This is a genomic window from Allobosea sp. GW823-FHT01F03, assembly GCF_058798075.1.
In genome coordinates, this window is record NZ_CM179505.1 from 1,944,166 (window position 1) to 2,051,163 (window position 106,998).

The 106,998-nt window shown below is 67.3% G+C and carries 118 protein-coding genes (2 of these 118 cut by a window edge); 57 read left to right on the forward strand and 61 right to left on the reverse strand.

Annotation, left to right across the window (positions count from 1 at the left end):
- From AC3RCC_RS09035 to AC3RCC_RS09050, 4 genes are all read left to right on the forward strand, one after another.
- Positions 1 to 405 carry the 3' portion of a DUF1285 domain-containing protein gene (locus tag AC3RCC_RS09035; protein ID WP_492258221.1) on the forward strand. 177 nt of this gene lie to the left of the window's left edge, so only the last 405 of its 582 coding nucleotides appear in the window; its start codon lies off the left edge, out of view; it ends in the stop codon at positions 403 to 405.
- A complete protein-coding gene (locus AC3RCC_RS09040) occupies positions 405 to 1,082 on the forward strand; it encodes a CoA pyrophosphatase (RefSeq protein ID WP_492258222.1) in 678 nt (225 codons plus the stop codon). Before AC3RCC_RS09035 ends, AC3RCC_RS09040 begins: the two co-directional genes overlap by 1 nt.
- A 72-nt stretch (positions 1,083 to 1,154) precedes the next feature.
- Positions 1,155 to 1,421, forward strand: coding sequence for a DUF6111 family protein (locus AC3RCC_RS09045; protein ID WP_291633294.1), 267 nt, complete (start codon positions 1,155 to 1,157; stop codon positions 1,419 to 1,421).
- Complete coding sequence (locus tag AC3RCC_RS09050) at positions 1,408 to 2,637, forward strand: CCA tRNA nucleotidyltransferase (protein WP_492258223.1); 1,230 nt, start codon at positions 1,408 to 1,410, stop codon at positions 2,635 to 2,637. The genes AC3RCC_RS09045 and AC3RCC_RS09050 overlap by 14 nt, the downstream gene beginning before the upstream one ends.
- 39 nt (positions 2,638 to 2,676) lie before the next feature.
- Here AC3RCC_RS09050 and AC3RCC_RS09055 read toward each other — a convergent pair whose 3' ends face one another.
- The 3 genes from AC3RCC_RS09055 to AC3RCC_RS09065 are packed head-to-tail and all read right to left on the reverse strand — an operon-like array spanning position 2,677 to position 4,553.
- Positions 2,677 to 3,105: a GNAT family N-acetyltransferase gene (locus AC3RCC_RS09055; RefSeq protein ID WP_492258224.1), complete on the reverse strand. Its 429-nt coding sequence runs from the start codon at positions 3,103 to 3,105 to the stop codon at positions 2,677 to 2,679.
- A gap of 32 nt (positions 3,106 to 3,137) precedes the next feature.
- Complete coding sequence (hemF, locus tag AC3RCC_RS09060) at positions 3,138 to 4,061, reverse strand: oxygen-dependent coproporphyrinogen oxidase (protein WP_492258225.1); 924 nt, start codon at positions 4,059 to 4,061, stop codon at positions 3,138 to 3,140.
- Positions 4,062 to 4,082: 21 nt separating this feature from the next.
- Positions 4,083 to 4,553, reverse strand: a complete 471-nt coding sequence (locus tag AC3RCC_RS09065) for a tRNA (cytidine(34)-2'-O)-methyltransferase (protein ID WP_291633301.1) — start codon at positions 4,551 to 4,553, stop codon at positions 4,083 to 4,085.
- Between the two features lie 133 nt (positions 4,554 to 4,686).
- On the opposite strand from AC3RCC_RS09065, the gene AC3RCC_RS09070 reads away from it, so the two are divergent.
- From AC3RCC_RS09070 to AC3RCC_RS09110, 9 genes are all read left to right on the forward strand, one after another.
- Positions 4,687 to 6,552 (forward strand): ABC transporter ATP-binding protein, encoded by a 1,866-nt coding sequence (locus AC3RCC_RS09070; RefSeq protein WP_492258226.1) that lies wholly within the window; start codon positions 4,687 to 4,689, stop codon positions 6,550 to 6,552.
- Positions 6,553 to 6,799: 247 nt separating this feature from the next.
- Positions 6,800 to 7,297, forward strand: a complete 498-nt coding sequence (petA, locus tag AC3RCC_RS09075; protein ID WP_492258769.1) for a ubiquinol-cytochrome c reductase iron-sulfur subunit — start codon at positions 6,800 to 6,802, stop codon at positions 7,295 to 7,297.
- 60 nt (positions 7,298 to 7,357) lie between these two features.
- Positions 7,358 to 8,641: a cytochrome b gene (locus AC3RCC_RS09080; RefSeq protein ID WP_291633307.1), complete on the forward strand. Its 1,284-nt coding sequence runs from the start codon at positions 7,358 to 7,360 to the stop codon at positions 8,639 to 8,641.
- A 13-nt stretch (positions 8,642 to 8,654) separates the two neighbouring features.
- Positions 8,655 to 9,521 (forward strand): cytochrome c1, encoded by an 867-nt coding sequence (locus tag AC3RCC_RS09085; RefSeq protein WP_291633309.1) that lies wholly within the window; start codon positions 8,655 to 8,657, stop codon positions 9,519 to 9,521.
- A gap of 201 nt (positions 9,522 to 9,722) precedes the next feature.
- The gene (locus tag AC3RCC_RS09090) at positions 9,723 to 10,604 is read left to right on the forward strand and encodes an S-methyl-5'-thioadenosine phosphorylase (protein WP_291633311.1); all 882 of its coding nucleotides are present in this window, start codon (positions 9,723 to 9,725) and stop codon (positions 10,602 to 10,604) included.
- A gap of 135 nt (positions 10,605 to 10,739) precedes the next feature.
- Positions 10,740 to 11,285 carry an adenine phosphoribosyltransferase gene (locus AC3RCC_RS09095; RefSeq protein WP_492258227.1) on the forward strand — a complete coding sequence of 182 codons (546 nt, stop codon included), beginning with the start codon at positions 10,740 to 10,742 and terminating at the stop codon, positions 11,283 to 11,285.
- Positions 11,286 to 11,292: 7 nt separating this feature from the next.
- Positions 11,293 to 12,402: an S-methyl-5-thioribose-1-phosphate isomerase gene (mtnA, locus tag AC3RCC_RS09100; RefSeq protein WP_492258228.1), complete on the forward strand. Its 1,110-nt coding sequence runs from the start codon at positions 11,293 to 11,295 to the stop codon at positions 12,400 to 12,402.
- Positions 12,399 to 13,043, forward strand: a complete 645-nt coding sequence (locus tag AC3RCC_RS09105; RefSeq protein WP_291633317.1) for a class II aldolase/adducin family protein — start codon at positions 12,399 to 12,401, stop codon at positions 13,041 to 13,043. Before mtnA ends, AC3RCC_RS09105 begins: the two co-directional genes overlap by 4 nt.
- 52 nt (positions 13,044 to 13,095) lie before the next feature.
- Complete coding sequence (locus AC3RCC_RS09110; protein ID WP_492258229.1) at positions 13,096 to 14,403, forward strand: GGDEF domain-containing protein; 1,308 nt, start codon at positions 13,096 to 13,098, stop codon at positions 14,401 to 14,403.
- Here the strand turns inward: AC3RCC_RS09110 and AC3RCC_RS09115 are convergent, their stop codons facing one another.
- The 9 genes from AC3RCC_RS09115 to AC3RCC_RS09155 form a co-directional block, all read right to left on the reverse strand.
- A complete protein-coding gene (locus AC3RCC_RS09115; RefSeq protein WP_492258230.1) occupies positions 14,404 to 15,426 on the reverse strand; it encodes a MaoC family dehydratase in 1,023 nt (340 codons plus the stop codon).
- 66 nt (positions 15,427 to 15,492) lie between these two features.
- Positions 15,493 to 16,590 carry a redox-regulated ATPase YchF gene (gene ychF / locus AC3RCC_RS09120; protein ID WP_291633324.1) on the reverse strand — a complete coding sequence of 366 codons (1,098 nt, stop codon included), beginning with the start codon at positions 16,588 to 16,590 and terminating at the stop codon, positions 15,493 to 15,495.
- A 181-nt stretch (positions 16,591 to 16,771) separates the two neighbouring features.
- Entirely contained in the window at positions 16,772 to 17,383 is a 612-nt protein-coding gene (pth, locus tag AC3RCC_RS09125; RefSeq protein WP_492258231.1) for an aminoacyl-tRNA hydrolase, read from the reverse strand.
- Between the two features lie 88 nt (positions 17,384 to 17,471).
- Positions 17,472 to 18,083, reverse strand: a complete 612-nt coding sequence (locus AC3RCC_RS09130) for a 50S ribosomal protein L25/general stress protein Ctc (RefSeq protein ID WP_492258232.1) — start codon at positions 18,081 to 18,083, stop codon at positions 17,472 to 17,474.
- Between the two features lie 137 nt (positions 18,084 to 18,220).
- Positions 18,221 to 20,065 carry a putative bifunctional diguanylate cyclase/phosphodiesterase gene (locus AC3RCC_RS09135; RefSeq protein WP_492258233.1) on the reverse strand — a complete coding sequence of 615 codons (1,845 nt, stop codon included), beginning with the start codon at positions 20,063 to 20,065 and terminating at the stop codon, positions 18,221 to 18,223.
- Positions 20,066 to 20,163: 98 nt separating this feature from the next.
- Positions 20,164 to 20,727, reverse strand: coding sequence for a VUT family protein (locus AC3RCC_RS09140; RefSeq protein WP_291633332.1), 564 nt, complete (start codon positions 20,725 to 20,727; stop codon positions 20,164 to 20,166).
- A complete protein-coding gene (gene queC, locus AC3RCC_RS09145; protein WP_492258234.1) occupies positions 20,717 to 21,445 on the reverse strand; it encodes a 7-cyano-7-deazaguanine synthase QueC in 729 nt (242 codons plus the stop codon). Before queC ends, AC3RCC_RS09140 begins: the two co-directional genes overlap by 11 nt.
- A 104-nt stretch (positions 21,446 to 21,549) precedes the next feature.
- Positions 21,550 to 22,494: a ribose-phosphate pyrophosphokinase gene (locus AC3RCC_RS09150; RefSeq protein WP_291633336.1), complete on the reverse strand. Its 945-nt coding sequence runs from the start codon at positions 22,492 to 22,494 to the stop codon at positions 21,550 to 21,552.
- Positions 22,495 to 22,673: 179 nt separating this feature from the next.
- Positions 22,674 to 23,213 carry a hypothetical protein gene (locus AC3RCC_RS09155; protein ID WP_291647262.1) on the reverse strand — a complete coding sequence of 180 codons (540 nt, stop codon included), beginning with the start codon at positions 23,211 to 23,213 and terminating at the stop codon, positions 22,674 to 22,676.
- A 481-nt stretch (positions 23,214 to 23,694) separates the two neighbouring features.
- On the opposite strand from AC3RCC_RS09155, the gene AC3RCC_RS09160 reads away from it, so the two are divergent.
- Positions 23,695 to 24,105, forward strand: a complete 411-nt coding sequence (locus AC3RCC_RS09160; protein WP_291647263.1) for a hypothetical protein — start codon at positions 23,695 to 23,697, stop codon at positions 24,103 to 24,105.
- A 76-nt stretch (positions 24,106 to 24,181) separates the two neighbouring features.
- Here the strand turns inward: AC3RCC_RS09160 and AC3RCC_RS09165 are convergent, their stop codons facing one another.
- On the reverse strand, positions 24,182 to 25,333 hold the full coding sequence (locus tag AC3RCC_RS09165; protein ID WP_492258235.1) for a M24 family metallopeptidase: 1,152 nt from the start codon (positions 25,331 to 25,333) through the stop codon (positions 24,182 to 24,184).
- Positions 25,334 to 25,522: 189 nt separating this feature from the next.
- Here AC3RCC_RS09165 and AC3RCC_RS09170 point away from each other — a divergent pair, with 189 nt between their 5' ends.
- The 6 genes from AC3RCC_RS09170 to AC3RCC_RS09195 all read left to right on the forward strand — a co-directional run bounded on the left by AC3RCC_RS09170 (position 25,523) and on the right by AC3RCC_RS09195 (position 30,767).
- Positions 25,523 to 25,777, forward strand: coding sequence for an accessory factor UbiK family protein (locus tag AC3RCC_RS09170; RefSeq protein WP_291633343.1), 255 nt, complete (start codon positions 25,523 to 25,525; stop codon positions 25,775 to 25,777).
- A gap of 295 nt (positions 25,778 to 26,072) precedes the next feature.
- On the forward strand, positions 26,073 to 26,579 hold the full coding sequence (locus tag AC3RCC_RS09175) for a type III secretion system chaperone family protein (RefSeq protein ID WP_291633345.1): 507 nt from the start codon (positions 26,073 to 26,075) through the stop codon (positions 26,577 to 26,579).
- A gap of 126 nt (positions 26,580 to 26,705) precedes the next feature.
- Complete coding sequence (gene proC / locus AC3RCC_RS09180) at positions 26,706 to 27,521, forward strand: pyrroline-5-carboxylate reductase (protein WP_492258236.1); 816 nt, start codon at positions 26,706 to 26,708, stop codon at positions 27,519 to 27,521.
- A 65-nt stretch (positions 27,522 to 27,586) separates the two neighbouring features.
- Positions 27,587 to 28,327, forward strand: a complete 741-nt coding sequence (locus AC3RCC_RS09185) for a TetR/AcrR family transcriptional regulator (protein ID WP_492258237.1) — start codon at positions 27,587 to 27,589, stop codon at positions 28,325 to 28,327.
- Between the two features lie 95 nt (positions 28,328 to 28,422).
- Positions 28,423 to 30,411, forward strand: coding sequence for a methyl-accepting chemotaxis protein (locus tag AC3RCC_RS09190; protein WP_492258238.1), 1,989 nt, complete (start codon positions 28,423 to 28,425; stop codon positions 30,409 to 30,411).
- Positions 30,408 to 30,767 (forward strand): tRNA-binding protein, encoded by a 360-nt coding sequence (locus AC3RCC_RS09195; RefSeq protein WP_291633353.1) that lies wholly within the window; start codon positions 30,408 to 30,410, stop codon positions 30,765 to 30,767. Before AC3RCC_RS09190 ends, AC3RCC_RS09195 begins: the two co-directional genes overlap by 4 nt.
- Before the next feature lie 4 nt (positions 30,768 to 30,771).
- On the opposite strand, the gene AC3RCC_RS09200 is transcribed toward AC3RCC_RS09195, so the two are convergent.
- On the reverse strand, positions 30,772 to 31,689 hold the full coding sequence (locus AC3RCC_RS09200; RefSeq protein WP_492258239.1) for a pyridoxamine 5'-phosphate oxidase family protein: 918 nt from the start codon (positions 31,687 to 31,689) through the stop codon (positions 30,772 to 30,774).
- Positions 31,690 to 31,694: 5 nt separating this feature from the next.
- Entirely contained in the window at positions 31,695 to 32,318 is a 624-nt protein-coding gene (locus AC3RCC_RS09205; RefSeq protein WP_492258240.1) for a glutathione S-transferase, read from the reverse strand.
- Between the two features lie 134 nt (positions 32,319 to 32,452).
- Between AC3RCC_RS09205 and AC3RCC_RS09210 the strand changes: the two genes are divergently transcribed.
- On the forward strand, positions 32,453 to 33,322 hold the full coding sequence (locus AC3RCC_RS09210) for a LysR family transcriptional regulator (RefSeq protein WP_492258770.1): 870 nt from the start codon (positions 32,453 to 32,455) through the stop codon (positions 33,320 to 33,322).
- A 15-nt stretch (positions 33,323 to 33,337) separates the two neighbouring features.
- Here AC3RCC_RS09210 and AC3RCC_RS09215 read toward each other — a convergent pair whose 3' ends face one another.
- A complete protein-coding gene (locus tag AC3RCC_RS09215; RefSeq protein WP_452118596.1) occupies positions 33,338 to 34,261 on the reverse strand; it encodes a transcriptional regulator GcvA in 924 nt (307 codons plus the stop codon).
- A gap of 105 nt (positions 34,262 to 34,366) precedes the next feature.
- Between AC3RCC_RS09215 and AC3RCC_RS09220 the strand changes: the two genes are divergently transcribed.
- A complete protein-coding gene (locus tag AC3RCC_RS09220) occupies positions 34,367 to 34,591 on the forward strand; it encodes a DUF1127 domain-containing protein (protein ID WP_492258241.1) in 225 nt (74 codons plus the stop codon).
- 93 nt (positions 34,592 to 34,684) lie between these two features.
- Here AC3RCC_RS09220 and AC3RCC_RS09225 read toward each other — a convergent pair whose 3' ends face one another.
- The 3 genes from AC3RCC_RS09225 to AC3RCC_RS09235 all read right to left on the reverse strand — a co-directional run bounded on the left by AC3RCC_RS09225 (position 34,685) and on the right by AC3RCC_RS09235 (position 37,438).
- Positions 34,685 to 36,133 carry an ATP-binding protein gene (locus AC3RCC_RS09225; protein ID WP_492258242.1) on the reverse strand — a complete coding sequence of 483 codons (1,449 nt, stop codon included), beginning with the start codon at positions 36,131 to 36,133 and terminating at the stop codon, positions 34,685 to 34,687.
- A gap of 5 nt (positions 36,134 to 36,138) precedes the next feature.
- A complete protein-coding gene (locus AC3RCC_RS09230) occupies positions 36,139 to 36,867 on the reverse strand; it encodes a response regulator (RefSeq protein ID WP_291633415.1) in 729 nt (242 codons plus the stop codon).
- A 61-nt stretch (positions 36,868 to 36,928) separates the two neighbouring features.
- Positions 36,929 to 37,438 (reverse strand): MarR family winged helix-turn-helix transcriptional regulator, encoded by a 510-nt coding sequence (locus AC3RCC_RS09235; RefSeq protein ID WP_452118593.1) that lies wholly within the window; start codon positions 37,436 to 37,438, stop codon positions 36,929 to 36,931.
- A gap of 185 nt (positions 37,439 to 37,623) precedes the next feature.
- Here AC3RCC_RS09235 and AC3RCC_RS09240 point away from each other — a divergent pair, with 185 nt between their 5' ends.
- Positions 37,624 to 38,511: a branched-chain amino acid aminotransferase gene (locus tag AC3RCC_RS09240; RefSeq protein WP_291633365.1), complete on the forward strand. Its 888-nt coding sequence runs from the start codon at positions 37,624 to 37,626 to the stop codon at positions 38,509 to 38,511.
- Positions 38,512 to 38,568: 57 nt separating this feature from the next.
- On the opposite strand, the gene AC3RCC_RS09245 is transcribed toward AC3RCC_RS09240, so the two are convergent.
- The 5 genes from AC3RCC_RS09245 to uvrC form a co-directional block, all read right to left on the reverse strand.
- Entirely contained in the window at positions 38,569 to 39,651 is a 1,083-nt protein-coding gene (locus AC3RCC_RS09245; protein WP_492258243.1) for a DUF1176 domain-containing protein, read from the reverse strand.
- Positions 39,652 to 39,653: 2 nt separating this feature from the next.
- Positions 39,654 to 40,109 (reverse strand): molybdenum cofactor biosynthesis protein MoaE, encoded by a 456-nt coding sequence (locus AC3RCC_RS09250; RefSeq protein WP_492258244.1) that lies wholly within the window; start codon positions 40,107 to 40,109, stop codon positions 39,654 to 39,656.
- 13 nt (positions 40,110 to 40,122) lie between these two features.
- Entirely contained in the window at positions 40,123 to 40,374 is a 252-nt protein-coding gene (gene moaD, locus AC3RCC_RS09255; protein WP_291633419.1) for a molybdopterin converting factor subunit 1, read from the reverse strand.
- 23 nt (positions 40,375 to 40,397) lie between these two features.
- Positions 40,398 to 41,009, reverse strand: a complete 612-nt coding sequence (pgsA, locus tag AC3RCC_RS09260; RefSeq protein WP_291633368.1) for a CDP-diacylglycerol--glycerol-3-phosphate 3-phosphatidyltransferase — start codon at positions 41,007 to 41,009, stop codon at positions 40,398 to 40,400.
- Positions 41,010 to 41,146: 137 nt separating this feature from the next.
- Positions 41,147 to 43,255 carry an excinuclease ABC subunit UvrC gene (gene uvrC, locus AC3RCC_RS09265; protein WP_492258771.1) on the reverse strand — a complete coding sequence of 703 codons (2,109 nt, stop codon included), beginning with the start codon at positions 43,253 to 43,255 and terminating at the stop codon, positions 41,147 to 41,149.
- 389 nt (positions 43,256 to 43,644) lie between these two features.
- Between uvrC and AC3RCC_RS09270 the strand changes: the two genes are divergently transcribed.
- The 8 genes from AC3RCC_RS09270 (at position 43,645) to AC3RCC_RS09305 (ending at position 48,604) form a co-directional block, all read left to right on the forward strand.
- Positions 43,645 to 43,854, forward strand: a complete 210-nt coding sequence (locus AC3RCC_RS09270; RefSeq protein ID WP_066471138.1) for a cold-shock protein — start codon at positions 43,645 to 43,647, stop codon at positions 43,852 to 43,854.
- A gap of 141 nt (positions 43,855 to 43,995) precedes the next feature.
- A complete protein-coding gene (gene rpsU, locus AC3RCC_RS09275; protein WP_452118589.1) occupies positions 43,996 to 44,271 on the forward strand; it encodes a 30S ribosomal protein S21 in 276 nt (91 codons plus the stop codon).
- Positions 44,272 to 44,304: 33 nt separating this feature from the next.
- Positions 44,305 to 44,562 (forward strand): hypothetical protein, encoded by a 258-nt coding sequence (locus AC3RCC_RS09280; protein WP_492258245.1) that lies wholly within the window; start codon positions 44,305 to 44,307, stop codon positions 44,560 to 44,562.
- A gap of 149 nt (positions 44,563 to 44,711) precedes the next feature.
- Positions 44,712 to 45,554 (forward strand): prolipoprotein diacylglyceryl transferase, encoded by an 843-nt coding sequence (gene lgt, locus AC3RCC_RS09285; protein ID WP_291647278.1) that lies wholly within the window; start codon positions 44,712 to 44,714, stop codon positions 45,552 to 45,554.
- Positions 45,551 to 46,657, forward strand: coding sequence for a class I SAM-dependent methyltransferase (locus tag AC3RCC_RS09290; protein ID WP_492258246.1), 1,107 nt, complete (start codon positions 45,551 to 45,553; stop codon positions 46,655 to 46,657). The genes lgt and AC3RCC_RS09290 overlap by 4 nt, the downstream gene beginning before the upstream one ends.
- Before the next feature lie 17 nt (positions 46,658 to 46,674).
- Positions 46,675 to 47,439: a peptidoglycan editing factor PgeF gene (gene pgeF / locus AC3RCC_RS09295; protein ID WP_291633377.1), complete on the forward strand. Its 765-nt coding sequence runs from the start codon at positions 46,675 to 46,677 to the stop codon at positions 47,437 to 47,439.
- Between the two features lie 100 nt (positions 47,440 to 47,539).
- Positions 47,540 to 47,824: a hypothetical protein gene (locus AC3RCC_RS09300; protein WP_291633378.1), complete on the forward strand. Its 285-nt coding sequence runs from the start codon at positions 47,540 to 47,542 to the stop codon at positions 47,822 to 47,824.
- 150 nt (positions 47,825 to 47,974) lie between these two features.
- Complete coding sequence (locus tag AC3RCC_RS09305) at positions 47,975 to 48,604, forward strand: 2-hydroxychromene-2-carboxylate isomerase (RefSeq protein WP_291633380.1); 630 nt, start codon at positions 47,975 to 47,977, stop codon at positions 48,602 to 48,604.
- Between the two features lie 13 nt (positions 48,605 to 48,617).
- Here AC3RCC_RS09305 and AC3RCC_RS09310 read toward each other — a convergent pair whose 3' ends face one another.
- Positions 48,618 to 49,367, reverse strand: coding sequence for an SDR family oxidoreductase (locus tag AC3RCC_RS09310; RefSeq protein ID WP_291633382.1), 750 nt, complete (start codon positions 49,365 to 49,367; stop codon positions 48,618 to 48,620).
- Positions 49,357 to 50,154: a glycosyltransferase family 2 protein gene (locus AC3RCC_RS09315; RefSeq protein ID WP_492258247.1), complete on the reverse strand. Its 798-nt coding sequence runs from the start codon at positions 50,152 to 50,154 to the stop codon at positions 49,357 to 49,359. The genes AC3RCC_RS09310 and AC3RCC_RS09315 overlap by 11 nt, the downstream gene beginning before the upstream one ends.
- A 382-nt stretch (positions 50,155 to 50,536) precedes the next feature.
- On the opposite strand from AC3RCC_RS09315, the gene AC3RCC_RS09320 reads away from it, so the two are divergent.
- On the forward strand, positions 50,537 to 51,187 hold the full coding sequence (locus tag AC3RCC_RS09320; RefSeq protein ID WP_291633386.1) for an outer membrane protein: 651 nt from the start codon (positions 50,537 to 50,539) through the stop codon (positions 51,185 to 51,187).
- Positions 51,188 to 51,384: 197 nt separating this feature from the next.
- Here the strand turns inward: AC3RCC_RS09320 and AC3RCC_RS09325 are convergent, their stop codons facing one another.
- From AC3RCC_RS09325 to AC3RCC_RS09350, 6 genes are all read right to left on the reverse strand, one after another.
- Complete coding sequence (locus tag AC3RCC_RS09325; RefSeq protein ID WP_291633388.1) at positions 51,385 to 51,990, reverse strand: glutathione S-transferase; 606 nt, start codon at positions 51,988 to 51,990, stop codon at positions 51,385 to 51,387.
- Between the two features lie 38 nt (positions 51,991 to 52,028).
- Complete coding sequence (locus AC3RCC_RS09330) at positions 52,029 to 52,880, reverse strand: 23S rRNA (adenine(2030)-N(6))-methyltransferase RlmJ (protein ID WP_492258248.1); 852 nt, start codon at positions 52,878 to 52,880, stop codon at positions 52,029 to 52,031.
- A 158-nt stretch (positions 52,881 to 53,038) separates the two neighbouring features.
- Complete coding sequence (locus AC3RCC_RS09335) at positions 53,039 to 53,713, reverse strand: ribonuclease T2 family protein (protein WP_492258249.1); 675 nt, start codon at positions 53,711 to 53,713, stop codon at positions 53,039 to 53,041.
- Between the two features lie 9 nt (positions 53,714 to 53,722).
- Positions 53,723 to 54,226 (reverse strand): hypothetical protein, encoded by a 504-nt coding sequence (locus AC3RCC_RS09340; RefSeq protein WP_291638789.1) that lies wholly within the window; start codon positions 54,224 to 54,226, stop codon positions 53,723 to 53,725.
- A gap of 130 nt (positions 54,227 to 54,356) precedes the next feature.
- Entirely contained in the window at positions 54,357 to 55,490 is a 1,134-nt protein-coding gene (gbd, locus tag AC3RCC_RS09345) for a 4-hydroxybutyrate dehydrogenase (protein WP_492258250.1), read from the reverse strand.
- A 252-nt stretch (positions 55,491 to 55,742) separates the two neighbouring features.
- Positions 55,743 to 56,651, reverse strand: coding sequence for a DMT family transporter (locus AC3RCC_RS09350; RefSeq protein ID WP_291638791.1), 909 nt, complete (start codon positions 56,649 to 56,651; stop codon positions 55,743 to 55,745).
- A gap of 168 nt (positions 56,652 to 56,819) precedes the next feature.
- Between AC3RCC_RS09350 and AC3RCC_RS09355 the strand changes: the two genes are divergently transcribed.
- Complete coding sequence (locus tag AC3RCC_RS09355; RefSeq protein ID WP_492258251.1) at positions 56,820 to 57,128, forward strand: ArsR/SmtB family transcription factor; 309 nt, start codon at positions 56,820 to 56,822, stop codon at positions 57,126 to 57,128.
- Entirely contained in the window at positions 57,128 to 57,652 is a 525-nt protein-coding gene (locus tag AC3RCC_RS09360; protein ID WP_492258252.1) for an SRPBCC family protein, read from the forward strand. The genes AC3RCC_RS09355 and AC3RCC_RS09360 overlap by 1 nt, the downstream gene beginning before the upstream one ends.
- A 172-nt stretch (positions 57,653 to 57,824) precedes the next feature.
- On the opposite strand, the gene AC3RCC_RS09365 is transcribed toward AC3RCC_RS09360, so the two are convergent.
- The 4 genes from AC3RCC_RS09365 to AC3RCC_RS09380 all read right to left on the reverse strand — a co-directional run bounded on the left by AC3RCC_RS09365 (position 57,825) and on the right by AC3RCC_RS09380 (position 61,372).
- Entirely contained in the window at positions 57,825 to 58,355 is a 531-nt protein-coding gene (locus AC3RCC_RS09365; RefSeq protein WP_291638794.1) for a winged helix DNA-binding protein, read from the reverse strand.
- Between the two features lie 136 nt (positions 58,356 to 58,491).
- Entirely contained in the window at positions 58,492 to 59,478 is a 987-nt protein-coding gene (locus AC3RCC_RS09370; protein WP_291638795.1) for a TRAP transporter substrate-binding protein, read from the reverse strand.
- Between the two features lie 41 nt (positions 59,479 to 59,519).
- Entirely contained in the window at positions 59,520 to 60,824 is a 1,305-nt protein-coding gene (locus tag AC3RCC_RS09375) for a TRAP transporter large permease (protein ID WP_291638796.1), read from the reverse strand.
- The gene (locus AC3RCC_RS09380) at positions 60,824 to 61,372 is read right to left on the reverse strand and encodes a TRAP transporter small permease (RefSeq protein ID WP_291638797.1); all 549 of its coding nucleotides are present in this window, start codon (positions 61,370 to 61,372) and stop codon (positions 60,824 to 60,826) included. Before AC3RCC_RS09380 ends, AC3RCC_RS09375 begins: the two co-directional genes overlap by 1 nt.
- 227 nt (positions 61,373 to 61,599) lie before the next feature.
- On the opposite strand from AC3RCC_RS09380, the gene AC3RCC_RS09385 reads away from it, so the two are divergent.
- The 5 genes from AC3RCC_RS09385 to AC3RCC_RS09405 all read left to right on the forward strand — a co-directional run bounded on the left by AC3RCC_RS09385 (position 61,600) and on the right by AC3RCC_RS09405 (position 69,869).
- Complete coding sequence (locus AC3RCC_RS09385) at positions 61,600 to 65,199, forward strand: hydantoinase B/oxoprolinase family protein (RefSeq protein ID WP_492258253.1); 3,600 nt, start codon at positions 61,600 to 61,602, stop codon at positions 65,197 to 65,199.
- 126 nt (positions 65,200 to 65,325) lie between these two features.
- Positions 65,326 to 66,021 (forward strand): SDR family oxidoreductase, encoded by a 696-nt coding sequence (locus AC3RCC_RS09390; RefSeq protein WP_492258254.1) that lies wholly within the window; start codon positions 65,326 to 65,328, stop codon positions 66,019 to 66,021.
- Between the two features lie 90 nt (positions 66,022 to 66,111).
- Positions 66,112 to 66,915, forward strand: a complete 804-nt coding sequence (dapB, locus tag AC3RCC_RS09395) for a 4-hydroxy-tetrahydrodipicolinate reductase (protein WP_492258255.1) — start codon at positions 66,112 to 66,114, stop codon at positions 66,913 to 66,915.
- A gap of 134 nt (positions 66,916 to 67,049) precedes the next feature.
- Positions 67,050 to 68,711 (forward strand): methyl-accepting chemotaxis protein, encoded by a 1,662-nt coding sequence (locus tag AC3RCC_RS09400; RefSeq protein WP_492258256.1) that lies wholly within the window; start codon positions 67,050 to 67,052, stop codon positions 68,709 to 68,711.
- 66 nt (positions 68,712 to 68,777) lie between these two features.
- Positions 68,778 to 69,869, forward strand: coding sequence for an ATP-dependent DNA helicase (locus tag AC3RCC_RS09405; RefSeq protein WP_492258257.1), 1,092 nt, complete (start codon positions 68,778 to 68,780; stop codon positions 69,867 to 69,869).
- Positions 69,870 to 69,881: 12 nt separating this feature from the next.
- Here the strand turns inward: AC3RCC_RS09405 and AC3RCC_RS09410 are convergent, their stop codons facing one another.
- Entirely contained in the window at positions 69,882 to 70,583 is a 702-nt protein-coding gene (locus AC3RCC_RS09410) for a GntR family transcriptional regulator (protein ID WP_492258258.1), read from the reverse strand.
- Positions 70,584 to 70,822: 239 nt separating this feature from the next.
- Between AC3RCC_RS09410 and AC3RCC_RS09415 the strand changes: the two genes are divergently transcribed.
- Positions 70,823 to 71,803 (forward strand): glycosylasparaginase, encoded by a 981-nt coding sequence (locus AC3RCC_RS09415; RefSeq protein WP_492258259.1) that lies wholly within the window; start codon positions 70,823 to 70,825, stop codon positions 71,801 to 71,803.
- Between the two features lie 48 nt (positions 71,804 to 71,851).
- Positions 71,852 to 72,874: an amino acid ABC transporter substrate-binding protein gene (locus tag AC3RCC_RS09420; protein ID WP_492258260.1), complete on the forward strand. Its 1,023-nt coding sequence runs from the start codon at positions 71,852 to 71,854 to the stop codon at positions 72,872 to 72,874.
- 153 nt (positions 72,875 to 73,027) lie between these two features.
- On the opposite strand, the gene sugE is transcribed toward AC3RCC_RS09420, so the two are convergent.
- From sugE to AC3RCC_RS09455, 7 genes are all read right to left on the reverse strand, one after another.
- Complete coding sequence (sugE, locus tag AC3RCC_RS09425) at positions 73,028 to 73,345, reverse strand: quaternary ammonium compound efflux SMR transporter SugE (RefSeq protein WP_291638806.1); 318 nt, start codon at positions 73,343 to 73,345, stop codon at positions 73,028 to 73,030.
- A 206-nt stretch (positions 73,346 to 73,551) separates the two neighbouring features.
- Positions 73,552 to 74,154, reverse strand: a complete 603-nt coding sequence (leuD, locus tag AC3RCC_RS09430; RefSeq protein ID WP_492258261.1) for a 3-isopropylmalate dehydratase small subunit — start codon at positions 74,152 to 74,154, stop codon at positions 73,552 to 73,554.
- 37 nt (positions 74,155 to 74,191) lie between these two features.
- On the reverse strand, positions 74,192 to 74,965 hold the full coding sequence (locus AC3RCC_RS09435) for an RDD family protein (RefSeq protein ID WP_492258262.1): 774 nt from the start codon (positions 74,963 to 74,965) through the stop codon (positions 74,192 to 74,194).
- Positions 74,966 to 74,968: 3 nt separating this feature from the next.
- Positions 74,969 to 75,427 (reverse strand): metallopeptidase family protein, encoded by a 459-nt coding sequence (locus AC3RCC_RS09440; RefSeq protein WP_492258263.1) that lies wholly within the window; start codon positions 75,425 to 75,427, stop codon positions 74,969 to 74,971.
- Positions 75,427 to 75,672, reverse strand: a complete 246-nt coding sequence (locus AC3RCC_RS09445) for a hypothetical protein (RefSeq protein WP_291647301.1) — start codon at positions 75,670 to 75,672, stop codon at positions 75,427 to 75,429. The genes AC3RCC_RS09440 and AC3RCC_RS09445 overlap by 1 nt, the downstream gene beginning before the upstream one ends.
- A 27-nt stretch (positions 75,673 to 75,699) precedes the next feature.
- Positions 75,700 to 77,118: a 3-isopropylmalate dehydratase large subunit gene (gene leuC, locus AC3RCC_RS09450; RefSeq protein ID WP_291638810.1), complete on the reverse strand. Its 1,419-nt coding sequence runs from the start codon at positions 77,116 to 77,118 to the stop codon at positions 75,700 to 75,702.
- A 91-nt stretch (positions 77,119 to 77,209) separates the two neighbouring features.
- Positions 77,210 to 77,386 carry a hypothetical protein gene (locus tag AC3RCC_RS09455; protein WP_291638811.1) on the reverse strand — a complete coding sequence of 59 codons (177 nt, stop codon included), beginning with the start codon at positions 77,384 to 77,386 and terminating at the stop codon, positions 77,210 to 77,212.
- A 221-nt stretch (positions 77,387 to 77,607) separates the two neighbouring features.
- Between AC3RCC_RS09455 and AC3RCC_RS09460 the strand changes: the two genes are divergently transcribed.
- Positions 77,608 to 78,006 carry a hypothetical protein gene (locus tag AC3RCC_RS09460; RefSeq protein WP_291638812.1) on the forward strand — a complete coding sequence of 133 codons (399 nt, stop codon included), beginning with the start codon at positions 77,608 to 77,610 and terminating at the stop codon, positions 78,004 to 78,006.
- 197 nt (positions 78,007 to 78,203) lie between these two features.
- On the opposite strand, the gene kynA is transcribed toward AC3RCC_RS09460, so the two are convergent.
- A complete protein-coding gene (gene kynA, locus AC3RCC_RS09465) occupies positions 78,204 to 79,052 on the reverse strand; it encodes a tryptophan 2,3-dioxygenase (protein ID WP_291638813.1) in 849 nt (282 codons plus the stop codon).
- Positions 79,053 to 79,155: 103 nt separating this feature from the next.
- Here kynA and AC3RCC_RS09470 point away from each other — a divergent pair, with 103 nt between their 5' ends.
- The gene (locus AC3RCC_RS09470; RefSeq protein WP_291647303.1) at positions 79,156 to 80,379 is read left to right on the forward strand and encodes an aminotransferase class V-fold PLP-dependent enzyme; all 1,224 of its coding nucleotides are present in this window, start codon (positions 79,156 to 79,158) and stop codon (positions 80,377 to 80,379) included.
- A 109-nt stretch (positions 80,380 to 80,488) separates the two neighbouring features.
- Here the strand turns inward: AC3RCC_RS09470 and rplS are convergent, their stop codons facing one another.
- The gene (gene rplS / locus AC3RCC_RS09475) at positions 80,489 to 80,884 is read right to left on the reverse strand and encodes a 50S ribosomal protein L19 (protein WP_291638815.1); all 396 of its coding nucleotides are present in this window, start codon (positions 80,882 to 80,884) and stop codon (positions 80,489 to 80,491) included.
- A 226-nt stretch (positions 80,885 to 81,110) separates the two neighbouring features.
- On the opposite strand from rplS, the gene AC3RCC_RS09480 reads away from it, so the two are divergent.
- The 4 genes from AC3RCC_RS09480 (at position 81,111) to AC3RCC_RS09495 (ending at position 86,946) form a co-directional block, all read left to right on the forward strand.
- A complete protein-coding gene (locus AC3RCC_RS09480; RefSeq protein WP_492258264.1) occupies positions 81,111 to 81,839 on the forward strand; it encodes a sulfite exporter TauE/SafE family protein in 729 nt (242 codons plus the stop codon).
- 90 nt (positions 81,840 to 81,929) lie between these two features.
- Entirely contained in the window at positions 81,930 to 82,718 is a 789-nt protein-coding gene (locus tag AC3RCC_RS09485; protein ID WP_492258265.1) for an SDR family NAD(P)-dependent oxidoreductase, read from the forward strand.
- A gap of 224 nt (positions 82,719 to 82,942) precedes the next feature.
- Positions 82,943 to 85,021 carry an elongation factor G gene (locus AC3RCC_RS09490; RefSeq protein ID WP_291638818.1) on the forward strand — a complete coding sequence of 693 codons (2,079 nt, stop codon included), beginning with the start codon at positions 82,943 to 82,945 and terminating at the stop codon, positions 85,019 to 85,021.
- Positions 85,022 to 85,230: 209 nt separating this feature from the next.
- Positions 85,231 to 86,946: an AMP-binding protein gene (locus AC3RCC_RS09495; RefSeq protein ID WP_492258772.1), complete on the forward strand. Its 1,716-nt coding sequence runs from the start codon at positions 85,231 to 85,233 to the stop codon at positions 86,944 to 86,946.
- Positions 86,947 to 86,973: 27 nt separating this feature from the next.
- Here the strand turns inward: AC3RCC_RS09495 and AC3RCC_RS09500 are convergent, their stop codons facing one another.
- From AC3RCC_RS09500 to dapF, 3 genes are all read right to left on the reverse strand, one after another.
- The gene (locus AC3RCC_RS09500) at positions 86,974 to 87,546 is read right to left on the reverse strand and encodes a hypothetical protein (RefSeq protein WP_291638820.1); all 573 of its coding nucleotides are present in this window, start codon (positions 87,544 to 87,546) and stop codon (positions 86,974 to 86,976) included.
- Positions 87,547 to 87,629: 83 nt separating this feature from the next.
- Positions 87,630 to 88,904: a tRNA (N(6)-L-threonylcarbamoyladenosine(37)-C(2))-methylthiotransferase MtaB gene (mtaB, locus tag AC3RCC_RS09505; protein WP_492258266.1), complete on the reverse strand. Its 1,275-nt coding sequence runs from the start codon at positions 88,902 to 88,904 to the stop codon at positions 87,630 to 87,632.
- A 1-nt stretch (position 88,905) separates the two neighbouring features.
- Complete coding sequence (dapF, locus tag AC3RCC_RS09510) at positions 88,906 to 89,784, reverse strand: diaminopimelate epimerase (RefSeq protein WP_492258267.1); 879 nt, start codon at positions 89,782 to 89,784, stop codon at positions 88,906 to 88,908.
- Positions 89,785 to 89,927: 143 nt separating this feature from the next.
- Here dapF and AC3RCC_RS09515 point away from each other — a divergent pair, with 143 nt between their 5' ends.
- A complete protein-coding gene (locus tag AC3RCC_RS09515) occupies positions 89,928 to 90,809 on the forward strand; it encodes a GyrI-like domain-containing protein (RefSeq protein WP_492258268.1) in 882 nt (293 codons plus the stop codon).
- Between the two features lie 121 nt (positions 90,810 to 90,930).
- Here the strand turns inward: AC3RCC_RS09515 and AC3RCC_RS09520 are convergent, their stop codons facing one another.
- The 5 genes from AC3RCC_RS09520 to AC3RCC_RS09540 all read right to left on the reverse strand — a co-directional run bounded on the left by AC3RCC_RS09520 (position 90,931) and on the right by AC3RCC_RS09540 (position 94,614).
- Positions 90,931 to 91,989, reverse strand: coding sequence for an MBL fold metallo-hydrolase (locus tag AC3RCC_RS09520; protein WP_492258269.1), 1,059 nt, complete (start codon positions 91,987 to 91,989; stop codon positions 90,931 to 90,933).
- Positions 91,990 to 92,062: 73 nt separating this feature from the next.
- On the reverse strand, positions 92,063 to 92,662 hold the full coding sequence (locus tag AC3RCC_RS09525) for a class I SAM-dependent methyltransferase (protein WP_492258270.1): 600 nt from the start codon (positions 92,660 to 92,662) through the stop codon (positions 92,063 to 92,065).
- Positions 92,663 to 92,672: 10 nt separating this feature from the next.
- The gene (locus AC3RCC_RS09530) at positions 92,673 to 93,299 is read right to left on the reverse strand and encodes a LysE family translocator (protein ID WP_492258271.1); all 627 of its coding nucleotides are present in this window, start codon (positions 93,297 to 93,299) and stop codon (positions 92,673 to 92,675) included.
- A 213-nt stretch (positions 93,300 to 93,512) separates the two neighbouring features.
- Complete coding sequence (locus AC3RCC_RS09535) at positions 93,513 to 94,106, reverse strand: CAP domain-containing protein (RefSeq protein ID WP_291647313.1); 594 nt, start codon at positions 94,104 to 94,106, stop codon at positions 93,513 to 93,515.
- Between the two features lie 94 nt (positions 94,107 to 94,200).
- Positions 94,201 to 94,614 (reverse strand): hypothetical protein, encoded by a 414-nt coding sequence (locus AC3RCC_RS09540; RefSeq protein WP_291647314.1) that lies wholly within the window; start codon positions 94,612 to 94,614, stop codon positions 94,201 to 94,203.
- Between the two features lie 307 nt (positions 94,615 to 94,921).
- On the opposite strand from AC3RCC_RS09540, the gene ffh reads away from it, so the two are divergent.
- The 6 genes from ffh (at position 94,922) to trmD (ending at position 100,050) form a co-directional block, all read left to right on the forward strand.
- Positions 94,922 to 96,496 carry a signal recognition particle protein gene (gene ffh / locus AC3RCC_RS09545; RefSeq protein ID WP_492258272.1) on the forward strand — a complete coding sequence of 525 codons (1,575 nt, stop codon included), beginning with the start codon at positions 94,922 to 94,924 and terminating at the stop codon, positions 96,494 to 96,496.
- A gap of 180 nt (positions 96,497 to 96,676) precedes the next feature.
- Positions 96,677 to 97,036: a 30S ribosomal protein S16 gene (rpsP, locus tag AC3RCC_RS09550; protein ID WP_452118547.1), complete on the forward strand. Its 360-nt coding sequence runs from the start codon at positions 96,677 to 96,679 to the stop codon at positions 97,034 to 97,036.
- Positions 97,037 to 97,186: 150 nt separating this feature from the next.
- A complete protein-coding gene (rimM, locus tag AC3RCC_RS09555; RefSeq protein ID WP_452118546.1) occupies positions 97,187 to 97,714 on the forward strand; it encodes a ribosome maturation factor RimM in 528 nt (175 codons plus the stop codon).
- Complete coding sequence (locus AC3RCC_RS09560; protein ID WP_492258273.1) at positions 97,704 to 98,375, forward strand: HAD family hydrolase; 672 nt, start codon at positions 97,704 to 97,706, stop codon at positions 98,373 to 98,375. Before rimM ends, AC3RCC_RS09560 begins: the two co-directional genes overlap by 11 nt.
- Positions 98,376 to 98,602: 227 nt before the next feature.
- The gene (gene catB, locus AC3RCC_RS09565) at positions 98,603 to 99,247 is read left to right on the forward strand and encodes a type B chloramphenicol O-acetyltransferase (RefSeq protein WP_492258274.1); all 645 of its coding nucleotides are present in this window, start codon (positions 98,603 to 98,605) and stop codon (positions 99,245 to 99,247) included.
- An 80-nt stretch (positions 99,248 to 99,327) separates the two neighbouring features.
- Positions 99,328 to 100,050 carry a tRNA (guanosine(37)-N1)-methyltransferase TrmD gene (gene trmD / locus AC3RCC_RS09570; RefSeq protein ID WP_492258275.1) on the forward strand — a complete coding sequence of 241 codons (723 nt, stop codon included), beginning with the start codon at positions 99,328 to 99,330 and terminating at the stop codon, positions 100,048 to 100,050.
- Positions 100,051 to 100,159: 109 nt separating this feature from the next.
- Here trmD and AC3RCC_RS09575 read toward each other — a convergent pair whose 3' ends face one another.
- The 6 genes from AC3RCC_RS09575 to AC3RCC_RS09600 all read right to left on the reverse strand — a co-directional run bounded on the left by AC3RCC_RS09575 (position 100,160) and on the right by AC3RCC_RS09600 (position 103,332).
- Entirely contained in the window at positions 100,160 to 100,582 is a 423-nt protein-coding gene (locus AC3RCC_RS09575; RefSeq protein WP_492258276.1) for a rhodanese-like domain-containing protein, read from the reverse strand.
- A 72-nt stretch (positions 100,583 to 100,654) separates the two neighbouring features.
- Positions 100,655 to 101,254 (reverse strand): sugar O-acetyltransferase, encoded by a 600-nt coding sequence (locus AC3RCC_RS09580; RefSeq protein WP_492258277.1) that lies wholly within the window; start codon positions 101,252 to 101,254, stop codon positions 100,655 to 100,657.
- 53 nt (positions 101,255 to 101,307) lie between these two features.
- A complete protein-coding gene (locus AC3RCC_RS09585; protein ID WP_291638837.1) occupies positions 101,308 to 102,510 on the reverse strand; it encodes a pyridoxal phosphate-dependent aminotransferase in 1,203 nt (400 codons plus the stop codon).
- 158 nt (positions 102,511 to 102,668) lie between these two features.
- Positions 102,669 to 102,872, reverse strand: coding sequence for a hypothetical protein (locus AC3RCC_RS09590; RefSeq protein WP_492258278.1), 204 nt, complete (start codon positions 102,870 to 102,872; stop codon positions 102,669 to 102,671).
- Between the two features lie 35 nt (positions 102,873 to 102,907).
- A complete protein-coding gene (locus AC3RCC_RS09595) occupies positions 102,908 to 103,138 on the reverse strand; it encodes an RAG2 PHD domain containing protein (protein ID WP_316017838.1) in 231 nt (76 codons plus the stop codon).
- 8 nt (positions 103,139 to 103,146) lie between these two features.
- Entirely contained in the window at positions 103,147 to 103,332 is a 186-nt protein-coding gene (locus tag AC3RCC_RS09600; protein ID WP_492258279.1) for a hypothetical protein, read from the reverse strand.
- A 131-nt stretch (positions 103,333 to 103,463) separates the two neighbouring features.
- Here AC3RCC_RS09600 and AC3RCC_RS09605 point away from each other — a divergent pair, with 131 nt between their 5' ends.
- Positions 103,464 to 103,943, forward strand: a complete 480-nt coding sequence (locus AC3RCC_RS09605) for a YaiI/YqxD family protein (RefSeq protein ID WP_452118538.1) — start codon at positions 103,464 to 103,466, stop codon at positions 103,941 to 103,943.
- Here the strand turns inward: AC3RCC_RS09605 and AC3RCC_RS09610 are convergent.
- A complete protein-coding gene (locus tag AC3RCC_RS09610; RefSeq protein ID WP_492258280.1) occupies positions 103,940 to 104,752 on the reverse strand; it encodes a crotonase/enoyl-CoA hydratase family protein in 813 nt (270 codons plus the stop codon). The genes AC3RCC_RS09605 and AC3RCC_RS09610 overlap by 4 nt on opposite strands.
- A gap of 156 nt (positions 104,753 to 104,908) precedes the next feature.
- On the opposite strand from AC3RCC_RS09610, the gene AC3RCC_RS09615 reads away from it, so the two are divergent.
- Together AC3RCC_RS09615 and AC3RCC_RS09620 are read left to right on the forward strand one after the other, a co-directional pair.
- Positions 104,909 to 105,883, forward strand: coding sequence for a Bug family tripartite tricarboxylate transporter substrate binding protein (locus AC3RCC_RS09615; RefSeq protein ID WP_291641971.1), 975 nt, complete (start codon positions 104,909 to 104,911; stop codon positions 105,881 to 105,883).
- 154 nt (positions 105,884 to 106,037) lie between these two features.
- Positions 106,038 to 106,998: the 5' portion of an NAD(P)H-dependent oxidoreductase gene (locus AC3RCC_RS09620; RefSeq protein ID WP_492258281.1), read on the forward strand. It continues 344 nt past the right edge of the window; the window shows 961 of its 1,305 coding nt (coding positions 1–961); the start codon lies at positions 106,038 to 106,040; the stop codon falls past the right edge of the window.

A 106,998-nucleotide genomic window follows, 5' to 3' on the forward strand; every position in this document is an offset into this window, starting at 1 on the left:
GTCAGGCTCTTCTCCTCGGTGCTCTGGCGCGAGGGCGGCGATTACTTTCTCGTGACCCCGGTCGAGAAAGTCGGAATCAAGGTCGAGGATGCGCCATTCCAGGCGGTCGAGATGGCGGTCTCGGGCGACGCGGACGGGCGCAATATCGCTTTCAGGACGCAGGTCGACGAGGTCGTGAGTGTCGATGGCGAGCACCCGATTCGTTTCGAACGCTCGGCCGGCGACGGGGTGAAGCCCTATGTCCATGTCCGGCGCGACCTCTGGGCGCGTGTGACGCGGGCCCTGACCTATGACCTGCTGGCGCTCGGCGAGATCCGGGAGGTCGACGGCGTCGCGCAGTTCGGCATCGCGGTCGCCGGGGCGTTCTACGTGGTCGCTCCGGCGAGCGAGATCGAGGGACTGTGATGCCGGTTTCGGGGCGGCTGCTGCGGCAGGGGCAGGATTGGGATTTCTCCGACATCGCCGACATTCTGGCGGGGCGGCTGCGCGCCCAGCCGCCGGCCTATGGCGATCTGATCGCCCGGCCGCGCGGCGACCATGATCTGCAGGAGGAGCCGGTCGAAATCCCCGACGAGGCGGCTGCGATCGAAGCGGCGGTGCTGATCCCGATCGTGCTGCATCCTGCCGGGCCGACCATGCTGCTGACGCAGAGGGCGACCGCGCTGCGCAATCATTCGGGACAGGTCGCCTTCCCCGGCGGGCGGGTGGATGCGGTCGACGGCTCGCCGCTAGTCGCGGCGCTGCGCGAGGCGGAAGAGGAGATCGGGCTGGCACGCGACAAGGTCCGTACCGTCGGCTATCTCGACGCCTATCTGACCGGCACCGGCTATCGTGTCGTGCCGGTGGTCGGGCTGGTCGAGCCGCCGCTTGTGCTGAGGATCAATCCGCATGAGGTCGACGAGGCCTTCGAGACCCCGCTCTCCTTCCTGATGGACCCGGCCAATCACCAGCGTCATGGTCGCGAATGGAATGGGCGACGTCGCACCTACTATGCGATGCCGCATGAGGGTCACTATATCTGGGGCGCGACGGCGGGGATGATCCGCAATCTTTACGAGCGCCTCGCCGCCGGAGAGTCGTGAGAGGAGCATGATGCCGTTCGAGTATCGCAACCCCGCCTTCGGCATGGTGCTCTTGGGGATAGGTCACGCCTGATGCTGCGCACGCTGATCGAGGAGTTCCTGCTCTTCGTCCTGCCCTTCTGCCTGTTCGCGGGCTATCTCGTGATCCGGCGGCGTAATCCGTTCGATGTCGAGCATTGGAGCGGCCATCTGTTCTGGCTCTCGGTGGTCGGGCTCGTCTTCGGCATCGGCTCCTTCATCTATGCCGGTATCGTCGCGCCACGGCATACCGGTGCCTTCGTGCCGCCGCATGTCGAGGACGGCCGATTGGTGCCGGGCCAGTTCAATGACAAACCCTGAGCACGGCCGCCTCGCGCCGCTGCTGGCGCAGGAGGAGGTCGCGGCGCTGATGGCGACGCTGAACCGGGACGGCGAGGAGGCGCGCATCGTCGGCGGCGCGGTGCGCAATGCGCTGATCGGCGAAGAGGTGGCCGATATCGACGTCGCGACGACGGCGCTGCCGGAGGAAACCGTGCGCCGCGCCAAGGCGGCCGGCTTCAAGCCGGTGCCGACCGGGATCGAGCACGGCACGATCACCGTCGTCGTCGCCGGCATGCCTTTCGAGGTCACGACGCTGCGCCGCGATGTCGAGACCGATGGGCGCCGTGCCGTCGTCGCCTTCGGTCGCGATTTCCGGCAGGACGCGCTCAGGCGCGATTTCACCATCAACGCGCTCGGCCTCGATGCGGGGGGTGGGCTGCACGACTATGCCGACGGGCTCGCCGATCTTTCGCTGCGAAAGGTGCGTTTCATCGGCGCGGCGGGGCAACGCATCGCGGAGGATTACCTGCGCATCCTGCGCTTCTTCCGTTTCCATGCCCGCTACGGTGGCGGCGAGCCGGATCGGGTGGCGCTCGATGCCTGCATCGCCGGGCGCGCGGGGCTGGAGGGGCTGTCGCGCGAGCGGGTCTGGGCGGAGCTGCGCAAGCTGCTGGCCGCGCCGCGTGCTGCAGAAACCCTGCAGGTGATGGCAGGCGCCGGGCTGCTGATGCCGGTGATCGGCGGCGTGCCCCGTCTCTCGCGCTTCGCAGCGATCGCCGGGGAGGCGGGGGAGGGCGTCTACCCGGCCTTCCGGCTGGCGGCGCTGGCGGTCTCAGTTACCGAGGATACGCTCCGGCTGCGCGACCGGCTGCGGCTGTCGAATGCCGAGTTCGAGCGGATTTCAAGCATCGCCGCGGCGTTGGAGGCGCTGTCCGGCAAGGGCGCGCTGCCGGAGATTGCGGGCCTGCGCCGCCTGGCTCACCGCATCGGAGCCGATGCCGTCGCGGGCGGGCTGGTGCTGCTGGGCCCCGACGGCACGTCAACTGAAATTCAAGCGCGGATCGCCGAACTGGCTCGGACGCCGCCTTTCCTGCCGACCGGCAAGGAGGTGCTGGCGCTCGGTGTCGGAGCCGGCCCGAAGGTCGGACAGGTGCTCGAGGCAGCGCGCGAGGCCTGGATCGAGGCAGGCTGCCCGGCGGGGCGGGAGGCGCAATCGCGGATGCTGGGCGAGGCCGCCGCTGGGACGAATCGCTGACCGGCAGGTCTTGGAACGGTCCTTGGAACGGTCCGGTGCTCAGGCGACCTCCTTCATCCCCGCGCGCTCGTAAAGTCGCCTCGCACCCGTCGGATTGTCGAGCTCGACCTTGAGGTCGACGGCATCGGCGCCGCGGGCGGCGAAGGTGGTGAAGGCCTGTCGGAGGAGGGCCTCCCCGAGACCCTGTCGTCGCGCCGAGGGATGGACCACCAGGTCCTTGATGAAGGCCGAGCTCCAGCACAGGCAGATCGCGGCGACGGCATCGCCGGTGCCGCGGACGACGAAGACCAGGGCCGGATCGAAATCGCTGTCGGCCAGAAGGGCGGCCCGCCAATCCTCGAACGGAGGGACATGGCTGCCACCGAGGCCGTAGCCGAGCGTCAGCAGTTCATGAAGCGCCGGCAGGTCGGCGGTCGCGAACGGCGCGAGGCGATATCCCGCAGGCCAGATCGGAGCCGGTATAGGCATCGCCAGATCGCGCCGCATGCAGACCCATGGCTTCACGGCCAGCGCACCGTCGGCGGCAGCGAGGATAGGATCGAATCGACATTGCCGCCGGTCTTCAGGCCGAAGATCGTGCCGCGGTCGTGGAGCAGGTTGAACTCGACATAGCGGCCGCGGCGGACCTGCTGCTCATGCCGGTCGGCCTCGGTCCAGGGCGTGCCGAGATTGGCGCGCATGATCTTCGGGTAGATGTCGAGGAAGGCCTCGCCGACGGCGCGGGTGAAGGCGAGGTCGGCCTCCGGCTCGCCGCTCCAGACATAGTCGTAGAAGATGCCGCCGATGCCGCGCGGCTCGTTGCGATGCTTCAGGAAGAAGTATTCGTCGCACCAGGCCTTGAAGCGGGCATAGTCGGCGACGCCGGCATGGGCCTCGCAAGGCGCCCGCATCGCGGCGTGGAAAGCCTGCGCGTCCGGGTCGTCCTGCTCGCGGCGGCGCACCAGCACCGGCGTCAGGTCGGCGCCGCCGCCGAACCAGGGCTTGGTCGTCACGACGAAGCGGGTGTTCATGTGCACGGTCGGCGCGTGCGGATTCCAGGGATGGGCGATCAGCGAGATGCCGGTCGCATGAAAGCGCGGATCCTCGGCCGACCCCGGGATCTGGCCGGCGAATTCCGGCGCGAAGGTGCCATGCACGGTCGAGACGTGGACGCCGACCTTCTCGAAGACGCGCCCGCTCATCAATGACATCACGCCACCACCGCCGGGCGCGCCGTCATGGTTGCGACGCTGCCAGGGGGTGCGGACGAAGCGGCCGGGCGTCGCGGTCTCCGGCGGATAGGGGCCGACGGCCTCGTCCTCAAGCGCCTCGAAGGCGGCGCAGATGCGGTCGCGCAGGCTCTCGAACCAGGCGGCGGCACGCGGCTTCAGCGCCTCCACGGTCGCAGGGTCGAAGCTTTGGCTCGCGGTCTCTTGCTTGTGCATGTCTCTACTCGTTCGAACGCGTCAGGCCGCCGGGCCGGGATAGCCGCCAAGCTGCCGCAAGGCCTCGCCAACTACCAGCGCGGCAGCGATCGCGACATTGAGCGAACGCAAGCCCGGGCGCATCGGCACATGCACGCTGGCCTCGGCCGCCGCCGCGACCTCGGGCAGGACACCGGCCGATTCGCGCCCGACCAGGACGATATCGCCCGGCAGGAAGGCGAATTCGGTATGGGCGGTCGCGCCGTCCGTCTCGGCCAGCACGAGGCGGTGGCCGGCCTGGCGGCGCCAATTCTCGAAGGCGCCGAAGGATATATGCCGCGTGATCGCGGCGCGCTCGAGATAGTCCATGCCCGAGCGGCGGAAATTGCGGTCCGAGACGTCGAAGGAGGCCGGCTCGACGATGTCGACGGCGATGCCGAGGCAGGCCGCCATGCGGATCATCGTGCCGGCATTCTGCGGGATGTCGGGCTGGTAGAGGGCAAGGCGCAACATGGCCTGCGTCATGCGGCCGGCGCGCGGCGGGCGTCAAGTTGCGGTGTGGCCATGCTCTGGCCCTCGGCTGTCATGCGGCCCATATAGCAGGGCGTCATCATCACCAGCATGCCGGTCCGAGGAGGGCGGTTCCATGTTCGCCCCGCTGTTCCGGTTCCTCGAAAGCCGCGTCGACGTCTTCGAGCCCTTCGACGAGACCCGCACGCCGCCGCGCGGCGTCTTCCCCTTCATGTGGCACCACATCAAGGGCGTGAAGGGCTGGATGGCGCTGATCATGCTGACCGGCCTCGGTTTTTCCGGCATCGAGGCGGCGATGTATCTGATGGTCGGCTGGTTCGTCGACCTGCTGACCACGCAGTCGCCGCAGACGGTGTTCCGCGAGCATGGCTGGCTGCTCGCCGGCGCGGCCTTCCTCGTCGTCGTGGTGCGGCCGCTCGTCTATTTCGCCAACCACGCCATCGTCGACCAAGTCGTGGTGCCGCAGATCACCAACCAGATCCGCTGGCGCAACCATGTCTACACGCTCGGCCACGCGCTCTCCTATTTCCAGAACGATTTCGCCGGCCGGCTCTCCGCGCGGGTGATCCAGGCCGGCCAGGCCATTCGCGGCGCCACCATCGAGGTGATCGACGATCTCTGGTACGCGTTGATCTTCGCCTCGGTGGCGATCGGCTTCTTCGGCTCGACCAGCCTCTGGCTCGCTTTGCCGGTGATCGTCTGGCTCGCAGCCTATGTCGCGCTGCTGGTCTATTTCGTGCCGCGCGCCAAGAAGCGCTCGGAGGCGAACTCGCTCGGCCGCTCGACCACGACCGGGCGCATCGTCGATGCCTACTCGAATATCCTCACGGTCAAGCTCTTCGCCCGCGCCGATGCCGAGCGCTCGGCGGTGCGCGATTCGCTGACGCGCTGGAACGATTCCTTCCTCAACCTGTCGCGGCTGATCACCGGGGTCAGCGTCATCCTGCAGACGATGAACAGCCTGCTCGTCGTGGTGACGGCCTGGCTGTGCCTGATGCTGTGGAGCCAGGGCGAAATGACGCCCGGAGCGGTGGCTGCGTCAATCGGTCTCGTCCTGCGCCTCGTCCAGATGTCGACCTGGCTGATCCACCTCGTGCGCGGCATCTTCGAGAATATCGGCTCGGTGCAGGAGAGCATGGAGACGATCGCCAAGCCGCACGATCTCAGCGACGCGCCGGACGCGAAGCCGCTGGCTGTCACTCAAGGCGCCGTGCACTTCGAGCACGTCCGCTTCAACTATGGCCGCAAGACGGGGCTGTTCGAGGATCTCGACCTCGCGATCGGCCCGGGCGAGAAGGTCGGCCTGGTCGGGCCGTCCGGGGCCGGCAAGTCGACCCTGGTCAACCTCCTGCTGCGACTCTACCCGCTGGAAAGCGGCCGCATCCTGATCGACGGGCAGGACATCGCCGGGGTCACGCAGGAATCGCTGCGGTCCCAGATCGGCATGGTGACGCAGGATAATTCGCTGCTGCACCGCTCGATCGGCGACAACATCGCCTATGGCAAGATCGGCGCGACGCAGGCCGAGATCGCCGAGGCGGCCCGGCGCGCCGCCGCCCATGACTTCGTGCTCGGCCTGACAGATCAGGACGGGCGCAAGGGCTTCGAATCGCGGGTCGGAGAGCGCGGCGTCAAGCTGTCCGGCGGCCAGCGCCAGCGCATCGCGATCGCCCGCGTGCTGCTCAAGGATGCACCGATCCTGATCCTGGACGAGGCGACTTCGGCCCTCGATTCGGAGGTCGAGGCCGAGATCCAGGCCCAGCTCGCCACGTTGATGGAAGGCAAGACGGTGATCGCGATCGCCCACCGGCTTTCGACGATCGCGGCGCTCGACCGGCTGATCGTGCTCGACAAGGGCAGAATCGTCGACAGCGGCAGCCATGCCGAGCTCGTCGCGCGCGGCGGCCTCTATGCCCGGCTCTGGGCGCGCCAGTCGGGCGGCTTCCTGGCGCTGGCGGACAGCGACGAAATTCCGGCCTGACCCAGCCGCACAGCAGAGATGCTGCAATGCGACGGGCTGCGGCGAGCGCGACAGTAGACTTCATCAAAACTGCATGCCAAAGAGCCCCGAGCCGACAAGCTGCCTCACGGCGGCCGAGGCTGGCGTTCGCATTGCGGGCGCCTGACATTTTGTTTGAGCCGGCAGGGCCGGCGGCCGAGTAGGGAACTGGATCGTGGCGCACGCGACCGAGACGACAGGCACCGAGACCACCCGCCGCGACTTCCTGATGCTGGCGACCGGGGCTGCAGGCATTGTTGGAGCCGGCGCCGTGCTGGTGCCGCTGATCAGCCAGCTCGCCCCCGACGCGCAGACTGTCGCCGCCGGCGCACCGATCGACCTCGACCTTTCGCCGATCGCGGAAGGCCAGGCGATCAAGCTGTTCTGGCGCGGCAAGCTGATCTTCGTGCGTCACCGCACCAAGAAGGAGATCGACGAGGCGCGCGCGGTCAACGTCGCGACCCTGCCCGATCCGCAGACCGACCAAGCCCGGGTCAAGGAAGGCCATGAGCAGTTCCTCGTGGTCTACGGCAACTGCACCCATCTCGGCTGCGTGCCGCTCGGCAATGCGCCCGGCGACAACAAGGGCGATTACGATGGCTGGTTCTGCCCCTGCCACGGCTCGCATTACGATTCGTCGGGCCGCATCCGGAAGGGGCCTGCGCCGCTCAATCTTCCGGTCCCGCCCTACGCATTCACGGCGGACGCCAAGATCAGGATCGGCTGAGCCTGCGTAATCGGGCGAGGACGGCATTCAGCGGATTTGAGAGAGCTTGAGGCAAGCAGCATGAGCGGTCACAGCACCTATCAACCGAAGACGGGTATCGAGCGTTGGCTCGACGCGCGCCTGCCGATCGTGCGGCTGATGCACGATTCGGCGGTGTCCTATCCGGTGCCGCGCAACCTCAACTATCTCTGGACCTTCGGCGGCATCCTGATGTTCATGCTGGTGGCGCAGATCGTCACCGGCATCATTCTGGTGATGCACTACACCCCGCATGCCAGCATGGCCTTCAACTCCGTCGAGCACATCATGCGCGACGTGAACTATGGCTGGCTGCTGCGCTACCTGCACTCCAACGGCGCCTCGATGTTCTTCGTCGCCGTCTACATCCATATCTTCCGTGGCCTCTATTACGGCTCGTACAAGGCGCCGCGCGAGGTCCTCTGGATCCTCGGCGTCGTGATCTTCCTGCTGATGATGGCCACCGCCTTCATGGGCTACGTCCTGCCCTGGGGCCAGATGTCCTTCTGGGGCGCGACCGTCATCACCAACCTGTTCTCGGCCCTGCCGGTGATCGGCGAGACGATCGTCACCTTCCTGTGGGGCGGCTACTCGGTCGACAACCCGACGCTGAACCGCTTCTTCTCGCTGCACTATCTCCTGCCGTTCATGATCTTCGGCGTGGTGATCCTGCACGTCTGGGCGCTGCACCATGTCGGCCAGAACAACCCGACCGGTGTCGAGGTGAAGAACGTCGCCAAGGATACGGTGCCGTTCACGCCCTACGCGACGATCAAGGACCTGTTCGGCATGGTCTGCTTCATCTTCGTGTTCGCCTATTTCGTGTTCTACCAGCCGAACTTCATGGGTCACGCCGACAACTACATCCCGGCGAACCCGGCGGCGACGCCTGCCCACATCGTGCCGGAATGGTATTTCCTGCCCTTCTACGCGATCCTGCGCGCCATCCCGGACAAGCTCGGCGGCGTTCTCGCCATGGGTGCGGCCATCGTCGTCCTCGCCTTCCTGCCCTGGATCGACACCTCGAAGATCAAGTCGATGACCTATCGTCCGATCGCCCGTCAGTTCTTCTGGGCGTTCCTCGTGGTCTGCATCGCGCTCGGCTATCTCGGCGCCATGCCGGCGGAAGGCGGCTACGTCATCGCCTCGCAGATCTTCACCGTTCTCTATTTCGGCTACTTCGTCGCGCTGGCTCTGATCGGCATTTTCGAGCGGCCGCGGCCCCTGCCGGCTTCCATCGCGGACTCGGTGCTGGAAAACATCAAGAGTGGCTCCGGCGCGCGCCTCGGTGCCGCCACCGCCTCCGAACCGAACGCCAAGGGTTGATGAGACCATGCGCATGATCCCTTTCCGTCTCACGATCGCAGCTGGCCTCGCCGTCATGGCGCTGGCCGGCCCGGCCTTCGGCGCCGGCGACCGCATCAAGCCGCCGGCCGAGACCTGGTCCTTCTCCGGTCCCTTCGGCAGGTTCGATCAGGCCCAGCTCCAGCGCGGCTTCAAGGTCGTCAAGGAAGTCTGCGCCAGCTGCCACTCGATGAACCTGATCCGGTTCCGCAACCTGTCGCAGCCGGGCGGCCCGGGCTTCACCGCATCGCAGGTCGCGGCGCTGGCCCAGACCTACCAGATCAAGGACGGCCCGAACGATGCGGGCGAGATGTTCGAGCGGCCCGGCCGGGCGGCGGACGCCTTCCCGGCGCCCTTCCCGAACGAGCAGGCGGCCCGCGCCGCGAGCGGCGGCGCCTTTCCGCCGGACCTCTCGGTCCTGGCCAAGGCGCGTACCTATGAGCGCGGCTTCCCCTGGTTCGTCTTCGACATCTTCACGCAGTACCAGGAGCAGGGGCCGGACTACATCACGGCGCTGCTGCGGGGCTATACCGAGCCGCCGGCCGGCCACGCGCCGCTGCTGCCGGGCCAGTACTTCAACACCTATATGCCCGGCCATCTGATCGCGATGCCGCAGCCGCTCAATGACGGCCAGGTCGAGTATCCGAAGGGTCCGGACGGCAAGCCGCAGGTGCCGGAGACGGTGGCGCAATACGCCAAGGACGTCTCGGCCTTCCTGGTCTGGACGGCCGAGCCGCATCTCGAGGCGCGCAAGCGCATCGGCATGCAGGTCATGCTGTTCCTGATCATCTTCGCGGGCCTGCTCTACTACACCAAGAAGAAGGTCTGGTCGCGCCTGCCCGAGCACGCCTCGTCGCACTGAGCGAGACCTGAGTTGGAAAGGGCCCCGGCGACGGGGCCCTTTTTTATTGGGGGCCTCGGTCATTCCTGGGCGCCGCGAAGCGGCGAGCCCGGAATGACGGCGCGGCTCCACCGCCCGGGACGACGCGTTTGCTCGAACGCGCCGCCGTGTTGCGGCTGTCACGAATCTCGATCCTTATCCGGCAAGCATCGGAGAGCGGACATGGCTGAAGCGGTTCTGGGAATCATCGGTGGGTCGGGCATTTACGACCTGCCGGGGCTGACCGATCTGCGCGAGGAGCGCATCGACAGCCCCTGGGGCGAGCCTTCCGACGTGCTCCGCATCGGGCGGATGGGACAGACGAAGATCGTCTTCCTGCCGCGCCATGGCCGCGGCCATGCGATCCCGCCCTCCGAGATCAACTATCGCGCCAATATCGACGTGCTGAAGCGCGCCGGAGTCACCGATCTGGTCTCGCTCTCGGCCTGCGGCTCCTACAAGGCCGAGCTCTATCCCGGCCTGTTCGTGCTGGTCGACCAGTTCGTCGACCGCACGGCCGGACGTCAGAACTCGTTCTTCGGCCGGGGCTGCGTCGCCCATGTCTCGCTGGCGCATCCCGTCGGCCCGGCGCTGCGCCAGCGGATAGCCGATGCGGCGCGAGCCGAGGCGCTGCCTTTCGTCGATGGCGGCACGCTCGTCACCATGGAAGGCCCGCAGTTCTCGACCTATGCGGAATCGCTGACCTATAAAGGCCTCGGCTACGATCTGATCGGCATGACGGCGATGCCCGAGGCCAAGCTCGCCCGCGAGGCCGAGATCACCTATGCGACCGTCGCGATGGTGACCGATTACGATTGCTGGCACGAGGAGCACGGCGCGGTCGACGTCGCCTCGGTGATCGCGGTGCTGCACGAGAACGCCGACAAGGCGCGCCGGCTGGTGGCGCGGCTCGCCGCGGATTTTCCGGCCGAACGTCAGCCCTGTCCCGTCGGCTCGGACAAGGCGCTCGACTTCGCTCTGATCACGGCGCCGGCGTTCCGCGACCCCGCTTTGCTCGCCAAGCTCGATGCCGTGGCGGGGCGGGTGCTGCGGCCGCTCGGCTGAGTTCCGCCTGCCTCAGGTGCACGCGCGGCCGGATTCGTCTCACACGGACGAGCTGGGCGGGGCTCATGCGGAAACAGGTTCCCACCGCTTCGCCTCCTGCTCTAAGAGGAGGCAGCGCAGCCGATGGAAGACCCGATGGACCGGACCCTTTTTGCCGATCTCAAGAACGCGATCCGGACCATACCCGACTATCCCAAGCCGGGAATCCTGTTCCGAGACATTACAACGCTGCTCGGTGATGCGCGCGCCTTCCGGCGGGCGGTCGACGAGTTGGTGCAGCCCTTCGCCGGGCTGAAGATCGCCAAGATCGCCGGCATCGAGGCGCGCGGCTTCATTCTCGGCGGAGCGGTGGCGCACCAGCTCTCGGCCGGCTTCGTGCCGGTGCGCAAGAAGGGCAAGCTGCCGCACCAGACCGTGAGCATGCCCTATTCGCTGGAGTATGGCAGCGACGAGATCGAGGTCCACAAGGACGCGGTCCGGCCGGGCGAGCGCGTGCTGCTCGTCGACGATCTCGTCGCGACCGGCGGCACGGCGGAGGGCGCGGTCAAGCTGCTCTCCTCGCTGGGAGCGGAGGTCGTGGCCGCCTGCTTCATCGTCGACCTGCCGGATCTCGGCGGTGCCGACAAGGTCCGCCGTCTCGGCGTGCCGGTGCGCACACTGGTCTCCTTCGAAGGGCATTGAGGCGGGCATGAAGATCGCTGGAAAAGCCTATCGCACGATCTGGCTGGGCGAGGATGGCTGGAGCGTCGTGGTCATCGACCAGACCAGGCTGCCTTTCAGCTTCGAGACGGTCCGGCTGACGCAGGTCGAGGAGGCGGCTGCAGCGATCCGCGACATGATCGTGCGGGGCGCCCCGCTGATCGGTGCGACCGCCGCCTATGGTGTGGCGCTCGCCCTGCGGGGCGATAGCTCAGATGCCGCGCTGGAACAGGCGCTCGCTTTGCTGGGGGCGACGCGTCCGACCGCGGTCAACCTGCACTGGGCGCTGGCGCGGATGCGGACGCGGCTGATCGACCTGCCGGAGACGGAGCGCGTCGCGGCCGCCTATGCCGAGGCCGCAGCGATCTGCGACGAGGATGTCGCGCTCTGCCGTGCCATCGGCGAGCATGGCCTCGGGCTGATCCGCGCCATCGCGGCCGGCAAGCCGGCCGGCGAGCGGATCAATATCCTGACGCATTGCAATGCCGGCTGGCTCGCCACCGTCGACTGGGGCACGGCGCTGGCGCCGATCTATCTCGCGCATGATGCGGGCATCCCGGTGCATGTCTGGGTCGACGAGACACGGCCGCGCAATCAGGGCGCGGCGCTGAGCGCCTATGAGCTTGGAGCGCATGGCGTGCCGCATACGGTGATCTCCGATAATGCCGGCGGCCATCTGATGCAGCATGGCGAGGTCGATATGGTGATCGTCGGCACTGACCGGACGACGGCGACCGGCGATGTCGCCAACAAGATCGGCACCTATCTCAAGGCGCTGGCCGCGCATGACAACGGCGTGCCGTTCTATGTCGCGCTGCCCTCGCCGACGATCGACTGGTCGCTCAGTGACGGGCTCGCCGAGATCCCGATCGAGGAACGCGCGGCCGGCGAGGTCACGCATCTGCGCGGACTGGGCGCCGATGGCCGTCCGGGGCTCTTCCAGGTCACGGCGCCGGGTAGCCCGGCGGCCAACCCGGCCTTCGACGTTACGCCGGCCCGGCTCGTCACCGGCCTCGTCACCGAGCGCGGCGTCGCGCCGGCGAGCTTCGAGGGCTTACGCCGGCTTTTCCCCGAATTGGCGCAGGAGCGCGTGAAATGACCGAGACCGAACTTCGCCAAGGGATCGTCGAGGTGGCGCAGGCGATCGACCGTGCCGGATTCTGCCCGTCGAAATCGGGCAATGTCTCGGCCCGCTTCGAAGGCGGGCTGCTGATCACGCCGTCTGGTCTGCCCTATGCGAAGACCAAGCCGCAGGATCTGCTCCATTTGACGCTGGACGGTACCGTGCTCTCCGGAGCGGGCAAGCCCTCCTCGGAATGGCCGTTCCATACCGAGATCTACAAGGCGCGCCCGGATGCGCAGGCGATCGTTCATACGCATTCGCCGCGCGCGACCGCGCTCGCCAGCGCTCGTCGCGGCATTCCGGCCTTCCATTACATGATTGCGCTCTGCGGCGGGGCCGATGTGCGCTGTGCCGAATACGCCACCTTCGGCACGCCTGAACTGGCGGCTAATGCGGTGAAGGGGCTGGAGGGCCGCAAGGCGGTGCTGCTCGCCAATCACGGGGTGATCGCGCTCGGTGGCAGCCTTGCTGGCGCCCACACCATCGTCGCCGAGGTCGAGAACCTCGCGGGGCAATATCTCGACCTGCTCGCGTCCGGGCTCGAACCGGTGATTCTCGATGCGGCCGAGATGGAGCGGGTCTCGGCGAAGTTCGCGGGTTACGGAAAGGTCGGATGATCTTAAGAGCGCATCTTACTGCTTGTTAAGGCCTCTTCTCTAATCAAGGGGCATGAAGCTCTCGCGCTATCTGCTCGATTCGCTCGACGCCCTCGGTATCGGGGCCTGCGAATACGATGCCGATATGCGGGCTCTAGGCTGGAACGGCACCTTCCTGCAGTTCTTCCCAGAGGATGAGGGCGAGATCTATGTTGGCGAGCCTTATGCCGACAATCTGCTGCGCTTCTACCGGCGCCGTCTGCCGCCCGAGGAGCTGCCGGATATCGACCGGCATGTGGCGGAAGGGGTCGCGCGCCACGAGAATCAGACGCAACCTTTCGAGTTCATCCATAACGGGCGGCGCCTGCGCGCCGCCTCGCTGCAGGCGCCGGATGGCGGGCGCGTGCGCCTGTGGCAGCGACTCGATGTCGACAGCCAGGCCGAGACGGCGCCCGAGATGACGCTGCCGCTGATCGACGCGCTGCCCTTCATTCCCGATGGCGCGACGATCCTCGATGCGAATGAGCGGATCATCGCCGCCAACAATGCCTTCCGCCGCCTCTACGGTCTGCCGCGCGGCGCGGCGGTGGTGGGGCGCAAGCTAGACGAGATCATTGTCCGCTGCTGGTCGGGCTTCCCGCCTGTCGGTGCCTGGCGCGCCGCCATCAGCAACGGGCTGCGTTATGACGGGGTGCCCTTCGAGATCGAGCTGCCGGGCCAGCGCTGGCTCAGGCTGATCGCACGGCACAGCGCCGGCGGTCTCAGCTTCTTCACCCATGCCGACATCACCGTCGCCAAGCGCCAGCAGATGGAACTGCTGGAGGCCCAGGAGGCACTGCGCCGGGCCAATGCCGCGCTGGCGGAGCTGGCCGAGACGGATGGGTTGACGGGGCTTGCCAACCGGCGCCGCTTCGTCGTGCGCTTGGCGGAGGCGGTCGCGCTGGCGCAGCCGGTCTCGCTGATGATGATCGATGCCGACCACTTCAAGTCGATCAATGACCGTTTCGGCCATCTGGTCGGAGATGCCTGCCTGCGGATGATCGCGAAGGTCGTCGCCGACCAGGTCGCCCCGGTCTCGGCGCTGGTGGCGCGGATCGGCGGTGAGGAATTCGGTGTTCTGCTCGCCGGACAGCGCCTGGAGGCCGCGCATGACATCGCCGGAGCCATTCGCCGCGCGCTCGACCAGGTGTGCTGGCAGAAGCTGCATCCCGAGCTGACGGCGGTGACGGTCTCGATCGGGCTCGGAGCCGGGCAGGGGCCGCTCGACGGTACCGGCCTGCACGCCCAGGCGGACGAGGCGCTCTATGCGGCCAAGCGCAATGGCCGTGACCGGATCGAGACGGCGGGCGGGCCGCTCGGCCCGAGGCGCGCCGCCAGCTGATCAGCTGCGGCGCTCGACGAAAGCGCAGCCTTCGAAGCTGAACACGGTCTCGCCGTTCTGGTTGATGCCGGTATTGTGGTGGAAGAACAGGCCCCATTGCGGCCGCGAAGCGCTGGCGCGCTTGTCGGCCAGCACCGAATGATAGGTGATGCGGTCGCCGGCATAGACCGGCTTCAGCCAACGCAGGTTCTTGAAGCCGGGGGAGGGGCCGAGGCGAGGCGCGCTCGCGTCTCCAAAGGCGGCCTTGAAGGCAGCCTCCTGGCCGCGCCGATGGACGACCATCGCCGCCATCCAGCCGGCCGCTGTGTGCCAGCCCGAGGCGCAGAGCCCGCCGAATGAACTCTGGCGAGCCGCGTCCTCATCCATATGGAAGGGCTGTGCGTCGAAGGAGCGGGCGAAGGCGACGATCTCCTCGGCGGTGAAGACGAGGCTGCCGAGCTCATGACTCTCGCCGACCACGAGATCGTCGAAGAAACGGGCCGGCGTCGCCGGGCCGGCGGCCGGCTCGACCTCGCTGGTACGAGCCGGCGCGACATAGCTCGGTGAATGCGCCAGCCAGTTGCCGGCGGGAGCCTCGAAGCCCGAGCCGCGGCGGCCGAACATGATCCAGTTGGTCTGCTCCAGCACGGGCTCGCTGCGCTGGTTGAGAAGCTCGAAGCGGAACTTGACCAGGCCCATTTCCGGGCGCGAGCGCGATTCCTTGGTTTCGATGACGGTCCAGCGCAGGCTGACGACGTCGCCCGGCTTGAGGGGCCGCAGCCATTTCACCTCTTCGATGCCGGGTGCGCCCATCGAGGTTGAATCGAGGATGAAGCTTTCGGCGATCAGCCGCATCAGAAGCGCGCAGCTATGCCAGCCGGACGCGATTAGGCCGCCGACGAAGCTCGCCTTGGCCGCCTCCGGATCGGTGTGGAAGTCCTGCGCGTCGAAGCGGCGGGCATAGGCGAGGATGTCCCCCTCCGAGATGGCGAGCGAGCCCCCCTCGACGACCGCGCCCGCGACAAAATCCTCGAAGTACCGCATTGCCTATGCCCCCTGTCCGGCGCGAGTTGCGAGCGTTCGCCCGTTGGCGGGCGAACGCAAAGCGCGTTAGTTGGCGAAGCGGAAATGCAGCACGTCGCCGTCGGCGACGACATATTCCTTGCCTTCGAGCCGGAACTTGCCGGCCTCGCGCGCGCCTGCCTCGCCCTTGTGGGCGATGTAGTCGTCAAAGGCGATGGTCTCGGCCCGGATATAGCCCTTCTCGAAATCGGTATGGATGACGCCGGCTGCGGCCGGGCCCTTGGTGCCGTCCTCGATCGTCCAGGCGCGTGCCTCCTTGGGGCCGACGGTGAAATAGGTGACGAGGTTGAGCAGGGCGTAGCCGGCCCGGATCACCCGGTTGAGGCCGGGCTCCTCGAGGCCGACCGCGTCGAGATAGTCCTTCTGGTCGGCCTGCGGCAGCACCGCGATCTCGCTCTCGATCTTGGCGGAGACGACGACGGCGACCGCGCCTTCCTCGGCGGCGCGCGCCTTGACCAGCTCGGAGAAGGCATTGCCCTTGTCGGCGCTCGCCTCCTCGACATTGCAGACATAGAGCACGGGCTTGGAGGAGAGCAGGCCGAGCATGGCGAAGGCCTTGCGCTCCTCGGCGGCGACCTGAACCAGGCGGGCCGGCTTGCCGTCACGCAGCAAAGCGAGGCAGCGGTTCATCAGCTCCGCCGCTTCCTTGGCCTCCTTGTCGCCGGACTTGGCCTTCTTCTCCAGCGGCTGCACGCGCTTCTCGAGGCTTTCGAGGTCGGCCAGCATCAGCTCGGTCTCGATGGTCTCGATATCGTCGATCGGCGAGATCTTGCCTTCGACATGGGTGATGTCGCCATCCTCGAAACAGCGCACGACATGGGCGATGGCGTCGCATTCGCGGATATTGGCGAGGAACTGGTTGCCGAGGCCTTCGCCACGCGAGGCGCCGCGGACCAGCCCGGCGATGTCGACGAAGGTCAGCCGGGTCGGGATGATCTCCTTCGAGCCGGCGATGGCGGCGAGCTTCTCCAGCCGGTCATCGGGAACCGCGACATCGCCGACATTCGGCTCGATCGTGCAGAAGGGATAGTTCGCCGCCTGGGCCGCCGCGGTCTGCGTCAGCGCGTTGAACAGGGTCGACTTGCCGACATTCGGCAGGCCGACGATACCGCATTTGAAGCCCATTTTCGCTCGCTCGTCAGTGGCGGCCGCGCTTCGGCGGCTGCTGTCGAATTATTGGTTTCTCAGGGGCGTTATTGGTGCCCGGCCGCAAAAACACAAGATGGCAGGCCGGAAGGTGGCCGGTGTGAAACTGCATGGCGTGGCGCTCTGGGTGTCGAAAGCTCCCGGCAGCGCCCGCCCCCGCTCAGTCGGCCTTCTCGCCGAGGCGCTTTACCGCGCCATGGCCGCGTGCCTCCATGAAGAGATGGACCTTGTTCTGGAAGCCGGTATCGTCATGGGCGGCGAGCAGGGCGGCATTATCGGCGCAGGCTGAGCAGAGATCCTCGACCCAGGGCTCCTCCGCCTTGCCGAAATCGTTTAGCACATAGGCGTGGACGAGGGCCTTGTCGCCGGGATGGCCGATGCCCATGCGCACGCGGCGATACTCGTTTCCAATCGCGGCCGTGGTCGAGCGCAGCCCGTTATGCCCGGCATTGCCGCCGCCGAGCTTGATCCGCAGCTTGGCCGGCGCAAGGTCGAGCTCGTCATGGAAGACGATTACGTCGGCCGGCGCGACCTTGTAGAAGCGCGCCGCCTCGCCGATGGCCCGGCCGGACTCGTTCATATAGGTCTGCGGCTTGAGCAGCAGGACCTTTTCGCTGCCGATCGTGGCTTCGCTGGCCTGGCCCTGGAAGCGCACGCGCCAGGGCGCGGCGCGGCAGGCGCGGGCGATCTCGTCGACCGCCATGAAGCCGATGTTGTGGCGGTTGCGCGCATAGCGCGTGCCCGGATTGCCGAGGCCGGCGAAGATCAGCATTCCTGCTCTCCAGCATCTGCCAAAAGAAAACGGCCGGGCGAGCCCGGCCGTCTGACGGTAGTCGCCCCGTATGGCGAAAGGGGCCCGATCAGGCCTTGGCGGCTTCCGTCTCGGCAGCCACTTCCGCCTCGGCATCGACCGTCGGCGGCACGATCGTGACCAGCGTGAGGTTATCACGCGAGGTCAGCGAGACGCCGGCCGGCAGCTTGATGTCGTTGCTGTGGAGGGTGTCGCCGACCTCGAGGCCAGCGACCGAGACTTCGAGGAAGTCCGGGATGCTCTCGGGAGCGACGTCGATCTCGACGGTGTGCTCGACGATCTGCATGGTCCCGCCGTTCTTCAGGCCGGGGCTGTCCTCCTGGCCGACGACGTGCACGGGGACCTGGACCTTGATGGTCTGGCCGGCGGCGACGCGCAGGAAGTCGACATGCAGCGGGGTGTCGCGGACCGGGTCGAGCTGATAGTCGCGCGGGATGACGCGGGTCTTCTTGCCGTCGACGTCGATCTCGAGCAGCGTGGTCAGGAAGTGGCCCGCATAGATCATCAGGCGGGTCTGGTTGGCATTGAGCGCGATGGCCTGGGGGGCTTCGCCGGCGCCGTAAATGACGGCGGGGGTGAGGCCCTGGCGACGAACTGCCCGGGCGGCCCCCTTGCCGACCTGAGCGCGCGCCGAAGCCTGAATCTGCTTCACAGCGGTCATGGATCTAGTCCTTGCTTTGTAAATGACAAGGCCGCCTGATGGCGGCCGTCTCGGTTCGCGCTCCTGCCTCCAAGGGTGTCAGTGGGGCGCAGGCAGGCTCATAGGCGAAATACCGGATGATCTCAACCCCTTCCGGCTCAGGCAGCCGTCGCGGCGTGCGTCGGACTCCGCGGCGCCGGCTTGCGCGGGCACAGCTCGCGGATGAGGTCGGGCACGTCCTCGGCGGCAACGGCCCGGGAGAAGAGGTAGCCCTGGCCGAGGTCACAGCCCATGGCGCGCAGGCGTGCGAACTGCTCGGACGTCTCGATACCCTCCGCGACGATCTTGACGCCGAGCCGGTTGGCGATGCCGACCAGTGCTTCGACGATGACGCTGCTGCGCGCCCCCGCCTCGATGCCGCCGATGAAGGAACGGTCGATCTTGATGATGTCGACCGGGAAGTCGAGCAGATGCGTCAGCGAGGCGAAGCCGGTACCGAAATCGTCGAGCGCGACCTGGATGCCGCGCTCGCGCAGCGCTTCCATGGTGCGGGCCACGCCGTCGCGCCGGCCACCCATGATGACCTGTTCGGTGATCTCGACGACGAGGTTGTCGAGTGGCAGCTGGGCGCGCTCGCAGGCGCGGGTGATGCGCTGGACGAGGTCGCCCTTCTGGAAGTCCGCCGTCGTGAAATTGATGCCGACATGGCGCAGATCGAGCCCGGCGCGCCGCCAGTTGGCCATGTCGGCCGTGACCGCCGCGAGCATCTGGCCCGAGATCCGGTAGGCGATCTTGGGATCGAGCATCGCCTCATGGAACTCGCCGGCGGCGACGATGCGGCCATCGTCGAGCCGCATCCGGGCCAGCGCCTCGACGCCTGAGACCTGCCCGGTGTCGAGGCGGACGACCGGCTGGTAATGTGGCAGGACGCGCCCGCCGGCAAGGGCGTCGCCGACCGCCTGGACGATCTGGACGCGCCGCATCATCGTGGTGCGCAGCCCGTATTTGAAGCGGACATAGCGGCCGCGCCGCGTCTCCTTGGCGTGATAGAGCGCGAAATCGGCGTTCTGGCGCAGGGTGACGCTGTCAGTGCCGTCGGCTCCCGCCAGGGCGGCGCCGATGGTGACGCTCGGGATGATGGTGTTGCCGTCGTAGTCGAAAGGCGCCGGCATGGCGGCGAGAATGCCGTTGGCGGCCGAGCGGAGCTGCGCAGTCTGGCCGCAATCCGGCAGCAGCACGGCGAATTCGTCGCCGCCGATGCGGAAGGCGGTGCCGGCGATCTTCGCCAACCTGGCGGCGACCGTCTCGATCAGCCGGTCGCCGGTGGCGTGCCCCATCGTGTCGTTGACCGCCTTGAGATGGTCGATGTCGATCAGCAGCAGGGCAAAGCGCGGTTCGGCGCTGGCGGTCATGCGGGCGATGGCGTCGTTGAACTGCGCCCGGTTCGGCAGGCCGGTCAGGCTGTCGAAATAGGCGAGCTGATGATTGCGCGCCCTGACCTCGTCATGCTCGATCGCGATGGCGCAGAGATGGACGCAGGTCGCGACGATCCGGCGCTCCAGCGCGTCCGGGCCGCGCCTGCTGCGGTAGTAGAAGGCGAAGCTGCCGACCACGCGGCCGTCGCGGGCCTTGATCGGGCTCGACCAGCAGGCGCGCAGGCCAAGCGGCAGCACGAGATGCTCATAGCCCTGCCAGAGTGGATCGGTCGCGATGTCCGTGACCTCGACGGCGCAGCCGCGATGGATCGCGGTTCCGCAGGAGCCGGCCCGTGGTCCGGACGGAGCACCCCGAAGTGCGTCGGAATAGCTCGCAGGCAGGCTCGGCGCGGCCAGCGGCTGCAGCCTCCGCTCGGCATCGGCGGCGACGACGGAGCAGACGATGTCGGGGGCGATGGCTTCGACCCGTAGGCACAGCGACAGCATGATAGCCGCCAGCTGCTCGCCGCGCGCGATCGCCTCCAGGGTTGCATTCTGCAGGGACTGGAGACGTTCGACGGAATCCAAGCCAGCCTCGGGGCAGCGACGAGCACGATTTGGCGATCATGCCGCAAGGGCGTGAACCTCTGGTTGCGTCGTTGCCTCGAATTGTCGGAAAAATGCGCTCAGGCCGGTGCCAGGCCAAGCCGTTCGTCGCGCCGGCGCAGCCAGTGCATCAGCGGCAGAGCCAGCAGCACCATCCAGGCCTTGCCGATGATCTGACCGCCGATGAAATCGAGGCTGCCGAAGGCCAGCTGCAGGAAGACGATGCTGTCGACGACCAGGCCGATGACGCCGGATGCGGCTACCGCCGCTACGAAGTTGCGGCGCTGAAGCGGCGTGTAGACGGCGAAGTCGGTCAGCTCCGACAGCAGGAAGGCCGCCATCGAGGCAATGACGATGGCCGGCGGCGCGAGCAGCCCGGAGAGCAGGGCGCCTACGGCTATCGCGATCAGCGCCGCCTTGGCGCCCAGCCGACGCTGGACGATGTCGCGCAGCACGAGCGCGAGCCCGACCATCAGGACGCCGCTCGGCGCCATGACGCCGGGGGCGACCGGCACCAGGCAGGGCCCGTTCGGCACGCAGACGGTGCCGGCATTGCCGATCAGCCAATTCGCCGCCGGAATGCTCAGCCCGAAGAAAACGAGGGCGATCAGCCCTTCGATGCGCCGTTGCCGGTCAGTCGTCATAACTCGGTCCGCTGTCGTCTGGAGCCGTCTGATAAGCCGCGAACCCCCTGGAGCGCAAATCGCAGGCCGGGCAGTGGCCGCAGCCATAGCCCCAGGCGTGCCGTCTGCTCCGGTCGCCGAGATAGCAGCTATGGCTGTCCTCGACCACCAGGTCGAGCAGGGCCTGGCCGCCGAGCCAGCGTGCGAGGGCGAAGGTCTGGGCCTTGTCGCGCCACATCAGGGGCGTATGCAGCACCAGCCTGCGGTCGAGCCCGAGGCCGAGCGCGACCTGCATCGCCTTGATGGTGTCGTCGCGGCAGTCGGGATAGCCGGAATAGTCGGTTTCGCAGACGCCGAGCACGATGTGCCGGCAATCGCGGCGATAGGCGAGGGCGGCGGCGAAGGAGAGGAAGATCAGGTTGCGGCCGGGCACGAAGGTCGTCGGCAAGCCGTTCTCGGCGAAGGCGATCTCGCTCTCGCTGGTCAGGGCGGTGTCAGAGATCCTGCCCAGCGTCGTCAGGTCGAGCAGATGATCGGGGCCCAGGCGCTCGGTATAGGTGTCGTCGAGCGCGGGCAGCTTGTCTCTGATCGTCAGCCGGGCTTCCAGCTCGATGCGATGGCGCTGGCCGTAGTCGAAGCCGACCGTCTCGACGGCGGCGAAACGCTCCAGCGCCCAGGCGAGGGCGACGGTCGAATCCTGGCCGCCCGAGAAGAGGACGAGGGCGCGGGAATTGCTCATGGCATTCCAGTCGTCACGGCCGCAGCGTTGTCCCGGGTCGACCTTCGGTCACCTGGGATGACGCTGCGTTTCCGGGCGATGACTTCAAAGGGGCGCTCTGCCGTTCAGTCGAACAGGCTGGAGACGCTGGTCTCGCTCGCGGTGCGTTCGATCGCCTCGCCCATCAGATTGGCGATGGAGATGACGCGGATGTTGCGCGCGACCTTCACCGCTTCGGTCGGCATGATCGAATCGGTGATCACCAGCTCCTTGAGCTTGGAATTGGCGATGCGCGCCACGGCGCCGCCGGAGAGCACGCCATGGGTGATGTAGGCGTAGACGTCCTTCGCGCCCTGTTCGAGCAGCGCCTCGGCGGCATTGCAGAGCGTGCCGCCGGAATCGACGATGTCGTCGAGCAGGATGCAGGAACGGCCGGCGACCGTGCCGATGATGTTCATCACCTCCGACTCGCCCGGCCGGTCGCGCCGCTTGTCGACGATGGCGAGCGGCGCATCGATGCGCTTGGCGAGGGCGCGGGCGCGCACGACGCCGCCGACATCCGGCGAGACGACCATGGCGTTCTTCCAGTCGAGCCGGTCCTTGATGTCGCGCGCCATCAGCGGGGCGCCGAACAGGTTGTCGGTCGGGATATCGAAGAAGCCCTGGATCTGGCCGGCATGCAGGTCGAGCGTCAGCACCCGGTCGACGCCGGCATGGGTGATCAGATTGGCGACGAGCTTGGCCGAGATCGGGGTGCGGCCCGAGGCGCGCCGATCCTGCCGTGCATAGCCGAAATAGGGGATCACCGCCGTGATGCGCCGGGCCGAGGAGCGGCGCAGGGCGTCGGTGATGATCAGCAGCTCCATCAGGTGGTCATTGGTCGGGAACGAGGTCGACTGGATGACGAAGACATCCTGACCACGGACGTTCTCCTGGATCTCGACGAAGACCTCCATGTCGGCGAAGCGCCGTACGGAAGCCTTGGCGAGCGGGATACCGAGCGAGGCGCAGATCGCCTCCGCAAGCGGCCGGTTGGAGTTGCCGGCGACGACTTTGATCGAGGAATTCATACCGAGCGCACCAGAAACGCAGACGGGAATGGCCGCCCGCGGGGCGGTTCAGATTGGAGCGGCTCATAACAGTGCGATGACGCCGAGTCGACAAAAGACGCGGGCGTTCCGCGTGCAAATTTACGTTTGCACGCGCTCTGTGGCCGATCGGCCTCGGGTGTTCGGTCGGCGACCTAAGGTCAGCGGCGCTTCGCCGGCGCCGCCTGGGCGGTGCGGGTGGCCTCGCGTGCGTTCGGCTTGGCTTCCGCCGCGGGCGCCGTGGTCAAGAAGCCGGCGATCGCGTCCATCGAATCGGAGGCGGCCTTGGCGACAATGGTCTGGTTCACGCCGGCCCAGGGGTCGCTGCCACCGCTGCCGCGGCCGATGCTCTCGCCCTGGACGCGCTGTGCCCGCTTCTTGGTCTCGTCATAGACGTCCCAGACGAAGGCGAGCGCGGTCTGGCCATCAGCAGTGGGCTGCGCCGTCAGATAGCCGCGGACCCGGAAACGGGCGGGCTTGTCGCCAGGCACGATCTCCATCCGGCGCTCGGCCGCGGCTTCGCCGAGCAGGCCGGCAAAGGCGGTGGTGACCTGATCCGGCGCGCCGGAAATGCTCTGCACGGAGACGGGGACGCCTGGCGCATCGACCCGCGGGCGGGCTGCCGTCGTGGTCTCCTGGCAGCCGGCGAGCGCAAGCGCGGCGATAGCCCCGAGGAGAGGGGCGGAACGATAATTCGACATATTGCCTCCCGCCCTGTTTGTTGTCGGGCTCGGATTGCTTTGGTCTTCCCTGCTTCGCTCGTTCTAGATCATGTCGCGGTAAAGTGAAACATCCGGCTCGTGCCCGAAATCCGACCCGATTAGATGCAGTACGGCGATTTGATCTGTCGGTTCGCCGCGTTGGTCACAAGACCAGCTGAAACGGGCAGTTTCCGGTTGGCGAACGAGAGGTTTGCGAGGACGGTACCGCATTGCGCGACGATGACGGGAAGCAAGGCTTTTGTGGAGATCGCCGGGGACCCGCGGTGGGATCCGTGCGCCGAGATCAGGCTGGGGCATCCTCCACGCGAAACGATGGCCAGCAAGGGCGCTACGACTACTTCGATGGCAGGAGAGCGGGAGAGGCGCCTTCAATACGGAGCGCCCGGACCGGACACTGCTCGGCTCCGACAAGTTGCGTGCAGGCGGCTCGGCCGCCGTCGGTTTTCTGGAGGGAGCCAGAATGACGATCTCGGAAAAGCTGTTGCGGCGGACGCTCTATTTTACCGTCGCCTATAATCTGATGGGCTTCTTCACGTTTCTGATGCCGCAAACATTCGGCGGAATGGCAGGTCTGCCGGCTTCGGTGCCATTCCTGCACAGTGGCTTCGTCGCCAGCAATATTCTGCTGTTCGGGCTCGTGGGGCTTTGGCAGGCGCGTCGGCCGATGCTCGATGCTCCCGTGCTGACGATCTTCGGCCTCTCGAAGGCGGTGTTCTGCCTGTTGATGCTGATTTCCTGGCGCTTGGGCGAGATCGCGTTGCCAGGTTTCCTGATGTCGCTGGTCGATTTGGCGATGGGCGCGATCTTCCTGATGGGAGCGCGCTCCGCCGAACGATGGAACGCTGAAAAACGCGAGGCTGGCGCGCTCTGACTGGCTGTCGCGGCGGGACGTCCCCCTTGTCACCTCGTCGCTCTTGCCGCGCCACGGCCCGAATCTGTCGCCTTGTCTAGCGCACAGTCAGGTCGAGATCGGGCAGGTTCAGCGCCTCGGCGCCGGTTTCGCCGACGAGATAGGTCCGGCCCAGACACATCGCGGTCTCGCTTTCCGAATCCATCAGGATCATGTGGGCGAACATCACCATACCGGGCTCCAGTACCCAGTCATTGCCTTCGTAGAACATCGGCCAATCCATCCAGGACGGGGTGAATTTGGCGCCGAGCGAGTAGCCGCAGGCGTTGAGCCGGTGGCCCGACAGGCCATGGGCGTCGAAGCTGCTCGCATGGGCGGCGAAGACGTCGCCGGCGGTGTTGCCGGGTTTCAGCGCCGCCTCGCAGGCGAGCAGCGCGGCTTTCGCCGCCTCGTGATAGCGCAGGTGCAGCGGGCGCGGCCTGCCGACCACGACCGTGCGCATGATCGCGGCATGGTAGTGCCGGTCGGCACCGGCGAATTCGAGGGTGATCTGGTCGTCGGTGTCGAGTTTGCGGCGGCCGCTCTTGTACCGGCAGAGCAGGGCGTCGCGGCCCGAGCCGATGATGAACTCGTTGGCGGGATAGTCGCCTCCGCCCGAGAAGATCGCGTTGTGCTGGGCGGCGAGGATCTCGCCTTCGTCGGCGCCGGCGCGGATCAGGTCGAGCGCTGCCTTGTCGGCCGCGTCGGAGAGGGAAGCGGCGCGGCGGACATGGACGATCTCCTCCGCCGATTTCACCGCCCTCAGTCGCGTCACCAGAAGAGAAGCATCGACGAGTTCGGCGATGCCGGCGAAGGCGGCTTCGAGCTTGCGGCCATTGGCGGCGACGAGGCCGTAGGATTCGAACTCGACGCCGATGCGCTTGCCGGCGAGTCCCATCTCGCGCGCCAGTTCCAGCAGATCGCGGGCGGGGTTGGCGTCGCGGCCATCCTTCCAGATCCGGATGTCGGAGAGATTCGAGGTGTGCTGGGCCTGGCGCAGATCGGCTGAGCGGGTCAGCAGCGCCATGGTGCCGTCCGCCTTCACGACAAGGCACTGGAAGAAGCAGAAGCCGAACGTGTCGTAGCCGCTGAGCCAGAACATCGATTCCTGTTGGAACAGGAAGGCGGCGTCGAGCCGGTCGCGCGCCATCGCGGCGAGCAGGGCATTGCGGCGCCGGGCGAACTCGGCGGGCGAGAAGTGCAGAGCCATGGCAGGAACCGTCCGGCGATGCTGATCGAACATGGATAGCGCGGACCCGACGGGCTGGCGAGCCGGTCGGACGAAGCGGTCACCTGCGACGGAATCGCAGCGTCCCGCAGCGCGCGATTGCGCCTGGCGCGCTCCTTCGCCATATCTCCGGTTCAAGGCGCGCAGGGCGCCGCAGCGCCGGAGGCCGCCATGGTCAGCACCAGCAACCGCATCCTCGACGACATCGCCCGTCTGGCCACCGACGCCGCCGGGGCGGCGCAAGGCGTACGCCGAGAGGTCGAAACCGTGGTGAAGACCCAGATCGAGCGGCTCTTGCGCGATATGGACGTGGTTACCCGCGAGGAATTCGAGGCGGTGCGCGAGATGGCGCTGCTGGCGCGCGATGAGAACGAGAAGCTCGCCGCCCGCCTCGCCGCGCTCGAGGGCAAGTCCGCGAAGGACTGAACTGCTCCCCTCGCATGTCTCGCGCTGTGGACAGCGCCGCGAGGGGATTGAGCCGACGGTCGAATCCGCCGAGCTTGGATAGCGTGTTGGGCACGTTGACCGCCTGCGCTATCGTCGATGAAGAGAGGTGATTCGTCGGCAGGCTTCGTCTCGCGAAGCTTTCCGATGATCCGGCGGCCGCTCGCGGCCGTTCAGTCGGGTTGTGTGCCTTACGCTTTTCCCAGTCGCCGTGTTCCTGTTCTCAAACGCGTCGGACCTGCTTTGCGGGCAGGGCGCCGGCAGTTGGACCCTGGGCATGATGGACCTTGATCTGGATGCCGAGAGTGATCGGCCTTCCAATCCTCTCGATCTGATTGAACGCCTTGCCGCCCTGAACCACTGGAGCTTCGACCGCGACAGCGACGACGAGCTCTCCGTCGCCGTCACCGGCGGCTGGGCGGACTACCATGTCGCCATCACCTGGCTCTCGGAAGTGGAGTCGATCCATGTCGCCTGTGCCTTCGACCTGAGGGTGCCGGACCGGCGCCGGACCGAAGTCCTGAACCTGGTGAGCCTGGTCAACGAGCAGCTCTGGCTCGGCCATTTCGACCTGTGGAGCAATGAGAACGTGGTGATGTATCGCCATGCGCTGCTGCTCTCGGGCGGCGCCGAGCCGACCGAGGAGCAGGCCGCCGGGATGATCAAGGCGGCGATCGATGCCTGCGAGCGCTATTTCCAGGCCTTCCAGTTCGTCGTCTGGGCCGGGAAGAGCGCCCGCGAGGGGCTCGAGGGCGCCATGCTGGAGACGGTCGGCGAAGCATAGGCTTGTCGAGGACCGCCATTGCGCGTCATGCTCGGGCTTGACCCGTGCGTCTCCGGAAGGAGATTCCCGGGTCTTCGCTTTCGCTGCGCCCGAGAATGACGCGCGGCATCGACAAGAGAGACGCCCATGTCCAGCCAGCTTCCGCAATCCCTCGTGCTCGTCGGCGCAGGCAAAATGGGTGGCGCCATGCTCGAGGGCTGGCTCCGTATCGGCATGAAGGGGCCGGGGATCACCCTGGTCGACCCGCATATCAGCGATGCCATGACGACGCTCGCTGCGGAAAAGGGCATGACGGTCAACCCACCGACGGTCGCCCCGGCCGAGGTCGTGGTGCTGGCGACCAAGCCGCAGATGCTCGACACTGCCGCGCCGTCGGTGCAGGCGCTGATCGGCCCGCGCACCCTTCTGATCTCGATCCTCGCCGGCAAGACGCTCGGCGATGTCGCCCAGCGCCTGCCCAATGCCGGGGCGATCGTGCGTGCCATGCCGAATCTGCCGGCCTCGGTGCAGCGCGGCGTCACCGCCGCCGCCGCCGGCCCCGGCGTCAACGCCGGCCAGCGGGAGATGGCGGACGCGCTGCTCGGCAGCATCGGCAAGGTCGAATGGCTGGGTGACGAGGGGCTGATCGATGCCGTGACGGCGGTTTCGGGTTCCGGGCCTGCCTATGTCTTCCATCTCGTCGAATGCCTCGCGGCTGCCGGCGCAGCTGCCGGCCTGCCGGCCGATCTGGCTGGGCGGCTGGCGCGGGCGACGGTCGAGGGCGCCGGCGAGATGCTGTTCCAGTCCGATCTTGCTCCGGGGACGCTGCGCCAGAATGTGACCTCGCCGGGCGGCACGACCGCCGCCGCGCTCGAGGTCCTGATGGCTGAGGACGGCATGCCGCTGCTGATGCGGCGTGCGGTTGCTGCCGCCAAACGTCGCGCTGAAGAGCTTTCCGGCTGAGCGGCCTTTCATCCGGCGCCTGCGGAGCCTAGATTCAGGGCATCAGCAGGCGACAGGAGAATCCGATGGCACGCAAGCCCGCTTCCCCCAAAGCCGAGCCGGCCGCCGCGAAACCGGCGGCCCCGAAGCCCGATCCGCGCCGCGCCGTGATCAATGCGCTGTTCCGGCTCGCGGCCAATCGCTCCTGGGACGAGATCGAACTGCCCGACATCGCCCGCGAGGCCGGGCTGAGCCTGGCCGAGATGCGCGGCCTGTTCCCTTCCAAGCTCGCCATTCTCGGCGGGCTCGGGCGGATCGCCGACGACGCGGTGCTGGCGGGAAACTCCGACGATCTGATGGAGGAAAGCTACAAGGAGCGCGTCTTCGATCTGGTGATGCGCCGGCTCGACGCCTTGGCGCCCTACAAGCCCGGTCTGCGCGCCGTGATGCCGGCGCTGCGGCGTGACCCGCTGGCGCTGGCGGCGCTCGGCCGCAATGCCGTGAATTCCTGGCGTTATATGCTCGCCTCCGCCGGAATCCCCACCGAGGACAGCCTCGGCGCTGTCAGGGTCCGCGGCGCGGTGCTGCTGATGAGCCGCGTCGCCGAGACCTGGCTCGATGATGACGAGCCGGAGCTGTCGCGGACGATGGCCAAGCTCGATCGCGAGCTGAAATCCGCCGGCCGGATCATGGCCCGTGTCGAGGATGTGCACCGGCTCACCGCGCCGCTGCGCGGCCTCGCGCGGGCGCTATGCGGCGGCCGGCGCGAGAGCCGAAGGGAGCGGATGCGCAGCGAAGAAGGCGATGGCTACGCGACGGCGATCTGAGCTGCCGCGCCCTATCGTGGCGGAAACGTGGCGCCATTAAGTGGCCCTTAGCGATTTCTGGCAACTGTGCGGCATCTCTCCTCCGAGGCCCGCGCATGCCCCTTCTGAAGAAATTTGCCTTGCTGTCGATCGGCCGCTCGTTCGGCCTGGTCGCGATTCTCGCCGCCGTGATTGCGGTGGTCAGCGTCGCGGTGACGCTCAATCAGGCGCGTATCGACCTGGTGGAGCTGAAGCGGTCCGAGGTGAAGGAGATCGTCGAGGCGGCGGCTTCCACGGTGAACGCTTATCTTGCGCGGGTCGAGAAGGGCGAGCTGAAGGAGGCGGACGCCCAGAAGCTGGCGATCGACGCCATCGCCAATGCCCGCTTCGACAATGGCAACTACCTGTTTGTGGTGCGCTTCGACGGCGTCAACATTGCCCATGCCAACCCCAAGCTGGTCGGGTCGGACATGATGGGCTTCAAGGACGCCAATGGCCGCTTCTTCGTCAAGGAGATGGTCGAGCTCGGCAAGGCTCGGGGTGAAGGCTTCGTCGATTATCACTGGCTGAAGACGGGGGACAAGGATCCGTCGTTGAAGATGTCCTATGTCGCCACCGTGCCGAAATGGCAGTGGGTGATCGGGACCGGGACGCATCTCGATAGCGTCGACAAGGCCTTCGCCGAGCTGGTCCGGGACGTCGCCATCGTGCTCGTGCCGCTTGCCTTGCTGATGTTCGGCCTGGTCTTCTATCTGAGCCGTCGTGCCTCACGCATGCTCGCAGGGCTGTCCGAGAACATGAGCGCGCTCGCCGCCGGCGATCTTCAGGTCGCGATCGCCCATCAGGAGCGCCAGGACGAGGTCGGCAACATGGCGCGGGCGCTGGTCGTGTTCCGCGATGCGGCCCTGGCCAAGCAACAGGTCGAGGCCGAGAAGGCCCAGGCCGAAGCCGATGCGAGCGAGCAGCGCCGTGCCGCGGATACGCAGCGCAGCCTCAACGAGGCGCAGCGCAGCGACGAGGCGCAGAAGCAGGCCGTTGTCGTGGCGGAGCTGGGCGCCGGTCTCGAGCACCTGACCGCTGGCGATCTGACCTATCGCATCGATGCCGTCTTCAGCAGCGAGTACGCCAAGCTGAAGCAGGATTTCAACGCGGCGATCGCGCAGCTCGAAGAGACGATGCGCCAGATCGCCACCAATACCGAGAGCATGAAGGCCGGCGCCGGCGAAATCAGTCAGGCTGCCGACGATCTCGCCAGCCGGACCGAGCAGCAGGCCTCGTCCGTGGAGGAGACCGCGACCGCGCTCGACCAGCTCACCGCGACGGTGCGCCAGACCGCCGAAGGCGCGCGCCAGGCCAGCCAGGCGACGACCCAGGTCAAGGGCGAGGCCGAGCAGTCCGGCCAGATCGTCCGCGAGGCGGTCGCCGCCATGGGCGGCATCGAGAAATCCTCCGAGGAGATCTCGCAGATCGTCGGGGTGATCGACGAAATCGCCTTCCAGACCAATCTGCTGGCGCTCAACGCCAGCGTCGAGGCAGCGCGTGCCGGCGATGCCGGCAAGGGCTTCGCGGTCGTCGCTTCCGAGGTACGGGCGCTCGCCCAGCGTTCGGCCGATGCCGCCAAGGAGATCAAGGGGCTGATCACCGCCTCTTCGGTCGAGGTCGAGAAGGGCGTGGCGCTGGTCGGGCAGACCGGCAAGGCGCTCGAGCGCATGTCCGGCGAGATCACCCGCGCCACCTCGCTCGTCGCGGACATCGCTGCCGCGGCACAGGAGCAGGCGATGGGGCTGCAAGAGGTCAACACCGCCGTCAACGAGATGGACCAGGCGACCCAGCAGAACGCGGCGATGGCCGAGCAGTCGACAGCCGCCTCGCAGGCCCTGGCGCAGGAGTCCGACCGCCTCGCGGCGCTGGTCTCGCGCTTCAGGCTCGGCGGCGATGTCAATGCGCTCAAGGCGATGGCCGCGAGGATGGCTGAGGTCGCGAACGTCTCGCCGGCACCGGCGCCGCGCCCGACGCGCGCAGCCGCTCCGGCTGCGGGCCACGGCCAAGCGGCGCCACGCAAGCCGGCCTTCTCCAGCAATGATCGCGGTTGGGAGGAGTTTTGAGCACATCGTCCGAGCCCGCAACGCCGATCGGCTTCGAGGATTTCCTCAAGGTCGATATCCGCGTCGGCACCATCGTCGAGGCCGAGCCCTATCCCGAGGCGCGCAAGCCTTCGATCAAGCTTGTCATCGACTTCGGCGGCACGATCGGCCGCAAGAAGTCCTCGGCACAGATCACCAGGCACTATCGGCCCGAGGACCTGCCGGGCCGGCAGGTTCTGGCGGTGGTGAATTTCCCGCCGCGCCAGATCGGCAAGTTCATGTCGGAAGTGCTGACGCTCGGCATTCCCGATGCCGATGGCGAGGTCGTGCTGATCGGGCCCGGGCTGCCGGTTCCGGATGGTGGGCGGATGTACTGAGCGGTCAGCCGGCGGCCGCTGACGTCGGCCGCCAGCGCCCCGTCGCGAGCGTGGTGGGGGCAGGTTCCGGGGCGGACCAGCGCAACGACAGCGCTCCCCGGCGCCTCCAGCCGCGCTGGCTGTGGAAGCGCCAGAACCGCTGCGCACCGGCGTGTCCGTCGCTTTCCGGCCCGTCCCAGACGATCTCGGTCTCGCCCTGGAGCTGGAGGAGATCGCCGCTCGAAAAATCGATGAAGATCAGGCTGGCGGCTGGTTCCAGCAGCAGGTTTCCGAGCGTGTTGAAATAGCTGTTGCCGGCGAAATCGGGGACCGTCAGGCGGTCGCCCTCGACGGCGATGAAGCCCGGTCGGCCGCCGCGATGCGAGATGTCGACTCCGCTTTTCGAGGCGCTGGCGATGAAGAGCGTGTCCGACTGCGCGATCAGGGTTCTGGCTGCCGGGTCGAGACCAGCGAGTTCTTCGGCCGTCGGTGCCGAGGCCGGCACGGCTTCGTGCTGCCTGGCCTGGATGTATTTGGCGCAGTTGCCGAAGCTTTCGCTGATCGCGGCCGTCATGCCGCCGTCGGTGAGCGCGGTGATCCTGCCATTGGCACGGTTGCGCCGACGGGTGCGGAAATCCAGTCCGAGCAGGCCGATCGGCGCTCCGGCCGCGAAGGCCGCCATGGCCGGGTCATGCGCCGCGGGCCGGGCGGCAATCGCAAGCTCGGTCGGCGATGGGCTCGCGACGAAGCCTTCCTCGCCGGTCAGCACGGTCGCGATCGGGCGGCTGGCCGTGTCGAGTCCGGCGACGAAGATGTAGGGCAGCAGCGCGAAGAACTCCCGGTGCTGGTCCGGCATGAAGCTGCGGATCCCGGTCCCGCGTGAGCTTTGCCCGGCAAGCGCCTGCGCCTTCAGCTCGCCCGGGTGGAAAGGCTGCCCGTCCATCGCGGTCACCCCCTCGCCGGAACGGGTGAGCGCGGCATCGGCTTGAAGAAGGGCAGGGCTTCGACGCGGGCAAGCCAGGCGCCGACGGCTGGATAGGGGGCGAGGTCGATGCCGCCTTCCGGGGCATGCGCGACATAGGAGTAGCAGGCGAGATCGGCCAGCGTCGGATGCTCGGCGGCGAGGAAGCTGCGATCCTGGAGATGTCCATCCATAAAGGCGAGGAGACGGGTCGAGATGCGTTCGGCCCGGCCCGGCTCGTCGGGGAAGTTGAACTGGGCGATCAGCCTGGCGATGGCCGGCCCGTGCATAACCTCGCCGGCGGCGATCGAGAGCCAGCGCTGGGTCTGGGCTGCCGCGACCGGTTCGTCCGGCAGCCAGTTGCTCTGCGGCGCATAGCGCCTGACCAGATAGACCATGATGGCGTTGCTGTCGGCGAGGGTGAGGTCGCCATCCTGCAGCACCGGGATCTGGCCGAACGGGTTGAGGGTGCGAAAGGCTTCGGCCCGGCGGACTTCCGCCGGCGCCGGCACGAAGTCGAACGCCAGCTCCAGTGCACGCAGGAGGAGTTCGACCCGGTGGGTGTGACCGGAGAGAACGGTGCCGTGCAGGACGATGCGGGAGCCGGACATGGAGACCTCGCTGTTGCCCGGCAAATCTGATTGTTTCGCCTGACGGTCGAAAGACGGTATCGTCGCAAATCAGAATTCCATTCGGGGCAACGAAACTGGACCGTCTCGACGAGCTTTCTATCTTCGTCGCGATCATCGACACGGGCAGCCTCGCCGGGGCGGCAAGGCAATTGCGACGCTCGCGCCCGGCGGTGACGCGGGCGCTCGCCGCCCTCGAAAGACGAGCCGGCGTCAGCCTGATCGCGCGCACGACACGGCAATTGATGGCGACCGAAGCCGGACGGGAACTGGCCGCCTCGGCGCGGCGGATCCTGTCGGAATATGATGCCTCGCTGTCGGACGTCGCCGGCGCGCCGGTGCGCGGGGTCCTGCGGATTACGGCGCCGCTCGCCTTCGGCCGGCGCCATGTCACGCCGATCATGGCCGAGTTCCTCGACCTTCATCCCGAGGTGCAGGTCGAGCTGACCTTGTCCGACCGCAATCTCGACCTGATCGAGGAGGGGCTCGACCTGGCCATTCGGATCGGGGCGCTGCCGAATTCGCGACTGGTCGCCCGCAAGGTCGGCGAGGTCAGGCGGGTGCTGGTGGCGTCTCCCGACTATCTCGCGCGGCGTGGCATCCCGCAGCGGCCCTCCGATCTTGCCGGGCACGACACCATCGCCAGCATCGCCGCCGGCCAGACGCTGTTCTGGCGCTTCGCCGGCAGCGGCCGCGACGCCGGCGTGACGATCACCCCACGCCTGATCGTCAACGAAGTCGAGTCGGTGCTGATCGCGGCCCGTTCCGGGCGCGGCTTGGCACGGGCGCTGTCCTATCAGGTCGCCCCGGATCTCGCGGAAGGCACGCTGATCCGGCTGCTGCGCGAATGGGAGCCCGCGGCCGCGCCGGTCCAGCTCGTCGTACCGGGCGGCCAACAGCTGGCGTCGAAGGTCAGGGTGTTCCTCGACCATGCCGTGGCGCGGCTGCAGCAATTGCCGGTGATCCGACCGGAGCCCGGCACCTGATCCCGGCGATCCGGGTCAGTGCCGTTCGTTGTGGGCCTTCGCCTCGTTTCGTATCCAATTGCGGAACGCCGCGATCGCCGGCCGCTCGGCCGAGGCTTCCGGGCAGACCAGATAATATTGGTAGGGGCTCCTGACCTGATGCGGAAAGGGCCGGACGAGGCGGCCCGCATCCTGATAATCTCCGATCAGCACGCTGGTTGCGAGCGCGACGCCCTGGCCCGAGGCGGCCGCCTGCAAGGCCAGGAAGGTGTGCGAGAAGCGAGGTCCCTGAGCGGAATCGACCCCGTCGACGCCGGCCATGGCGAGCCAGCGCGGCCAGGTGATGTAGCCGGGAATGCTCTCCGCCGCCTCGTGCAGCAGAGTGTGATGACGAAGGTCGGAGGGTTCGCGCAAGGGGCGCTGAGGGTTGCCGAGCAGCGCGGCGCTGCACACGGGGAAGAAGTGCTCTTCCATCAGCAGGTCGGAGCGCAGGCCGGGATAGACACCCTGGCCGAAGCGGATCGCCACGTCGACATCCTCGCGCCCGAAATCGGTCAGATGCGCCGAGATCGAGATCCGCACTTCGAGCTCGGGATGGCGCTCCTTCAGCGAGCCGAGCCTGGGGATCAGCCAGCTCAGGGCGAAACTCGGCATGGTGCTGACGGTCAGCGCGGTCGAGGCATCGGGACGCATCGCCTGCGCCGTAGCTTCGTCGAGCTGGTCGAGCAGGCCCGATATCGTGGTGGCGTAGCGCTCGCCGAGAGCGGTCAGCGCCACGCCCTTGCTCGGCAGCCGGGTGAAAAGGGGGCGCCGCAGCCAGCTCTCGAGCGCCCGGACTTGCTGGCCGATCGCGCTGGCGGTGACCGCGAGCTCCTCGCCGGCCCGCTCGAAGTTGAGATGCCGCGCCGCCGCTTCGAAGGCGCGCAGCGCGGTCAGTGGCGGAAGCTGGCGACGGGACATTGACTGGCCAAGTTCAGCTTGGGCGGAAGCGTAGAAGTTCTCATTTGCTCGGCTGGTCCGCAAGGCGCAGATTCATGAGCACAATCGCCATGACAGGAGGCCGCCATGCCGGCCAGGACCGCCACAGAAAATCTATCCCAGTTCGCCGAGAAGCATGCGGCTATGGGCCTTTCCGGGCTGCTGCTGCGTTTCGAGGACTGGCTCGCCAGGCGGGCGAGCGCGCGGGCCCTCTACCGCATGGACGACCAGGCGCTCTCCGATCTCGCCTTGTCGCAGAGCGATGTCGAGCGCGTGAACCGCTCGGCTCGCAAGGCGCCCTGGCGCCAGTAGGGCGCTTCCAGCCGAATAAACCATCGGTCGTGGCCCCGGGCGAGCGTAGCTCGACCCGGGGCTTCTTGCGCATAGGCTGGAGAGCCCGCCCGCTTAGACCGGCAGGCGCACCGTCGCGCGCAGGCCGCCGAGCGGGGAGTCGCCCAGCATGATGTCGCCGCCATGCGAGCGGGCGATGTCGCGGGCGATGGCGAGGCCGAGACCGGTACCGCCGCCATCGACATTGCGGGCCTCGTCGAGGCGGAAGAACGGCTTGAACACGTCCTCGCGCAGCTCCGGCGCGATGCCCGGCCCGTCATCATCGACCATGACGATGAGATAGCGCGCATCATGCGTGGCGCGGATGGCGATGCGGTCGCCGAAGCGGGCCGCGTTGGAAACCAGATTGGTCAGCAGCCGGCGGACGGCGTCGGGGCGGACGACGACGAGCGGGTCGCCGGCGACGGTGAGTTCGGTCTGGTGGCCCTGGCGCTCGGCATCGGCCTTGAGATGCTCCAGCAGCGAGCGGATATCGGTCTCGACCGGCGATTCACCGGCATCGCCGCGCGCGAAGGCGAGATAGTCCTCGAGCATGCGGCTCATCTCGTCGACATCCTTCTCGATCGCCTCGAGGTCGGGAGAGCGCTCGAGCAAGGCGAGCGAGAGCTTGAAGCGGGTCAGGATGGTGCGCAGATCGTGGCTGACTCCGTTCAGCATCATGGTGCGCTCGCCGATCGAGCGCTCGACGCGGCGTTTCATCTCGATGAAGGCATTGCCGGCGCGGCGGACCTCGCGGGCCCCGCGCGGGCGGAAATCGGCGTCGCGCCCCTTGCCGAAGGCCTCGGCCGCGTCGGCCAAGCGCAGGATCGGCCGGATCTGGTTGCGCAGGAAGAGCACGGCGATGGTCAGGAGGATCAGCGAGGTGCCGGTCATCCAGAGCAGGAAGATGTGACTGTTCGAGGCATAGGCCTGGCTGCGCCGGGTCAGGACACGCATTACGTCCTTGCCGAGCTTGATGCGGATCTCGATCAGGCTGGAGCGGCCGACGGTGTCGAGCCAGAACGGCCGCTTCACCTGCTGGCTGAGCTCGGTCGAGAGCGCGCTGTCGAGCAGCGAAAAGAAGGGGCGCGGACCCGGCGCCGGCAGGTCGGTGTCGGGCAGGATGTCGACATCGAGGCCGAGCCGCTCCTCGGCGATGCGCGAGAGCAGGGTCGCGTCCTTGTCCTGCGGGTAGCTCTCATAGACGTCGATCAGTGCGGCGATGTCCTGCGAAACCGCCGCGGAGAGCCGCTGCGTCACCGTCTGCCAGTGACGCTCCATGAAGACATAGGCGATGACTGATTGCAGCAGCACGACCGGCGCGATGACGATGACCAGCGCCCGCGGATAGAGGCCCTTGGGCATGATCCGGCTGATCGCCCGCGCCGGGCGCTTCTGCAGGCGCTTGAGCGGTGCGAACAGGGCGGCGCCGATGCGCGTCAGAACGGTGCCCACCCGGCGCAGCCAGGTACCGATCCCCGTGGCGAGGGGGAGGAGGCGGCGCCGGAGCGAGGCGTCGGCCATGACCTTCAGCCCCGGTCGACGACGAGGCGGTAGCCGACGCCGCGGACGGTCTGGAGATAGAGCGGATCGGTCGGGTCGCGCTCGATCTTGCGGCGCAGCCGGTTGATCTGGACGTCGATGGTGCGGTCGTTGGCGGCTGAGCCCTGATTGGCGAGCTGCTCGCGGGGTACATGCTCGCCGGCCCGCTCGGCGAGAACGGTCAGGATTTCGCGCTCGCGTTCGGTCAGGCGGATCGACTCCTCGCCCTGGCGCAACTCGCCGCGGGCGAGACCGAAGATGAAGGGGCCGAAGCGGACATAGTCCGGGCGCGGCGGCGGCGGTGGCGGCTCGGGCTGGGCGTTTCGCTTGAGGATGTTGCCGAGCCGCAGGATCAGCTCGCGCGGCTCGAAGGGCTTGGAAAGATAGTCGTCGACGCCGAGTTCCAGCCCGGTGATGCGGTCGCCGCTGTCGGCGCGCGCCGTCAGCATCAGGATCGGGATCTCCGAGCCGGTGCGCAGGCGACGGGCGAAGTCGAAGCCGTTCTCGCCGGGCATCATGATGTCGAGCACCATGGCGTCGAAGACGAGATGTCCGAGACGATTATCGGCCTCCGCCGCGTTGGCGGCGGTGGTGACGCGGTAGCCGTGATCGCCGAGGAAGCGCGCCAGCAGGTCGCGCAGGCGGCGGTCGTCGTCGACCACCAGGATATGCGGGGCCTCGTCCGGAATCGGCTTGCGCTGGCCGCTCGGCGCCATCATCCCATCCCTCTCGCCAATGTCGTCTTCGGGCTCATGCCCTTCCGACTAGCACGAAGCGTCAGGTCGACCCAGCCAGATGCGCCATAACGCCGCGTCGTGCGGCCGGATCGATCAGCCCGGCGAGATAGCGCGCGATGATCGGGGCCGTTTCGGGGCCTGCCGCTTCGAGGGCGCGGCCGATGCGCCTGGCCTGCAACTCGGCGAGGCGAATGGCGAGCTCGCGCCCTGCGGCGGTGGCGTGCAGCTTGCGCTGGCGCTTGTCGCGGGTGCCGGGCCGTTGCTCGACGAAGCCGGTCTCGACCAGCTCCTTCAGCACGCGGTTGAGGCTCTGCTTGGTGATCTGCAGGATATCGAGCAGCTCGGCGATGGTCATGCCCGGCCGGCGCTGGACGAAGTGCAGCACGCGGTGATGGGCGCGACCGAAGCCGTAATCGGCGAGGATGCGGTCGGGATCGCCGACGAAGTCGCGATAGGCGAAGAAGAACAGCTCGATCAGGTCGTAGGGCACCGGCTGGCTCGACGTTTCTGATGCGGCCGGAGCTACCGGAGTCGGGGTGGGCGTGCTCACGTTCGTGATCTCTTTTTATGTCAGCCTTGTTGACATATCTCAGACGTAAGATTACCGGTCAAGCACGCGGTGCGACCGATTATGTCGCAAGCGCCGGCTTCGGCGTAGTTTTGATACCGCGCTTGCACCCGGTTTCGCCTTGTGGCGATGTCGGCTGCAAGAAGAGGATCAGGAGGATCTGTACCATGTCAGTCATTCCTTTCGACCAGCGCGACGGCGTCATCTGGTTCGACGGCAAGCTCGTGCCGTGGAAGGACGCCAAGGTGCACGTACTGACCCATGGGCTGCATTACGGATCCTGCATCTTCGAGGGCGAGCGCGCCTATGACGGCGTGATCTACAAGTGCACCGAGCACTCGCAGCGGCTGCACAAATCGGCCGAGATCATGGATTTCACGATCCCCTATTCGGTCGCCGAGCTCGATGAAGCCAAGTATCTCTGCCTCAAGGAAAACGGCCTGCGCGACGCCTATGTCCGCCCGGTCGCCTGGCGCGGCTCGGAGATGATGGCCGTCTCCGGTCTGAACAACGCGATCCATACCGCGATCGCGGTCTGGGAATGGCCGAGCATGTTCGACATGGCGCAGAAGCTGAAGGGCGTGCGCCTCGATATCGCGACCTATCGCCGTCCCGACCCGGCCTGCGCCCCGGTGCATGCCAAGGCCGCCGGCCTCTACATGATCGCGACGCTCTCCAAGCATAAGGCGGAGCGCGCCGGCTATGCCGATGCGATGATGCTCGACTGGGAGGGCAATGTCGCCGAATGCACCGGCGCCAACATCTTCTTCATTAAGGACGGCGTGATCCACACCCCGACCGCCGACCGCTTCCTGAACGGCATCACCCGCCAGTCGGTGATCGAACTGTGCAGGAAGCGCGGTTTCGAGGTGGTCGAGCGCCGGATCCGGCCGGAGGAGCTGGAAGGCTTTTCCGAGTGCTTCATCACCGGCTCGGCCGCAGAGGTGACGCTGGTCTCCGAGATCGGCCCCTACAACTTCGTCACCGGCAATATGGGCAAGGTGGTCATGGAAGATTATTCGGACGAGGTTCGTCCGAAGTCCAAGGCGGCCTGAGGCTGCCCGACATCTTCGATTGAATTCGTCCCGGGCAGCTCCGCTGCCCGGGATTTTTCATTTCGTGACCTTCACTTCGCTGCGGAAGAGCACCGGCCAGTCGTCCGACGGCAGTTGCCGGCATTCGCCCATCGCGCTGAGCGCCGTGAGCGCGAAGTCGGAGCCGGTCCAGGCGTAGTTGCCCGAGCCGCCGCAGTCGCCGATGCCGCGGCCTTTGGCGAAATAGCCGAGCTGGCCGTTCTCCGGCGTGTAATCCGAATTGATCAGGACATTGTCGTCATTGCCGGCGAAGGCGACCTTGCGTGCGCCGGCCATCGCATCGCCCGTGACCAGCCAGTAGCCGGTGAGGATGTTGTAGGCGCCGGCGCCGCAATACAGCCCGATCAATCTGCGCCCGCCATCGAGGGGCCAGGCCCGGTCCGGGTTGTAGCGGGCGCCCCTGTCATCGTCCTCGCAGGCGTCCGGGTCGCTCGCCTTCAGATGCTTGCGCAGGGCGGCGCCCAACGCCTTCGCCGTACCGTCGGCCAGCGCCGGGCCGGTCGCCCTGGCGGCGATCACCGGCAGGGCCGGCGGAGACGGCACGGTGCTCGCGGCGGCCGGGCCCTTGCGGATCAGCGCCGTCATGGTGTTGAGCCGGCCCTGCTGCTCGTCGATCCAGAGCATGGCCGCGACCGAGCCGGCGAGCGAGATCGCATAGGTCTTTCCGGCCAGCGACGCCGACAGCCTGGTCGCCTTGCGCGCAGCAGCGATCAGCGCCGCGGTGTCGGCCTCCGAAAAGACGATACGGGCGGTCTCGCCGTCCTCGACGCTGGCGGCGAGCGTCTTGCCGCCGGCCGGGAATGGCGCGTCGTCGAGCTTGAGGCCGATCGTGAGCGGCGCCTTGAGCTTCTCGCCCGTCAGCTTGAGCGAGAGGGAGACGGCGCCGCCAGGGCCGGCGGGCCGTTCGAGCCTGAGATAGCCGACTGTCGGGGCGGTTTCATCGGGCAGCGAGAGCGCCGTGCAGCTGCGAAGGTTGTCGCAGCCGGCGGTCCAGTCGCGGAAGGTCTTGCTCTGGCCCTGTGCCGATGCCGGGACCATCGCGGCCAGGAGCATCGCGCCGCAGAGCGGGGCCAGGCTCGTCCGAAACCATAGCGTGCCCACCGTCAGCTCCAGCGTTCCACCGCCCTGTCGTCATCCGCCTTGGCCTCGACCCAGCCACCGATGCTGCCATCGGCGAGATGCTCGCGCTTCCAGAACGGGGCACGGGTCTTGAGATAATCCATCAGGAAATCGGCGGCCGCGAAGGCCTCGCGGCGATGGCTCGATGCGGCGATCACAAGGACGATCTGCTCGCCCGGCCTGATCAGGCCGAAGCGATGAATGGCGAGGAGGCCGGAGAGCGGCCAACGCGCCGCGGCCTCCGCGGCGACCCGCGCGATCTCGGCCTCGGCCATGCCCGGATAGTGCTCGAGTTCCAGAGCGGCGAGCCGGCCGCTCTCGTCGCGGCACAGGCCGGTGAAGCTGACGACGGCGCCGATATTGGCATCGCCGCGGGCGAGCGCCGCGACCTCGGCGCCGAGGTCGAAATCCTCGCGCTGGATGCGGACCACCGGGGTCATCGTCCGTCCCCGCTCAGCCGCCGGTCATCGGCGGGAAGAAGGCGATCTCGCGGGCCCCGGCGATCGAGGCGGCGGGCTTGGCATGGGTATGGTCGATGGCGGCACGTACGATCGCCTCGTTTTCGAAGGCGAGCTCATAGCCTTCGCCGCGGGTTTTCAACCAGCGCACCAACTCGGCGATGGTCGCGGTGCCGGGCGGCGGCGAGACGATCTCGTCGGCGAGGCCGACGCGCTCGCGCACCCAGGCGAAGTAGACGAGCTTCAGGGGCGGGGCGGCTACATGCTGGTTCATGGCGCGCGCTCATCCATGGCGACGAGATGCCGGATGCCGGCGTTCAAATAGTCCCAGCCGGTATAGATCGTCAGCATGGCGGCGATCCAGAGCATGACGATCCCGATCTGGGTATTGTGGGGCAGGACCTGGTCGCCGGCCGGGCCGACGACGAGGAAGCCGAGCGCGAAGAGCTGTGCCGTCGTCTTCCATTTCGCGACCTTGCTGACGGGGACGCTGACCTTGAGGTCGGCGAGGAACTCGCGCAGGCCCGAAACCAGGATTTCGCGGCAGAGGATGACGATCGCCGCCCAGATCGACCAGCCCTTGATCGTCTCGGTATGGACCAGCATCAGCAGGAGCGCGCAGACGAGGAGCTTGTCGGCGATCGGATCGAGCATGCGGCCGATCGCAGATTGCTGGCTCCAGGCGCGCGCGAGCCAGCCGTCGAGATAGTCGGTGATCGCGGCGGCGACATAGATCGCCAGCGCTGCCCAGCGGGCCCAGTCGTCGCGCGGCCAGAACAGCAGCGCCACCAGCGCCGGAATCGCGGCGATCCGGCCATAGGTCAAAAGATTTGGCAGCGACCAGGGGCCGCGGCGCCGGATAGCATCAGGAAGAATCGTCACGAAGAACACCAAGCCGCGCCTTTGCGACAGCGTCAACACGGAACAAGGTGATTGCATGGCGAAGCTGCGTTTCGACGCCGGCCGCCGTTGGCGAGGCCGGCCCGGCTCAGATCGGGCCGATCAGCCGTGAGAGGGGCTCAGCGCTCGTGAAAATGGTCGTGAACGGCCTTGGCGGTCGCGGCATTGACGCCGGGCGTCTTCATCAGGTCGTCGAGCTTGGCGCGCTGGATCGCCTTGACCGTGCCGAAATGTAGCAGGAGCGCGCGCTTGCGGGCGGGGCCGATGCCGGGAATCTCGTCGAGCGGGTTCTTGGTGATGTCGCGCTTGCGCTTGGCGCGATGCGTGCCGATGGCGAAGCGGTGGGCCTCGTCACGCAGCCGCTGGATGAAATAGAGCGCAGGGTCGCGCGGCGGTAGCTTGAATGGCTCGCGCCCGACCATGAAGAAGGTCTCGCGCATGGCGTTGCGGTCCTCGCCCTTGGCGATGGCGACGAGCGCGATGTCGGTCGCGCCGCATTCGGCCATGATCTTGCGCGCCGCTTCGAACTGCCCCTTGCCGCCGTCGACGATGACGAGGTCGGGACGCGAGGGGAAGGGGGCGTCGTCGGGCTCGGGCGCTGTTTCATCCGTCCCAGCGGAAACCGCATCCTGAGGAGCGCCGTCAGGCGCGTCTCGAAGGATGGTGGCCGAAGCGCGGTCGCCTTCTGGAGCATCCTGCGAGACGGCCGCTTCAGGATGAGGGCCGGAAGGGGGCTCTGCTGCTGCTCCCTCCTTCGCCAGCCGCGAGAAGCGCCGCTTCAGCACCTCGCGCATCATACCGAAATCGTCGCCGGCGATTGTGTCGCTGGAGATGTTGAAGGTGCGGTAATGGCTCTTCATGAAGCCGTCCCTGCCCGCGACCACCATGCCGCCGACCGCGTTGGTGCCCATGATGTGGGAGTTGTCGTAGACCTCGACGCGGCGCGGCGCCTTCGCCATGCCGAAGGCGACGCCGAGCGCGCTGAGCAGGCTCTGCTGGCCGGCATTGTCGGCGAGCTTGCGGGCGAGCGCCTCATGCGCGTTTTTCTGGGCATGGGCGACGAGATCGCGCCGCTCGCCGCGCTTGGGGGCGGCGAGCTCGACCTTGCGGCCGGCGCGGGTGCACAGCGCTTCGGCGATCAGCTCGGCCTCGGGCAGATCATGCGAGACCAGCACCAGCCGTGGCGGCGGCTTGTCGTCGTAGAACTGCGTGACGACCGAGGCGAGCACCTCGGCCGGGCTCAGGCTCTTGTCGGCGCGCGGGAAGAGGGCGCGGTTGCCCCAGTTCTGCTTGTTGCGGAAGAAGAAGATCTCGACGCAGAACTGACCGGCCTGCTCGTCGATGGCGAAGACGTCGGCTTCCTCGACGCCTTGGGTGTTGATGTCCTGTCCGGCCTGCACCGCCGAGAGCGCCGCCAGCCGGTCGCGATAACGCGCTGCCTTCTCGAATTCGAGCTCCTCGGCCGCCGCCTGCATGCGTTCGGAGAGCAATTGCTTCACCGCCGAGGAGCGGCCGGAGAGGAAGTTGCGCGCCTGGTCGGCGAGGGCCTGATAGTCGGTGTGCGAGATCTCGCCGGTGCAGGGACCTGAGCAGCGCTTGATCTGGAAGAGCAGGCAGGGCCGCGTGCGGTTCTCGTAATAGCTGTCCGAGCAGGAGCGCAGCAGGAAGGCCTTCTGCAGGGCGTCGATGGTGCGTTCCACCGCCCAGACCGAGGCGAAGGGGCCGAAATAATCGCCCTTGCGCTGGCGCGAGCCGCGGTGCTTGGCGATCTGCGGCGCCGGATGATCGCCGGAGAGGAAGATGTAGGGAAAGGATTTGTCGTCGCGCAGCAGTACGTTGTAGCGCGGCCTGAGCTGCTTAATCAGGTTCGATTCGAGCAGCAGCGCCTCGGTCTCGGTGCCGGTGGTGACGAACTCCATATTCGCGGTCTCGGCGATCATCCGCGCCACCGCATTGGTGTGGGCCATGCCGCGGGCGTAAGCCGAGACCCGGTTCTTCAGACTCTTGGCCTTGCCGACATAGAGCACCTCGCCGGCGCGATCGAACATCCGGTAGACGCCGGGCTTGTTCGGCAGGTGCCTGGCGAATTCGGCGATCACCTCGATGCCGGCCTTGAGCGCGCCGGGAGAGGCCTCGCCGAGGTCGAGCGCAGGCTCGGGCGCGGGGAGGTTGGTCTCGTCCTCCAGCTCGATCTCGTCTTCGGGGATGTCGGGGCGTTCGCGATTCATGGTCTGCATGTAGGATGCCGCAGGCGCTTCGTCATGTCAGGAGCGGCTCCATCCCGCCGGGCGCATCACGTACGGTTTCGCGCCGATGAACGGGACGCTCGCTCGCTTGAATAGCTCTGTATTCGGGCGGTCAGCTTGCTCATTTTCCGTTGATGTGATCGAGATTTTACGGGCGATCTGCGAGGGTGGCCGAGAGGTGATTTGACCGATTTTTGAATTTTTTATTGACAAAATCGATCCCGGACTCTATATCTGTGTTTCGATATTGGGCCGAACGACTTGGCCTCGGTGCTCGTGAATGCGCCGCGCTGACGATCTTCCTCCTCTGTTCGAAATCGCCGCTGCACTGTTTCGTGTGGCTTAATTAAGTACGACTGTAGGAGGCTCCGATGAGCTCGGGTTCGGTCAAGTGGTTCAACGCCACCAAGGGTTTTGGTTTCATTCAGCCGGATGATGGCGGTCAGGACGTGTTCGTCCATATCAGCGCCGTCGAGCGGGCAGGCATGCGCGATCTGCGCGATGGCCAGAAGATCAGCTACGAGCTGGTCCAGGACAAGCGCTCCGGCAAGATGTCGGCGGATAATCTGCGCGCCGAATGAAGGCCCGCCGCCACGGGCGAAGCGATCTGAACGGCGACCACGGATGTACTGGCGCCATCACGTGACGCTCTGAGGCAAGGGCTATCGAGGGGTCGGGACATCAAGCCCGGCCCTTTTTTGTTTTTTGAAGAAAGGATGCCGATGCAGGTTCTTGTGCGCGACAACAATGTCGATCAGGCGCTGCGTGTCCTGAAGAAGAAGATGCAGCGCGAAGGCGTGTTTCGGGAAATGAAGCAGCGCCGGTCCTATGAGAAGCCGTCCGAGCGGCGTGTGCGCGAACGCGCCGATGCCATCCGGCGTGCAAGGAAAGCGGCGCGCAAGCAGGCGCAGCGCGATGGCCTGCTGCCCGCACCGAAGCGCAAGCCACCGCTTGGCAGGACGGCCCGGCCCGGCATGGCGCCCCGCCCGGCGAGCTGACACGCATCGGGCACCAGCTGGAGAGAGGTTGCCATGTCGAGCCGCAACATGAAGCTGGAAGATGCCAAGGCGCGCGCGCAGGTCGCTTTCGAGAAATCCGAACAGCGCAAGCGCGATGCTTCGCTGGTCTGGCAGACGATCGAGGACGAAGCCCTCCAGGTGCGACAGAAGACGGAGCGCCTGAAGGCGCTGCGTCTCGCCAAGGAAGCGGTCGAGGCCGAAGCCAAGGCCAAGCTGCCGGAGTCGAGCGAGGCGAAGCCGGTCCGCCGTCGCCGGACCAAGGACAACTGACCGCGGTTCGGCGATTCCGGGTTGCCCTGACCGGAGCGCAGGCCGGGCCCGTCAATGCGGTCGCCAGCGGGCGAGCGGTGCGCATTTCCGCTTGACCGCGCCCCGTCAGCGTTCGACATCACGCGTTCAGCCTCCCGGATTGCCTGCCGATGCCCGTCTTCGCCATTCCCTTCCCGGTGATCGATCCGGTCGCGCTCCAGCTCGGGCCGGTCGCGATCAAATGGTATGGTCTCGCCTATGTCGCCGGGCTGCTCGGCGGCTGGTGGTATGCCCGCAAGCTGGTAATGGCCGACGGACTGTGGGGCGGCCGCGCCCGGCCTGGCGCCGACCAACTCGACGACATGCTGCTTTTCGTCGCGCTCGGCGTGGTTCTCGGCGGGCGCCTCGGCTTCGTGCTGTTCTATGATCTCGAGCGCTATCTGGCGCGCCCGCAGGACATCGTCGCGGTCTGGCAGGGCGGCATGTCCTTTCATGGCGGGCTGGTCGGAGCCGCGACCGGGCTCGTCCTGTTCGCGCGCCGGCGCGGCGTGCCGGTGCTCAGCGTCTTCGATCTCTCGGCTGCGGTCGTGCCGATCGGCCTGTTCCTCGGCCGCATCGCCAATTTCATCAATGCCGAGCTCTGGGGCCGGCCGGCGCCGGACGTGCCATGGGCGATGGTCTTCCCGCATGCCGGGCCGGTGCCGCGCCATCCAAGCCAGCTCTACGAGGCCTTCGGCGAGGGGCTGGTGCTCTTCCTCCTGCTCGCTCTGGTCGTGCGGGCCGGCGGCTTCAGGCGGCCGGGCCTCGTCGCCGGCGTGTTCGGCATGGGCTATGCGGTGGCGCGCATCGCCGCCGAGTTCTTCCGCGAGCCGGATCCGCAGCTCGGCTTCCTGTTCGGCACCGGCATGGGCAGCGGCGGCGGGCTGACCATGGGCATGCTGCTGTCGATCCCGCTGTTCCTGGCGGGGCTCGCTTTGGTCCTGCGTGCGCGGCGAGGGCAGGCGCAATCGTGACGCCGCTGGGGCAGGAGCTCGCCCGGCTGATCCGCGACGAGGGGCCGCTCAGCGTCTCCCGCTACATGGCACTCGCCCTCGGCCATCCGCGTCATGGCTACTACATGAAGCAGGACCCGTTCGGCGCTGCCGGAGACTTCACCACGGCGCCGGAGATCAGCCAGATATTCGGCGAGCTGATCGGGCTCTGGGCGGCGACCGCCTGGCGCATGATGGGCGAGCCGGCGCCGTTCCGCCTCGTCGAACTCGGCCCCGGCCGTGGCACGCTGATGCAGGACATGCTGCGAGCCGGCAAGGTCGTGTCCGGTTTTCGCGAGGCGCTGACCGTCCACATGGTCGAGACCAGCCCGGTGCTGCGCGAGCGGCAGAGGGCGACGCTGGCCGCGAGCGGCATGGCTCCCGTCTGGCATGAGCGGATCGAGGACGCGCTGGACGGGCCGGCGCTCATCGTCGCCAATGAATTCCTCGACGCCCTGCCACTCGATCAGTTCGTCCTGACGCCGGAAGGCTGGCGCGAGCGGCTGGTCGGCCTCGACGGCGAGGGGCGCTTCGCTTTCGGCTTGTCTGCCGAACCCGAAGGGCGGATGGCGCACGCAGCTCCGCAAGGCGCCGTGCTGGAGCAGCCGCTCGCGGCGCTGGAGACGGTTGCGACCGTTGCGCGCCATGTCGCGGCAGAGGGCGGTGCGGGTCTCTTCATCGATTATGGCGCGGTGCAGACCGGCTTCGGCGATACCCTCCAGGCGATGCGGCAGCACGGCTTCGTCGATCCGTTGGCCGAGCCGGGCGATGCCGATCTGACCGTCCACGTCGATTTCGCGCGCATGGCGCAGGCTGGTCGGGCGGCTGGCGCGGCAGTGCATGGCGCGGTTACGCAGCGCGATTTCCTGCTGGCGCTGGGGCTCGAACAGCGCGTTGCGGCGCTGTCGCGGCGGGCGGTGCCGGAGCAGGCGGCCAGGCTCGCCGCCGGCGCGAGCCGGCTCGTCGCAGCCGACCGTGGGACTGATATGGGGCAGCTCTTCAAGGTGTTGGCACTGGCCGACCCGCGCCTGCCCTTGCTGCCCGGATTTGACCTTCATCGCCTGCCAGAGCAGGCCGCCCCCTGAATCGGAGCTGGAAAGCGATGTTCATCACCTCTCCCGATCTTGCCGGTGAAACCGGCATCCGGCATGCCTTCTTCACGCGCGAGGGCGGGGTCTCGACCGGGATCTATGCCTCGCTGAACGGCGGCGTCGGTTCGCGTGACGACCAGGGCCATGTCGCCGAGAATCGGGCGCGCATGGCGGCGCAGCTCGGCGTCGAGCGCGACAAGTTCGTCAGCGTCTACCAGGTGCATTCGCCCGATGTGGCTGTCGTGACCGGGCCCTGGCCGGCCGAGCGTCCGCAGGCCGATGCGATGGTAACGATCGCTCACGGTGTCGCGCTCGGTGTTTCCAGCGCCGATTGCGGGCCGATCCTGTTCGCTGACAGCGAGGCAGGGGTCATCGGTGCCGCGCATTCGGGCTGGAAGGGCGCTTTCAGCGGTGTCGTCGGCGCGACCGTGACGGCGATGGAGAAGCTCGGCGCGCGGCGCGAGCGCATCATCGCCGTGCTCGGCCCGACGATCAGCGCCGCGGCCTATGAAGTCGGGCCGGAATTCATCGAGCGCTTCAAGGCGGAAAATCCGACCTTCTCGCGCTTCTTTCATGCCTCGGAGCGTCCGGCGCATGCAATGTTCGACCTGCCGGCCTTCATTGCCCATCGCGCCCAGGAGGCGGGGATCGGTCGTTTCATCGATCTTGGCCTGTGTACCTATGCCGACGAGGCGCGCTTCTACAGCTACCGCCGCACCACCCATCGCCAGGAGGGGGATTACGGCCGGCTGATTTCGGCGATCACGCTGACCTGATCACTGCCGGCCTGCCCTTGCGTCATCTCTGGTTGCTTGCGGGACGGGACGGAGTCATCCTTCCGCGGTCATCCACCATCAACATGGCTGCGGGGGACATATGGAACAGATTCTGATGAATCTGGTCGCCGGCGCGATCGGCGGCAATGCGGCCGGCAAGGCCTCGCCGAGTTTCGATCTGGGCACCATCGGCAACACCATCGCCGGACTTGTGGGCGGCGGCGTGCTCGGCCAACTGGTCCCGATCGTGCTGCCGGCGATCACCGCGGCGGCGGCGGGCGGGAATCTCAGCATCGGCGGCATTCTCGCCAACCTGATCAGCGGCGGTGCCGGCGGCGCGATCCTGACGGCGATCATCGGGGCGGTGAAGAACAAGACCGCCTGAGGCGTATTCCGTCTGAATTCGCTGCGTCCTCACCGAGGGCGCTGGGCTTCGATCTGTACACGCGATTCGCGCATGAGCCGTCGCGCCGGAGCCCCTTGTCGCGGCGCGTTGCGGGAGGGCAATCTCGCACGCCTTGCGTGGAGACCGGCGATGCAGCGACAGATCGACTATTATTTTTCCCTCCTTTCGCCCTGGACCTATCTCGGGCACGAGCTCTTCCTGTCGATCGCCGCGCGTCATGGCTGTGCCGTCAACTATCTTCCGGTGCCGTTGCGCTCGGTCTTCGACGAGACCGGCGGCCTGCCGCTGCCCAAGCGCCATCCGGTGCGCCAGCGGTATCGCATCCTCGAATTGCAGCGCTGGCGCGAGCGGCGCGGCAAGGCGCTGAACCTGTTCCCGCGCCATTTCCCGCTCGACATCGCACTGGCCGACCGGGCGCTGATCGCCGCGACGCTCGCCGGCAAGGACCCCGGCGGCTTCATGGAGCGCGTGCTGGCCGGCGTCTGGGCGCAGGAGCTCGACCTGTCGCAGCGCGATTTGGTGATCGGGATGGCCGATGCGTCCGGGCTCGACGGCGAGGCGCTGGTCGGCGAAGCCGAGTCGGAGGCGGTGGCGGCGCGCTATGCGGCCTCGAGCGAGGCGGCGGTGAAGGCCGGTGTCTTCGGCGCGCCGAGCTATGTCCTCGGCGGCGAGGTGTTTTGGGGCCAGGACAGGCTCGAATTGCTCGACGACGCGCTGGCGAGCGGCCGGGCGCCCTACAGCACCGAGGCGAAAGTCTGAGCGACCGGCGCCGTCAGTCGACGATATCGGGCGTGCGCCAGGCGAGATGCTGGCCGGCGTCGACCGCGATCATCTGGCCGGTGATCGCTTCGGCGCGGGCAAGATAAAGTACGGCATCGGCGATCTCCCGGGGCTCGACCTTGCGGTTCAGCAGCGTCCCGGCCGCCTCGGCGGCAAGGGCGCTTTCGCCGCCATGCGCATTGGCGAAGGTCGGGCCGGGGCCGACGGCGTTGACGCGGATGCGCGGGGCGAGCGCCTGCGCCATGGTCGTCGTCGCCGCAAGCAAGGCCGATTTGGTCAGCGTGTAGGAATAGTATTGCGGCGTCAGCTTCCGGACGCGCTGATCGATGATGTTGACGATCGCACCTTGCCGGTCCGCCGGAAGCCGGTTGGCCATCGCCCCGGCGAGGACCGAAGGGGCCCGCAGGTTGATCGAGAATTGCCGGTTCCAGCGCAGCACCTCGAGCGAGCGGACATCGTCGATCAGGAAGCTCGAGGCGTTGTTGACCAGCAGCGTGACGGGGCCGAAGGCTGCTTCCGCGGCCGGCAGAACGCCGTCGACCGCTGCGGCATCGACCAGATCGGCGGTGACGACGGCGGCCTGGCCACCTTTCGCACGAATCTGCGCGGCGAGTTCCTCGGCCTCGCTGCGCGACTGGTTGCAATGGATCACCACCGCATAGCCTGATTCCGCCAGACGTTCGACGATGGCGCGGCCGATGCGACGGGCTCCTCCGGTGACGAGTGCGACCTCAGCGGCCATTCGGGCCTCCTTCGTGGCGTTCGCCGCGACGCTGGAGCCGGCGCTCCCAGTGCTTGGCGACGCGCAGATAGCGGTAGAACGCGTAATTCATGGCCGTCATGAAGCCGTAGACGCCGCGCAGAGCGTGGCGGCGGCCGACATAGGCCTTGAAGAAGTTGCCGGGGAATTCCAGCGCCAGCCGCAAGGCCGAGAGCGTTTCGCCGCGCTGGTCGAGATCCTCGGCCTGGGCATCGCTATAGGAATTCAGCTTGGCGATCTGCTCGCCGAGCGAACGCACGGAATAGTGATGGATCGTGCCCTTCAGGCTGCCGACCCGCGTTCCGGGCTGCAACTCGACCCGGTCGTGAACCGGCGAGGGCGAATAGCGTCCCTTGTCGCTGCGGTAGAGGCGGACCGGAGTCAGGGCATAGGCGAAACGGTGCGGTGCGCCCTCGCCGGGGAAGACCTCGGCAATGCGCAGCCTGTAGGCGTCTGCGGAGGGCTCACCGGCGGCGAACAGAGCGGCGATCTCGTTCACGAGTTCGGGAGGTGCCACCTCGTCGGCATCGAGATTGAGCAGCCAGGAATGGCGGCATTGTTCCTCGGCGAAGCGCTTCTGCTGGCCATAGCCTGGCCAGGGGTTCTCTATGACGCGAGCGCCCAGCTCGGCTGCAACGGCCTGCGTGCCGTCGGTGGAGCCGGAATCGACCACCACGATGTCGTCGCTGAGCGAGCGCACCGCCGCAATGGTGCGGCCGATCCGGTCGGCTTCGTCGCGGGCGATGATGAAGATCGAGATAGGCGGCACGCAAACGTCTCTGTGGGAGGGCATTCCGGCTTAAGCATGGGCTGCCGCCCCCTGCAAGCAAGCCCGGCCCCGGCGCCTATCCGTGCCCGCGGGAACCCAATTCGGATTGCGGCGTTTGTGTGGTGACCCCGGCCGTTCGATGTCTTGGCGCCTGCCGTTGCGTTAGTATTTGATTCACCATTCACTCTGTCTTAACAATCACTAACTGGCGTTGATCAATATGCCTTCTTGCTTCCGCATTCTGCCGCAATTTCGCCGCGGTCTGGCAAGCAGATGTGTTCTTGCCGCAACAGACACGGCTGGCTATCGACCTTATAAAGGGGTCATCGATATCACTGCCGGACCGGTGCCGGCCTCAGCGACGACTATCAAGGAGTACACCATGAAGAAGTTCCTGCTTTCGGGCGTTGCGGCCCTCGGTCTCGTCGCCGCTGGCGCTGCCTCCGCTGCCGACCTGCCGAGCCGCAAGGGCCCGGTCGTTGCCCCGGTTTACGTTCCCGTGTTCACCTGGACCGGCTTCTACGTCGGCGCCAACGCCGGCTACGGCTGGGGCAATGTGAACCTCAACGGCTGGGCCAACAACATCGGCAATCTCGACGGCTTCGTCGGTGGTGGCCAGATCGGCTACAACTACCAGATGGGCCAGTTCGTGATCGGCGCCGAAGCCGACATCCAGGGCGCCGACCTCGGCACCGGCCGCAACGTCTTCGGTGACAGCGTCAAGACCGAGTACTTCGGCACCGTCCGCGCTCGCGTCGGCGTCGCCTTCGACCGGTTCATGCCCTACATCACCGGTGGTTGGGCCTATGGCAACGTGAAGACCTCGATCCCGACCCTGGCCTTCTCGTCGGATCGTTCGCACACCGGCGGCTGGACTGTCGGCGGCGGCGTCGAGTACGCCTTCACCAACAACCTGATCGGCGGCGTCGAGTACCTCTACGTCGACCTCGGCGAGAAGAACATCGCCGGCGCTGGCACCAAGGTCGGCACCGACTTCTCGGTCGTGCGCGCCCGCCTCAGCTACAAGTTCTGATCTCTCCTTACGGAGACGGAACGGACCCGGTGGCTTCGGCCACCGGGTTTTTCTTTGTCTGGAGCACGGCGTAGCCGCGGACGTGGTCCTGCCCGAACATGCAAAAGGCCGCCTTGGAGGCGGCCTTGATCTTGTGACGCTGAAATATGAACGCGCCGGCGACTTGCGCGGCGCGCGCTGCCGGAGCCGTCGGGCCCTCAGCTCTTGACGCGCGTCGCCTCGAAGGCCGGCATCTTTGCGGAGAAAGCGTCGAGCCAGGCGACGAGCCGAGGATGCGCGGCGCGCCATTTGCCCTCATGACGAAGATCGAGATAGCCGAGCGCGCAGGCGAGCGCGATCTCGCCGATCCGCGGTCGGTCGGCGAAGGCCGGCGGCTCGGCTTCGAGCGCCGCCAGTGCCCGGTCGATCTTGCCCTGCTGGTTCTCGACCCAGCCGGCATGGCGGATTTCGGCGGGCCGGAAGCGAACCTCGTAGACTTGCAGGAGTGCCGCATCGCAGATCCCGTCAGCGAGCGCCTGCAGCCGCAATTGTGCGAAGCGTTCTGCGCCTGCCGGGATGATCCTGCCGCCGCCGGCGATATGGTCGAGATATTCGACGATAACGCGCGAATCGAACAGCGTGGTGCCGTCCTCGAGGACCAGCGTCGGGATCTTGCCGAGCGGGTTCTGGGTGCGCAGCGAATCCGCGGGATTGGTCGTATCGGTGGCGGCGACTTCGACCCGGTCACTCAGGCCGAGTTCGGCGAGGGCGAGCTTGACCTTGCGGCCAAAGGGGGAGGCGGGCGAGGAGCGCAGGATCAGCATGGCAGGGCTTTCGGGCTCGAAGCGAATCGGAAGCGGGATCAGCCGTCAGGGCGGATCGCCTCGCATCGATAGCGCGGACGCGGCCCCTGTGCGAGGCGCTCGCACAAGGCCGGCAGCAGGATCTCGGCTTCCTGCATCAGCAACCAGGGTGGGTTGACGACGAGCAGCCCGGTGGCGCTCAGCCCGCCGGCCGCTTCGGGGCGATCGACATCGATCTCGAGCCTGAGCAGGCGGCCGATGCCCGCTTCGTCGATGGCCTCGATCAGGTGGTCGACGGCGCGCCGGTCCTTGATCGGATACCAGAGCGCATAGATGCCGGTCGGCCATTTTCGCCAGGCGGCGATGAGGGCGCGGGCCAGCGTCTCGAACTCGTCCTTCTCCTCGAAGGGCGGGTCGATCAGGACGAGACCACGCCGTTCCTTCGGCGGGACATTGGCGCCGAGCGCGGTCCAGCCGTCGATGGCGAGTGCCTTGCAGCGCGCGTCGCGGCCGATCGCCTGGACGAGCTTGCTATAGGTACCTTCATGCAGTTCGGCGGCGATCAGCCGGTCGTCGTCGCGCATCGCCTGGCGGCAGAACCACGGTGAGCCGGGATAGGAGGTTGCGCCGTAGAGGGCGCGCGCGGCCGCAACCGCCTTGCGCCAGGGGGCGAGCAGCGTCTCGACCGCCGGTGCGAGCGGCGCCTGATCGAGTCGTGCCACGCCGTCGCGCCATTCATGCGTGCGCAGGGCTTCGTCAGAGCCGAGATCGTAGCGTCCGGCCCCGGCATGCGTGTCGATGACGCGATAGGGTTTATCCTTGGCGTTGAGATGCGTGAGGATGCGCATCAGCACGACGTGCTTGAGGATGTCGGCGAAGTTCGCGGCGTGGAAACCGTGTCGGTAATTCATGGGGCGCTCTTAGATCGCCGCGCGTCCGTTCGGACGCGGTCACGGCGATCTATCTCATTGTTATCGCATCGGAGTTTTCCGAAAAGTGGAATCCACTTCTCGGTCCGATGCTATAGCCTGCTTTGCGCCCGGCCGATATCGGCCGCCGCCGCATGCGCTCAGGGGCTGGCCGTGATTCTGATATCGGGTGCGCGACAGCCGGAGCGGTCGACCTCCTGGCAGCTGCGGAAGCCACGCAGATCGCGGGTGAAGCAGATTCGCACCTCTTGCAGCAGGCCGCGGCGGCAGGCGACCGACATCATGTCGGTACGCAGGCCGGGATTGGCGGCGACGAAGGCGCGTTCGAGCTCGATCGGCGTCCAGGTCTGGTCGCGGTCGCTGCCGCGCAGCGCTGGCGGAATCACGACCTTCTCACGGGCACGGCGGACATCGGCGAAATAGCCGGCGGGACTGGAGCCGGTGCAGGTGCCATGCTTGCGCCATTGATGGCGGGCCAGGCCTTCCGTCGGGAACAAGCCCTCGGCCTCCGACAACGCCATGCGCGACGGGTTGCGCCCGGCCGGGCCGCAATCGGTCGGATAGCCGCGTTCATTCTGCGGCCAGAGCCCGTGTACGACGAAGCCGGGATTGGCCCCGGGCGCGCATTGCTCGCGCGAGCGCCCGCGGCCGCCATCTTCGAGCTCGCAGAAGCCCGGAGACCAGGAGAGGGCGAGCACATAGAAGTCGAAATCACCGGGTGCGCCGCCGCGGCCATACTGCGCCTGCGCCGGAGCACCGAACGCCGCAAGACCGAGCAGCGCCAGCGCTGACAGCCAGGCGCGCGGGAGCTTCATGGTTGGATGTTACCGCTCGGGGCCGGGGCGCGCCATCTGACAGCCGGGGGCGTAGGAGCGATGGCGGTCGAGGCCGTCGACGCACCAGTTGACGTTCCAGGTCCAGCCGAACAGGCCGAGATTCTCGCGCACCGAATAGTCGACGCGGCGCAGCACGCCGTCATTGGTCATGACGCGGGCGGTGCAGAAGCGGCGCGGGATGAAGTCCGCGCCCCAGGGGCGCCAGGCGATCGGCCTGACCCGATCGAAATTGACGATCTGCAGCGGGCCCCAGAACTTGGCCTCGCGCGAGTTGAACCAGCTGGTGATCTCGCCGAGCACGGCCGGATCCTCGCAGGCCGGCAGATTGCCATGCATCGGGATGATGCGCGCTTCGGCCCGGTCGGCCGGGTCGACATAGCGGCCGCCCGAGCGATAGGCCGGGTCGCCATAAGGTTCGCCGCCTGCCTGAGCCGGCAGGGCTGCGAGGCAGAGCGTGGCGGCAAGGGCCGAGAAAAGCGAAACGCGGCGCATGGGCGGCCTTCGGAAAATGGGACTGAATCCGTCGCGCTACGATGGAGGCGAGGCCCGTCCCGGTCAAGGCGACGGTTGCGTTTCGGGCGCAAACCGTCGCGGATTGTGGCTTTCCTATCGCGCTTTGCGCCTAGCCGAAGGAGGCCGCCAGCATGGCCTCGTAGTCGGAGGCGGTGGCGGCGCGCGGGTTGGTGGCGCTGGAATGATCCTGGACGGCGGCCTGCGCGATCGCCGGGAGCACCTCGCGCGGCACGCCCATGGCCGAAAGGCTCGCCGGCATGCCGAGGCGCGCGGTCAGGCCAGCGATCCATGCCGCGAGATCGGCATCGGGGGCAAGTTCGAGCGTGCGGCGGATCTCGGCGTACTTCTCCTTGGCCGAAGGCTCGTTGAAGCGCAGCACGGCCGGCAGCAGCACGGCGTTGAGCGTGCCGTGATGCAGCGAGATCTGCTTCAGTCCGCCGAGAGGATGGGAGAGGGCGTGCACGGCGCCGAGCCCCTTCTGGAAGGTGAGGCCGCCCTGCAGGGCCGCCATCAGCATCTCCTTGCGGGCCTCGCGATCCGAGCCGTCGGCGACGGCGCGTTCGATATGGCCGACGGCGCGCTTCAGCCCGTCGAGGGCGATGGCTTCGGCGACCGGATTGTCGCGCGGGCTGAGATAGGTCTCGATGCAATGGGTGATCGCGTCCATGCCGGTCGCGGCGGTGAGCCAGGAAGGCAGGCCGAGCGTCAGGTCGGGGTCGCAGACCGCCAGCTTCGGGATCAGATGGGGCGAGATGAAGCCGAGTTTGCGGCCGTCGTTCAGCGTGATCAGCGCGGCGCGGCCGACCTCGCTGCCGGTGCCGGCGGTGGTCGGGATGGCGATGACGGGCGCGACCTTGGCGGTGATCTTCGGGATGCCGCCGAGGATCGCGGCATAGTTTTCGAGCGGACCGTCATGGCCGGCGAGCAGGGCGACGCCCTTGGCGAGGTCGATCGGCGAGCCGCCGCCGATCGCGACCAGGCCGTCGCAGCCATGTTCGCGGTAGACCGCCAGCGCCGCGAGAACGGCTTCCTCGGTCGGATTGGTCGGCGTTTCCGAAAAGAGCGCGGCATTGCCGAGGACAGGGGAGGCGGCACGCAGGCGATCGATCAGGTCGGTGGCGGCGAGGCCGCGATCGGTGACGATCAGCGGACGGGAGATGCCGAGCTGGGCGAGGCCGTCAGCAACCGTCTTGAGCTCGCCGAAGCCGAACTGCACCGTCGTCAGATAGGAGATCGTCGCCATCACATTTCCTCGCGAGCTTTCGGCGCTGCGGCCGGTCGGCTGTCTTGTCGCGCGTTCGCGCCATCGATGCCAGCCCCGGCGTTCTGACACCGGTGCAGGACGCCCCGGCGAGAACGCGATGTTGGGTGAAGCGAGGCGCCGTCATGCGGTGGGCGCGACAGGTTGCGGCAACGACCGATCGCCATGTCGGTCGCGATGTCGGTCGCGCTCGCGCGAGCAGGCGGTCCCGCCCTTTTCGCTCCCACCCCGCCGTCAGTGCTGCTCGATCGTCACCCGTTCCTTAGCGGCTTCGGCGGCCGCATTGCCGGCGCGCCTTTCGAGAACGAGCAGAGCGAGGCCCGCGGCGACGATCAGGGCGGCGCCCAGCAGCATGGCGGGCGTCGGCCAGTCGCCGAAAACGAACCAGCCGAAGACCAGCGCCCAGACGATCAGCGTGTACTGATAGGGCACGACGACCGAGGCTTCGGCGAGCTTCAGCGAGCGCGTCACGCACAGATGCGCGACCATGGCGATGATGCCGAGCAAGGCGAGCAGGCCGAGATCGGCCAGGGTCGGCGTCACCCAGCCGGTGGGCAGCAGCAGGAGGCCCATCACCAGCGCGCCGAGCGTCTGCCAGAAGACCAGGGTGACGTCGGGCGTGCCGCGCAATTGCCGGCCGGTGATCATCATCGCGGCGAAGGAGAAACTGCCGACCAGCGCGATCAATGCCGGCAGGGACAGGCTCTGCCCGGAGGGGTTGAGTGCGATCGCGACACCGACGAAGCCCGCGGCGACGGCGAGCCAGCGGCCGGCATCGACCCGCTCGCCGAGCAGCAATGCGGCGAGCACCACTGCCCAGACCGGTGCGGCCAGCCAGAGAGTCATCGTGTCGGCGAGCGGCAGATAGGAGACCGCCCAATAGAACAGCGCGACCTCGCAGGATCCGAGCGTGACCCGCAGCAGCTGCAGGCCCGGCCGTTCGGGACGCAGCGTGCGGCCGACGCCCTGCTTCACCACGAAGGGGATGATCACCAGCAGCGCGGCCGCCGAGCGCAGGAGCAGGACCTGGCCGACCGTATAGGTCGCGACCAGCCATTTCCCCATCACGTCGTTGAGCGAGAACAGCAGGATGCCCAGCAGCATCATGGCGATACCGGCGAGCGTGGTGTTGCGGCTGGGCATGGCGATCTTTTGGGCAGAGCAGGAGCCGGTTCCATCGCCCGTAGCCGACGCCGAAGCAAGTCGCCCGACGCAAGGGCAGGCCGCGTCCGGCACAAGGCCGCTGGCATGCTTTATTTTCGTATTGACTTAATTAAGTGAATTAAGAAATACATGGCTATGGATCGGTTCATGGCACTCGCAGACCCCACCCGTCGACGCATCATCGAGATGCTGGGCGAAGGCGCCCTGGCAGCAGGCGAAATCACGGCGCGCTTCGAAGTCAGTGCTCCGGCGATCTCGCAGCATCTCAAGGTTCTGAAGGCGGCCGGGCTGGTGACCGTCGAGATCAGCGGCCAGCGCCGCATCTACCGGCTCGATCCCGGCGGCCTGGAGGCGTTCGAGGCCTGGGTCCGGCAGGTGCGCGGCTTCTGGACCGCCTCGCTCGGCCGGCTCGAGCAGGAATTGGCAAAGCCCGGGACAGATGAGGGAATGGAATGATGAACGAGCATGGCGTTGTTCTGGAAAGCGGGGCGGTGCGCTTCGAGCGGATCCTGCCGGGACCTCTGGAGCGGGTCTGGGCCTACATCACCGAGTCCGGCAAGCGCGGGACCTGGCTCGCTTCGGGCGAGATCGAGCCGCGCGTCGGCGGCAAGGTCGAGCTGCTGTTCAAGCATTCTGAGATCACCGACGAGGCGCCGCCCGAGCGTTATCGCGAGGCGCATGAGAAGGGCTGGCTCGGCCATGGTGCGGTGACGCGCTACGAGCCGCTTCGGGCGATCGCCTTCACCTGGCCGGGCGAGGCGCCGACGAAATCCGAGGTGACGTTCGAGCTCACCCCGGAAGGCGAGCGTGTCCGGCTCGTCGTCACGCATCGCAAGCTCGCCGATAGGACCGAGATGACCAGCGTCTCCGGCGGCTGGCACCTGCATCTCGGCATCCTTGAGGATCGGCTCGCCGGCGCGGCGCCGCGCGGTTTCTGGTCGAGGCTTGGCGGGCTCGAGGCGGAGTACGCTGCGCGCTAACGCCGATCTGCCGCAGAGCCCTGCCTGAAGGTGCCGAGCAGGCACCGTCATCAAGGCTGAGGCGAAACGCCGGAAATCATCACAGGGGCTGCGCTCGATGACGGCTCGCGGACAGGCGGCGCGGCTATGTCGCCTATCCCGACGGCAGGGCTTCGCGTTGCGATGCCGGTGGCTACAGGCTCGCCGCTGCCCGTGCCGCCTGGTCGTATTGCCCCGAAAGAGAGCGCATCGCGGCGGCGATCTCGGAGAGGCGCTGCGGGTCGATGCCGGAGGCGAGGACAGACTTCACCAGGAGTTGTTCGCGTACCTGTGCATAGCGCCGGCAGGCCTCCTCGCCCGCCGGCGTTACTGCGGCGGTCTTCTCCTTGCCCTTGCGCCCGCCCTTGATCAGGCCGAGGCGCTCGAGCTTCTTGAGGGCGTAGTTCACGACATGCGTGTCCTCGATGTTGAGGATCAGGCAGATGTCGGCGAGCCGCTTGGGTTTGCCGCGATGGTTGACATTGTGCAGGACGAGCACGTCCATCGGCGTGAGATCCGCAAGTCCCGAGGCCGTCATGCCGCGCAGCATCCAGCGATGGAAGGCATGCACGGTCATGGAGAGCGCGAATTCAAACTCCGACAGGGCCGGCATGGCGCCGGAGGCGAGATGGCCGGAGGAGACGATGGGGCCGAGCGGGGCAACCGCGGGCTTCTGATCGGACATGGCGGAGTCGGGGTCCTGCATCGCGCCTGCGTTCTCGCTGGTGGGGTTCGCCGGGGCCTTGATCGCTGACCCGGCGGGCCGTTCATCGCCAGCGCGTCGGTGGCGCCGCCCCGCGAAAGGGCGGCGCCGCGCGGTCTCACATCTTCTTGTAGGCGTCGATGATCGCCTGGCCGTCGGCGCCGGCCTTCTTCAGCCAGTCGGCCGTCAGCGTCTCGCCGGCCTTCTTGAAGCCGGCGGCGAGCGCCGGAGAGGGCGCCTGCACCTTCATGCCCTTGGCCTTGAGCTGGTCGAGATACCAGTTGGTCTTCTCTTCCCACATCTTCCAGCCGCGCGCCTCGGCATCGGCCGAGGCCTTGAGCAGGGCATCCTGCGTCGGCTTGTCGAGCGCGGCGAAGGCGGCCTTGTTGACGAAAGTCGCGTCCTTCGGGATCCAGGCCTGGACGTCGTAGAAATGGGTCAGGGTCTCCCAGGCCTTGGAATCATAGCCGGTGCCGCCCGACGACATGAAGGAGTTGACCACGCCGGTGGCCAGCGCCTGCGGCAGCTCGGCCGCCTGGATCGTCACCGACTGCATGCTGAGCAGATCGCCGAGGCGCGCCGTGCCGACATTATAGGCCCGCCATTTCAGGCCTTTCATGTCCTCGATCGTGTTGAGCTCCTTCTTGGCGTAGACGCCCTGCGGCGCCCAGGGGACCATGAAGAGGAGCTTGATGCCCTGGCTGTCGAGCTTCTTCTCGATCGCCGCCTTGGAGGCCTTGTAGAGCTTCATCGAGTCCGCGAAGGAGGTCGCAAGGAAGGGCACGACGTCGATGCCGAAGACCGGGTCCTCGTTCTCGTGGATCGACATCAGCACTTCGCCCATCTGGGCCTGGCCGCTGGCGACAGCGCGCTTGATCTCCGGCGCCTTGAACAGTGCCGCGCCGGGGTGGACGGTGATCTGCAGCTTGCCCGATGTCGCCTTCTCGACGTCCTTGGCGAAGAGGGCGAGATTCTCCGAATGCGGGTTGTCGGCGGGATAGGCGGCCGGCAGATTCCATTTGGTCTGGGCTGAGGCCGGGGCGGCAAGCGCGAAGGCGCTGCAGCCGAGCGCGAAGGCGGCGATGGCGGATCTGCGGTCGAACATGTCGTTTTCCCTCTCTGTTGGCTTTGGTCTTGGTCTTGATCTCAATCCGGGAAGGCGAGCTTCGGCAAATAGAGCACGATCTGCGGGAAGGTCGTGATGATCAGCACAGCGACGTTGAGCAGAATGAAGAACGGGAAGGCGGCCCTCGCAACCGTCCAGGTGTCCTTGCCGCTCATGTTCTGCAGCACGAACAGGTTGAAGCCGACCGGCGGGGTGATCTGCGCCATCTCGACATGGATGACGAGGTAGACGCCGAACCAGACGAGGTCGAAGCCGGCCTCCTTGACCATGGGCAGGACGATGACGGCGGTCAGCACGATCATCGAGATGCCGTCGATCAGGCAACCCAGGATGATGTACATCACGGTCAGCGCCAGCACGAGCATGTGCGGCGAGAGCTCCTGGCCCTTGACCCAGGCGGCGAGCGCCGCCGGGATGCCGGTGAAGCCCATCGCCGCCGTGCAGAAGGCTGCGCCTGCCAGGATCAGCATGATCATGCAGGTGAGCCGCGTCGCGCTCATTATGCTTTCGAGGAAGGTCGGCCAGGTCAGTGTGCCGCTCCACCAGGCCAGGAAGAGCGCGCCGGTGACGCCGAAAGCGGCACATTCGGTCGCCGTCGCGAAGCCGAGCACCAGCGCCAGGAACACGGCGGCGATCAGCAGCAGGCAGGGTGCCAGCTTGGCCGATTGGCGCAGCTTCTCGCGCAGCGACATCGCAGGGTCGCGCGGCGGTGTCTTGTCCGGGTTGAGCCAGGACCAGACGATGACATAGCCCATATAGAGCGCCATCACGAGCAGGCCCGGCAGGAAGCCGCCGAGGAAGACCTGCAGCACCGAGACATTGGCGGTGACGGCATAGACCACCATCGGGATCGATGGCGGGATCAGCAGGCCGAGCGTGCCCGAGCCGGCGAGCGTGCCGAGGCTCAGGCGCTCGTCATAGCCGCGCTTCTTGAGCTCGGGCAGGGCGATCTTGCCGATCGTCGCGACCGTCGCCGCGGAGGAGCCCGAAACCGCCGCGAAGATGCCGCAGCCGACGATATTGGTGTGGATCAGCCGGCCCGGCAGCCATTGCAGCCAGGGAGAGAGGCCCTGGAACATCTGCTCGGAGAGCCGCGTCCGGAACAGGATCTCGCCCATCCAGATGAAGAGCGGCAACGCGGCCAGCGTCCAGGAGGCCGTCGAGCTCCAGACCGTGGTCGCCAGGACCTGGCCGATCGGCACATCGGTGACGAGATTCATCGCCAGCAGGCCGACCAGGCCGAGGCCGACACCGATCCAGACGCCGCTCGCGAGAATGCCGACGAGGAAGAGGAGCAGGACGAGCGAAAGTTCGGGCAGCGCCATCAGACGCCCCCGCCCTGGGCGACGCGCTCGACCAGTTCCTCTACCGATTGTGGCGGCTTGGGCAGATAGGTCGGCCGACCCCCGCGCGCCACGATGACCCATTCGTCGATCAGCGCGATCAGCAGAATGCCGAGCCCGATCACCATGCCGAGCTGCGGGATCCACAAGGGCACCGAGACGACGCCGGTCGACATGTCGTCGAAGCGCCAGGAATCATGGGCCAAGCGTCCGGCCTGATAGGTGAAATAGCAGATGAAAGCTGCGGCGATCGTCAGGGCGCTCAGCTCTGCGGCGCGCCTGCGGCCGCCTTCCAGGCGCTCGATCAGCAGGCCGACGCGGATCATCTCGCCGCGCTTGAAGGTGTGGCCCAGGCCGAGAAAGGCCATCGCCACCAAGGCCCAGGAGGCGAAGTCGTCACCGGAGGGAATGTTGAAGTTGATCTCGCGCCCGATCGACAGGAACATCATCAAAGCGAAGATCGCCACGAGACTGATCCCGGCGAGCCAGCCGGAAACCAGGTAGAGCATGTCGAGTACGCGACGAATCATGCGCGCGCCTCGCCATGCGCCGTTAGGTCGCGTCGTTTTGCGACGCGCCTGCCGGCGGCCAGTGCCGATCCCGTCATTGCCCTCTCCTGGTTGCTTGCACGGTCTGGCCCCTCTGCCTTGTTCCGGTCACAATCGAGATCGTAGCCGGCGGAATGAGCTTGTCAATTTTTCATCGACGATTTATCGATGAAGTGTCGATGTTGTTTTTTGATCTCCGGGAGGGTGCGATGACTGCCAGCCGTTGGGACTTCTGGATCGATCGTGGCGGCACCTTCACCGACGTGATCGGCCGCGATCTCGAAGGCAAGCTTCACGCCAGGAAGCTGCTCTCTGAGAATCCGGGGGCGTATCGCGACGCGGCCGTGCAGGGCATTCGCGACCATCTCGGGTTGAAGACGGGCGAGCCGATTCCGGCCGGGCTGGTCGGCGAAGTGCGCATGGGCACCACGGTCGCGACCAATGCGCTGCTCGAGCGCAAGGGCGATCGGACGCTGCTGGTCACGACCAAAGGTTTCCGCGATGCGCTGCGCATCGGCTATCAGGCCCGCCCGAACATCTTCGCCAAGGAGATCATCAAGCCGGAGCAGCTCTATGAGGCTGTGGTCGAGGTCGAGGAACGGGTCCTTGCCGACGGCACGGTCGAGCGTGCCCCCGACGAGGCCGCGATCCGCACCGCGCTGCAGGCGCGATATGATGACGGTTTCCGCGCCGTCGCCATCGTCTTCATGCACGGCTATCGCTATTCGGCGCATGAGCAGGCTGCAGCGCGCATCGCCCGCGAGATCGGTTTTCCGCAAGTTTCGGTCAGCCATGAGGTTTCGCCGCTGATCAAGCTGGTCGGCCGCGGCGACACGGCGGTGGTCGACGCCTATCTCTCGCCGATCCTCGGCCGCTATGTCGCGCAGGTCTCCGAAGAGCTCGACATCGTCCGCACCGGCGCGCGGCTGATGTTCATGATGTCCTCGGGCGGGCTCACCGCGGCCGAACTCTTCCAGGGTAAGGACGCGATCCTGTCGGGTCCGGCCGGCGGCGTCGTCGGCCTCGCCGAGACCGGCCGCTCGGCCGGGTTCGACAAGGTGATCGGCTTCGACATGGGCGGTACCTCGACCGACGTCGCCCATTTCGACGGCGAATACGAGCGCGCCTTCGAGACCGAGGTCGCCGGCGTCCGCATGCGCGCGCCGATGATGCTGATCCATACGGTTGCTGCAGGTGGAGGGTCCATTCTCCACTATGACGGCGCCCGCTTCCGCGTCGGCCCCGATTCAGCCGGTGCCAATCCCGGCCCCGCCGCCTATCGCCGTGGCGGCCCACTCGCCGTAACCGACGCGAACGTCATGGTCGGCAAGCTGATCCCGTCCTATTTCCCGGCGATCTTCGGCCCGAAGCAGGATGCGCCGCTCGACGTCGAGACGGTGCGCGCCAAGTTTGCGGCGCTGGCGGCAGAGGTCGGCGATGGCCGCTCGCCCGAGGAGGTCGCCGATGGCTTCATCCAGATCGCCGTCGCCAACATGGCGGAGGCAATCAAGAAGATCTCGGTGCAGCGTGGCTATGACATCACCCGCTATGCGCTGAACTCCTTCGGCGGCGCCGGCGGCCAGCATGCCTGCCTCGTCGCCGACGCGCTCGGCATCAAGACCGTGCTGCTGCACCCGTTCTCCGGCCTGCTCTCGGCCTATGGCATGGGCCTGGCCGAGATTCGCGCGACGCGCACCGCGGCGCTCGACGTCGCCCTCGATGCCGAGGCCAAGGCCGCGATCGCGGCGGTCGCGGAGCGCCTCGGTGCCGAGACGAAGGCGGAGGTCGCCGGCCAGGGCGTCGCCGAGGGCGATATCGCCCTGCATGTGCGCGCCCATATCCGCTATGCCGGGACCGATACGGCGATCGCGACGCCTTTCGGCAGCCGGGAGGAGATGCAGGCCGCTTTCCAGAGCGCGCACAAGGCGCGCTTCGGCTTCATCGACGAGACCAAGGCTCTGGTCGTCGAGGCGGTCGAGGTCGAGGCGATCGGCGGCGGCGCCCGGTTCGAGGAGGCACTGGCGAGCGAAGGCGCGGGCGAGCCGGTCGCCGCCGAGCGCACCCGCCTGTTCTCGCAGGGGCGCTGGCATGACGCGGCGATCATTCGCCGCGAGGCGATGAAGCCCGGCCAGAACATTGCCGGCCCTGCCATCGTGATCGAGCCCAACCAGACCGTGGTGGTCGAGGAGGGCTGGAGCGCCAGGCTCACGGCCAAGGATCATCTCGTGCTGACCCGCAGCAAGCCGCTGGTCCAGCAGGCGGCGATCGGCACCAAGGCCGATCCGGTGATGCTCGAGATCTTCAACAACCTGTTCATGTCGATCGCCGAGCAGATGGGCGTGACGCTGCAGAACACCGCCTATTCCGTGAACATCAAGGAGCGGCTCGACTTCTCCTGCGCGGTCTTCGACCAGACCGGCGGCCTCGTCGCCAATGCCCCGCACATGCCGGTGCATCTCGGTTCGATGGACAAGTCGGTCGAGACCGTGATCGCCAACAATCCGGTGATCCGGCCGGGCGACGTCTACTGCCTGAACGCGCCTTATAATGGCGGCACGCACCTGCCCGACATCACGATCTGCACGCCGGTCTTCGATACGCAGGACAAGGAGATCCTGTTCTGGGTCGCCAGCCGCGGCCACCATGCCGATGTCGGCGGAACCGCGCCGGGCTCGATGTCGCCACTGGCGACGAATATCGAGGAGGAAGGCGTCTATATCGACAATTTCAAGATCGTCGATCGCGGCCGCTTCTGCGAGGAGGAGCTGGTCAAGCTCCTGACCGGCGCGCGCTATCCGGTGCGCAACGTCGTCCAGAACGTTAACGACCTAAAGGCCCAGATCGCGGCCAATGAAAAGGGCGTGGCGGAGCTGAAGAAGATGATCGGCTCCTTCGGCCTCGACGTCGTCCAGGCCTATATGGGCCATGTCCAGGACAACGCCGCCGAGAGCGTCGCCAGGCTGCTTGCCCGTCTGCATGACTGCGAGTTCACCTATCCGATGGACCAGGGCTGCGCGATCAAGGTGAAGATCACCGTCGATCGCGAGAGGCGCGAGGCGACCGTCGACTTCACCGGCACTTCGCCGCAGCGCGAGGACAATTTCAACGCGCCGGCGCCCGTCACCCGCGCCGCCGTGCTCTATGTTTTCCGCGTCATGGTCGACGATGCGATCCCGATGAATGCCGGCTGCCTGCGGCCGATCAAGGTGATCGTGCCGGAAGGCTCGATGTTGGCGCCGCGCTATCCGGCCGCCGTCGTCGCGGGCAATGTCGAGGTCAGCCAGGCGGTGACCAACACGCTGTTCGGCGCGCTGGAGGCGATGGCCTGCTCGCAGGGCACGATGAACAACCTGACCTTCGGCAATAACGAGTACCAGTATTACGAGACGATCTGCTCGGGCTCGCCGGCGGGGCCGGGCTTCAACGGCACCTCGGGCGTGCATGTCCACATGACCAATTCGCGCCTGACCGACCCGGAGATCCTGGAGACGCGCTTCCCGGTCGTACTCGAGGACTTCCACATCCGCGCCGGCTCCGGCGGCAAGGGCGAGTGGAATGCCGGCGACGGCACCAGTCGCACCATCCGGTTCCGCAAGAGCATGGACTGCGCCATCCTCGCCTCGCATCGCAAGGTCAGGCCCTTCGGCATGAAGGGCGGCGAGCCGGGCGAACTCGGGCGGACGCTGGTGCGCCGGCTCTCGGGCGAGGTCGAGGAGCTCAAGCCCTCCGACCAGACCTTCCTGGAGGCCGGCGAGGCGGTGACCGTGCTGACGCCGACGGCCGGGGGCTATGGAAAGCGCAAGGGCTGAGGCATAGCTCCTCGCTTGTCGTCGTCGGGAGCACGGCGAAGCAATCCGGAATTGCGCATTGTCGCCTTGGATTGCTCCGCCGGCTGAAGTCTCCTTGTAACGACGCTTGCGCGAAGGAGACCGAGCATGTCGCAGACCTGGATGATCACCGGCGCCAATCGCGGCATCGGCCTTGCTCTGACGATGGAATTGCTGCGGCGGGGCGATCATGTGATCGCCGCGGCGCGCGATCCCTGGGGCGGGGCGCTGGCCGAGCTGGCGGGCGTGCATGTCGGGCAACTGACGCCGCTCGAACTCGACGTGACCTCCGACGAAAGCGTCGCCGCTGCCAAGCGGGCGCTCGCCGGGCGGCCGCTCGACGTGCTCGTCAACAATGCAGGCATTTACGGGCCGCGGGACCGACAATCGGCCTTCGATATGGATTTCGACGCCTGGCGCGAGGTCTTCGAGGTCAATGTCTACGCGCCCTTGCGGGTGGCGCAGGCCTTCCTGCCCAATCTAGAGGCGGGCAGCGGGCGGAAGATCGCGACGATCTCGAGCCGGATGGGCTCGCTCGGCGGCAATCCGTCCGGCGCCATCGCCTACCGATCCTCCAAGGCCGCGGTGAACATGGTGATGGTCGCCCTCGGCAATGCGGTGCGCGCCAGCGAGATCGCCGTGCTGCTGTTCCATCCCGGCTGGGTGCAGACCGATATGGGTGGCGGCGGGGCCGATATCCCGGCGACGGAGAGCGCCGCCGGCTTGATCGAAACCGTCGACGCTTCCGGCATGGCGCAGACCAACAGCTTCCGGACCTGGAAGGGCGAAACGATCCCCTGGTAAATGCCGCTGCTGTCCACAAGCCGGCCGCGATGGACCTGAGCCAGACGCTCGCCTAATCCTCGCTTGTTCGAAGCTTGTGAGGAACCGTCCATGATCCGCATCACGCTTGCCGGCTGCACCGGCTGGGTCGGCAAGGCGCTCGTCGCCGCGATCATGGCCGCGCCCGATCTCGAACTGGTCGCGGGCGTTTCGCGCCAGGCCGCCGGGCGCGATCTCGGCGAGGCGGCGGAATTGCCGGCTAGCGGGCTGCCGGTCTTCGCAACGGTTGCCGAGGCGCTTGGCGTGCCGAGCGATGTGCTGATCGACTACACCAAGCCGGACAGCGTGAAGAGCAACGTGCTTTCGGCGATCGCTGCCGGGCGCCATGTCGTGGTCGGCACCTCCGGCATGTCGGGCGCGGACTATGCCGGGATCGAGCAGGCCGCGCTCGCAGCGGGCGTCGGGGTGCTCGCCGCCGGCAATTTCTCGATCACCGCGACGCTGCTGCGGCGTTTCGCCCGCGAGGCGGTGAAATATGTGCCGGATGTCGAGATCATCGACTATGCCTCGCCCGGAAAGCCGGACACGCCCTCGGGCACGGGTTTCGAACTGGCCGAAACGCTCGCTGCCGAGCGCATGGCCGCGACCTCGCTGCCCGTCTCCGCGCTCGGCGGGGTCCGCGAGACGCGTGGCGGCGCGATCGGTGTGCCGCATCCGGTGCAGGTGCATTCGCTGCGCATGCCCGGCTTCGTACTCTCCTGCGAGGCGGTGTTCGGCCTTGAGGATGAGCGCTTGGTCATTCGCCACGATGCCGGCACCTCCGCTGCTCCCTATGTGGGGGGAACCTTGCTGGCGGCGCGGCGCGTCGGTGAGCAGCCCGGTCTGCGCCGTGGCCTCGACAGCCTGATGGCTTGAGTCTCTGCCGATGTCCTGTCGAAAAGTTCTTATTATTTCAAATGCTTAGCTGGCTTCATTAAGGATCTGTTCGCTCGCGGTTGCGAGAATGGCCGCGCGCGAAACGGTAGTGAGGCGAGATGCGGCGCTTTGGTTTGACGGCAAAGATCACCCTGCTCTTCGCGCTGTTCGGGATCGCCGCGGCGCTGGGGCTGGCGGGCGCGCTCGGTGGCCTTGCCTCGGTGCACCAGATCGACCGCGAAGCGTTCAACGGGCTTCAGCTCGCCAATCGCGCCTCGCTACTGTCGAGCCGCGTGGCGCAGGCCTCGCTGCTCAGCCGCTTCGATGACGGCGCCAGTCCACAACAGGTCGAGCAGGCTCTCGATGCTCTCGATGCCGCGATCGAACTGGTCGATGCCGCGCGCGCGAGCCTGGTCTCGGCGTTGCCGCCGGAGCTGTCGCAGGCCCATCCGACGCTCGATGCCAGCATCCGCACCTTCATCGATTTTCAGCGCGACATTGTCGACATCGGCCGCCGCGTCTCGGCCAAGGCGGCGCTGATCGAGGCCTCGGCGGAAGCGGCGAGGGAGAATGTCCGCCAGATCATCAGCGTCACCGCGACGATCCGTGACGATCTCGACCGGCAGGCGGGGCAGGCCGCCTCTAGTGCCGAGATGCTGGCGCATCAGGTGCGGCTGCGGGTGATCCTGATCGCCGTCGGCCTGCCGCTCGCCGGTGGAGCGCTCGCCATCACCCTGCTGCGCGCCCATCTGACCCGGCCATTGCGCGAGCTGATGGCGGCGATCGATGCGACCATGGCGAGCGAGCATGTCATCGAGGTCCCGCATCGGCGCCGGCGCGACGAGATCGGCGAGCTCGCCCGCACGGTGCGGACTTTGAGCGAGGTGCGCGCCACGCTGGTGACGCGTGATGCCGAAGCCGGGCTGGCGCAGGCGCATCAGGCGCGCCGCACCGAGGAGCTGCATCGCATCGCCGAGGAATTCGAGACGAAGATCGGCCGCCTGCTCGGCGACATCGCCGCGGCGAGCGAGGGCTTGCGGGCGGCGCTCGGCGATTCCGCCGTCCAGGCCGAACAGATCTCGCAGAGCGGCGGGGCTGCCGCGGGGGCGGTGGTCGACGCCGCCGAGGAAGCGAACCGGATCTCGGATGCGGCTCTGCGGCTCGAGGACGTGGTGGAGCAGATCAATCACGAGGTCCGTCGCGTTTCGCAGACGGCGACCGAAGCGACACGTGACGCCGCCGGAACGGCCAGTCTGGTCGGGCGGCTGACCGATAATGCCGGCCAGATCCGCGATGTCGTCGCGCTGATCGAGGCGATCGCGCGCCAGACGAACCTGCTCGCATTGAACGCCACGATCGAGGCCGCCCGCGCGGGGGCGCATGGCCGCGGCTTCGCCGTGGTCGCGAGCGAGGTCAAGGCGCTCGCGACTCAGACGGCGGATGCCACGGCGAAGGTGGCCACGCGGATCGTTGCGGTCGACGAGGCGCTGTCGCAGGCGGCGACCGCGATCTCCGGCATCGTCACGCGTGTCGGTGCGGTCGAGCAGACCAGCACCGAGATTTCCAGCATGGTCGCCTCGCATAGCGGCCTGCTGCAGAATCTCGGCGAGACCATCGCCCGCATATCGGAAGTGACACGTGGCGGCGTCGAGGCGATGACGGTGATCGTCGAGGCCAATTCCCTCAGCGTGACGCGTGCCGAGCAAGGAGCGAGCGGTGCCAGACGGCTCGACGAGCGCATCACCGCATTGCAGGTCGAGGCGAACCAGTTCGCACGACGCCTGCGCTCTGCGTGATCGGCACTTGCCGTATGAGCGCGACTCGCGGCCATTGGGCGCCATGTCCGCAGAATCGATCTCATCATGAACTGGTCGCCACAGCAGGACGACGCGCTCCGTGCCGTCTCGGACTGGCTGAAGAGTGGCTCGCCGCAGCTTTTCCGCCTGTTCGGCTATGCCGGTACCGGCAAGACCACGCTCGCCCGGCACATCGCCGAGGATGTCGACGGCACGGTCGTCTTCGCCGCCTTCACCGGCAAGGCGGCGCTCGTCCTGCGCAATAAGGGCTGCGAGGGCGCGCAGACCATCCATTCGCTGATCTACCGCTCGCGCGGGGTCGACGAGGAGAGCCCGACCTTCGTGCTCAACCGCGAGAGCGTCGCGGCCAAGGCCAAGCTGATCATCATCGACGAATGCTCGATGGTCGACGAGGAGCTCGGCCGCGACCTGCTCTCCTTCGGCACGAAGGTGCTGGTGCTGGGGGACCCCGCGCAGCTGCCACCGGTCAAGGGCGGCGGCTTCTTCACCGAGGCCGAGCCCGACATCATGCTGACCGAGGTGCACCGTCAGGCGGCCGACAACCCGATCGTGCGGATGTCGATGATCGTGCGCGAGGGCGGGCGGCTCGAGGTCGGAGAATATGGCGAGAGCCGCGTGATCAGGCGCGATCAGATCACGCCCGAGATCGTACTCTCGGCCGGGCAGGTGCTGGTCGGCCTGAACAAGACGCGCCGGGGCTACAATGCCCGGATGCGGCAGCTGATGGGGCACAGCTCGAACGTGCCCGTCGTCGGCGAGAAACTGGTCTGCCTGCGCAACGACAAGAGCAAGGGCCTGCTCAATGGCGGCGCCTGGATCGTGCAGGAGCTGAAGACCTCGAAGAAGGGGCTGGTCACCATGCGGGTGACGCCGGAGGACGATACCGGCGGCAAGCCGGTGAAAGTCTCGGTGCTGCCGAACTTCTTCGACGGCACCGAGGAGGAGGTGCCCTGGGAGCTGCGGCGCCACACCGACGAATTCACCTTCGGCTACGCTCTCACCGTCCACAAGGCGCAGGGCTCGCAATGGGACGATGTCGTGCTGTTCGACGAGGCCTACGCCTTTCGCGAGCACCGGGCGCGCTGGCTCTATACCGGCCTGACGCGCGCCGCCGAGACGATCACCGTGGTGGTGTAACGGCTGGCGCGTTCAGGCGCGGCCGGCATCGCCCTCCTGCCGCCGCAGCGCCTTCAGCCGGCTGATCAGGTGGCGGGCGCCCATCAGGATGTGCTGCTCCAGATGCGCGCTGGCGCGGGCGACGTCGCCCTGCCGGCAGAGGTCGAGCAGGACCTGATGCTCGCGGTTCATCTTCTCGCGCGAACCGGTCAGCCTGATCGGCAGCGGGAAGTGACGATAGGCGTTGAGATAGAGCTTGCGCACCAGCGCCAGGGTCTGGGGGCGATTGGCCGGCTCGTAGAGCGTCGCGTGAAAATCCCAGTTCAGGTTCGACCAGAGCTCATCGCGCCGGTCCTCGACCATCTGGGCCAATAGTGCCTCGGCCTTGTGATAGTGCTGTTCCGCGAGCAGCGGCATGGATTGCTCGAGCAGCCAGGTCTCGAGCCGGGCCCGGATCTCGTAGACCTCCTCGAGATCGTCGATCGACAGGCTGGAGACCACCGCGCCCTTGTGCGACTGCATGGTCACCAGCCCCTCGGCCTCGAGCTGGTGCAACGCCTCGCGGATCGGGACGCGGCTGACGCCGAACTCCGCCGCCAGCTTCTCCTGCCGCAACAAGGTCGCTTCCGGCAGGGCGCCGGACAGGATCTGCTCGCGCAGGAGGTCGACGACCCGGCCGGTCGTCGTGACGCGGTGCAGCGTCATGGTCTTCTCGGGGCTGGTCGCGGTTGTCATCGCCTGATTTCTGGATTCCCGGCCTCGGCGGCTCGCCTCCGTTCCTGCCGGAAAACCAGGCTTCTTTCAATCAGGCGGCCCGTGAACGCTCCATAGCGGATATTCTGGATCCTGTCCGTTTTCACGAAAAAATGCCGTAATAGGTCGTTGTTTCCTCGAAATGGCATGCTTGCGAATGTCTGCTGCATCCGATACAGAAAAATTGGATTCAATATTCAATTCTTCTAAAGGCGCCTGAAATGATCGCGATCAGCAACAATGAGGGGGGCAGCGGCATCGGTGCGACGGCGCGGGAACTTCTCGGCGGCGCCAGGGCGCTGGACGCGATCGAGGCAGGCGTCCGGCTGGTCGAGGCCGATGAGAGCGTTCGGACGGTCGGGCGCGGTGGCTGGCCGAACCTGCTCGGCGAGGTCGAACTCGACGCATCGGTCATGGATGGTTCGACGCTTCGCACGGGGGCGATCGGGGCGCTCGGCGGCTATCTGCATCCGATCAGCATCGCCCGTCAGGTGATGGAGCGGCTGCCGCATGTGCTCCTGGTCGGGGAGGGCGCGCGGCGCTTCGCCGTCGAGATCGGGGCCGAGGCCGGGGAACTCCTGATGCCGCATGCCCGCACCGCCTGGGCCCGCTGGTTCGCGGACGAGGTCGGCGAGGCCGATCGTGCCGCCTGGCCCGACGTGCCGATGGCCGAGCTCTGCAAACAGGCGATCGACCCGGAGATCGGCCGCGACACCACCGTCTTCCTGGCGCAGGACAAGGCTGGCCATATCGGGGCGGGGACGAGCACCTCCGGCTGGGGCTGGAAATACCCTGGCCGCCTCGGCGACAGCCCGATCATCGGGGCCGGCTCCTATGCCGATACCCGCTACGGCGCCTGCGCCTGCACCGGCGTCGGCGAAATGAGCATCCGGGCCGGCACCGCCCGCGCCGTGGTGCTCTACATGAAGATGGGCATGAGCGTGGAGGAGGCGGTCCATGAGGCCGTCGACGACATGCGCGCCCTGAAGGGCGGATTGATCGGCCGCGTCACCATCCATGCGATCGACGCCGCCGGTGGTCACAAGGTCGTCGCCGTCAACGGCCTGCCGGAGAACCATTACTGGCTCTGGCGTGAAGGCGCGGCCGCGCCCGCCAGCCATCCGGCCGAGATCATCGCGATCAGCGACGACCCCGCACCCAAGCCCACCGCCCACCGGCGCTATGAGCGCCTGGGCCTCTGAAAGCCGAATTCGGCTCGATCACCATCAACCGCAGGAGGAGGAAAGTTCATGTCCCGGATCGGAAAGACCGCGCTGCTGGCGCTGGCCGACTCACTGCTGATCAGCACCGGTGCCCTGGCGCAGACGACGCTGGCGAAGGTCAAGGAGCGCGGCCAGTTGCTCTGCGGCACCAGCACCGGCATTGCCGGTTTCAGCCTCGCCGACGGACAGGGCAAATGGTCGGGGCTCGACGTCGATGTCTGCCGGGCTTTGGCCGCGGCGATCTTCGATGATCCCGGCAAGGTCAACTTCATCCCGCTCGCCAGCAAGGACCGGCTGGTCGCGCTGCAAAGCGGCGAGATCGACGTGCTGCCGCGGACCACGACCTGGACGCTCAGCCGCGACGCCGGCCAGGGCCTCGATTTCACGGCGGTGAACTACTATGACGGCCAGGGTTTCCAGCTGCGCAAGAAGGCCGGCATCAAGTCGGTGAAGGAGCTGGACGGCGCCTCGATCTGCACCGTGCAGGGCACCACCAACGAGCTGAACCTCGCCGATTATTTCCGCGTCAACAAGATGAAGTACGAGGTCGTCGCCTTCCAGGGCATCGACGAGACGGTGAAGGCCTATGAGAGCGGCCGCTGCGACGCGATCTCGACCGACATCTCCCAGCTGGTCTCCTACCGGCTGAAGATGGCCGATCCCGCCGAGCACATCCTGTTGCCGGAGGTGATCTCGAAGGAGCCGATCGGCCCCTATGTCCGCCAGGGCGACGACCAGTGGTTCGACATCGTGCGCTGGACCGTCTTTGCGATGATCAATGCCGAGGAGCTCGGCGTGAGTTCTGCGAATGTCGGCGAGATGCTGAAATCCGACAATCCGGAAGTGCAGCGCCTGCTCGGCGTCGGCACGAAGCTCGGCGAAGGGCTCGGCCTGAGCGCCGATTGGGCGGCGAGGATCGTCCGGCATGTCGGCAATTACGGCGAGTCCTATGAGCGCAATCTCGGCTCCGGCAGCCGCATCAACCTGCCGCGCGGGCTGAACAATCTCTGGTCGAAGGGCGGCATCCAGTTCGCTCCGCCGATCCGCTGATCAGCAGCGATCGCCATCGCCCGGATGCGCTGCCGCACCGGGCGATGGCACTTAGACAAAGCGAAGGCGGCGCTCATGACGATGCGCCGCCTTTCGCAATAACGACTGCCTGCCGGCTATGCGCGTAGGGTTGCGAGGCCGAGCCGGCCGGTGTCAGTGGGTCGACAGCTTCATCATCACCAGACCGGAGACGATGAGGCCGGCGGCGGCGAGGCGCATCGGCGTCGCGGCCTCGCCCAGCACCAGGATACCGACGATGAAAGCACCGACCGCACCGATGCCGGTCCAGATCGTATAGGCCGTGCCGAGCGGCAGGCTGCGCATCGCAAGCGCCAGCAAGGCGAAGCTGCCGATCATGGTGACGAGGGTGATGACGGTCGGCGTGATCTTGGTGAAGCCGTCCGACTGCTTCATGTAGAATGCCCAGACGACTTCGAGGACGCCGGCGACGATGAGATAGAGCCAGGCCATGATCTTCTCCCTTGGAGACGGGCCGGGTCGTCCCAGCGGTTCTGCCCGTCACGGGGGAGGTCGTCCTCGCCCGCTTATGTTGCACCGCGGTAGGACGTTTTCAAGTCACGCCCGCCATGCCGGCCCACGAAAAAGCCGCGGCTCGTAGGAGCCGCGGCCGAATTTTTTGACAAAGGCCGTGCCGCCACGCAGCCCGGACGCAGGGGTCAAGCCCAGGCGCGGGTCTTGAGCTTCTCCTCATAGGCCTCGATCTTGGTCGCCTTTTCCATGGTCAGGCCGATATCGTCGAGGCCGTTGAGCAGGCAGTGCTTGCGGAACGGGTCGATCTCGAAGGTCACCGTGCCGCCGTCGGGTCCCTTGATGGTCTGGCTCTCAAGATCGATGGTCAGCGTCGCGTTCGAGCCGCGATCGGCATCGTCGAACAGCTTGTCGAGGTCCTCCTGCGAGACCTTGATCGGCAGGATGCCGTTCTTGAAGCAGTTATTGTAGAAGATGTCGGCGAAGCTGGTGGAGATCACGCAGCGGATGCCGAAGTCGAGCAGGGCCCAGGGGGCGTGCTCGCGCGACGAGCCGCAGCCGAAATTGTCGCCGGCGACGAGGATCTCCGACTTGCGATAAGCCGGCTGGTTGAGGACGAAGTCCGGGTTCTCCGAGCCGTCCTCCTTGTAGCGCATCTCCGAGAACAGCGCGGTGCCGAGCCCGGTGCGCTTGATCGTCTTCAGATACTGCTTGGGGATGATCATGTCGGTGTCGACATTGATCACCTTCAGCGGGGCGGGCGTCGAGGTCAGGGTGGTGAAGGGCTGCATGGTGGGTACTCCTGTATTCGTGTTCGTTGAAACCGTGTCAGGCAGGCCGATTGACGCTCGGGCGAGTGATGCGCGTGCCTGCCCATATGTCATGTAGAGGTGCGCGCGGCAGGCTGCGGCGAAGCTCAAACGGCCGCCACCAGGCGAGCGCGATGATGAAGGCGGCGAAGATTGTCGGTACCAGCAGCCAGGGGCTGAGGTTGAATGCGCCGATAAGCCAGAACGCTCCAAAGCTCGCCCCCATGATCAAAACGACGGGTATGGAAGCGAATAGGAAACGCAGAATCACGGCTTTCAATCCAGCCTCCTCACCACTTGCTGTTGCGAGTTGAAGCTTCATCAGCTTCATGCCGGGCGTGGCCTGCAGACGCGACGAGAGGAAGATGAAACTCGCAATCAAGAAGAGCGCGAGGCCGACCCAGTCCAGATAGAACGGTGACACCGGGTTGCCATTCGTGCTCACCGGGACGGAGACGCTACGCGTCAACACGATGCCGTTCGGTTGCTTGTCGTGGCGAGCCAGGATGATGACGCGGTTATCGGTGACGCCGAAGCTACGGATGTTGCACTGCGCGGCATTGGTCCAGGCCACATTCGGCATCATCCTGTTCCCCGCGGCCAGTGCTTCCGGGGAGACTTTGGTCGGCTCACAAGCACGAGTACTCACGCCGAACCCGCTCAGGCGCAGCGTATCGCTCGTGCCGCTGGTCACGAGGGTGAAGGCGAGCACAAAAATCAGCGAAGCTGCGACAAAATCGATCGCAACCGCAAAGCTTCGCCGCCAGAACCAGAGCTTTTGTGGCTCAGCCATCCGTCAGCCCGCTGCCTGCTCGATCGCTTCCATGTCGTCGTCGTCGAAGCCGAAATGGTGGCCGATCTCGTGCACCAGGACATGGGTCACGATCGCCCCCAGGCTCTCGTCATGTTCCGCCCAGTAATCGAGGATCGGGCGGCGGTAGAGATGGATGGTGTTGGGCATCTGCCCGGTCTGCGGCGCATAGCCCTGCTGCGGCAGGCCGACGCCGGAGAACAGGCCGAGCAGGTCGAACGGGCTCTCCGCCTCGAGCTCCTTCAGGACATCGTCCTCGGGAAACTCGGTGACGTTGATGATCAGGTCGGCGCAGAGCTTGCGGAAATCCTCAGGCAGGCGGTCATAGGCTGCCTGCGCGAGGATCTCGAACTCGGCGCCCGACGGTGCGCGCACGCCGTCCCAGTCGAGCCCTTGCGAGCTTTCCGCCGGGGCGGAGGCCTTGATCGAGGGAACGCTTGCCATCACCAGATCTTCAATTGGTATCCGAGCCACCAGGACAGGCCGATGAAGGCGATCAGGGAGAGCCCGCGGCCGATACGACGGCCCCAGAGCTCGATCTTGTCGCCTTCCGGCGCGTCCTTGCCGGAGAAATGGTCGGCGGCGCGGCCCATGGACGAACCGAGGAAGCTCTCGGAATCGCGCTTGACGCGGTCCAGGGTCTCCTTGGCTTCGCCAGCACGGGCGGCCTCGCGGGGATCGGTGCTCATGACGTCCTCCCGCGACCGCCTCGCGCTTCAGCCCAGCGTGCGCACGTCGACGAAGTGGCCGGCCAGCGCCGCAGCCGCCGCCATGGCGGGGGAGACGAGGTGGGTACGGCCACGATAGCCCTGCCGGCCCTCGAAATTGCGGTTCGAGGTCGAGGCGGCGCGCTGGCCCGGCTTGAGCTGGTCGGGGTTCATGCCGAGGCACATCGAGCAGCCCGGCTCGCGCCATTCGAAGCCGGCGGCGATCAGGATCTTGTCGATGCCTTCGGCCTCGGCCTGCTGCTTCACCAGGCCCGAGCCCGGCACCACCATGGCGTAGTCCAGGCTGGCATGGATCTTCTTGCCCTCGACGATCTTGGCGACGGCGCGCAGATCCTCGATGCGGCCATTGGTGCAGGAGCCGATCCAGATCACGTCGAGCGGGATGTCGGTCATCTTGGTGCCGGCGGTCAGGCCCATATATTCGAGCGCCCGCTTCTTCGAGGCGCGCTTGACCTCGTCGGCGATCTGCTCGGGATCGGGCACGGCGCCGGCGACCGAGATGACGTCCTCGGGGCTGGTGCCCCAGGAGACGATCGGCGGCAGGTTATTGGCGTCGAGCCTGACGATGCGGTCGAAATGCGCGCCCTCGTCGGAGCGCAGCGTCTCCCAGTAGCGCACGGCCTCGTCCCAGGCGGCGCCCTGCGGCGCCCGCGGCCGGCCCTTGAGATAGGCGAAGGCCTTCTCGTCGGGGGCAACCATGCCGGCGCGCGCGCCGCCCTCGATCGCCATGTTGCAGACGGTCATCCGCCCTTCCATGGTGAGGGCGCGGATGGCGTCGCCGGCATATTCGATCACCGAGCCGGTGCCGCCGGCGGTGCCGATCTCGCCGATGATGGCGAGGGTGATGTCCTTGGCGGTGACGCCCTTGGCCAGCGTGCCGTCCACCTGGACGAGCATGTTCTTGGCCTTCTTCTGGATCAGCGTCTGGGTCGCGAGCACATGCTCGACCTCGGAGGTGCCGATGCCGTGCGCCAGTGCGCCGAAAGCGCCATGCGTCGAGGTGTGGCTGTCGCCGCAGACGATGGTCGTTCCGGGCAGGGTGAAGCCCTGCTCGGGGCCGACGATGTGGACGATGCCCTGGCGGACGTCGAGCTCATCGAAATACAGGACGCCGAATTCCTTGGCGTTCTTGGCCAGAGCCTCGACCTGGATGCGGCTCTCTTCCTCGGCGATACCCTTGCTGCGGTCGGTGGTCGGGATGTTGTGGTCGACGACGGCGAGCGTCTTCTCCGGCGCGTGGACCTTGCGGCCGCTCATGCGCAGCCCCTCGAACGCCTGCGGGCTGGTGACCTCGTGGACCAGATGGCGGTCGATATAGAGAAGGCAGGTGCCGTCGTCCTGGCGGTCGACGACATGGTCCTCGAAAATCTTGTCGTAGAGTGTGGTCGGGGCTTTGGTCGCAGTCATGGGCTTCGTGCCTTCGGTACGGAAATCGAACTGGGCGGCCGGGCGGGCCGGGGCGCGTGAGGCGGGCCTGTCGCCGGCCGGACGGCCGGTCTCAGGCCTGGCTAAGGCCGGCTGCGAGCGAGGCGGTGAAGCGGCCGAAGAAGCGCCAGGGCAGGCGGGCGTGGTCATGCAACGCGGCAAAGCCCTGCGTCGTCGGGAAGCGGCGCGGATTCAGCGTGCGGCGCAGCACGCGCCGGCAACCGTCCTGAATGTGCGGCTTCTTGTTCATGGCGTGGTTCTATCAGTTCCAATCTGCGGCGGCAACGCGAAGCGGTGGCAGGGCGCCCTTGCGGCGGCCGCGTATTGGCGCGCCGAAAGGGCACCGGACAGAAATCGGGGCGCGGACCTGCTCCTGCCGCAAATTTGCTTCCCGATGCGGCCGGACATGCTTTAACGGCTCCGGGTGTTCCGCAACGACAGGCTGCGGCCCGATAATGGCAGGATGACGAGATGGCGCGCTTCTTTCCCTTCATGCTGCTGGCGGTCGTCGCCTACGGCGTCGCGGTCGCCGCCATGGGCGTGCCGCTCTCGCGCGAACTCCTGAATCTTGCGCTGCCGTCCGGCTCGGTCTTCACGCTGACGATGAGCGAGCTCCTGCTCTCGATCTCGACCATCGTGCTGTTCTTCGAGATCATGAACGCGACCAGCGCCAAATCGAGCTCGATCTTCAATCACGGCCTGTCGCTGGTGCTGTTCATCGCCTGCGGGCTGATCTTCCTGTTCGTTCCGGGCTTCGGCACCGGCACTTTCCTGATCATCACGCTGATGTCGCTGGTCGACGTCGTCGCCGGCTATTCGATCAGCATCCTGACGGCGCGGCGCGACATGACCTTCGGCAATCAGGAGTAGGACGTAGTTCCGCCATCGCTCTTTAGGGGGACGCGAGCCGTTGAGCCCTGAAGTCGGACCGGATTTTTTCCGTCATGGTCGGGCTTGTCCCGACCATCCACGTCTTCTCTGCGCGAGAGCGATGCTCAAGACGTGGATGCTCGCCACAAGGGCGAGCATGACGAGCGGGAATTCGGGAGCGGGCTGACGGCTGCGACCTAGAGCTCGCTGCGCAGCTCCCAGAGCTCCGGGAAGAAGGAGCGCTCCAGCGCCGTTCTCAGGAACTTGACGCCGCTGGAGCCGCCGGTGCCGGGCTTGAAGCCGATGATGCGCTCCACCGTCTTCATGTGGCGGAAGCGCCATTGCTGGAACTGGTCCTCGACGTCGACCAGTTCCTCGGCGAGCTCGTAGAGGTCGAAATAGCGATGGGTGTCGCGATAGACCGTGAGCCAGGCCGCGCGCACCGCCGGGTTCGAGACATGGGGCTGGCGCCAGTCGCGCTCCAGGCATTCGGCCGGCACCGGCAGGCCGTGCCGGGCGAGCAGCCGCAAGGCCTCGTCATAGAGGCTCGGCGCCGCCAGCAGCGCTTCGAGATGGGCGTGATGCGCCTCATGGTGCTTGTGCATCGCCAGCATGCGCGGGTCCTTGGCCCCCAGCCGGAATTCGAGGGCGCGGTACTGGTAGGACTGGAAGCCGGAGGATTGGCCGAGCGCGCCGCGGAAGGCGAGATAGTCGGCCGGTGTCATCGTCGAGAGCACGTCCCAGGCGCTGATCAGCTGGGCCTGGATGCGTGAGACCCGCGCCAGCGACTTGAACGCCGGCTGCAATTCGTCGTCGCGAAGCGCGGCGATGGCGCCGTCGAGCTCATGGGTCGCGAGCTTGAGCCAGAGCTCCTGGACCTGGTGGATGGTGATGAACAGCAGTTCGTCGGGGGCGTCGCTGAGCGGCTTCTGCGCCGCGAGCAAGAGGTCGAGACCGAGATAGGAGCCGTAGTCCATCCGGTCCTTGAAATCGGTCGTCATGCCGGGCTCGATCCGGCTGCCCGTGCTGCCTGTATTGCCCGTCATCGCGGCCTCCTTGCCTGCGATCCGGCGCCTTGACGCAAGGTGGGGGCCGGATATTTTAAGTTTAAAGTATTTCGACGGGCGGACAAGCTGCGGCGAGGTTGCGATGACGGTTTCCGGTGAGATTGCTGCGGTGGCGACGCCGGAGACAGGTGCTCCGCCCTTCGACCTTGCTACGGAGTTCTCGCGCTTTCGCCAGAACTGGCCGGAGCGGCTGCATTTCGCGGCGCACAGCCATCATTTCTGGCCGGACGCCACGCGCGCCGCCCATTTGCGCTGCTGGGACGACGCGGCCCGGCTGGTCGACGGCAAATGGGAGGAGGTGCTCGGCCCGGTCTGGCAGCGTGTCGCGCAAGGCATCGCGAAGCATCTGAACCTGCCGGGAACCGACGGGCTCGTGCCGGCGAGCAACACGCATGAATTCGTCAACCGGCTGCTTTCCTGCCTGCCGCGCGAACGCAAGCCCCGTATCCTGACGAGCGATGCCGAGTTCCACTCCTTCCGCCGGCAGGTGGAGCGGCTCGCCGAAGACGGGCTGGTCGAACTCGTCGCGGTGCCGGCCGAGCCCTTCGCGAGCTTGCCGGAGCGGCTGGTCGCAGCGGCAAGAGCCGATGCCGGCATCGACATGGTCTTCGTCAGCCAGGTCCAGTTCAATTCCGGCTATGCGCTGACGAATCTGGACGCGCTGGTCGAGGGCGTCTCGGCGCCCGGTCGCCTCGTCGTCATCGACGGCTATCACGGCTTCCTGGCGCGGCCGACCGATCTCTCCGGCATCGCCGACAAGGCCTTCTACATCGCCGGCGGCTACAAATACGCGATGTCGGGCGAGGGCGCCTGCTTCATGCATTGCCCGCCGGGCTTCGGCATGCGGCCGCGCGACACGGGTTGGTACGCTTCCTTCGGCGCGCTCGCGGGCCCGCAGGGCGAGATCGGCTATGCGCAGAATGGCTGGCGCTTCATGGGCGCGACCTTCGATCCCTCCGGCCTCTACCGCATGGGTGCGGTGTTCGACTGGCTCGACGGCCATGCGCTCGATGCCGCGCAGATCCATGCCCATGCGCTGGCGCTGCAGGCGATCGTTGCCGACGGGCTGGCGCGGCGGCCCTGCGGTGTACTCGCGCTCGAGAATCTCGTCGTGCCGCTGCAGGAAACGGCACGCGGCAACTTCCTGACCTTCCGCCATGCCGATGCGGCTCTCTGGCATGAAAAGCTCAGGCAGGCCGGCATCACCGTCGATTTGCGCGGAGACCGTCTGCGTCTCGGCTTCGGACTCTACCAGAATGCCGCCGATGCCGAAGCCCTGCTCGCGCGGCTGGCGAGCCTCGCCTAGCGCGAGCGCTAGCCAGGGCGGGTGCTCGCAGGCCTTCCCCGAGCGACGCCCTGAAACGCAAAACGCGGCCCCGAGGGACCGCGTTCCGTCATATTTCAGGCTGCGGGGCTTACTTGCCGCCGTTCTTGGCACCCTTGGTGCCCTTGGCCTCGACGCGCTCGGCGATACGGGCCGACTTGCCGCGACGATCGCGCAGGTAATACAGCTTGGCGCGGCGAACCTTGCCCTTGCGGACGACCTTGATCGAGTCGAGGTTCGGCGAATAGAGCGGGAAGACGCGCTCGACGCCCTCGCCATAGGAAATCTTGCGGACGGTGAAGCTCTCGTTGAGGCCGCCGCCATTGCGGGCGATGCAGACGCCCTCATAGGCCTGGACGCGGCTGCGCTCGCCTTCCTTGACCTTGACGTTGACCTGCACGGTGTCGCCGGGCTGGAAATGCGGGATTTCCTTGCTCTGGGCGAGCTTGGCGATCTGCTCCTGGTCGAGCTGCTCGATGATGTTCATGGGTCTCTCCATGGCCGTGTTCGCGCTGAGCGCGGGCGTTACGGCTCGCTGTTTTCAGTTGAGAGCGCGGCCATACAGGAGCGTGGCGGGTTTGTCGAGATGGCGGCGGTGCCGCAGGCGGCATGAAACGGCCGCGCTTGTGACAGGGCTTGCGCGAGAATAGCAGAATCGGATGCGGTGAGCCACGGGTGGCGGTGCGACGGGGTAGAGCAGAGTGGCGGATATCGTGAGCTACGCCTCCCTGTTCACGCTGCTGGTCGGGCTGGTTGCCGGCGTCGTCAGCGGCGTGGTCGGGACCGGTTCGTCGATCATGCTGCTGCCGGTGCTAGTCTGGTCCTTCGGGCCGAAGCAGGCGGTGCCGATCATGGCCGTCGCTGCGGTGATGGCGAATCTCGCGCGTGTCCTCGCCTGGTGGCGCGAGGTCGACTGGCGCGCCTTCCTGGCCTATGCGCTGCCCGGCATTCCGGCGGCGATGCTGGGCGCGAGCACGCTGCTGCGCCTACCCTCGGCCGCGATCGATATCGGGCTCGGCCTGTTCTTCCTCGCGATGATTCCCGGCCGGCGTTGGCTCGAGGCGCGGCGGATCAGGCTCTCGCTCGGGCAGCTCGGCTTGGCTGGAGCCGTGATCGGCTTCTTGACCGGGCTCGTGCTCTCGACCGGCCCGCTCAGCATCCCCGCCTTCATGGCCTATGGGCTGACCAAGGGGGCGCTGCTCTCGACCGAGGCCGCGACCTCGCTGTTCATCTACGTCACCAAGGTCGCGACCTTCCGCTCGCTCGGCGCGATGCCGCTCGCCATCCTCGCCAAGGGACTGATCGTCGGGGCCTCGCTGATGCTCGGCACCTTCGCCGGCAAGGCGCTGGTGATGCGCATGGACCGAGGGACCTTCCAGCTCCTGCTCGACGGCATGATGCTGTTCTCGGGGCTCTTCCTGATCGCAGCCGCTTTCCGCTGATTGCAGCGCCGGCAACCGGCGCACACGCTTCCGGCCGGCGCTCGCCGGTTGTAAGGAGGGCGAAAGGCCCGTCGTCCGGAGTTCAGTGAAATGTCGGATAGCTCGATCAGGACCGTTCTCGTCACCGGCGCGGCGCGCGGCATTGGGCTGGCGACGGTCAAGCGCTTCCTCGCCGACAACTGGCGCGTCGCCCTGCTCGACATCGACGCGCATGGCCTCGGCGAAGCGATGGCGCAGCTTGATGCGCCGACGGTGACGCTGTCGCTGGTCTGCGACGTTGCCGATCCCGCCGGGGTCGCGGCGGCTGTCGACGCGACGGTCGAGCGCTTCGACCGGCTCGACGCCCTCGTCAACAATGCCGGGACGGCGGTGTTCAAGCCATTGCTCGAGACCACCCATCAGGAATGGCAGCGCGTGCTCGACGTCAACCTGACCGGGCCGTTCCTGACCACCCAGTCCGCCGCTCCGGCGATGGCCGACAATGGCGGCGGTGCGATCGTCAACATCACCTCGATCTCGGGCCTGCGGGCCTCGACGCTGCGGGTCGCCTACGGCACCAGCAAGGCGGCGCTCGCCCATCTCACCAAGCAGCAGGCGGCAGAGCTCGCCGGGCTCGGCATTCGCGTCAACGCGGTCGCGCCCGGCCCGGTCGAGACCGCCATGGCCAAGGCGGTGCATTCGCCGGAGATCCGCGCCGACTATCACGACGCGATCCCGCTCGCCCGCTACGGGCTGGAGGAGGAGCTCGCCGAGGCGATCTTCTTCCTGTGCAGCGACAAGGCGAGTTACATCACCGGCCAGGTGCTCGCCGTCGATGGCGGCTTCGACGCGGTCGGCATCGGCCTGCCGACCCTGCGCGGGCAGCGACGCAACCGCTGAGCCGCGAGCTAGCAGCCGCGACAACATTCTCCTTGCGCGCGCCCGCATTCGGCGCGAACCTTCGGCTCGACATCCCTCTTCGACGGCCGCCCGACCCTGTCGGGCCCGAGCGACCGCCGCCTTCCCGGCGTGGGCGCTTTCCGGTCCCGCCGGTTTTCCGCCGCCGGGAGCGGGGGGCCTTCGGCCTTGATGCCCTCACGCGGCCATAACCGAAGGAGGACGACATGGCTGCGGCTCCCGCCAATGGAGGAACTTCGTCCGGGGTCAGAGCCAGGGGGCCACGATGCATCGCCATCGTCGGCCCCTTCCAGAGCGGCAAGACCAGCCTGTTCGAAAGCATCCTGGAACGCTGCGGCGCCGTCTCGCGCGCTGGCTCGGTCAAAACCCGCAACAGCGTCGGCGACGCCTCGGCAGAGGCCCGCGCCCATCAGATGAGCACGGAGCCGAACGTCGCTACCGTCGATTTCCTCGGTGAACGCTTCACCTTCGTCGACTGTCCCGGCTCGGTCGAGTTCCTGCACGAAATGCGCCATGTCCTGACGGCGGTCGATGCCGCGGTCGTGGTCTGCGAGGCGGATGATCGCAAGGCACCCGCGCTGGAACTGGTGCTGCGCGAGCTCGAGGAAGCCGACATCCCGCGCTTCCTGTTCCTGAACAAGATCGACACCGCGACGCGCCGGGTCCGCGAGACGCTTGCGCTGCTGCAGCGCGCCTCGCGCACGCCGCTGCTGCTGCGGCAGATCCCGATCTGGCGCAACGGCATTGCGGTCGGCTTCATCGACCTGGCTCTGGAGCGCGCCTTCGTCTACCGCGAGCATGCGCCGAGCGAGGTGGTGCCGCTCGCAGCCGAAGAGATCGAACGGGAACGTGACGCCCGCTTCTCGATGCTCGAAAAGCTCGCCGATTACGACGACACCCTGATGGAGGATCTGCTCGGCGACATCGAGCCGCCGCGCGACCTGATCTTCGACGATCTCGCCCGCGAGCTCCGGGAACGCCATGTCGTGCCGGTGCTGATCGGTGCGGCGGAGCGCGGCAATGGCGTGACCCGCCTGCTCAAGGCGCTCCGGCACGAGGCGCCGGGGCTGGAGACGACGCGTGGTCGCATCGGGGTGGTCGAAGGCGGTGCGGCGCTCGGCCTGGTGATGAAGACCTGGCATTCCGGTCAGGGCGGCAAACTCTCGCTCGCCCGCGTGCTGCGCGGCCGGCTTTCCGAGGGGGACATGGTGACGTCCTCGGCCGGCAACGAGGCCCGGATCGGCGGCGTGCTCGAGCTGAAGGGGGCCGAGCAGTCGCGCCTGCAGGCGGCCGAGGAGGGTGAGGTCGCGGCGTTCTCGCGGCTCGAAGGCGTGCGCACCGGCGATGCGATCGCCGCCGGCAAGGTCAGGCCGGACGCGATCAGCGCGGTTGCGCCGCCCGAGCCGGTGCATGCGCTGGCAGTGACGGTGAAGGAGCGCAAGGACGATGTCCGGCTGGCCGCGGCGCTGGCCCGGCTGATCGAGGAGGATACCGGGCTGAGCCTGCAGCATCTCTCCGAGTTCGGCGAGATGCGTCTTTCCGGCCAGGGCGAGATGCATTTGCGGGTCGCGCTGGAACGGCTCTCGGGACGCTATGGCGTCTCCGTCGAGAGTGCTGCCACGGAAGTCGGCTATCGCGAGAGCATTCGTGGCAAGGCAAGCGCGCGGGGCCGGCATCGCAAGCAGAGCGGTGGCCATGGCCAGTTCGGCGACGTCGTATTGGAGGTCGCGCCGCTGCCGCGCGGCGAAGGTGTCCGCTTCGTCGACCGGATCACCGGTGGGGTCGTGCCGCGCCAGTACATCTCCTCGGTCGAGGCCGGAGTGCGCGATTTCTGCCAGCGCGGGCCGCTCGGCTTTCCGCTGGTCGATATCGAGGTGACCCTGACCGACGGCTCCTATCACACCGTCGATTCCTCCGACATGGCGTTCCGCCAGGCGGCCCGCATCGCGATGAGCGAGGCCTGCCCGCAGGCGAAGCCGGTGCTGCTCGAGCCGATCCTGGCGGTCGAGATCGTCATCCCCTCGGATGCGATGTCGCGCGCCTCGGCGTTGGTCTCGGCGCGGCGGGGGCAGATCGTCGGCTATGACGCCCGGCCGGGCTGGCGTGGCTGGGACCAGATCAATGCCCAGGTGCCGGAGGCGGAAATGGCGGGGCTGATCGTCGAGCTGCGCTCGGCGACGTCCGGCGTCGGCTCGTTCAGCGCCCGCTTCGACCATCTCGCCGAACTCGCCGGCAAACCGGCCGATGCGGTGGTCGCGGCGCAGGCCATGGCGCAGGCGCGATAATCCGGTTGCGGCGAATAAGTTTATACATAAACTATCTGTGGCGAGGCCGCGGCGGGTGCTTGCACCCGCCGCAAGCATTTCGCAGTGTAGCAAGGCCATGAGAAGAGACGGTTTTCCGCCGCCGAAATGGCTGGGCGAGCCGCCTCGGGAGAGCTCCGCAAGCCCGGCGACAGGGTAAGGAGCGGTAAGGGAGGACGATGATGAGCGCGATGACCGCCGCGGGCACCGGTTCGGACCTGCGGCCCTGGCTGGCCCATTATCCGGCAGCGGTGCCGGCCGAAATCGATCCGGCCGCGCCAGGGACCCTGGCCGAGCTGATCCGCCTGGCCTGCGAGCGCTATCCGCAGCGCGAGGCCTTCGAGAGCTTCGGCAAGAATCTGACCTATGCCGAGATCGGGCGTGCGGCGCGGGCATTCTGCGCCTGGCTGCAGGGGCAGGGCTTCCGGAAGGGCGACCGGATCGCGCTGATGATGCCGAACATCCTCGCTTATCCGGCGACGATCTTCGGCGCACTGCTCGGCGGCTACACCGTCGTCAACGTCAATCCGCTCTACACGGCGCGCGAGCTGACGCATCAGCTGACCGATTCGGGCGCCCGCGCCCTGGTGGTGATCGAGAATTTCGCGCATGTCGTCGAGGAGGCGCGCCCGCATCTGAAACTCGACGCGATCGTCGTGGCGACGGCCGGCGACCTGATGGGCTTCAAGGGCACAATCGTCAATTTCGTCGCTCGCAAGATCAAGAAGGTGGTGAAGCCTTTCACCTTGCCGGGCTCTTTCCAGCTCAAGGCGATCCTGGCCGGTCCCGCCACCATGGCGCCGGTGACCGTGGTGCCCGACGACATCGCCTTCCTGCAATATACCGGCGGCACCACCGGTGTCGCCAAGGGCGCGATGCTGACCCACCGGAACGTCGCGGCCAATGTCGAGCAGGCCCGGCTCTGGCTGGGCTGGGCGATCGAGCCACCGCTCGGACGCAGCGACTATCAGCACGTCATGGTCACGGCACTGCCGCTCTACCACATCTTCGCGCTGACCTGCTGCTGCCTGTTCATGCTGCGCATCGGCGCCAAGGGGCTGCTGATCGCCAATCCGCGCGACATCGCCGGCTTCATCAAGACGCTGAAGGCGAGCCGGTTCACGCTCTTCTCCGGGGTCAATACCCTCTACAATGCGCTCGGCAACCATCCCGACATCGGCAAGGTCGATTTCTCGGAGCTGCGCTTCTCGGTCGCCGGCGGCATGGCGACGCAAGCGATCGTCGCCAAGCGCTGGCGCGAGGTGACCGGCAAGCCGATCATCGAGGGCTATGGCCTCTCCGAGACTTCGCCGATGGCCTCGGTCAACCGGCCCGACATCAGCGAGTTCACCGGTACGATCGGTTTCCCGCTGCCCTCGACCGACATCGTGATCCGCAATGCCGACGGCAACGAGACGCCGCTGGGCGAACCCGGCGAGATCTGCATTCGCGGACCGCAGGTGATGTCAGGCTATTGGAAGCGGCCGGACGAGACGGCCAAGGTGATGACGCCGGACGGCTATTTCCGCTCGGGGGACATCGGCGTCATGCTGCCCGACGGTCAGGTCAAGATCGTCGACCGGATGAAGGACATGATCCTAGTCTCGGGTTTCAACGTCTATCCGAACGAGGTCGAGGACGTGCTTGCGGCCCATCCGGGCGTGCTCGAAGCGGCGGTGATCGGCCTGCCCGACGAGCATTCCGGCGAATCCGTTGCCGCCTTCGTGGTGAAGAAGGATCCGGCGCTGACGGCCGAGGCATTGCGCGGCTTCTGCAAGGACAGCCTGACCGGCTACAAGGTGCCCAGGCAGATCATCTTCCGCGACAGCTTGCCGAAGACCAATGTCGGCAAGGTGCTGCGCCGGGCGCTGCGCGAAGAGGTCGCCGCCTCGGCGAAAAAGGGCTGAGGCGCGGCGCCCCAGCCGGGGTGCCGGTCATTCGGGAGCGTGGATCGTCGCCCGCAGCGCCTTGAACTGCGTCAGCGCGGAGGCGAGCCCCGCCTTGTCGGTGACGCAGATCAGCGCCGTGCGACCCTTGGGCGTCTCGAGCGTCGAGGTGAACATCCGCACATTTTCGGCATTGGGGCCGGCCTTCGGCGTCACGATCAGCTCGATGCCGCTGAAGCCCTGATGCTCGAACAGTTTCAGATCGGAGACGGTACCGATCGTCTCGAACATGTCGCGATAGAGCTTCTGCCATTCCGGCTTGGCCATCTGGGCGTTGATGGCCTCGCGGTTGAGGGCGGCGTTCTGGGCGGCGGGCTTGAAGCCGAGCGTGCAGAGCCGGCCGTCGGCATTGACCGCCTTGGGCGTGCCGGTGCTCGAATCGATGTCGATGGTGACGTCGAACTGCGGATGCGGCTTGCCGGCCTTGCCGACGAAGGGCTTGGGCGGTGACACGGAAAGGCCCGAGGCCGCGTCGCCATAGGATTGGGCGCTGGCTGAAGTCCAGGCGAGGGCGAGCGGGAGCGCGGCGAGGAGGGCGGTCTTGCGGAAGCGGTCGATCATGGCGTGAGGCTTGGGTCCGGATTGCGACATGGGCGAGACGTTTGCGCCGTCTGCCGTTGCATGAAGGGCAAGCGGGTGGTGCGTCAAGCTGCGAGCAGCGCCTTGTCGCCGCATGAGGTGGCCGTGACCGGCAGAATCCGACCTGCCGGAACATGGTGACCGAAGCGGACCAGGGTGAAGTCCTCGGCGCGGCCGCTGTCCCCGCGCTCGGTCAGGACGGCGAGCTTGCGGCCGATCCTGGCTTCCAGATGGCGCCGGTGGGCGGCTTGCGCGGCATCGCGCAGGCGCTGGGCCCGCTCGCGCACGATCTCGCCGGGAAGCTGCGGCATGCGGGCCGCCGGCGTGCCGGGTCGGGCCGAGAACGGAAAGCCGTGGACATAGGACAGGCCGCATTCCTCGATCAAAGCGAGGGTGCGGGAAAACATCGCCTCCTCTTCGGTCGGGAAACCGGCGATCAGGTCGGCGCCGAAGACGATCTCCGGACGCAGGGCCCGCATCTCGGCGCAGAACCGGACGGCATCGGCCCGGCCGTGGCGGCGCTTCATGCGCTTCAGGATGAGGTCGTCGCCCGATTGCAGGGAAAGATGCAGATGCGGCATCAGCCGCGGCTCGGTCGCGACGAGATCGCGCAGCTCATCGTCGATCTCGACCGCGTCGAGCGAGGACAGGCGCAGGCGCGGCAGCTCGGGCAGCGCCGCCAGAAGGCTGCGGACGAGGGCGCCGAGCGAAGGCGTGCCCGGTCGCTCCCGGCCATAGCTGGTCAAATCGACGCCGGTCAGCACGATCTCGCGCGCGCCTTCGGCGACTAGCGCACGCGCCTGGGCGATCACGTCCTCGACGGCTGAGGAGCGCGCATTGCCGCGGCCGAGCGGGATGACGCAGAAAGTGCAGCGATGGTCGCAGCCATTCTGCACTTGCAGGAAGCCGCGCGTGTGCTCGGCAAGCGCCCGCGTGCGTTGCGGTGCGGCCCCGCGCGCCTGCAAGATGTCGCCGACCTGCAGCTTCTCCTCGGGAGCCCGGACGGCGCCACCTCGCAGGCTGTTCGAGGCGGCGAGCCGGCGCCAATTCTCAGGCTCGAGCTTCTCGGCATTGCCGAGCACCGCAGCGACTTCCGGCATGGCGGCGAAGCGTGCGGGCTCGATCTGCGCCGCGCAGCCCGAGACGATCACCGGCCGGTCTGGCTGTTCACGCCCCAGCCTGCGGATCGCCTGGCTGGCCTGGCGGACAGCCTCGGCCGTGACGGCGCAGCTATTGACGATGGCGATGTCGCGCAAGCCGGCCGCCTCGGCTCGCGCCTGCATCGCCTCGCTCTCGACGAGGTTGAGGCGGCAGCCGAAGGTGAGGGTCTCGACCGGCATCTCAGGCGGCGAACAGCGTCGGCTCCAGTACGCCTTCGCGCTCGAGTTCGACCGGCCCGGTCATCAGGACATGGCCGTCGCTCTCGCGCCATTCGATGACGAGATCGCCGCCGGGCAGGCTGACGGTGGCCTTGCGGTCGCTGAGTTCGCGCCGGACGGCGGCGACCAGGGCTGCGCAGGCGCCGGAGCCGCAGGCCCGGGTGATGCCGGCACCGCGCTCCCAGACGCGCAGCACGATATGGTCGGGCGCCTTGACGGCGGCGAGGCCGATATTGGCGCGGTCGGGGAAGATCGGATGGTTTTCGAGCAACGGGCCGATCTGCTCCAGATTGAAGCGATAGGGATCGTCGACGAAGAAGACGGCGTGCGGATTGCCCATGTTGACGGCACCCGGCGTGTGCAGGACCGGCGCGTCGATCGGACCGATCTGCAATTCGAAGCCGCTGGTGTCGTGGAAGGGCTCGGCGAGCGGGATCTCGTCCCAGGCGAGACGTGGCTCCCCCATGTCGACGGTGAAGACGAGGTCGGAGAGACGCCTGGCCGGCAGCAGGCCGCCCTTGGTCTCGAGGGTGAGCGTCTTCTTTGCGGGATCGCCCATTTGCGGATCCGCCATCATCGCCCAGGCGACGCAGCGCGTGCCGTTGCCGCAGGCGCCGGCTTCGGAGCCGTCGGTGTTGTAGATCCGGACGAAAGCGTCGGTTCCGGGCGTCCTGGGATCGTGCAGGACCATCAACTGGTCGAAATGCATGCCGGATGCGGCAGCGATGGCGCGCGCCTCTCCTGCCGTTACGACAGTTTTGGTGCCGCGCAGGTCCAGCACGGTGATCTCGTTGCCGAGGCCGTTCATCCTGAGGAACCGGCGATGCGCGAGAGCGTTCATGTCGTCACATGTCCATGATGATGCGGCTCTATGACCGAGGCGTCGAAAAAACGCCACCCTGTAGGGCTCTTGTCTGGCGATACGAACGGCGTAGCTTGCGGCGCAACGACGCGAATCGGTCGTGTCAGGTCGGGACTATCGGGATGCGACACTCCAACCTGTGCATGATCGCCCTGGCGGCCTGCCTCACGACCCCCGTCGCCGTGCCGGCCCAGACCAGGGTCGCCCCGCCGGCCGGCGTCGAAAGCACGCCCTTGGCGCCGCCATCCGGAGCGGCTGCGCCGGCGCAGAACGCCCCTTCGACCCAGGCACAGCAAGGGCAGCCGGCGCAGGGCCAGACGTCGCAGGCCGAGCCGCAGCCGGTCCAGCCGCCGCCGACCCTGCCGGCTCCCGCGGCGCCGCAGCCGGTCCAGCCCGCCCCGCAGGCTCCGGCCGAACCGCAGCCCGTGCAGCCGCCGCCGACCCTGCCCAATCCGCTGCCGGCGCCGCCGGCGCAGCAGCAGACAGGCACGCCAAATCCGAACGCCACCCTCGCCGGCAAGCCCGGCGATCCATCCGATGTCGACGAGGTCGCACTCACCGCCCGGCCGGTGCTCGCTTTGCCGGGCCAGGCGAGCTGGGACCAGGGCTTCCAGCGTCTCTCCGAGAGCATCAACCTGCTGCGCGCCGAGGCGGGCAAGGCCGGGCTGAAGATCGCGGGGCGCCCGCTCGCCCTGTTCGTCGAGACCGACGACAACGGCTTCAAGTTCGAGGCGATGCTGCCGGTGGATCGGACGCCGGATACAGCAGCGTCGGGCGCTCTTGCCAATGGCGTGCGGGCTGGCCAGTCGCCGACTGGGCGCTCGCTGCGCTTCGTCCATACCGCGCCCTATGACGACATCGATTCGACCTATGAGACGATCACGGCCTATCTCGAGGCCAAGAACATCGTCGTGAAGGACGCTTTCCTCGAGGAGTATGTCGGCGAGCTCAAGGATCCGGGCGACCCGAACCTCGAGATCAACGTCTACGTGCAGCCGAAATAACGCACGGCCTTGCCGTCATGGTCGGGCCCGTCCCGACCATCCACGTCTTTGCCTTGCTGATCGGATGCGGTGTTCGAGACGTGGATGCTCGCCATAGGGGCGAGCACGACGGGGCGGCGCCTTACGCTTCCCAGACCAGCCCGGGCTGCATCGCCCTGAAGTGCTCCGGCGGCATTCCGGCCTTGCCGAGCGCGACCTCGAGCGCCTCGGGCGGCCGGCCGACCCCTTCGTCGGTGAGTTGGAAGGTGCCCCAGTGATGGCCGAGCGCCTGCTCGGCGCGCAGGAGGCGCATCACCTCGACCGCCTCTTCCGGGTTCATGTGATTGTCGCCCATGAACCAGCGCGGCTCATAGGCGCCGATCGGCAGCAGAGCGAGGCGGAAGGGTCCGTGCTTTTCGCCGAGCTCGCGATAGAGCGAGCCGTCATGGAAACCGGTGTCGCCGATATGGAAGAGCTTGCCGGCCGGTGTCTCGATGATGAAGGAGCACCACAGCGCCATGCGTCGGTCGAAGGCACCGCGCGCCGACCAGTGATAGCTCGGCACCAAGGTCACGGTGACGTTGTCGGACAGCGCAAGGCGCGCGCCCCAGTCATGCGCCTCGGCCTGGATCGTGGCGTCATGGCCCTTGACGATGCTGTCATTGCCGAGCGGCATGATCATGCGCGGTCGGTCGCGCTGGTGCAGCCGCGCCAGCGTGTCGACGTCGAGATGGTCGTAATGGTTGTGGGTGACCAGGACGATATCGATCTTCGGCAGGTTGGCGAAGGCGACGCCGGGCGCATTCACCCGCTTCGGACCGAAGAAGGAGAACGGGCTCGCCCTCTCGGAATAGACGGGGTCGATGAGGATGTTGAGGCCGGCGGCCTGGAGCAGGAAGGAAGCGTGGCCGAGATGGGCGACGCGCAGGCCTTCGACGCTTGCCGGAGGCTGGTCTTGCGGCGGCGTCGGAAAATGCTCCGGGAACGCCTCCTTCTCGCGATTCCCGGTCTGCCAGCGCAGGAAATCGAGCAAGCCCTTGGTCACCGGCCGCCCGTCGCTGAAGGTCAGGCCGTTGAAATGGTCGCTGACCGGCCCCTGGTAATAAGGGTTGCGCGAGCGCTGATAGGAAGCCCAGGCGACTCCACCGGAGGCAAAGAGGGCGGGGATTCCGAGGAAGCGGAGGAATTTTCGGCGGTTCATGACTGCCGATGTGGGCGGCGATCGGATGGTTTCAAGTCGCAGGCTTGGACGGAAAGCAGGGGAAGCACCGCGTTCAAGCGTTCTTGATCGCGAAGGCGTGCAGCCAGCGGGTCGGTTCGCCGTCATAGCCGCCGCCGGTTTCCGCCGCGATGTCGAGGCTGTGCCACGCACCGGCGCCATAGGCTTCGCGCAGCCATTCGGCCGAGGGGTAATTGTAGTAGCGCCCAAAACGGTCGCGCCCTTCCGCCTCGCCGGCCTTGAAGCTGGCATAGAAGGCGCCGCCCGGCCGCAAGGCGGCGTGGATCTTCGCGATGATGGCGGGGAGGGCGGTGCGCGGAACGTGCAACAGGCAGGCCTTGGCCCAGACGCCGTCATAGGTCGCGCTGGCATCAAGGTCTTCGAAGAGCAGGACGGAGACCGGCCGCCCGAGCCGCAGCGCGGCCTGGGCGGCGAGTTCCGGCGAGCCGTCGGTCGGGGTGACCTCAAAACCGCGCCCCAGCAGGGCGGCGCTGTCCTGCCCGCCGCCGCAGCCGAGTTCGAGCACCTGCCCGCCGGCCGGAAGCAGGCTGGCGAAGCGCTCGATGCGGGCGAGATCGGCTTCCCGCCCGCGCCCCGCATAAGTCTCGGCTTCTTCGGCGTAGAAGCCGAGCGTGGCGCTGTCGCGTGCAGGCATGATGGGGGCCTCAGTTGCTGCCGGAGCGCATCGCGACCGTCGCGATCCCGGCTCCCACCAGCAGGGTGCCGCCGGCCTTGTTGAACAGGCCGATGGCGCGCGGATTGCTGACCACCGAGCGGGCGTGCGAGGCGATCAGCGCGTAGCCGAGCGCATTGGCGAAGGCGAGGCCGATGAAGGTCGCCTCGAAAATCAGCATCTGCGTCCAGAAATCGGCCTTCGGATCGAGGAATTGCGGCAGGAAGGCGACGAAGAAGGTGATGCCCTTCGGGTTCAGCGCGGTCACCAGCCAGGCATGGCCGAGCATCTTCCACGCCGAGGTCGCATCCTTGCGCGGCTCGGCGTTCAGGCTGCCGCCGGCGCGGAAGAGCTTGATGCCGAGATAGATGAGATAGGCGGCGCCGATCCATTTCAGGATGGTGAAGATCGTGGCCGAGGTCGCGAGCAGCGCGCCGATGCCGAGCATGGAGAGCGTCATCGCGGTGAAATCGCCGAGCGCGACACCGACAGCCATCGGGAAGGCGGTGCGCCAGCCCTGGCCGAGCGCATAGGAGATCACCAGGAGGATGGTCGGTCCCGGGATGACGAGCAGCACGGCGGTGGCGGCGGCGAAGGCGGCCCAGGTTTCGAGGGTCATGAGGAAAGGCTCCCGTTAAAGACGAGAGCCATCACCAGCCGGGGCGGATTGTAAAGGGGGCAGTTCGGTCGGTCTGACGAAACGTCAGAGAGCCGCTGCCGTCTTCCCGGACAAGCCGCGACAGCCGCGTCGAATCCCATCGCTCCGCTTCTCTTCGCCCGGGATGACGACAAGGCGCTTGGAAGAGGCGATATGCCGGGCGCCGACCCGCGCTCAGAGCGGCGGCCCCCAGCGGAATGTGGTGGTGCCGCGGCCACTGGCCGGCACCAGCGGCCCGGCGGAGAGTTCCTGGCGCTTTTCCGGCTCGGCGGCGAGCACGATCGTCCACCAGGCGCCGTAGCGGGTCTGCGGATTCTTGGCGAGGGCGATACCCATGCGCGTCGCCTGCGGCATGACGAGATTGGCGGCATGGCCGGAGGATTTCTTCCAGCCCTCGAAGGCTTCCTGTGTCGAGAAATAGCCGGCGCCGAGGTTCTCGGCCGCCCGCACCGTGTCCAGCCCTGCGGCATGGACGCGCGCGGTGAACGTTCCGGCGGCGGTGTGCGAGAGGCTGTCGGAGGCCGCCATCGCATCGGCCTGGCGCTGGGCCATCGTGGTCAGGGCCGGGTCGAGCCGAACCGCGCCGAGGCCGCGCTCGGCGCGATGGGCGTTGAGGATGCGCACCGCCTCGGCCGGATCGAGCCTGACGGCGGCGAGGCGCTCCTGCCGCTTTGCATTCGGCGCGATGGTCTCGCGCTGGCTTCCGGCACAGCCGGCCAGGAAAAGGGCGGCCAGGAGGGCAGCGCCCGAGGGTGACATCATGCTCATCGATCTTTGTCCGTTCCGCCGCATGCGGGCAGCGGGACGGCCTAATGCCGGATTCGGGCGAGAATGTCGCTGCGCCCGAGAATGTCGCAGCGCGTCAGCCGCGCCCGCCGGCGATGACCCGGCAGAGCGCGGCGCGCGTATAGGCTTCCGGCGCGACCTGACCCTGCTGGACGACGAAGGCGGCGTCGACGCGGGTGCCGCCGCCGCTCTTGCGGGCGGTGATGCGCAAGGTCTGCGGGCGGCCGGAGCCGGAGGTCTCCTGCACGGCGAGCACCGAGCTTGTCGCCTTGTCGATGCGGATATCGGCGAAGCCCTCGGCCGAGACGGCGGCGGCGAGGTCCTTGAGCACCGCGGCCGGGGCGCGCCTGGCGATGCTGTCCCAGGTCTTGTAGGTCAAGCCGGTCAGCATCGGCGTGCCGACCACCGAGAAATTGCCTTCGCAGGATTGCGCCTGCGCCTGGGTCAGGCCCAGCGCCAGCATTGTCGCGGTGATGGCCAAGAGCTTCATGTCGTCTCCTAGGTGAAGGCGGGTCGGAACCGGGTTTCAGGGCACAAGAGGGCTGCCCGCGCGCCGTGCGCCCGCCGGCAGCCGCGGCTCTATTGTGGCGTTCAGCTTGACTTTCGCCGCAATCTTCCGCTTTAAGGCGCCATCCGTTTCGCCGCATCGACGAGACTTCATCCGCCGACCGGGCCGCTCGCATGAGCCCTATGAGCCCGGAGGTCAACGCCCGACAGCGCGTCTGCGCCCTCGGGCGCGCAACCGCTTGGGGGTTGAGCCTGGTCGGGTCGGCATTTGAGGCAGTAAGCAGGAACGCATGTTCGGCACGCTGAGCGACAGACTCTCCGGCATCCTCTCGGGCCTGACCCGCAGGGGCTCGCTGACCGAGGAAGACGTCAACGCCGCGCTGCGCGAGGTTCGCCGCGCGCTCCTCGAGGCCGACGTGGCGCTCGAGGTCGTCCGCAGCTTCACCGACAAGGTGCGCGAGCGCGCCGTCGGCGCCGAGGTGCTGAAGTCGGTCACGCCCGGCCAGCAGGTCATCAAGATCGTCAATGACGTCCTGATCGACACGCTCGGCGGCGAGGGCGAGGGCATCACTTTCGACGCCGTGCCGCCGGTGCCGATCCTGATGGTGGGTCTCCAAGGCTCCGGTAAGACGACTTCGACCGCGAAGATCGCCAAGCGCCTGACCGACCGCAACAAGAAGCGGGTCCTGATGGCCTCGCTCGATACGCGCCGTCCGGCCGCGATGGAGCAGCTCGCCGTGCTCGGCAGCCAAGTCGGCGTCGAGACGCTGCCGATCATCGCCGGCCAGTCCGCCGTGCAGATCGCGAGGCGCGCGGTCGAGGCCGCCCGGCTCGGCGGCTACGACGTCGTCATGCTCGACACCGCCGGCCGCGTCACCCTCGACGAGGCCCTGATGGCCGAGGTCGCCGAGGTCAAGGCGGCGACCAATCCCCATGAAGTCCTGCTCGTTGCCGACGCTCTGACCGGCCAGGACGCGGTCAACACCGCCCGCGCCTTCGACGGCCGGGTCGGGCTGACCGGCATCGTCCTGACCCGCATGGACGGCGATGGCCGCGGCGGCGCGGCGCTCTCGATGCGCGCCGTCACCGGCAAGCCGATCAAGCTCGTCGGCACCGGCGAGAAGACCGACGCTCTCGAGGATTTCCATCCCTCGCGCGTCGCCAACCGCATCCTCGGCATGGGCGACATCGTCGGCCTGGTCGAGAAGGCGGCCGCGACCGTCGACGCCGACAAGGCGCAGGCGCTGGCGCAGCGCCTCGCCAAGGGCAATTTCGACCTCTCCGACCTGCGCACCCAGCTCCAGCAGATGGAGAAGATGGGCGGTCTCGGCGGCCTCATGGGCATGATGCCCGGCATGGCGCAGATGAAGAGCCAGCTCGCCAACGCCAAGATGGACGACAAGGTCATCGGCCGGCAGATCGCGATCATCAATTCGATGACGCCGGCCGAGCGCAAGAATCCCGACCTGCTCAAGAACAGCCGCAAGAAGCGCATCGCCGCTGGTTCCGGCACCTCGCCGGAGGCGATCAACAAGCTGCTCAGAATGCACCGCCAGATGGCGGACATGATGAAGCAGATGGCACGCCAAAAGGGCGGCATGCTCGGCAAGCTCGGCCAGATGTTCGGGCTCGGCGGCGGCATGGGCGGCCTGCCGGCCGGCATGCCCGATCCCTCGAAGATGGACCCGGCACAGCTCGCCGAGCTCCAGAAGCAGCTCGGCGCCGGCGGGGGACTTCCCTCTCTGCCTCCGGGGGGCTTTCCGGGCCTGCCCAAGGGCGTCACCCCGCCTGCCGGCATGATGCCGAAGCTGCCGGGCCTGGGCGGCATGCCCGGCCTCGGCAACCCGTTCGGGAAGAAGAAGTGAGAGGTTCACCTGCCTGCGCTCAGGGCGTCATGGTCGGCTTGGTGCCGAGCATCCACGTCTTCGCTGGTCGCATCTGGTGTTCAAGACGTGAATGCTCGGGACGAGTCCGGGCATGACGGAGAGACGCCGGCCTCATGGCCGGTCAAGTGAAGCAAGAAGCAAGACTGAAGGAAGAAGACCATGTCCCTGAAGATCCGCCTGACCCGTGGCGGCGCCAAGAAGCGCCCCTATTACCGCATCGTCGTCGCCGACGCCCGCTCGCCGCGCGATGGCCGCTTCATCGAGAAGATCGGCGCCTATGATCCGATGAAGGCGAAGGATTCGCCGGAGCGCGTCGTGCTCGATGTCGAGAAGGCCAAGGCCTGGCTCGCCAAGGGCGCCCAGCCGACCGACCGCGTCCTGCGCTTCCTCGATGCCGCCGGCATCGCCAAGCGCCCGGCCCGCAACAACCCGAACAAGGCGGTTCCCGGCGAGAAGGCCAAGGAGCGCGCCGAGAAGCACGCCGCCAAGAGCGCTGCACCGGCCGAAGCCGAGGCGTGATGCCGATCGCGGCCTGTAATGCCGGTCGTCATGGTCGGGCTTGGCCCGACCATCCACGGCTTTACTGGTCGCGTGCGGTGTTCAAGACGTGGATGCTCGCCACAAGGGCGAGCATGACGGGGAGGCCGTCCTTGCGTGGTGGTGTAAGCCGTGGCTGCTGACGACTCCCTCGTGCTGCTCGGCATCGTCGGCGCGCCCCATGGCGTGCGCGGCGAGGTCCGGATCAAGACCTTCACCGGCGATCCGCTGGCGCTGGCCGAATACGGCCCGCTCACCGACGAGAAGGGTCGGCGCTTCGAGATCTCGTCGCTGCGCCCGGCCAAGGAAGTGGTCGTCGCCCAGATCAAGGGCGTGACCAGCCGCGAGGGAGCCGAGACGCTGAACGGCGTCAAGCTCTTCGTCGAGCGTTCGCGCCTGCCGGCGCCCGAGGACGAGGACGAGTTCCTGCAGACCGATCTCGTCGGCTGCTCGGTCATCGGCCCCGACGGGGCCGTTCTCGGGACCGTCATCGCCGTCGCCAATTACGGCGCCGGCGACCTGCTCGACATCGAGACGCCGGATGGCCGCTCGGTGCTGATGCCCTTCACCAAGGCTTTTACGCCGCGCATCGATGTCGCCGGCAAGCGAATCGAGGCGCTGCCGCCGGCCGGCCTGTTCGAGGATGACGATGCTGCGTGACATGCCGGCGAAGGCGCTGATCTTCGACATGGACGGCACCATCGTCGACAATATGCGCTTCCATGACGATGCCTGGGAGCGCTGGTATGGCGGCCACGGCCTGCCCTTCGAGCGCGCGACCTTCTCGGCGCGCACTGCGGGCATGGCGATCTCCGACATCATCGGCCCGCATTTCCCCGGCGCCGATGCGGCCGAGCTCGAGCGGCTCGCCGAGGAGAAGGAGCGCCTTTACCGCGAGACCTACAGGCCGCATGTCGCGCCGATCGACGGCCTGGTCGGCCTGCTTGACCGGGCTCGCAGCCATACCGTGCCGATGGCGGTCGGGACCGCCGCGGCCCCGCCGAACATCGCGCTGATCCTTGATACGCTCTCCTTGCGCGAGCGCTTCGCGACCATCGTCTCGCCGAGCCAGGGCTATCCCGGCAAGCCGCACCCGGACATGTTCCTCGCCGCCGCCGAGCGGATGGGCGTCGATCCGGCCGACTGCATCGTCTTCGAGGATGCACCGAACGGCGTCGAGGCGGCGCGGCGTGCCGGCATGCGCGCGGTCGCGCTCCTGACCATGCTGGGCGCCGAGGCCTTCGCCGGCTTCGACAACGTCATCGCCAGCGTGCCGGACTTTTCCGCGCTGGACGGGCTGCCGGCGCTGCGCTTCGCCTGACATGCCGGGCTGGTTTGCCTCCGGCCCCGCGGATTTGCCCCGAGGCCGCAGCGGCGGCTATGGTCGGGCATCATAAAGCAGGCGCACTGTACCAGCTGCATCGCGTCCCCGCGCCACTGAGCCGAGGGACGAAGACCGGAGGGCGCCGGCCAGGTCGCGCGCCCGCTTTTTCCATGTCTTCCAGCCGGCAGCGCTCCACGAGCGCGCGGCTTTACGAGCAGCAACTCATGACCAACTATTTCGAGAGCCCGTTCAAGGGCATTCCGCTGACCGAGCAGGTGCGCCATCCCAATATCCGCGTCGGGCGCTACAGCTATTATTCCGGCTACTATCACGGCCACAGCTTCGACGATTGCGCGCGCTATCTGCTCCCGAACGAAGGCGCCGACCGGCTGATCGTCGGCAGCTTCTGTTCGATCGGTTCGGGCGCCGCCTTCATCATGGCCGGCAATCAGGGCCACCGGAACGAGTGGGCGAGCACCTTCCCGTTCCACTATCTTCCAGACCAGCCGCATTTTTCCAACGCGCGCGACGGCTACCTGCCGGCGGGCGATACCGTGATCGGAAACGATGTCTGGATCGGCTCCGAGGCGATCATCATGCCAGGCATCACGATCGGCCATGGCGCGGTGATCGGGACGCGGGCGCTGGTGACCCGTGATGTCGAGCCCTACGCCATCGTCGGCGGCAATCCGGCGAAGCCGATCCGCAAGCGCTTCGACGAGGCCAGGATCGCGATGCTGCTCGAAATGGCGTGGTGGGATTGGAGCGATGAGCATCTGCGCGATGCCATGCCGCTGCTGACCAGCGCCGATATCGAGGGCCTGCACGCCCATTGGCGCGAGCGCAGCAAGGCGGGCTCGGCCGCATAGCGCGCCGCAAGGCGTGGCTAAGGGAGCGACGGCCGTGGCGCGCTGATGACGCGGCCGTCGTTTCGTGCCAGCAGAAGGCCATGACCTTCCATGCCTCGATCCTGACGCTCTATCCCGAAATGTTCCCGGGCCCGCTCGGCGCCTCGCTGGCCGGCGAGGGCCTGCGCAGCGGGCTGTGGTCGCTCGACACCCACCAGATCCGCGATCACGGCATCGGCCGGCATCGCAATGTCGACGACAATCCGGCCGGCGGCGGCGCCGGCATGGTGCTGCGCTGCGACGTGCTGGCGGCGGCGATCGATGCCGCCGTCCCTGCCGACGATCCGCGCCCGCGCCTGCTGATGTCGCCGCGCGGGCGCAGGCTCGACCAGCGCATGGTCCGGGATTTCGTGGCGGGCGAGGGCGTCGTCATCGTCTGTGGGCGTTTCGAGGGCGTCGACGAGCGCGTCATCGAGGGGCGCGGCCTGACCGAGGTCTCGATCGGCGACTACATCCTCTCCGGCGGCGAGATGGCGGCGATGGTGCTGCTCGATGCCTGCGTCCGGCTGATTCCCGGCGTGATGGGCAAGCAGGCCTCCGGGCAGGAGGAGAGCTTCGAGAACGGGCTGCTCGAATACCCGCACTATACCCGGCCGCGCGAATGGGAGGGCAGGGGCCTGCCAGAGGCGCTGCTCTCGGGCGACCATGCCCGCATCGCGCGCTGGCGGCGCGAGCAGGCGGAGAAGATCACGAGGGAGCGGCGGCCGGATTTGCTGAACCTTCCTTCTCCTCTCGGGGAAGAAGGCGGCAGCGCGAAGCGCTGACGGATGAGGGAGAGGACGCGCAAGCGGCCCCTCTCGTCTCACCCGGTCGTTCTGCCCTCATCCGTCTGCTGCGCAGACACCTTCTCCCCCGTGGGGAGAAGAGCGCACGTCACGGATACGCCTTCACCGGCAGGTTCTCGCTGAGCCAGCCCTTGTCCCGGGGATTGCCGAGTAGACCGCCGCGGACGTCGACGACATCGCGCCAGCCGCGGCCGGCGAGCTTGCGCTGCAGGCTGGACGAGCGGTTGCCGGTCCGGCAGATCAGCGCGATCGTCTTGCCGGGATTGTCGAGCTTCACGCCGGCGAGGCGGGCTTCGAAGCCGGCGCCCTCCATGTCGAGCCGGATCGCGCCCTCGGGAATGCCGGTATCGGCCCATTCCTCGGGCGTGCGGATGTCGACGAGGACGACGCGCCCCACCTGCGCGGCCTCATGCGCCTCGCGCACCGAAAGCGAGGGAGCGGGCGCCTGGGCCTGGCCGAGAGGCGGCAGCAGGAGCAGGGCAGCGATGGCGAGGAAGGCGCGGCGTGTCATGCCGGAGCGTTAGCGAATGCCGGCAGGGACCGCAATTCACGATGCCTGGAAGCGGCGCAGCGACCGCGGCGTTCAGTCACGCACCGGGCGAAAGCCCGTCCGGTCCGCCTCGGTAATCTCGCGCAGCATCTTGCAGGGCACGCCGGCCGCGATCACGCCAGCGGGGATGTCGCGCGTCACCACGCTGCCTGCACCGATGATGCTGTCGTCGCCGATGCTGACGCCCTGGTTGATCTGGACGCCGCCGCCGATCCAGACCCGGTTGCCGATGCTGACCGGCCTGGCATAGCAGCCACCGGCGACGCGCTCGGCCGGGTCGATGGCGTGGTTGGCGGTATAGATGCCGACGCGCGGCCCGAGCAGGACGTTGTCGCCGATGGTGATCTCGGCGCCGTCCAGCATCACGCAGTCGAAATTGGCGTAGAAGCTGCGGCCGATCGTGATGTTGAAACCGAACTCGCAGCGGAAATTCGGCTCGAAAAGCGCGCCCTCGCCGACCTCGCGCAGGAAGGCGCGCAGCAGCGCCTCGCGCTCCGCGGCCGGCTGGCCAAAACTGCGATTATAGGCGTCGGTCAGCCCGACGGCACGGGCCCGGGCCGCGATCAGCTCCGGGGTGAGATCGTCATACATCTGCCCCGAGCGCATCAGGGCGCGCTGTTCGTCGAGGTTCATCGTGGAGCAGGGCCGAGGCCGGCAGTCTGAACCGCCGGCCTCGGCCTTCAATCTCAGCGCAGCTCGGCGCAGAAGCGCTGGATGCGGCGGCAGGCCTCTTCCAGCGTCTCGTCCGCGGTGGCGTAGGAGATGCGGAAGTTCGGGCCGAGGCCGAAGGAGGAACCGTGCACGGCGGCGACCGATTCGGTTTCGAGCAGGCCGAGCACGAGGTCCTCGTCGGTCTCGATCTTCTTGCCGTTCGGCATGGTCTTGCCGATCAGGGCCGAGCAGTCCGGGTAGACGTAGAAGGCGCCTTCCGGAACCGGGCACTTCAGGCCGCGGGTCTGGTTCAGCATGGAGACCACGAGGTCGCGGCGGCGCTCGAAGGCCTTCTTGAACACCGGCAGATGGTCCTGCGTGCCGTTCAACGCCTCGACGGCGGCCCATTGCGAGATCGCCGAGGTGCCCGAGGTCTGCTGGCCCTGCACGGTGTCCATCGCCGTGATCAGCTGCTGCGGGCCGGCCGCGTAGCCGATGCGCCAGCCGGTCATCGCATAGGATTTCGAGACGCCGTTCATGGTCAGCGTGCGCTCGTACAGGCCCGGCTCGACCTGGGCCGGGGTGACGAACTGGAACTCGCCATAGACCAGATGCTCGTACATGTCGTCCGAGAGCACCCAGACATGCGGATGGCGCATCAGCACGTCGGTGAGCTTCTTCATCTCGTCACGGGTATAGGCCGCGCCCGAGGGGTTCGAGGGCGAGTTCATGATCACCCATTTGGTCTTCGGGGTGATGGCGCGCTCGAGCTCTGCCGGCTGGAGCTTGAAATTGTCCTCGATGCGGGTGTTGGCGAAGGTCGCCTTGCCGCCGCAGAGCTGGACGATGTCGGGATAGCTGACCCAGTAGGGCGCGACGCAGATCACCTCGTCGCCGGGGTTCAGCGTGGCGAGCAGGGCGTTGTAGATGACGTGCTTGCCGCCGGTCGAGACGATGGCCTGCGAAGGCTTGTAGTCGAGCCCGTTCTCGCGCTTGAACTTGCCGACGACGGCTTCGCGCAGCTGCGGGATGCCGGCGACGGGCGTGTACTTCGTCTCGCCGCGGCGAATGGCGGCGATCGCCGCCTCCTTGATATTGTCCGGCGTGTCGAAATCGGGCTCGCCGACGGAGAGCGAGATCACGTCTTTGCCCTGCGCTTTCAGGTCGCGCGCCTTCTGCGTGATGGCGATGGTCGCAGACGGCTTCACGCGCTTCAGGGCGTCGGCAAGGAAAGCCATGATCCAGATCTCCGGGAGCTTACAGGGCGCGCCTCCAGGCGCGGGCGTGGTTTAGGACCCAAGCGCCGGTACCGCAAGCGCAACTCCTTGATATCGGCCAGAAGCAACACGAATGACCTGGCTGTATCCCGACGGCCAGGACTTGGGGGCAGGATATCTCAGCCGGCCTCCGCCAGGCGCTGGCGCCGGCGCCGCACCGTCGCGACGGCGACGGCGTTCCAGCGCGAGCGGCCGAAGCAGGGGAAGCCGCGGCGGTTGAGCCGGCGGGCGATATCGGCGGGATCGTGGATGCCGGCTTCGACGAGCTGGTCGATCAGCGCCCCCGCCGCCTCCAGGAAGATCTCGAGCAGCGCGCGCTCCAAAGCACGCGCTGCCCGCTCGGCATGACGGGGATGGGTCAGTGGATGCCTGTGCCGAAGGAGGGCTCGACCGGGGCGGGCGAGAGCAGCACGGCATTGGCGTGCCCGCCCTCGTAGAGCGCGAAGCGCATCGCTTCCTTCTGGTCGCGGAAGATGCCTTCGCTGCGGCCTTCGAGATCGCGCGCCACCCAGAAGCCGCGCTTCGACTGGCCGACAAGGAAGAGATGGCTTTCGGCGCCGAGCGGCAGCGGAGATTTGGAACGGGGCATGGCGGGTCTCAATTCGGCAGAGCGAGCCAGGCGCGCAGGCCGATGATGCCGGCGATGGCGAGCGTGAGCACGGCGAGCGCGAGTATCTCTGTGCAGAGGATGCCGATCATCGGGCGCTTGTGGGCGAGGCTGCTGTAGACGGCGTTGGCGCGGCGCTGCTGGGCGTTGCGTTTGAGGGCAGTTTCAGTCGACATTTCGACCTCCGTTGAGGCCTTTGGATGTATGTCCGACGCCGATAAGACCGCCATGCGGAAGGTGCGGCGGCGTATAAGGCCGGCATAAGGGCCGGCTTGCATGCGCGCTTCGTCCCTGCGATGGCCCTTCCATGGATGAAAGCCCGAACACCATCGCGATCTATGTCGACGCCGACGCCTGCCCGGTGAAGCCGGAGATCTACCGCGTCGCCGAACGGCACAGGCTGAAGGTCTTCGTCGTCGCCAACAGCTTCATGATGGTGCCGCGCGAGCCCTGGATCGAACGCGTCATCGTCTCCGACGGGTTCGACGCGGCCGATGACTGGATCGCCGAGCGAGCCCGCCGCGGCGCGATCGTGATCACCGCCGATATCCCACTGGCCGATCGTTGCCTCAAGGCGGGCGCAGACGTGATCGGGCCGACCGGCAAACCCTTCACCGAGGCCTCGATCGGCATGGCGCTGGCGACGCGCGACATGATGGAGGATCTGCGGGCGATGGGGGCGGCGAGCGGCGGGCCGAAGCCGTTCTCGCCGAAGGATCGCTCGGCCTTTCTGCAGGCGCTCGACCTGGCGATCCAGCGGCTGAAGCGGGCGGGGTTCGCAGCCTAGATATCCCCGAAATCGCCGCCGCGGCCCTTTCCGGCGGCGAAGCGGCCGGCGCCGGCCGCGCCTTCCGTCGCGATGGTCTGGACGCCGCCTTTCCATTCGCGGGCCAGCGCCTCGTGCACGGGCAGGCCGTGGCCGGCAATGGCGCTTCTGCGATCCGCGAGCATCGCCCCTTGCGGGAAACGGGCGATCTGCTGGGCCATCGCCTCGGCGGCGGCCCGGGTCTGGCCGCGGCCGACGACCTGCTCGCAAAGTCCGATCCGCAGCGCCTCCTGCGCCTCGACCTTGCGGCCGGTCATGATGATCTCGAGCGCCCGGCCCTGGCCGACGAGGCGGGGCAGACGGACCGTGCCGCCATCGATCAAGGGGATGCCCCAGCGCCGGCAATAGACGCCGAAATAGGCATCATGCGCCATCACCCTGACATCGCACCAGAGCGCGAGCTCCATGCCGCCGGCCACGGCCGGTCCCTCGATCGCCGCGATCAGCGGCTTGTTCATCTCCAGCCGCGACGGGCCCATCGGTCCACGCGGCGCCGGAGCGTCACCCTCGGGAAAGGCGAGGCCCTCGACGATCTCGCTCTGGAAGCGTCCGGCATCGGTGAAGGCCTGCGCATATTTCAGGTCCCAGCCGGCGCAGAAGGCACCGCCTTCGCCCCAGAACACGATCGCGGCGGTGTGCGGGTCGGCGTCGAGCTCCCGGAAGGCTTGCGTCAGCGCGATGGCGCTGTCCGGGTCCATGGCATTGCGTGCCTCGGGGCGGCTGTGGATCACGGTCGCGACCTTGCCTTCGCGCTCGATGCGGACGGTCATGCGGCATTCCTCCCCGGAGTCGGATCCGACTCTGACGTCTTTGCCCACAGGCTACAGCTTGGTGTGCCGCGCCGGCCAGTGCTGGACGCATCGGCGCTTTGCCCGTAATCCTCGGCCCAACGCCCGTCGCAGGATCGGGCTTCCGGGAGGAATTTGATGATGCTTACCCGCCGTTCCACGCTCGGCCTCGTCGCTGGCGCCGTTTTCGCTCCGGCCATCGCCCGGGCGCAGAGCTTCCCGTCGAAGCCGATCACCCTGGTGGTGCCCTATCCGGCGGGCGGGCCGACCGATGCGATCGCGCGTTTCGTGGCGCAGGAAATGTCCGCGACGATCGGCCAGAACGTCGTGGTCGACAACCGTGCCGGTGCCTCGGGTGCGGTCGGCACGCGCGCCGTCGCCAAGGCCGATCCGGACGGCCACACCTTCATCTTCGGCAACAACCAGACGCATGGGAACAACATGTTCCTGCTGAAGGAGCCGGGCTATGACGCGGTCAAGGATTTCGCGCCGGTCGCGGGCGTCGGTGCCTTCGAGCATGCCTTCGTCGTGCGCAAGGACCTGCCGGCCAAGAACATCGCCGAGCTGGTCGCGCTCGCCAAGGCCGATCCCGACAAGCTGAACTACGGCTCGACAGGCGTCGGCTCCGGCTCTCATCTCGCCATGGAGCTGTTCATGCAGCGCACCGGCATCAGGATGACGCATGTGCCGTTCCGCGGCGCGGCGCCGCTGGTGCAGGAGATCATCGGCGGGCGCATCGATATCGCCAATTCGACGCTGCCTTCGGTGCTCGAGCAGATCAATGCCGGCACCTTGCGTGCGCTGGCTCTGGCCTCGCCGGAGCGCAATCCGCGCGCCAAGGACATCCCGACCCTGCGCGAGCAGGGCGTCTCCGATGCCGATGCCGATAGCTGGGCCGCCTTCTTCGCTCCCGCGGCGACGCCGGCACCGGTGCTGGAGAAGCTCTCGCAGTCGGTGATGGCGGCGATCGCCAAGCCGGAGATCACCGAGAAGATCCTGAAGCTCGGCTTCACCCTGAAGGTGCGCGATCCCGCCGCCTTCAAGCCCTACCACCTCCAGGAGATCGCGACCTGGGAGAAAATCATCAAGGAAGCTGGCGTGAAGCCGGAGTGATCTAGTTTCAGGGGTTGATATTCGCAGCCCTCATCCTGAGGAGCGATCGCAGATCGCGTTTCGAAGGATGTTTCCAGTGCGCTCTGGAACATCCTTCGAAACGCCGCTGCGCGGCTCCTCAGGATGAGGGCTGCGGTTCTTTCGGGAGGACTGCATGAACCTGATGCCAAAACTCGCCGCCCGTGCCGAGGCCGGCCGCCCCGTTCGCTGCGCCCTGATCGGGGCCGGCAAATTCGGTTCGATGTTCCTGGCGCAAGTGCCGCATATCGAAGGTCTTGAGGTCGCGGCGGTCGCCGATCTCGATCCCGAGCGGGCGCGCAATGCCTGTCGCGCAGTCGGCTGGGACGAGACCCGTATCGCCGGCACCCGCTTCGTCGATAGCGGGGTCAGCGCGGCCGAAACGGACGGCGTCGAGGTGGTGATCGAGGCGACCGGGCATCCGGCTGCCGGCGCCAGGCACGCGCTCGCCGCGATCGCGGCCGGACGACATGTCGTCATGGTCAATGTCGAGGCCGACGTTCTGGTCGGCCCGGTGCTGGCGGCGAAGGCCAGGGCGGCCGGCGTGGTCTATTCGATGGCCTATGGCGACCAGCCGGCGCTGGTCTCCGAGATGGTCGACTGGGCGCGGGCGACCGGCTTCACCGTCGCGGCCGCCGGCAAGGGCACGAAATACCTGCCTTCCTATCACCGGGTGACGCCGGACGAGGTCTGGGGCCATTACGGGCTGACGCCCGAAGCGGCCAAGGCCGCCGGCATGAACCCGCAAATGTTCAACTCCTTCCTCGATGGCACCAAATCGGCGATCGAGATGGCGGCGATCGCCAATGCCTGCGGGCTCGACGTGCCGGAGGACGGGCTTTCCTTCCCGCCCTGCGGCGTCGACGATCTCGCCCATGTGCTGCGGCCGAAGGCGGTCGGCGGCCAGCTCGAGCGCGACGGCATGGTCGAGGTGGTGTCCTCGCTGGAGCGCGATGGCCGCCCGGTCTTTCGCGACCTGCGCTGGGGCGTCTATGTCGTGCTGAAGGCGCCCAACGCCTATGCCGCCGCCTGCTTCAAGCAATACGGACTGCCGACCGATTCCAGCGGCCTTTACGCGGCGATGTACAAGCCCTTCC

Bases quoted from the DNA above. Each gene is read 5' to 3' on its own strand.
- AC3RCC_RS09040 (WP_492258222.1), top strand. From the start codon at position 405: ATGCCGGTTTCGGGGCGGCTGCTGCGGCAGGGGCAGGATTGGGATTTC.
- AC3RCC_RS09045 (WP_291633294.1), top strand. From the start codon at position 1,155: ATGCTGCGCACGCTGATCGAGGAGTTCCTGCTCTTCGTCCTGCCCTTC.
- AC3RCC_RS09050 (WP_492258223.1), top strand. From the start codon at position 1,408: ATGACAAACCCTGAGCACGGCCGCCTCGCGCCGCTGCTGGCGCAGGAG.
- AC3RCC_RS09055 (WP_492258224.1), bottom strand. From the start codon at position 3,105: ATGCCTATACCGGCTCCGATCTGGCCTGCGGGATATCGCCTCGCGCCG.
- hemF (WP_492258225.1), bottom strand. From the start codon at position 4,061: ATGCACAAGCAAGAGACCGCGAGCCAAAGCTTCGACCCTGCGACCGTG.
- AC3RCC_RS09065 (WP_291633301.1), bottom strand. From the start codon at position 4,553: ATGTTGCGCCTTGCCCTCTACCAGCCCGACATCCCGCAGAATGCCGGC.
- AC3RCC_RS09070 (WP_492258226.1), top strand. From the start codon at position 4,687: ATGTTCGCCCCGCTGTTCCGGTTCCTCGAAAGCCGCGTCGACGTCTTC.
- petA (WP_492258769.1), top strand. From the start codon at position 6,800: ATGCTGGCGACCGGGGCTGCAGGCATTGTTGGAGCCGGCGCCGTGCTG.
- AC3RCC_RS09080 (WP_291633307.1), top strand. From the start codon at position 7,358: ATGAGCGGTCACAGCACCTATCAACCGAAGACGGGTATCGAGCGTTGG.
- AC3RCC_RS09085 (WP_291633309.1), top strand. From the start codon at position 8,655: ATGATCCCTTTCCGTCTCACGATCGCAGCTGGCCTCGCCGTCATGGCG.
- AC3RCC_RS09090 (WP_291633311.1), top strand. From the start codon at position 9,723: ATGGCTGAAGCGGTTCTGGGAATCATCGGTGGGTCGGGCATTTACGAC.
- AC3RCC_RS09095 (WP_492258227.1), top strand. From the start codon at position 10,740: ATGGACCGGACCCTTTTTGCCGATCTCAAGAACGCGATCCGGACCATA.
- mtnA (WP_492258228.1), top strand. From the start codon at position 11,293: ATGAAGATCGCTGGAAAAGCCTATCGCACGATCTGGCTGGGCGAGGAT.
- AC3RCC_RS09105 (WP_291633317.1), top strand. From the start codon at position 12,399: ATGACCGAGACCGAACTTCGCCAAGGGATCGTCGAGGTGGCGCAGGCG.
- AC3RCC_RS09110 (WP_492258229.1), top strand. From the start codon at position 13,096: ATGAAGCTCTCGCGCTATCTGCTCGATTCGCTCGACGCCCTCGGTATC.
- AC3RCC_RS09115 (WP_492258230.1), bottom strand. From the start codon at position 15,426: ATGCGGTACTTCGAGGATTTTGTCGCGGGCGCGGTCGTCGAGGGGGGC.
- ychF (WP_291633324.1), bottom strand. From the start codon at position 16,590: ATGGGCTTCAAATGCGGTATCGTCGGCCTGCCGAATGTCGGCAAGTCG.
- pth (WP_492258231.1), bottom strand. From the start codon at position 17,383: ATGCTGATCTTCGCCGGCCTCGGCAATCCGGGCACGCGCTATGCGCGC.
- AC3RCC_RS09130 (WP_492258232.1), bottom strand. From the start codon at position 18,083: ATGACCGCTGTGAAGCAGATTCAGGCTTCGGCGCGCGCTCAGGTCGGC.
- AC3RCC_RS09140 (WP_291633332.1), bottom strand. From the start codon at position 20,727: ATGACGACTGACCGGCAACGGCGCATCGAAGGGCTGATCGCCCTCGTT.
- queC (WP_492258234.1), bottom strand. From the start codon at position 21,445: ATGAGCAATTCCCGCGCCCTCGTCCTCTTCTCGGGCGGCCAGGATTCG.
- AC3RCC_RS09150 (WP_291633336.1), bottom strand. From the start codon at position 22,494: ATGAATTCCTCGATCAAAGTCGTCGCCGGCAACTCCAACCGGCCGCTT.
- AC3RCC_RS09155 (WP_291647262.1), bottom strand. From the start codon at position 23,213: ATGTCGAATTATCGTTCCGCCCCTCTCCTCGGGGCTATCGCCGCGCTT.
- AC3RCC_RS09160 (WP_291647263.1), top strand. From the start codon at position 23,695: ATGACGATCTCGGAAAAGCTGTTGCGGCGGACGCTCTATTTTACCGTC.
- AC3RCC_RS09165 (WP_492258235.1), bottom strand. From the start codon at position 25,333: ATGGCTCTGCACTTCTCGCCCGCCGAGTTCGCCCGGCGCCGCAATGCC.
- AC3RCC_RS09170 (WP_291633343.1), top strand. From the start codon at position 25,523: ATGGTCAGCACCAGCAACCGCATCCTCGACGACATCGCCCGTCTGGCC.
- AC3RCC_RS09175 (WP_291633345.1), top strand. From the start codon at position 26,073: ATGATGGACCTTGATCTGGATGCCGAGAGTGATCGGCCTTCCAATCCT.
- proC (WP_492258236.1), top strand. From the start codon at position 26,706: ATGTCCAGCCAGCTTCCGCAATCCCTCGTGCTCGTCGGCGCAGGCAAA.
- AC3RCC_RS09185 (WP_492258237.1), top strand. From the start codon at position 27,587: ATGGCACGCAAGCCCGCTTCCCCCAAAGCCGAGCCGGCCGCCGCGAAA.
- AC3RCC_RS09190 (WP_492258238.1), top strand. From the start codon at position 28,423: ATGCCCCTTCTGAAGAAATTTGCCTTGCTGTCGATCGGCCGCTCGTTC.
- AC3RCC_RS09200 (WP_492258239.1), bottom strand. From the start codon at position 31,689: ATGGACGGGCAGCCTTTCCACCCGGGCGAGCTGAAGGCGCAGGCGCTT.
- AC3RCC_RS09205 (WP_492258240.1), bottom strand. From the start codon at position 32,318: ATGTCCGGCTCCCGCATCGTCCTGCACGGCACCGTTCTCTCCGGTCAC.
- AC3RCC_RS09215 (WP_452118596.1), bottom strand. From the start codon at position 34,261: ATGTCCCGTCGCCAGCTTCCGCCACTGACCGCGCTGCGCGCCTTCGAA.
- AC3RCC_RS09220 (WP_492258241.1), top strand. From the start codon at position 34,367: ATGCCGGCCAGGACCGCCACAGAAAATCTATCCCAGTTCGCCGAGAAG.
- AC3RCC_RS09225 (WP_492258242.1), bottom strand. From the start codon at position 36,133: ATGGCCGACGCCTCGCTCCGGCGCCGCCTCCTCCCCCTCGCCACGGGG.
- AC3RCC_RS09230 (WP_291633415.1), bottom strand. From the start codon at position 36,867: ATGGCGCCGAGCGGCCAGCGCAAGCCGATTCCGGACGAGGCCCCGCAT.
- AC3RCC_RS09240 (WP_291633365.1), top strand. From the start codon at position 37,624: ATGTCAGTCATTCCTTTCGACCAGCGCGACGGCGTCATCTGGTTCGAC.
- AC3RCC_RS09250 (WP_492258244.1), bottom strand. From the start codon at position 40,109: ATGACCCCGGTGGTCCGCATCCAGCGCGAGGATTTCGACCTCGGCGCC.
- uvrC (WP_492258771.1), bottom strand. From the start codon at position 43,255: ATGAATCGCGAACGCCCCGACATCCCCGAAGACGAGATCGAGCTGGAG.
- AC3RCC_RS09270 (WP_066471138.1), top strand. From the start codon at position 43,645: ATGAGCTCGGGTTCGGTCAAGTGGTTCAACGCCACCAAGGGTTTTGGT.
- rpsU (WP_452118589.1), top strand. From the start codon at position 43,996: ATGCAGGTTCTTGTGCGCGACAACAATGTCGATCAGGCGCTGCGTGTC.
- AC3RCC_RS09280 (WP_492258245.1), top strand. From the start codon at position 44,305: ATGTCGAGCCGCAACATGAAGCTGGAAGATGCCAAGGCGCGCGCGCAG.
- lgt (WP_291647278.1), top strand. From the start codon at position 44,712: ATGCCCGTCTTCGCCATTCCCTTCCCGGTGATCGATCCGGTCGCGCTC.
- pgeF (WP_291633377.1), top strand. From the start codon at position 46,675: ATGTTCATCACCTCTCCCGATCTTGCCGGTGAAACCGGCATCCGGCAT.
- AC3RCC_RS09300 (WP_291633378.1), top strand. From the start codon at position 47,540: ATGGAACAGATTCTGATGAATCTGGTCGCCGGCGCGATCGGCGGCAAT.
- AC3RCC_RS09305 (WP_291633380.1), top strand. From the start codon at position 47,975: ATGCAGCGACAGATCGACTATTATTTTTCCCTCCTTTCGCCCTGGACC.
- AC3RCC_RS09310 (WP_291633382.1), bottom strand. From the start codon at position 49,367: ATGGCCGCTGAGGTCGCACTCGTCACCGGAGGAGCCCGTCGCATCGGC.
- AC3RCC_RS09320 (WP_291633386.1), top strand. From the start codon at position 50,537: ATGAAGAAGTTCCTGCTTTCGGGCGTTGCGGCCCTCGGTCTCGTCGCC.
- AC3RCC_RS09325 (WP_291633388.1), bottom strand. From the start codon at position 51,990: ATGCTGATCCTGCGCTCCTCGCCCGCCTCCCCCTTTGGCCGCAAGGTC.
- AC3RCC_RS09330 (WP_492258248.1), bottom strand. From the start codon at position 52,880: ATGAATTACCGACACGGTTTCCACGCCGCGAACTTCGCCGACATCCTC.
- AC3RCC_RS09335 (WP_492258249.1), bottom strand. From the start codon at position 53,713: ATGAAGCTCCCGCGCGCCTGGCTGTCAGCGCTGGCGCTGCTCGGTCTT.
- AC3RCC_RS09340 (WP_291638789.1), bottom strand. From the start codon at position 54,226: ATGCGCCGCGTTTCGCTTTTCTCGGCCCTTGCCGCCACGCTCTGCCTC.
- gbd (WP_492258250.1), bottom strand. From the start codon at position 55,490: ATGGCGACGATCTCCTATCTGACGACGGTGCAGTTCGGCTTCGGCGAG.
- AC3RCC_RS09350 (WP_291638791.1), bottom strand. From the start codon at position 56,651: ATGCCCAGCCGCAACACCACGCTCGCCGGTATCGCCATGATGCTGCTG.
- AC3RCC_RS09355 (WP_492258251.1), top strand. From the start codon at position 56,820: ATGGCACTCGCAGACCCCACCCGTCGACGCATCATCGAGATGCTGGGC.
- AC3RCC_RS09360 (WP_492258252.1), top strand. From the start codon at position 57,128: ATGAACGAGCATGGCGTTGTTCTGGAAAGCGGGGCGGTGCGCTTCGAG.
- AC3RCC_RS09365 (WP_291638794.1), bottom strand. From the start codon at position 58,355: ATGTCCGATCAGAAGCCCGCGGTTGCCCCGCTCGGCCCCATCGTCTCC.
- AC3RCC_RS09370 (WP_291638795.1), bottom strand. From the start codon at position 59,478: ATGTTCGACCGCAGATCCGCCATCGCCGCCTTCGCGCTCGGCTGCAGC.
- AC3RCC_RS09375 (WP_291638796.1), bottom strand. From the start codon at position 60,824: ATGGCGCTGCCCGAACTTTCGCTCGTCCTGCTCCTCTTCCTCGTCGGC.
- AC3RCC_RS09380 (WP_291638797.1), bottom strand. From the start codon at position 61,372: ATGATTCGTCGCGTACTCGACATGCTCTACCTGGTTTCCGGCTGGCTC.
- AC3RCC_RS09385 (WP_492258253.1), top strand. From the start codon at position 61,600: ATGACTGCCAGCCGTTGGGACTTCTGGATCGATCGTGGCGGCACCTTC.
- AC3RCC_RS09390 (WP_492258254.1), top strand. From the start codon at position 65,326: ATGTCGCAGACCTGGATGATCACCGGCGCCAATCGCGGCATCGGCCTT.
- dapB (WP_492258255.1), top strand. From the start codon at position 66,112: ATGATCCGCATCACGCTTGCCGGCTGCACCGGCTGGGTCGGCAAGGCG.
- AC3RCC_RS09405 (WP_492258257.1), top strand. From the start codon at position 68,778: ATGAACTGGTCGCCACAGCAGGACGACGCGCTCCGTGCCGTCTCGGAC.
- AC3RCC_RS09410 (WP_492258258.1), bottom strand. From the start codon at position 70,583: ATGACAACCGCGACCAGCCCCGAGAAGACCATGACGCTGCACCGCGTC.
- AC3RCC_RS09415 (WP_492258259.1), top strand. From the start codon at position 70,823: ATGATCGCGATCAGCAACAATGAGGGGGGCAGCGGCATCGGTGCGACG.
- AC3RCC_RS09420 (WP_492258260.1), top strand. From the start codon at position 71,852: ATGTCCCGGATCGGAAAGACCGCGCTGCTGGCGCTGGCCGACTCACTG.
- sugE (WP_291638806.1), bottom strand. From the start codon at position 73,345: ATGGCCTGGCTCTATCTCATCGTCGCCGGCGTCCTCGAAGTCGTCTGG.
- leuD (WP_492258261.1), bottom strand. From the start codon at position 74,154: ATGCAGCCCTTCACCACCCTGACCTCGACGCCCGCCCCGCTGAAGGTG.
- AC3RCC_RS09435 (WP_492258262.1), bottom strand. From the start codon at position 74,965: ATGGCTGAGCCACAAAAGCTCTGGTTCTGGCGGCGAAGCTTTGCGGTT.
- AC3RCC_RS09440 (WP_492258263.1), bottom strand. From the start codon at position 75,427: ATGGCAAGCGTTCCCTCGATCAAGGCCTCCGCCCCGGCGGAAAGCTCG.
- AC3RCC_RS09445 (WP_291647301.1), bottom strand. From the start codon at position 75,672: ATGAGCACCGATCCCCGCGAGGCCGCCCGTGCTGGCGAAGCCAAGGAG.
- leuC (WP_291638810.1), bottom strand. From the start codon at position 77,118: ATGACTGCGACCAAAGCCCCGACCACACTCTACGACAAGATTTTCGAG.
- AC3RCC_RS09455 (WP_291638811.1), bottom strand. From the start codon at position 77,386: ATGAACAAGAAGCCGCACATTCAGGACGGTTGCCGGCGCGTGCTGCGC.
- AC3RCC_RS09460 (WP_291638812.1), top strand. From the start codon at position 77,608: ATGGCGCGCTTCTTTCCCTTCATGCTGCTGGCGGTCGTCGCCTACGGC.
- kynA (WP_291638813.1), bottom strand. From the start codon at position 79,052: ATGACGGGCAATACAGGCAGCACGGGCAGCCGGATCGAGCCCGGCATG.
- AC3RCC_RS09470 (WP_291647303.1), top strand. From the start codon at position 79,156: ATGACGGTTTCCGGTGAGATTGCTGCGGTGGCGACGCCGGAGACAGGT.
- rplS (WP_291638815.1), bottom strand. From the start codon at position 80,884: ATGAACATCATCGAGCAGCTCGACCAGGAGCAGATCGCCAAGCTCGCC.
- AC3RCC_RS09485 (WP_492258265.1), top strand. From the start codon at position 81,930: ATGTCGGATAGCTCGATCAGGACCGTTCTCGTCACCGGCGCGGCGCGC.
- AC3RCC_RS09490 (WP_291638818.1), top strand. From the start codon at position 82,943: ATGGCTGCGGCTCCCGCCAATGGAGGAACTTCGTCCGGGGTCAGAGCC.
- AC3RCC_RS09495 (WP_492258772.1), top strand. From the start codon at position 85,231: ATGACCGCCGCGGGCACCGGTTCGGACCTGCGGCCCTGGCTGGCCCAT.
- AC3RCC_RS09500 (WP_291638820.1), bottom strand. From the start codon at position 87,546: ATGATCGACCGCTTCCGCAAGACCGCCCTCCTCGCCGCGCTCCCGCTC.
- mtaB (WP_492258266.1), bottom strand. From the start codon at position 88,904: ATGCCGGTCGAGACCCTCACCTTCGGCTGCCGCCTCAACCTCGTCGAG.
- dapF (WP_492258267.1), bottom strand. From the start codon at position 89,784: ATGAACGCTCTCGCGCATCGCCGGTTCCTCAGGATGAACGGCCTCGGC.
- AC3RCC_RS09515 (WP_492258268.1), top strand. From the start codon at position 89,928: ATGCGACACTCCAACCTGTGCATGATCGCCCTGGCGGCCTGCCTCACG.
- AC3RCC_RS09520 (WP_492258269.1), bottom strand. From the start codon at position 91,989: ATGAACCGCCGAAAATTCCTCCGCTTCCTCGGAATCCCCGCCCTCTTT.
- AC3RCC_RS09525 (WP_492258270.1), bottom strand. From the start codon at position 92,662: ATGCCTGCACGCGACAGCGCCACGCTCGGCTTCTACGCCGAAGAAGCC.
- AC3RCC_RS09530 (WP_492258271.1), bottom strand. From the start codon at position 93,299: ATGACCCTCGAAACCTGGGCCGCCTTCGCCGCCGCCACCGCCGTGCTG.
- AC3RCC_RS09535 (WP_291647313.1), bottom strand. From the start codon at position 94,106: ATGAGCATGATGTCACCCTCGGGCGCTGCCCTCCTGGCCGCCCTTTTC.
- AC3RCC_RS09540 (WP_291647314.1), bottom strand. From the start codon at position 94,614: ATGAAGCTCTTGGCCATCACCGCGACAATGCTGGCGCTGGGCCTGACC.
- ffh (WP_492258272.1), top strand. From the start codon at position 94,922: ATGTTCGGCACGCTGAGCGACAGACTCTCCGGCATCCTCTCGGGCCTG.
- rpsP (WP_452118547.1), top strand. From the start codon at position 96,677: ATGTCCCTGAAGATCCGCCTGACCCGTGGCGGCGCCAAGAAGCGCCCC.
- AC3RCC_RS09560 (WP_492258273.1), top strand. From the start codon at position 97,704: ATGCTGCGTGACATGCCGGCGAAGGCGCTGATCTTCGACATGGACGGC.
- catB (WP_492258274.1), top strand. From the start codon at position 98,603: ATGACCAACTATTTCGAGAGCCCGTTCAAGGGCATTCCGCTGACCGAG.
- trmD (WP_492258275.1), top strand. From the start codon at position 99,328: ATGACCTTCCATGCCTCGATCCTGACGCTCTATCCCGAAATGTTCCCG.
- AC3RCC_RS09575 (WP_492258276.1), bottom strand. From the start codon at position 100,582: ATGACACGCCGCGCCTTCCTCGCCATCGCTGCCCTGCTCCTGCTGCCG.
- AC3RCC_RS09580 (WP_492258277.1), bottom strand. From the start codon at position 101,254: ATGAACCTCGACGAACAGCGCGCCCTGATGCGCTCGGGGCAGATGTAT.
- AC3RCC_RS09585 (WP_291638837.1), bottom strand. From the start codon at position 102,510: ATGGCTTTCCTTGCCGACGCCCTGAAGCGCGTGAAGCCGTCTGCGACC.
- AC3RCC_RS09595 (WP_316017838.1), bottom strand. From the start codon at position 103,138: ATGCCCCGTTCCAAATCTCCGCTGCCGCTCGGCGCCGAAAGCCATCTC.
- AC3RCC_RS09600 (WP_492258279.1), bottom strand. From the start codon at position 103,332: ATGTCGACTGAAACTGCCCTCAAACGCAACGCCCAGCAGCGCCGCGCC.
- AC3RCC_RS09605 (WP_452118538.1), top strand. From the start codon at position 103,464: ATGGATGAAAGCCCGAACACCATCGCGATCTATGTCGACGCCGACGCC.
- AC3RCC_RS09610 (WP_492258280.1), bottom strand. From the start codon at position 104,752: ATGACCGTCCGCATCGAGCGCGAAGGCAAGGTCGCGACCGTGATCCAC.
- AC3RCC_RS09615 (WP_291641971.1), top strand. From the start codon at position 104,909: ATGATGCTTACCCGCCGTTCCACGCTCGGCCTCGTCGCTGGCGCCGTT.